We start from the raw sequence: 85,024 nt of genomic DNA on the forward strand, positions 1-85,024 counted from the left end.
ACCTGGGCGAGCATCTTGGCCTGCGCCGCGGCGTCGGGTCCGATGTGCCGGTCGGCGAAGGGGGTTCCGCGTTCCAGGGCTGTCAGTGGGATGCGCTGGGCCATCATCTGCTGGGGGCTCCTCCCGGTCACGGGTGACCTCGGGGCGCCGGGGCAGGGGTGCCCCGGGCGGCCTCCCCCTCTGTTGCGTGACCTGAGAGCTTCGCCGCGGCCGCGTCCGGACCACGGCTTGCACCGTCGGTGAGGGAGGATGCCGCGTCCGGGGCGCGGGTCCCGCCCTGCTTTCCAGAGTGGTCTGGCTCGCGCGGTTCGGAGGCCTGAGAGATTCCGGGGAGGAGTTGCTCCTTCGGCGCCCGCGGCCTGGGCGACCGCAGAACTCTCCCGCGCGAGTTTGTCAACCGGTTCCGAGCGTACCAGCGCGGCTTTTCGCCGGCGTTTCGGCCGCAGGGCGACATCGGAACGCTGGGCAGATTGTGCCTTTCGTAGGGTAATAGGAGAATGATGGCACCGAGGCGCGACACGAGGGGCACCGGACGGAAGGCGTGTCACTGGCCACGTGGGGATGACTTGGAGGAACCGTGCAAACCGACATCGACCCGCGCAACCTGATCGGGCGCAAGGCGTTCGACCGCACTGGCACCAAGATCGGCACGGTGGACGAGGTCTACCTGGACGACGCCACGGGCGCGCCCGAGTGGGCCGCGGTGCGCACCGGGCTGTTCAGCCGGGACGCGTTCGTGCCCCTCGAGCCGAGCGAGATCGTGGACGACGCCCTGCGGGTGCCGTTCGACCGGTCGCTGATCCGGCAGGCCCCGGACTTCGGGGTGGGACGGCACCTGTCGCCCGAGCAGGAGCTGCAGCTGTACCACCACTACGGGCTGAGCCCTGGGCGTGACCAGTGGCAGAGCCCCGACGAGTCGCCTGACCTGGGCAAATAGCTTTCGCTGACTGCGGTCGCCTTCCGCCATTTTCGGGTGTCTTGTGTCCTGCATGTGTCCAGGGAGGCGCCTAAGCCATTCGAGCCTGCTCCGAGCTCCATGGTGCGAGGCTGGAAGAGAGCCACGAAGAAGATGATCACAATACCCGAGAACATCCGGATGGCCTACTTCGACCTGAAGCTGCACAAGAGGGACGGGCCAGCCGCAAGCTGGGAGATCTCCGTCGATGTCTCAGCTCCCCACTCAACCGGCCGCAGTGCCGTGGCTGGGGGCGCGAGGGAGCCTGCCCTCGGCCGAGGAGAGTGACGAGATCCTGAGGGAGAACGGCTACGGCACCGAGGATCGTGTCACAGAGAGTGGCGAGACTGTCCTCCGGACGACGAGTGGTCGTGGTCGGAGGTCGAGACCCAAGGTGTCGATGTCGCACTCCGGGCGACTAGGCGAGTCGGCAAGCTGTCGGAGTGAGTGACGACCCTGACCGACCACTCCTTTCACCGAGGCCGGTATCAGGCCACCGTCACCGGCTGGGCCCACCAGATGTTCCGCGTGCTGAGCGAGTGAGGAGGACCGGAGCAGGGCGACCATCCCGTCCCGTTCCCGGGGAAGGGAGAAGCGATGCCTTACGCACGACTGGCTGCTGGGGCAGTCGCAGCCCTGGCCATCGGGGGTGCCGTGACAGTCACAAGTTGTGGCGGTGGCGGTGGTGAGAGCGAAGCGGAGGCTTGCGCCAGCGTGGCCGAAGACTTCTACACGGACATCATCGAGGCGGACACGTTCGGTGAGGCGCAGGCCGTGGGGCCACGGTACGGGGTGGAGATAGAGAAGAAGCTTGGCCCCCAACTGCCCGAATGCGACGACCTGACGCCAACGCAGGAGAACGAGGTGGTGAACGAGGTCGGGGACCTGCAAAGGGAAGCCGAAGCGCACATGACCGAACTGTTCTTCGACCGGCCCTGACCCCCACCCGCAACCAAAGGAGCCCGACATGACCAGAGCGCAGCAGATGTGGCTGGGTGTAGGACTGTTCGTGATCTGGCTGATGACCCCCACGCTGGGCGTCGTGGTCGATGTCGTGATGACTCTCGTACTCGCCGCCGCGTACGTCGGGATCACCGAGCCCATGGTCAGGAAGAAGAAGGAGGCCAAGAAGGAGGAGGCCAAGAAGGAGGAACTGGCCAGGTACGAACAGTACGAGCGCTACCGCGATGAGTACGACAAGAAGCACCGGAGTGAGTAGACCCCCCATACCGACCCCCGGCCGCCTCTCCATGTTGTCCAAGGCCCGGGGGTCCCCCTATCTCGCCTCCACGGCCTTACGCAGCGCCTCCCGGTGCTCCCACGTCCACGGGGCGTCCCGCAGCTCCTCCGGCAGCCCGGCCAGCCCGCCAGTGAGGTGGTCCACAGCCTCGTCGTACCGGCCCAGGGCCAGGGTGCACAGCCCCATGTTGAGCCGGTTGAACTCCGGCGTAAGCCAGTACGCGGTGTCCGGCGGCGGCAGGGAGGCAGCCTCGTCGGACAGCCGCTCCGTCTCCTCCGCCACGCGCAGCGCCTGGTCGACCTCCCCCAGCTCCGCCATCCCGGCAGCCGCCTGGAGCATGTCACCGAGGCGCTGAGCGGGATGCGCCCCAGGGGTGTGGGCGGCGGCGTAGTACCAACGGGCTACGGCCTGGTGCCGTCCCTGCTGCCGCGCCAGGTATCCCTTGAAGTTCAGCGCCTGCGCGGCGAGGGTGCCGTTGCCGATCTCGTCTGCCAGGTCCAGCGCGTCGTTCAGTAGCTTCACGGCCTTGGCATCCTGGCGCACCTGGGCCAGCATCCACCCGCCGAACTGGATGAACTCCGAGCCGACCTCCGCCAGCCGGTCACGGTGCGGCCCCCGGGCACCCTTGAGCATGCGGGTGACCTCCCTTATCTGGGTGAGGGTCGCCGGGAGCACCGACTGAGGCTTGGCCGTGTCGTCCAGGCGCCGGTACGCGGAGAGCACGCCCGCCAGAGCGTCCACGGTGCCCGCGTCCAGACGGGACGGCCTCTTGGCGCTACGGGCTACGCGGGAGGCGTCGTCCGGGTTCAGCACGGTATCGGCCAGCGCGCCACCGGCCCCCACCAGGTCGTCCAGCGCCCTCGCCAGCCTGGGCGAGGGGGCCTGCTTCCTGTTCAACACGCGGGATATGTACGCGAGGTCGTAGTTGGTCGCGCTCGCGGCGGCCTTCATCGAGTAGCCGCTGTCGCGCAGCGCCCGGCGGGCCAGATCGGCGGAGTCGTCGCTCACGGTGAACCTCGGTGGGGTTGACCAGGGGCCTCCATGGTAGTCAAGCCAGGTCAACTCCCGCGTGAGCATGGTTATCCCGACGATGGCGGGACCAGAAACCCTCCACCGTGACGGGAGCACCCCCTTATGCCGCTCACGCCCGTCGAACCGGTCCGCGACGAGGCCCAGGAGATCGTCCAGCAACTCAAGGCGGCCCTGGCCGCCCACGGCATAGTCCTCCCCTCCCTGAACGTGGACCTGCCCAGCTTCGCCCACCTCACCGGCGAGGCACTGATCGAACTCGGCCGGGTCAACCAGGAGACCGCTCGCGCCCTCATCGCCCTGGCCACGCGGGAGGGGCCGAGAACATGAGCAGCCCCACCACGCCCATGCACGCCAAGCTGCCATGGCCCAAGGGGACGCTCGTGGTGGACACCGAGACCGGTCTCCGGGGGCACCTGATCGCGGTGGTCACCGAGAGGCTGAAGAAGACCGACAGGGTGGTCTCGGAGACCGCGTTCGTCCGGCCCGAAGGCGGCGGGGTGGAGTGGTCCGCGCATTTGGAGCGCATCAAGCCCGTCGAGACCCACGCAGCCTGCCAACGACCGACTGATCCAAACGAAACTGCCTAGCCTTACCAACCGGGGTGGGGAGGGGCCGCTCAGCATTCGTTACGGCGCGGGAGCGGCCCCCGCTCACAACCGGCGGGTGAACTCCTGGCGGTCGGCGAAGTTCTCGTAGCCTGCCCGTTCGAAAGCCATGATCATGGCGGTGTTGGCCGCGTCGCAGTCGCCGCGGATCTCCTCGGCGCCCGCTTCGACCAGCAGCCGCGTGCCGCGGGCCACTACCGCCGTCGCGTAGCCGTTGCCGCGGCAGGCGGGAGGCACAGCCACCAGGCCGATCACCGCGGTCGAGGGGTTTCGGGCGGGGAGGCTGATGGCAGCCGGCGTGCCGTCCGGAGCGTAGCCGAGTTCCCACCACGAGGGCTCGTACGAGAACTCCTCCATGTCCGCGAAGAGGCCCTCCGCGGCACGCCGGGCGCCATGCCGGGCGACCTTGGCGGCGAGTTGGGCGTCGGCGCTGGTCGGCAGCGCCTCGGCGAGGAGAGCGATGAACGGCTCACGGCCCAGACTGGGCAGGGAATGCCAGGTCAATCGGTCATCATGCGAAGTGAGTTCTACCCCGGAGCGGCGGCGGAAGCGGCGACCGTCACGGGCCCGCTCGAAGCCCGCCAGACCGAGAAGCTCGGCGCGCCGTTCCGGCTCCGCCTGGTACTGCGGCGGCTGCGTCGGCGAGTCGGTGACGTGCTCCAGCTCCGTGGCGCCGAGCGAGTCGGCCAGGGCGACGGCCTCGGCCAGCAGCGCCTGGCCGGTGGCCAGGCCGGGTTCGTCCCACGGTGTCTCAAGGAGCACCAGGGCCATCGGGACGTCGTTCCCGGGGAGGGTCCATAGCGCGGTGGCCGCGGTGAGCCGACCGGCCTCGTCCTCCGCGACCAGGCACCACTCCGGCCGGGTGCACTTCTTGGCAAGGAGGTCGGTGAGGTAGGCGGCCGTCCCGGCGTTGCGCTCGGGCTGGTCGGAGTACTGGACGAGGGCAGGTAGTTCGTCTGGGCGCGCTATACGTATAGGCATGTACTGGGATCATCCTGTCTCTCAATGACGTAGCTGGCTTTGCATGAAATCGCCACCCAGTGGCACCGGCAGGCCTGGCTGTTCCTGCCCTTGTCAGACCGGCAATCAGACCCGGGGTCTACGGACTGGATACTGTCGGCCTCCTGCCGCAGCGGTGGATCCCACGGCCGATCGGCGGTGGTCGTGGCCCGGCGCAGGGCGGTGCGGCGTAGGCATCTCATTCCACCGGGTAGCGCACCACCAACACCCCCTCCACATCCCTCCCCACCGCCTCGTACTGATGCGGTACATCCGCCGCCCACCGGGCGTGGCCGCCCGGGCCCACCTCGAGCGGGGCGGAGGCGGGACCAACCCGCGCCGTGCCGCTGAAGACCAGCAAGTGCTCCTCCGTGCCCGGCACATGAGCGGCCGAACGCTGCACCGCGCCGCTCTGAATGCGGATGCGATACACCTCCGACACCGCAGCCGCGTCCTGCACTCGGTCCATCAGCACCGCGTGCACCGCCGCGCCCTGCACCGGGGCGGGGCCGACGACCGTGCTCAGCGGCGCCTCGAGGGCCGTGGTCAGCGCGTACAGCGTCTCCAGGGTCGGATTGCGCTGGCCGGTCTCCAGTTCCGAGAGCGTGCCCTTGCCGACGCCGGAGCGGCGGGCCAGTTCCGACAGCGACAGGCCGCCGTCCTGGCGCAGACGGCGCAGCCGCTCGCCCACCTCCTGGGCCAGTTCCATAGCTTTCCGCCCCTACCGCGCCGGTGATGCATTGTCGTGACGCGACCAGCGTTCCACAAACAGAACGTTCTGTAAACGGAACGATCGTGGCGATGCACACGCACCGCGGCTCAGGCGAGGTTCGGACTTACTCGTCTAGGCGCTGGACGTGCGGCGCGGCGGTCCTGAGGAGGCCTGAGCAGCCGGTGGATCCGGCGGATCCGCCCGGGGTGCCAGCAGCGGCGGCGGGGTGGAACGGCGCAACAGCGGGTCGTCCACGGCGAAGGTGCGGACGCGGCCGGGCGGCGATCCGGGGCGTTCGAACCGGACCGTCACCCGGCCCGCGCCGCTGCCCTGCACCCAGCCCGCGCCGTACCGCTCGTGGGAGACGTCCACGCCCGGCGGCCAGCCCCGGCCGGTGGCACGGCCGCCGGGGAGGGGCTCGCCGCCCCGCTCCGGCCCCTGCCCGTCCCCTGGCTCGCCCGGCGCCGCCGGCACGGGTCTTCGCTGCCGCTCCTCCTGCTCTGAGGCGCCCGCCTGGGCGAAGAGGTCCTCCTGGGTGAAGTCGGCCAGGCCGCTGACGCCGACGCCGAGCAGCCGCACCCCGGTCGTGGTGTCGACGAGCTCCAGCAGGCGCCGGGCCGCCTCCCGGATCACGCCGGTGTCGTCGGTCGGCCCGCGCAGCGTCTCGGAGCGGGTGAGCGTGGTGAAGTCGTGCCGCCGCACCTTGAGGACGACGGTGCGGCCCGACCGGCCGGCGGCCCGCAGCCGCTCCGCGCAGCGGGTGGCGAGCCGGTCCACCTCGAACCGCACCCGGTCCCGGTCCCTCAGGTCCACCTCGAAGGTGTCCTCGACCGAGACGGACTTCGCGTCCCGCTCCGCCACCACCGGGCGTTCGTCGACGCCGTTCGCCATCGCGAAGAGCGAGGTGCCGTGTGCCCGGCCGAGGAGGCGCAGCAGCTCGCCCTCCCCGGCCCGGACCACGTCGCCGACGGTGCCGATGCCGGCGCGGCGCAGCGTCGCGTCGGTGGCCGGCCCGACGCCCGGCAGCGTCCTGACGGGCATCGGCGCCAGCAGCTCGCGCTCGGTGCCCGGCTCGATCAGCACCAGGCCGTCCGGCTTGGCCTGCTCGGAGGCGATCTTGGCGAGCATCTTGGAGCCCGCCAGGCCGACGGAGCCGGACAGCCCGGTCAGCTCGCGGATGCGCGCCCGCAGCCCCTGGCCCGTCCGGTACGCCTCGTCCGCCGTGCGGGCCGCGGGAACGGCCGCCAGGTCGACGAACGCCTCGTCGAGGCTGAGCGGCTCCACCAGCGGCGACAGCTCCGCCAGCAGGGCCATGACCGCGTCGCTGATCTCGCGGTAGACCGCGAAGCGGGGGGTGAGGTACGCCGCGTGCGGGCACAGCCGCCTGGCCTGGGCCGTGGGCATCGCGGAGTGCACCCCGAAGCGGCGCGCCTCGTACGAGGCGGTGGCGACCACGCCGCGCGGGCCGAGGCCCCCGACGATGACGGGCTTTCCCCGCAGGCTCGGCTTGGCCGCCTGCTCCACCGATGCGTAGAAGGCGTCCATGTCGAGATGCAGGATGGTGGGCTCACCCCTCACGCCTCCGATGGTGCCGCACGGGTCTGACACCGGGCGTGAACGCCCGGTGTCAGCAGCCCCGGTCGGCGCGCTGGCGCCGGAGGGCGAGCTCGTCGGCGGGGTGCTCGGCGGGCACGGGCTCGCCGGTGTCGACCCGCTCGGCGGGCAGGTGGGCCAGGGCGGCCTCGACGTCGGCCCACACCGCCCCCACCGCGATGCCGAACAGGCCGCGGCCGCCGCGCAGCAGCTCGGCCAGCTCCTCGGGGGAGGCGCAGCGGTAGACGGCGGCGCCGTCGCTCATCAGCGTCATGCCCGACAGCTCCGCCAGCTCGGCGGAGCGCAGCGCCCGCACGGCCGTCCTGATGCTCTGCAGCGAGACGCCGGTGTCCAGCAGCCGCTTGACGATCTTGAGGACGAGCACGTCGTGGAAGCCGTACAGCCGCTGGCTCCCGGAGCCGCCGGCGGGGCGGATGCTGGGCTGCACCAGCCCGGTGCGGGCCCAGTAGTCGAGCTGGCGGTAGGTGATGCCGGCGGCGGCGCAGGCGCTGGGGCCCCGGTAGCCCAGCCGCTCCGGCGCCCCGCGGCCCTGAGGGGCCACCGAGCGGGCCAGGCCCGCCCGTGGTGCACCCGGGAGGGCTGGCACCCCGCCCACCGCTTGACTGTCCCCGTCAGCTGTCACGCCGGCCTCCGTTCCGCATGCCCCGACCGTGCCGCTCGCCGCTACCGAATGTCACGACGGGCACGCACAGAGCGCTCCTCCCAAGACATGCCCCATTGACGCTAGGGATGCACACGCAACGCGTCAATGATCGCCACGCGGCGCTACTGGCTGCTCGTGCCGAAGTCCTCCGGAGAGATCTGGTCGAGGAACTCGCGGAACCTCTCCACCTCGTCCTCCTGCTCGTCGGGGATGATGATCCCCGCGTCGTCGAGCACCGCGTCGCTGCCGTAGATGGGGGTGCCGATGCGCAGCGCGAGCGCTATGGCATCGGACGGCCGGGCGCTGACCTCGACTCCGCTGGCGAACACGAGCTCGGCATAGAACACCCCGTCGCGCAGGTCGGTGATGCGCACCGCGTTGAGCTCCTGCCCCACCGCCTCCAGCACGTTCTTGAACAGGTCGTGCGTCAGCGGCCGGGCAGGCGTCATGCCCTGCTGGGCGAACGCGATGGCGGTCGCCTCTCCCGGCCCGATCCAGATCGGGAGGTAGCGGTCGCCACCCACTTCACGGAGTAGCACGATGGGCTGATTGTTGGGCATCTCTACCCGCACACCCACGACGTCGAGCTGATTCACACAGCAACCCTAGGACGTGCCCGGGGCATTTGGATAGTCGAGCACCGCCGCGCGGCGCGCTCGCGCTCCCCGGAGGCTCACGCGCTGTACCGATTGGCGAAGTAAACCAGCCGGTACTTGCCGATCTGGACCTCGTCGCCGTTGCCCAGCACCGCGGAATCGATGGGCTCACGGTTGACATAGGTGCCGTTGAGGCTGCCGACGTCACTGACGGTGAAACCGCCGTCGTGCTGGCGGCGGAACTCCACGTGACGGCGGGAGACGGTCACGTCGTCGAGGAAGATGTCGCTCTGCGGGTGCCGCCCGGCGGTCGTCAGGTCGCCGTCCAGCAGGAAGCGGCTGCCCGCGTTCGGGCCGCGCCGGACGATCAGCAGGGCGGAGCCGGGCGGCAGCGCGTCGACGGCGGCCTGCGCCTCGGGCGACAGGGTCGGCGCGGGGTGCTGGCCGGTCGCCTCGGCGTCGTACGCCTCCAGGCCGGTGATGGAGATCGTCGAGGTGGTCTCGGAGGTGCCCTCGCCCGGCTGCAGCTGGTTGCCGCAGTTGGAGCAGAAGCGGCTGGTCGCGGCGTTGCGGAAGCCGCAGCGGCCGCAGGCCAGCACGCCGAAGCCGCCGCCCTGCGGGCCGCCGGGGGCGCCTATGCCGCCGCCGGCGGGCGCGCCGCCGCCCGGACCGGCGACCTCGTCACGGAAGAGCGGGCGCCCCTGCTCGGGGCCGGGGGCGGGCGCTGGCGGCTCGCCATGCTGGCGGGCGCGGGCCCGTGCGGCGCTGTGCACGCCACTCTGACGCCTGCCGAACAACCGAGCGAAAAAACTCACCAGCGATCCCCTCGCAACCTACCGGCCCGCCAGTGGACGGGACGGTCCATTGTCTCTCACGGGCCGCGAAAGACGTCCTGACAACGTGCACGGCCCTCGCACAGTTTCCCTCACGGAGCGCCACCGGGTGCTGGCGGCCCCCGGTGGCGGCGCGTTACTGTCACGATGACGACAGAGCGTAGTCAGGCTGCTTCGTGGTCCGCAAGGCACCCCGGGAATCCGAGCGCTCCGGGCAGGGGCGGGCGGCAGTCTAGCGGTCGGCCCCGTCCACCACTTCCGACCAGCTGTCGAGGAGCTCCTGGGCCGCGGCGTCGTCCGGCCCCTCGGCCCACAGGTGGGTGACGGCCTCGGCCGGGTCCGGCAGCACCAGCACCCACCGGCCGTCCGACTCGACCACGCGCACGCCGTCGGTGGTGTCGATGGACCGCTCGCCGGCCGCCTCCACGACGCTGCGCATGACCAGCCCCTTCACCGCCCACGGGGTGGCGATGTCGCGCTGCAGCACGTGGGCGCGGGGGATGCGGGCGTCGATCTGGCTGAGGGAGAGCTGGGTGCGGGCGACGAGCCCGATCAGCCGGGCGAAGGCGGCGGTCGCGTCGAAGACAGGGCTGAACTCGGGCACGATGAAGCCGCCCTGGCCGTCGCCGCCGAAGACCGAGCCCTCCTCGTGGGCGGCGCGGGTCAGGTCGTGCGGCGAGGTGGTGGTCCAGTCCACCTGGGTACCGTGGTAGGCGGCGACCTGCTCGGCGATGCGCGTGGTGGTCACCGGCAGCGCCACGCGGCCGCTGCGCCGCTCCGCCGCGATCAGGTCGAGCATGACCAGCAGGGCACGCTGGTCCTCGATGATGCGGCCGCGCTCGTCGACCAGCGCCAGCCGCTCGCCGACGGGGTCGAAGCGGACGCCGAACGCGGCGCGCGCGGAGGAGACGATCTCCCCCAGCCGCACCAGGCCGGCCCGGCGGGTGTCGGCGGTCTCGGTGGGCCGGGCCTCGTTGAGCCCGGGGTTGATGGTCAGGGCGTCGACGCCGAGGCGGCCGAGCAGGCTGGGCAGCACGAGGCCAGCGCTGCCGTTGGCGGCGTCGACGACGATCTTCAGGCCGGACTCGGCGACGCCGGTGGTGTCGACCTCCCGCAGGACCGAGCCGGTGTAGGCGTCGAAGACGCTGGCCGGGAAGCGCAGGTCGCCGATCTCGCCGGGGAAGGCGCGGCGGTACTCCTGGCGGGCGTAGACCCGGTCGAGCTTGCGCTGGCCGGCCTGGGAGAGGTCGGCGCCGCGCTCGTCGAAGAACATGATGTCCACGGAGTCCGGGCGGCCCGGGGTGGTGCGGATCATGACGCCGCCAGCGCTGCCGCGGGCGGTCTGCTGGCGGGCGACGGGCAGCGGCACGTTCTCCAGGTCGCGGACGTCGATGGCGCTGGCCTGGAGGGCGGAGATCACGGCGCGCTTCAGGGCGCGGGCGCCTCGCGAGTGGTCGCGGGCGGTGGTGACGGTGGAGCCCTTCTTCAGGGTGGTGGCGTACGCGCTGGCCAGCCGCACGGCGAGCTCGGGCGTGATCTCGACGTTGAGGATCCCGGAGACGCCGCGGGCGCCGAAGAGCTGCGCCTGGCCGCGGGCCTCCCAGATGACGGAGGTGTTGACGAAGGCGCCGGCCTCGACGGTCTTGAAGGGGTAGACGCGGACGTTGCCCTGGACGATCGACTCCTCGCCCACCAGGCACTCGTCGCCGATGACGGCGCCGTCCTCGATGCGGGCGGCCCGCATGACGTCGGTGTTCTTGCCGACGACGCAGCCGCGCAGGTTGGTGCCCGGCCCGATGTAGACGTTGTCGTGGACCACGGCGCGGTGGAGGAAGGCGTCGGACTTCACGACCACGTTGGAGCCGATCACGGTGTGCTCGCGGATCTCCGCGCCGGCCTCGATCTTGGCGTAGTCCCCGACGTACAGCGGGCCGCGGAGCTTGGCGTCGGGGTGGACCTCGGCGCCCTCGGCGATCCACACGCCCGGGGAGATCTCGAAGCCGTCGATCTCGACGTCGACCTTGCCCTCCAGCACGTCGGCCTGGGCCTTGACGTAGCTCTCGTGGGTGCCGACGTCCTCCCAGTAGCCCTCGGCGACGTAGCCGAAGATCGGCTTGCCGTCCTTCATCAGACGCGGGAAGACGTCGCCGGACCAGTCGACGGAAACGCCGGCCTCGACGTAGTCGAAGACCTCGGGCTCCATGACGTAGATGCCGGTGTTGACGGTGTCGGAGAAGACCTGGCCCCAGGTCGGCTTCTCCAGGAAGCGCTCGACGCGGCCGTCGTCGTCGACGATGGTGATGCCGAACTCCAGCGGATTGGGGACGCGGGTGAGGCAGACGGTCACCATCGCGCCGCGCTCGCGGTGGAAGCGGATGAGGTCGGTGAGGTCGAAGTCGGTGAGGGCGTCGCCCGAGATCACCAGGAAGGGGGCGTCCCTGAGGGCCTCCTCGGCGTTCTTGACACTTCCGGCCGTCCCGAGGGGCTTCTCCTCGTGGGCATAGGTGAGGTCCATCCCGAGCTCCTCGCCGTCGCCGAAGTAGTTCTTGACGAGGGAGGCGAGGAACTGCACGGTGACCACGGTCTCGGTGAGGCCGTGCCGCTTCAGCAGCCGCAGCACGTGCTCCATGATGGGACGGTTCGCCACGGGCAGCAGGGGTTTGGGCATGCTCGCGGTCATCGGGCGAAGCCGGGTGCCTTCGCCACCAGCCATTACGACGGCCTTCATATCGGAAGTGTCCTCCTCGGGGAGTAGACAGTCACTCGGACTGCGCCCGTCTGGAGGGGCCCGGGCCCGGGGTGGCTCCCCGGAAAGCGCGGCATGTGCGGGCGCCAGGCCCCTGCGACGCTGCCAGGGCGAGCTCAGTCGGCGGTGGCATCCGCCGCCAGGAGCCGGCGGACCTGGACCACGTAGAGGATCCCTGCCCACCAGTACAGCGCTGTACCCCAGCCGGCGAACGCCCATCCGAAAATAGCAGCGAGTGATGCGACCCAGCCACTTCCGTCACTGAGCAGCAGCAGGGGGAAGGCGTACATGAGGTTGAAGGTGGCGGCCTTGCCCAGGAAGTTGACCTGCGGCGGGGCGTATCCGTGACGGTCCAGGCGCCACACCATCACCAGCAGTAGCGCCTCGCGCGTGAGCAGGATCACGGTCAGCCACAGCGGCAGGATGCCGCGCCAGGTGAGGCCGGTCAGGGTGGCGAGGATGTAGAGGCGGTCGGCGGCCGGGTCGAGGACGCGGCCCAGGGCGCTGATCTGGTTCCAGCGGCGGGCGAGCTTGCCGTCGAGGTAGTCGGTGACGCCGCTGGCGGCCAGCACCAGCAGGGCCCAGCCGTCGAGGTCGGGGCCGCCGAACTCCGGGGAGAGCACGAGCCACAGGAACAGCGGCACGCCGGCCAGGCGGGCCATGCTCAGCAGGTTCGGGATGGTGAGGACCCGGTCCGTCTGAATGTGCGTCTCCTGGACCTCCACCCCGGAGCCTCCCTATCCCCTGCGTCCCCATCACCGTGTGGCGCTGAAGACCCTACCGGCCGCCGGGCGGACGCGTGCGCGGGCATGACTTACGCTGCTGTGTGGCGTCGCGACGCCCCTGACCGTGACCGATCCGGACTGAGTGACGTGGACTGACGTGGGACGTGAGATGAAGACCAGGCTGCGAGGGGTCGGCGTCAGCCACGGGATGGCGATCGGCGAGGTCCGGCACATGGGCGCGGCGGTGCTGGAGCCGCCGTCCTCCACCGTCGCGCCCGAGGAGGCGCCGCGGGAGGCGGAGCGGGTGCACCGGGCCGCGGAGGCCGTGGCCGCGGACCTGATGGCGCGGGGCAACCTCGCCGGCGGCCAGGCGCAGGCGGTGCTGGAGGCCCAGGCGATGATGGCGCGTGACCCGGAGCTGCTGGCCGACGTCGAGCGGCGGATCGCGGCGGGCGCGGGCGCGGAGCGGTCCGTGCACGACGCCATGGCCGCCTACCGCGAGCTGCTGGCCGGCGCCGGAGAGTACCTGGCGGCGCGGGTGGCGGACCTGGACGACGTGCGCAACCGGATCATCGCCCGGCTGATGGGCGTGCCCATACCCGGCGTTCCCGACAGCGACGAGCCGTTCGTGCTGGTCGCCCGCGACCTCGCGCCGGCCGACACGGCTCTGCTCGACCCCTCCCTGGTGCTGGGCTTCGTCACCGAGGAGGGCGGGCCCACCAGCCACAGCGCGATCCTGGCCCGCTCGCTGGGGGTGCCCGCCGTGGTGGCGCTCAAGGGGGCCCGGGACATCGCGGAGGGCACCGTCGTCGCGGTGGACGGATCCACGGGCGAGGTGCTTCTCAACCCCACCTCCGGGGAGCGGGCGGCGCTCGCCAGGGCCGCGCAGGAGCGCGAGGCGGAGCTGGCCGCGGCGAGCGGGCCGGGCGCCACGCTCGACGGGCACAAGGTGCCGCTGCTGGCGAACATCGGCGGCCCCGACGACGTCGCCGCCGCCATCGAGGCGGGCGCCGAGGGCGTGGGCCTGTTCCGCACCGAGTTCCTCTTCCTGGACCGCAGCGACCGGCCGCCGACGGAGGAGGAGCAGAGCGCGGCCTACCGGCGGGTGCTGGAGGCGTTCCCCGAGGGGCGCGTGGTGGTGCGCGTGCTGGACGCGGGCGCGGACAAGCCGCTGGCGTTCCTCACGCCGGAGCAGGAGCCCAACCCCGCGCTCGGCGTGCGGGGGCTGCGCGCGCTGCTGGAACACCCCGAGGTGCTCACCGGCCAGCTCAGGGCGCTGGCCCGGGCCGCCGAGGGGCTGCCGGTCTACCTGGAGGTGATGGCCCCCATGGTGGCCGACCGGGCCGACGCCAGGGCGTTCGCCGACGCCTGCCGGGCGGCCGGGCTGTCGGCGAAGACCGGCGCCATGGTGGAGATCCCCTCCGCCGCGCTGCGTGCCCGCTCGGTGCTGCAGGAGGTGGAGTTCCTCTCGCTGGGCACCAACGACCTGGCGCAGTACACCTTCGCCGCCGACCGGCAGGTCGGGGCCGTCTCCCGGCTGCAGGACCCGTGGCAGCCCGCCCTGCTGGACCTGGTGGCCACGGCCGCCGAGGCCGCCAAGGCCGAGGGCAAGGGCTGCGGGGTGTGCGGGGAGGCCGCCGCCGATCCCCTGCTGGCCTGCGTGCTGACGGGCCTCGGCGTCACCAGCCTGTCGATGGGGGCCTCCGCACTGCCCTATGTGTGCGGCGCGCGGGCCGGGTAGACGCTGGCGCAGTGCGAGTGGGTGGCGTTGGCGGCCCAGGCCGCCGACAGCGCCGAGGAGGCCCGCTCCGCGGCCAAGGCCGTGCTCGCCGCGCAGTGATGTCGCGGGGCGAGTGATCCCGCGGGGCGGCGGGCGGTGCCCGGCGGGCACGCCGCACCCGGCCCCGGCCCTGGCGCCGTCGGCCGGCGCGTGCCGCCCCGCGACGGCGGCTCATCCGCCTCGGTCCCCCGCCCCTCACTCCCCCGGCGGGCCGGGTGCGCCCGCGCAGCGGGGCTGCGGCAGGCTCGGGGCGTCCCGGTAGCTCACGCCGGGCTCCGGCGGAACCGGCTCCCCGGTCAGCGCGTCCGTGCAGTACGCCGCGAAGACCTCCGCCTCGCCCAGCGGGCGCAGCACGCCCTCGTGCACGCTCCAGCCGCACACGCGCTCGGCCGCGCCCGGCCCGGCCGCCGCGCCCGGCGGCGGGGCGGTCCGCAGCACCAGGCCCACGGGCCGGGCGGTCGCCAGCGCCGCCGCCAGCACCGTGCACAGCACCAGCGCGTCCTGCTCCGGCAGCCGGACGGGCCCGTCGTCCTCCTCCGCCTGCGCGCGCAGCGCGGCGGTCAGCGGCCCGTCCTCGCCCGCCAGGCTGCACACCAGGTGGTGCGTGCCGGGCCCGGCGCCCTCCAGGAGGGTGCGCAGCGTCCCGGCGGCGCGGGAGAAGGCGCACGTGGGCAGCGGCGCCCCGCACGCCGGGCACTCCCCCGCCCCGGCCAGCAGGTCCGTGCCCAGCTCCCAGACCTCCCACCGCCGGTGCTCGGCCAGCAGCCGGGGCACCAGCCGCCCCAGCGGCTGCCCCTCGTACGGCACGGTGGCCCCGTGGACCGCGATCTCGCCGGCGTACCGCGCCCGGCTGTCGGCGCTGTCGGGGTCCAGCCGCTCCCGCTCGCACCACTCGGCGAAGTCCACCGGGTCGAAGAGGGCGACGCTGGTGTACCCCTGCCGGCCGGTCAGGGACGCCAGCAGCGCCTCGACGTGCCGCAGGTACGCCGCGTGGTCGGCGAAGCGGAAGGTGCGGTACCTCCGCCGCATCATCGCGAAGCCCGCCTCGTCGGGGATGACCGCCACCGTGCCGGCGGCCTCCCGCCAGGGGCCGTCGCCCGCCCGCGCGCCTGGCCGCGTCCCTTCCCGCGCCCCTCGCCGCGCCCCGCGTCCTGCCTGTGCCATGGCTCCCCCTCACCTCATCGGGATCATCGTGTCACCGAGAGTAATCGTCGCCACTGACAGCGGCGCCGCGCTCGCGGGCGAGGCGGGCGAAGAAGCGCAGCAGCCCGGGGTCGTCCACCGAGCCGGGGTTGGCGGCCCGTTCCAGGTCGGCGCCCTGCAGCAGCCGCTTGACGGGCACCTCGAGCCGCTTGCCGGTGAGGGTGTGCGGCACTCCGGGCACCTCGATCACCTCGTCCGGCACGTGGCGCGGCGAGAGGTCTTCCCGAATGACGCCCGCGATCCGCCGCTTCAGCGCCTCGTCCAGCACCGCGCCCTCGGCCAGGTGCACGAAGAGCGGCATCCAGTAGCCGCCGTCGGGCTGTTCGAGGCCGATCACCAGCGACTCCCTGACCTCCGGGAGCCGTTCCACGGCCTCGTAGATGTCGGCGGACCCCATGCGTACGCCCTGCCGGTTGAGGGTGGCGTCCGAGCGGCCGTGGATGATGACGCCGCCGCGCGCGGTGACGGTGGTCCAGTCGCCGTGCCGCCACACGCCGGGGAACATCGAGAAGTAGCTCTCCCGGTAGCGGACGTCGCCGGGGTCGTTCCAGAACCGGACCGGCATCGACGGCATGGGGGTGGTGACGACCAGCTCCCCGACCTCGTCGGTCAGCGGCGTGCCGTCGGGGCCGTACGCCTTGAGGTCGGTGCCCAGGCACGGCGCCTGCAGCTCACCGGCGTAGACCGGCAGCGTGGGAACCGCGCCCGCGAAGCAGCTGCACACGTCCGTGCCGCCGCTGACGGAGGCGATCCACAGATCCGCCGAGACCTCGTCGTGCAGCCAGCGGAAGCCGTCGGGCGGCAGCGGCGAGCCGGTGGTGGCCACGCAGCGGGTCGCCGGCAGGTCCAGGTCGCGGCCGGGGTGGACGCCGGCCTTGGCGCAGGCCATGACGTACGCCGCCGAGGTGCCGTAGAGCGTGGCGCGGGTGCGTTCGGCGACGCGCCACTGGACGGCCGGGTCGGGGTGGGTGGGGCTGCCGTCGTAGAGCACCACGCAGGCGCCGACGAGGAGGCCGGAGAGGAGGAAGTTCCACATCATCCAGCCCGTGGAGGTGTACCAGAAGAAGCGGTCGCCGGGGCCGAGGTCGCAGTGGAGGCCGAGCTGCTTGAGGTGCTCCAGCAGGATGCCGCCCTGGGAGTGGACGATGGCCTTGGGCAGCCCGGTGGTGCCGGAGGAGTACAGCACCCACAGCGGGTGGTCGAAGGGCACGGGCTCGAAGACGGGCTCGCCCCCCTGGTCCTGGCCGGCCGTCACCTCGGCGAAGGCGGCGGCGCCGGGTGGGGGCGGCGTTCCCAGCAGCGGGACGTGGACGACCGAGCGGAGGGTGGGCAGGCCTCGGCGGATCTCCTCGACGGCGGCGGTGCGGTCGTGGGTCCAGCCGCCGTAGCGGTAGCCGTCCACGGCGAACAGCACGACCGGCTCGACCTGCTGGAAGCGGTCGAGCACGGCGCGGGCGGCGAAGTCGGGCGAGCAGGAGGTCCACACCGCGCCGACGGCCGCCGTGGCGAGGAGGGCGACGGCGGCCTCGGGGATGTTGGGCAGGTAGCCGGCGACGCGGTCGCCGGGGCGCACGCCCCTGCGGCGCAGGGCGGCGGCCAGGGCGCCGGTGGCGCGGCGGAGTTCGGCCCAGCTGACGGGCTCCGGCTCGAGGCGTTCGTCCACCCGCAGCAGGGCGGGCTCGTGCGCCCGCTCCGGGTCGGCGCCGTGGCGCAGCGCGTGGTCGGCGTAGTTGAGGCGGGCGCCGGGGAACCAGCGGGCGCCGGGCATGGCGGGCTCGGCGAGCGCCGGGCGGCCCCCGTCGGCCAGGCCGGTGCCGAAGAAGCCGTCGACGGCCCGCCAGAAGGCGTCGAGGTCCGTGACGGACCAGCGGTGGAGCGCGGCGTACGCGGCCACGGGGTCGCCGGGCACGGGGGCGGGGGCGCCGTGGCGGGAGGCGGCGTAGGCGTGGAAGCGGGTCAGCCGGGCGGACTCGACCGCGTGCGGGCCGGGCCGCCACAGGGGTTCGGCGGCTCCGGGCGGCGGCGGGGCGGGGGCGTTGCGGTGGTCTGCTGCGGTCATGGCGGCTCCGGATGAGGGGTGGTCAGGAGGCGGGACGGGCCCGTGCCGGTGAGCATGGCGTGGACAGGACGATGCCAGCTCGCCGTGGGCCGCACCAGCGCCCGCCCCGTGCGGATCGGAGGCGGATCGGAGGGGGTGGACAAGGGCGAACGCCGGCTGGCGTTGGCGCTGGCGTGGGCTCTGAGGAACGTGCGCTACGCCACGCGCGACACGGTCATGGGCGGGCCTATCGACGGCAGCCGCGAGCCGGTGTGCCCGCTGGCCAGGGACGCGGCAGCACGGCGGACATGACGCCAGCGCGGCGCGACGCGACGGGGCGGGGACGGCGGTCGGTGCCGCGGCGGAGGATGGTGAGGCAGCGGCGGCGCCGGAGCCACCCCCGTGGGTCCCGGGCCGCCGCTGTACTGTCATCGGACGCGTGTCAAGCGGCGGCGGTTCACCCGCGTCCGGGCTTGTCACCCGTTCGCGACATGCGTGCAGCAGGCCCGAGAAGATCGGCCGCCGGGCGTCGCCGGGCGGTGGTCAGCCGTCGGCGGGCCGGGGGCCGCGCGGCGCGGTGGACAGGTGGGGCCCGACACGCTTCACCAGCAGGGTCATCTCGTACGCCACCTGCCCGATGTCGGCCTCGGCGTCGGCGAAGACGGCCAGCGCGCTGCCGGAGCCGGCGGCGGACACCAGCAGGAACGCGTCGTCCAGCTCCACGAGGGTCTGGCGTACGCCGCCGGTGTCGAAGTGCTGGCCGACGCCGCGGGCGAGGCTGTGGAGCCCGGAGGCGACGGCCGCGAGCTGCTCGCCGTCCTCCCGGCCGAGGGTGTGGGAGGCGCCTCGGGCCAGGCCGTCGCTGGAGAGGACCAGCGCGTGGCGGACGCTGGGTACGCGCCCGACCAGCTCGTCCAGCAGCCAGTCGAGTTGGGCGCGCTCGGGCGAGGTGGCCGGGCGGTGCGGTGCGCCGGATGGTGGTGGTGAGTTGCGGGGTGGGGTGCCGCCGTGGGCCGCGGCCTCCGGTGCGGTCATCGCTCTACGCCTCTTGTGTCGGTCTCGTCGTCGTGCGCGGTGCTGGTGCTGCTGTGGTGTGGCGCTGTGGCTGGTGCTGATCGTGATGGTGGTCGGGTGCGGATCATGGTCGGGGCCCGGGCGGAGTGTCGCCCTGCCGGGTGGCGCTGCCGGTCTGTTCCCGCCCGCGCCGCCAGCCGCGTTGCAGGGACGCCATGCGGGCGCGGACCGCCTCGGCCTCCGCGTCGGCGTCGGTGCCCGGGCCGTCTCCGACGGGGCCCTCGGGGCCGTTGGGCGCGGCGGCGGACGCCGGGGCGGCGGGGGCGGGGGCGGGGTCGCGAGGGCCGGGAGCCGTCGCGGGTTTGTGGGCGGAGCGGCGCACGCGGCGCGGCAGTCCCGCGCTGGTGGTGCCGGCGGAGCGCTCGCCGCCGGCCTCGCCCCGGTGCTGGTCGCGGCCGCCCGGCGCGTCTCCGGCGCCCGGAGCACCCGGAGCGCCCGCGTCGGCGGGGGTGGCGGCGGGCCCTCGCGGAGGGCCGACGGGTCGCCCGTGGTCGGTGACGAGCACCGGGTGCGGCCGTCTGGGCGGCAGCGGGATGGGCGCGTCCTGCTCGCGGGGCGAGGTGTGGTCGTCGGCGTCGGCGGGGCGGCCGGTGCCGGACGTGTGCCCGGGGTGGGTGACGGGCGGCGGCGCCTCCAGCTCGACGGGACCGTCCACGGGCCCGTTCAGCTCGGTGGGCGGCGCGCCGCGCTCGGGGAGCTCGTCGATCTCCTCGGCCTCGGAGAGGAGATCGCCGGGGATGAGGGCGACGGCGGTGGTGCCGCCGTACGGCGAGTCCTTCAACGCCACCCGCATGCCGTGGCGTTCGGCCAGGCGGGAGACGACGAAGAGGCCGAGCCGGTCGGTGTCGGTCAGTTCGAACTCCGCCGACCGGGACAGCCGCTGGTTGGCCTCCTGGAGGGCGTCGGCGGTCAAGCCCAGGCCCCGGTCGTGGATTTCGAGGGTGAAGCCGTGCGGCACCCGCTCGCCGGAGACCTGCACGGCGGTGTGCGGGGGCGAGAAGACGGTGGCGTTCTCCAGGAGTTCGGCGATGAGGTGGGTCAGGTCCGGCACCGCGGAGCCGGCGACCGTCAGGGGCGGCAGGCGGCGCAGTTCGACGCGCTCGAAGTCCTCGACCTCGTCAACGGCCGCGCGCACCACGTCCATCAGGCGTTCCGGCTTGCCCCACTGGCGGGCCGGGGCCGCGCCGGAGAGGACGACGAGGCCCTCGGCGTGGCGCCGCATGCGGGTCGTGAGGTGGCCCAGGCGGATCAGGTCGGCGGCGTCGCCGCGGGTCTCGGTGCGTCGTTCGATGGTCTCGACCAGGTGGAGCTGACGGTGCAGCAGGACCTGGCTGCGGCGGGCGAGGTTGACGAACACCTCGGCGACGCCGTGCCGCGTGGCCGACCGCTCCACGGAGGCGGCGACGGCGGCGCGCTGCAGGGTGTTGAGTGCCTGGCCGACGCGGCCGAGCTCGTCCGGGCCGTACTCCAGGCGCGGGGCCTCGGTCTCGACGTCGACGCGCTCGCCCGCCGCGAGGCGGCGCATCACGCCGGGCAGCCGCACCTCGGCCGCGTCGGTGGCCTCGCGCGAGAGGGTGCGCAGCTCGCGCAGGTGGCGGCGGCCGAGGCGGAACGCGACGGCGCCGGAGAGCAGCAGCGCGAGGAGCCCGCCGACGCCGACCACCGCGGCGCGGGTGGTCGCCGAGCCGCGGGCGGAGTCCACCCGGGACTGGTAGCGGTCCCTGGCGTCCGCTTCGTACTGGGCGAGGCTCGCCAGGGCCTCCCCGCTGGCCTCGTCCCACTGCTCGGGCGCCATGTTCCCCACCCCGCTGTCGAGCAGGGTCTGCTCGGCGTCGCCCAGGACCCTGCCGTTGCCGCTGTCCCAGAAGCTGTCGTGCGACAGGCGGTCGTCCACCGGCAGCTCCGGGAGGTGGGCGGCGTAGGCGAGGTCGCGCTTGAGCATCAGCTCCTCGAGGGTGTTCAGCTCCTCGCCGGTGATGCGGTCGGCGGCGAGGGCGCCGGCGGCCAGGGCGTCCTCGGCGGACAGGAGTTCGCGTGCCTCGGCGATGCCGGCCAGGGCCCGCCCGTGCCGGTCGACCTCGGCGTCCGTCACCGGCTGGACGGAGGCCATCAGGCGCAGGCTGGGCTCGGTGATGGTGCCGTACGCCGCCAGCGCGTCGGTGAGGGAGATGGTGTTGCTGCGCACCTGCTCCCTGAGGGTGCGGAGGTCGTCGAGCGCGGTCGTCAGCGAGTCGAGGGCAGCCTTGGCGCCGTCGGTGAGGTCGTCGCGGGCCTCGGCTTCGCCCGCCCAGACCTCGCCGGCCGCCTCGTCGGTGGCCTCCTGGCTGTCCTGGAGTCCGCTGATGGTGTCCGCCCGCCGGGGGTCGCCGAGGAGGAGGAGCGCGTGGCGGCGCTCGGCCTGGATGGCCCTGAGGAGGTCCTCGGCGGGCCCGGCCACGGCGTCGCTGGCCGCGGCGGCCGTGCGCAGCCGCATGGCGTCCCCTACGGTGACGGCCGTCGCCAGCGCCCAGACCGACACGAGCGACAGCAGGGGCACCAGCACAAGGGCCCCAATTCTGCGTCGGATCGAAGTGCCGCGATAGCGCATGCCCTCCCCTAGTGTTGCCGCCGCACGGGGGCTGCCCCACCGTCGGACAGCGTGAGCCTACTACTGGTGCCGGGTCCCGGGCGTCAACTCTCGTATCAGGCCCGGTGGTGAGACGTTCGTCGCCTCGGGGCGCCTCATCCTTCTCTGTCGTGTCCAGGCACGCAAGGCGTTCTACCATAGGAGGATCTGGGGGAGGACATATACGCAGATCTCACCGTGCAGGGAGCGACGGCGGGGTGTATGCCAGACCGCGCATGCCGGATCCGGTGCGCGCCGCTGCGGTGCGTGCCGTCATCATCATCGCTCTGACGTTGAGTCAGCTCGTCGTGGTGCTGCTGAGTCTCCTGGCCGGGTCGTGGCTGGCGTTCCCGATGACGCTGTCCACGCTGGCCAGCACCGTGGTGGCGACCTGGGCCGTGCTGGACATCTGGATCACGCGGCAGGCGTGGCGGCAGCGGCACGGCGTGGTGTCGGTGCCCAGCAGCGTGGCCCGGCGGCGGCCGCTGAGGCGGCGCTGAGGGCGGCCGCGGGTGGCCGTGGTGCCGCGGCGGCCGAACGCCGGGTCCTGCGGAGGCTACGGCGCGGGTCTGCGGAAGACGCGGGTCGCGGTGATCTCGCCGTGCGTCGGCTCGGACTGGGGGTCCTGCCGGGGCAGGCCGGGGCGCAGGTGCTCCTCGACGCTGATGTACTTCAGGCCCGCGCGCAGGTCCGCGTCGTTGCGCAGCCGGATGACCAGGGGGAACTCGGCCAGCGCGGTGGTGTCGAACAGCCCGGTGGTGTAGAGCAGTTGCACGCCGAGGGCGTCGGCGACGGCCCGCTGGAGCTCCAGCAGGTAGGTGGCGTTGGCGCGGCCGATGGGGTTGTCGAGGAAGAGGGTGCCGGCGTGGCGGTGCCGATCGCGGCCCCGGTCGTTGCCGCGCAGCGCGGCCATGGTGCAGTACAGCGCGATGGCGGCGGTGAGCAGCTGGCCGCCGGAGAAGACGTCTCCCATCTGGCCCACGGGGACGCGCTCGGCGCGCAGCACGGCGTCCGGCTTGAGGATCTCCACGCTGACGCCGCGGGGCTGGAGGGCGGCGCGCACGCCGCGCAGCAGCAGGGACATGCCGTCGCGGCGCAGGTCGGCGTTCTTGGCGACGGCCGCCTTGGTGGTCTCGTCGATGACCTCGCCCAGGCGCTCGGTCAGCGTGGCCTGGTCGGGGTCGTCGAAGCGGATGCGGAGGAACTCCTGCCCCGACCATTCGCCCAGCCCTTCCGGGAGCCGGGAGAGCCGCTGCGCGGCGCGGAGGGTGTCGAGCGAGGACTCGACCAGGCCGCGCAGCCGGTCGACGATGCCGTCGCGGTTGCGCTCCAGCTGCGCCAGCTCGTCGGTGAGGACGCGCAGCCGGGGGGCGAACGCCTCGGCCCAGGCCGTGGCGTGCTCGGGCAGGGCGGCGGCGGGCAGCTCGCGGATCTGCTGGCGGGCGGGGGTGCGGACCTGCTCGAAGCGGGTCGCGTTGGCGTGGCGCACGAGCTGGTCGGCGGCCTCGCGCACCGCGGCCTCGGCGGCGGCCAGGGCGCCGGCGCGCTCCCGCAGCTCACGGCGGGCGGCGGCGGCGTCCTGGCGGGCCTCGGCGAGGCCGCCGGCGTAGCTCGCGGGGGGACGGGGCCGGTCGCCTCCCTCCCCCGGCGCCTGCTCGGGGTCGGCCCCGGCGGAGGGCGCGGCGGCGGACGCGGCGGCGGACGCGCGGTGCGGCTCGCGCAGCAGGTCCTTCAGGAGCGCGGCGGTCTCCTCGAAGGCGCCGGCGGCGTCCTGCGCCGAGCCGTGGTCGCGCAGCAGGTCCTCGTGGGCGCCGCGGGCGGCGGCGAGGTCGCCCTCGCGCGCGGTGAGCTCCGCGCTGGCCTCGCGCAGCAGCTCACGGGCCCGGGCGGCGTCGGCGGGGACGCGATCGGCGGGGAGGTCGATGTGCGCCTGGCCGTCGGCGGGCGCGAGCCGCTCGGCCTCGCCCCGGAGCCTGCCGAGTTGTTCGCTCGCGGCGGCGGCGCGGGACTCCAGCGAGTGGACCAGCTCCTCGGCGCGGGCCGCGGCCGCCTGACGGGAGGGGCCGTCGGCGCCCTCGGGCCCGTCGAGCAGGCGGGCGGCACGGGTGCGGACCTTGGCGCTGAGCCGGTCGAGGGCGGCGCGGGCCGCGGACTCGTCGCCCTCGGCGCGGGCCTGCTCGGCGCGCAGGTCCGCGCCGACGCCGACCTTCTCGTAGAGCTGGCTGGCCGCGCGGTACGCCTCGCGGAGCGCGGGCAGCGAGGCGGGGGCCTCGGCCGTCTCTCCCCGCTCCTCGGACTCGGCGTCGACACCGGAGATCTCCGCGCGTTCGGCCCGCAGGGCGCGGGCGGTGCGGCGGGCGTCGTCGGCGGCGCGCTGCGCGGCCCGGTGGTCCTTGTCGGTGGCGCGGGCCCGCGCCAGGCACTGGTCGGCGCGCTCCTCGGCCTCGGCTCCCTCCTGCGCCAGCTCGGACAGCCGGGACCGCCAGCGGGGGCGCTCCCGGAGCCGGAACGCCAGCCCCGCCAGCGCGTCGGCGGAGCGGCGGGCGCGCTGCACGGCCTCCTGCCGCCGGTCGCGGGCGGCGGCCGCGTCGGCGGCGGCGCGCTCGGCCTCGGCGTGCTCGGCGGTGGCCTCCGCGAGGCGGCGCCGGGCGGCGTCGGCCTCGGCGCGGGCGTGCTCGGCGGCGGTGGCCAGCTCGGCGAGGCGGCCGGCGGGGCAGCCGGCGCGCCAGGACGCGAGGCGGACGGCGAGGCGGCGGTCGGCGGTGAGGCGGGCGGCGAGCTCCCGGATCCGCCGGTCGCGGGAGGCGGCGCGCTCGCGCAGGGCACGGCGTTCGTCGTCGGCGGCCCGCTCGTCGTGCATGGCGGGGTTGGGCGGCACGAGGAAGACGCCGCTGTCGCGGCCGCCGGGCGGCGGGGTGGGCGCGAGCAGCGCGGCGGCGGTGCCCACGGCGACGGCGGAGCGGGGCAGCAGCGCGGCGTCGGCGATGGCCTCGCGGGCGCGGGCGTGGCTGTCCGGGTCGGTGATCACGACGCCGTCGACGAGTTCGGGGCGGGCCGCGAGCACCCGGGCGTGGTCGGCGGGCGGGACGGCCTGCGCGAGGTAGCGCCAGCCGGGGAGGGCCGGGATGCCGTGCTCGGCGAGGAACTCGACGGTCGCCAGCACGTCCGGGCCCGGGGGCAGCAGCCCGCCGTCGCCGAGGGCGGCCAGGACGCGGGAGTCGTCGGCGGCAGCGGTGCGCAGTTCGAACAGGTGCCGCTCGGCCTCGGAGACGCGCTCCTCCAGCAGGGCGGCGAGGGTCTCGGCCTCGCGGTCGAGGTCCTCGGCGGTGAGGGACGCCCGGCGGGCCGGGCCGACGGCGGGGCGATCCGTAGCGGGGTCGGGTCCTGCGCCGCCTCCGGCGGCATCGGCGGCGGCTTCCGAAGCGGCCGAGGCGGCAGAGGCGTCGCGCTGGCGGGAGCCGCCGGGAGCCGCCGGGCCCGAGGCGCCCTCGCCGGGCCGAGCCGGTGAGGCGTCGGGTGTACGCGCCGCGTCGAGGGGGGCCTCGCCGGTCGCGTCGTCGTCCCCGGGCACGGTGGCGCGAGCGCCGGGCGGGGCGGAAGGCACGGCCGGGCGGCTGGCCCCGCGGTCCGGCGCTCGGCCGGACCGAGCGGGAGACGGCCCCTCTCCATGGGGAGTCGCCGCGCCGTTGTCGTCCGGCTCCGCCGTCGCGTGGACGCGAACCGGAACCGGGGGCCCGGCAGGCTGACTCCTCCCCCCGGACTCCGGACCGGCGCCGGGCCCGGGCAGGCCCAGGAGCTCGGTGAGGCGCTCGTCGGCGGCGAGGGTGGTGGCCTCGCGGTGTTCGCCCGTCCAGGCGGACTCGGCTGCGCGGGCGGCGTCGGCGGCGCGGGCGGCGGACAGCTCGGCCTGGGCGTGGTCGGCCGCTGCCTGCCGGGCGCGGTCCTGTGCGCGGTGGGCGGCCTCGTCGGCGGCGTCCAGGGCGGCGGCCGCCGTCTGCTCCGCGTCGCTGGCCGCCAGCGCCGCCCGGGCCGGGTCGGCGTCGGGGCCCGAGTCCTCCAGCCAGCCGGCGGCGACCGCCTGGGCCGTCTCCTCCTCGACCTCCGTCAGGCGCTGCCGCAGGTGCTCGGCCTCGCTGCGGGCGCGCTGGGCCTCGGTGGCGGCGGCGGTGGCGTCGCGCTGGGCGGTCTCGGCCGCCTCCTGGAGGGCGGCGGAGCGGTCCTCGTGCTCGGTGGCGGAGCGCTCGCTGTCCCCGGCCGCGGCCTGCAGGGCGCGGACCAGCGCGGCGGCGGCCTTGGCGCGCGCGGCCAGGGCGGGGGCGGCGTCGCGCTCGGCCTCGCGGATGGCGGCGGCGACCCGGGCGGCGCGGTCGGCGGCGGCGCGGTGCTGCAGGACGGTCTCGGCCGCCTGCCAGGCGGCGTGCAGCGTGCGGGCGTCGGCGAGCTCGCGGCGTCCGGCGGTGGCGGTCTGCTCGGCGGCGGTCAGCGCCAGCGAGGCGTGCCGGTAGGCGAGTTCGGCGGCGATCTTCGAGGCGCGGCCGACGGTGCCCTCGGCGTCGGCGACCGCGTGCCCGGCGGCGGCGAGGCGCTCGGCGAGGCCCTGGGCGCGCTCGCGCTCGGCGGCGCCGCGTGCGGCGAGGCGGCCGGCGAGGGCGCGGACGCGGTGCTCGGCCTGGGCGTGCACGCCGCGGGCGGTCTCCCGCTCGGCCGCGGCCCCGGACAGGCGGGTCAGCAGCTCAAGCGACCCGGCGGTGAAGTCGCGCTCGGCGGTCAGCTCGGCGCGGCGGCCGAGCTTGTGGGCGAAGCCGTGGACGAGGTCGGCCAGGCCGTCGGTGTCGCGGGTGTCGGTGACGGCGCGCAGCAGCAGGTCGGTGAAGTCCGAGTCGTTCTTCACGGCGAACAGGCCGGCGGCCTCGCCCTCGTCGGCGTTCATCTCGCGCTGGTAGCGGAAGAGTTCGGGGTCCAGGCCCAGGCGGCCCAGGTGCTCGATCCAGCGCTCGTGGATCTCCTCCCAGGCGACGTCGAGGTGCGGGTACGCCTTGCCGGTCTCCGTGAGGACGTCGCGGAAGCCCTTCATGGTGCGGCGCCGGCCCCGCGCCCCCGAGGCGCCCTCGGCGCGCGGGCGCAGGGCGGAGGACTCGGCGACGGGCAGGGAGTCCAGCGACAGGCCGGGGCCGGGCCGGAAGGAGTACCACGCCTCGGTGAAGCGGCGGGGGTCGCCGGAGATCTGGCGGCCGCGCCACTCGCTGACCTTGCCGACGACGATGGTCTCGCCGGTGCGGGTGTGCTGCCACTCCAGGGCGACGTGCCCGCAGTCCTCGGCCAGCAGGAACTTGCGCAGCACGCCGGAGCTGGCCCCGCCGAGGGTGTTGCGGTGGCCGGGCAGCATGACGGAGAAGATCAGCTTCAGCAGCACGGACTTGCCGCCGCCGTTCTCCAGGAAGAGGACCGCGGCGGGGGCGGGCCGGCGCGGCGGGCCGGTGGGCTCCTCCTCGAAGAACTCGGCCTGGGCAGGGGCCGGGCTGGGCACCGGCTCGCCGACCCCGCGCAGGTCCAGCACGGTGTCGGCGTAGCGGGCGCCGGCTGGGCCGATGGAGTAGAGGCGGATCCGGGACAGCTCGTACATGGCGGGGGCTCTCGTGGGTGGTCTCTGATGGTGGCGCGGGTCGTGGTCAGCTGTGGAAGGGGAGGCCGGCGCCTTCGACGAGCTCGTCGTCGCCGTCGGCGGCCGGGAGCAGGGCGCCGGCGCCGTCGGTGACGGGGACGACGCCGAGGTGGAGCAGCTCGGTCATGGCGGCGCCGGCGGCCATGTCGCGGACCTGCAGCTGGTACCGGGCGGTGGTGCGGTAGGCGCCGCCCGCCTCGTCGCCGGTGCGCTGCAGGAAGCCGGAGTCGGCGAGGAAGGCGACGGCCTTGCCGACGATGCCGGTGGTGGATCCGGCGAGGCGGCGGGCGTCCTTGGTGGCGCCCGTGGCGCTGCGCCGGGCGAAGACCCGCCAGGCGGCCTCCAGGTCGGGGGCGTCGGTGGCCGGGTCGGTGTTCTCCCCGCGTTCGGCGGCGCGCTCGGCCAGGCGGCGGCAGGCGTGGCGGACGAACGCCTCCACCCCGTTGACCGTGATGCGGCCGATATAGCCGTCGTCGGCGAGGTCGGCGGGGCGGGGGAAGGCGAGGGCGGCGACGGCGAGGTGGGCCAGGCCGTGCAGGAAGCGGTCGGCCGGGTCGGCGGCGGCGCGGCGGGCGTAGTCGCCCATGCGGACGGCGAAGACGGAGTCCTCGGCGGCGGCGAGCACCATGCCGGCGCGGGTGGAGACCTCCAGCACGATGAGGCCGAGGCCGGTGGCGACGGCGTCGGCGAGCCGGGCGAAGGGCGGGTCCTCGCGGTAACGCCGCAGCAGGGCGGCGTACTCGGCGTCGCGGGAGGGCTGGAGCCGTGGGTGCAGGCCGAGGGAGACCAGGCGGGAGGCGTCGGCGGCGTCCGCCGGTGTGAGGGGGCCCGTGGCCTGGGCGGGGGCGGCGCCGGTCGGGGAGCCGGTGCCGGTGCCGGTGCTGGGGGTGGTCATGACGCGTCCTCCGAGCGGCCGGCGGCCATGCCGGCCGCGTCGAGCAGCGCGGTGCCGACGATGAGGTCGGCTCCGCCGAACTCCGGGTCGTCCAGCTCGGTGCCGTCGTCCACGGCGAACAGCAGCCGCGAGTCCCCCTGGCGGTACGCCGTGCCCACGGGAGGGCTGGCGGCGTGGACGGCCAGCAGGCCGACGAGGTGCGGCAGTCCGGGGTCGGTGCGGCGGGCCTCGGCCAGCAGGCCGGAGAGGCGCCGCGGCGCGTCCGCCGGCAGCCGGAGCAGCTCGGTGGCGGCGGCCAGCTGCTCCTCGCTGAAGCGGCTGTCGTCGGGGGTGGCGATGAGGTCGGGCTCGGGCAGCTCGGCGCCCAGATGCTCGCGGGGCGCGGGCGGGGTGAGCAGCAGCTCGGCCAGGTCGGCCAGGCGGACGGCGCCCGGCGGGCGCGGGGCGGTGCCCCGGGCGAAGAACGCGTCGGTGACGCGGGTGGCCTCGGCCACCGGCAGGGCGAGCAGCGGCGCCAGGAGCTGGCCGTACAGGTCGGTGCCGGCGCGGGCGGCGGGCGGGGCGAACGCCTGCCGGTCCTGCTCGGCGCGGAACAGTGGCCCGGCCTGCAGGAGCCGGGACTGGAGCTGGGTGTGGCGGCGGATGCAGTCCTTGACGATGTCGACGAGCTCGGCGGCGCGCGTGCGGTGTCCGGGGTCGGCCGCCTCGTCGCGGGCGCGGCGGATGTGGGTGAGGATGGCGTTCTCGTGGCGGTACCGGTCGGCGATGTGGTCCAGCGCCTCGGTGATCATGTCGGGGATGGCGTGCAGCCAGTCGACCGCGCGCACGTCGCGCCGGGTGGTCTCCAGGGCGCGGCGCAGGGACTCGGCGTACTGCACCGTGCGGTATCGCGCCTGCTCGGCGGCGAGTTGGGCGTCGGCGAGGCGGCCGCGGGTGATGAGCACCTCCAGCTTGACCTCGGCGGCGATCTGGGCGCTGGTGACGTCGGTGTCGAGGGCGCCGACCAGGACGTTGACCGCCTCGTCGGTGGTGCGCAGGTACACCTCGCCGCCGGGGCCGGGGACCTCCTCGATGAGCTTGAAGTCGTAGTCCCGGCGGACGTATCCGCCGTCGGGGGCGAAGGTGCCGTACACGGCGCGGAAGCCGCGGTCGACGCTGCCGACGTTGATCAGGCTGTCGAGCACCCAGCGGGCCACGCGCTCGTGCTCGGCGGCGGGGCGGCGGGGGGCCTGGGCGGCGACGCGGGGCAGCAGCCGGGCGACGATGTGCTCGTGGTCGGCGCCGGTGTCGAAGTCCATGCTGAGGGTGACCAGGTCGATGGCGGCCAGCGCCACCTCCGCCATGGCGTACGTGCTGTACTCCCCGGCGAGGTTGGCCTTGCGGGCGTCGAGGTCGTGCAGCGGGGCGGTGCAGGCGAGCGCGCGCAGCCGCCGGGCCAGCCCTTCGTCGGCGGCCGGGCCCGGGGCGGGGCGGGCGGCGCCGGCAGGGAGTGGCGGTGGCTGTTGCTGCGCGGTCTCGGTCACGTCGGAAAGCCTAGGTGGTGGCACTGACAACGCCGCCCGGGCGCGGGCGTCCTGGGCGTTCGGGCTCGAGCGCCCGGGCCTCGGCGCCCGGGGCCTCGGCGTCTCAGGTCTTGGCGTCTCCAGCCTCGGCCGGCGGCCCGTATCCGCCGCCGCCCGGGGTGTGGACGACGAGCACGTCGCCGGGGCCGACCTCGGCGGTGTCGCTGCCGCCGAGGCGCTCCACGGTGCCGTCGGCGCGCTCGACGGCGTTCTCGCCCAGCGCGCCGGGCTCGCCGCCCGCCATGCCGTAGGGCGGGACGCGGCGGTGGCCGGAGAGCAGCGCGACGGTCATCGGCTCCAGGAAGCGGATGCGGCGGCTCACGCCGCCGCCGCCGCGCCAGCGGCCCGCGCCGCCGCTGCCGGTGCGGATACGGAAGTCCTCCACCCGCACCGGGTAGCGCCACTCCAGCACCTCGGGGTCGGTGAGGCGGGAGTTGGTCATGTGGGTCTGGACGGCGTCGGCGCCGGCGAAGCCGTCGCCCGCGCCGGAGCCGGAGGCGACGGTCTCGTAGTACTGCACCCGCTCGTTGCCGAAGGTGACGTTGTTCATGGTGCCGGAGCCCTCGGCCTGCACGCCGAGCGCCGCGTAGAGGGCGCCGGTGACGGCCTGGGAGGTCTCGACGTTGCCCGCCACGGTCGCGGCCGGGTAGGACGGGGCCAGCATGCACCCGGGCGGGATGCGGATGTCCAGCGGCTCCAGGCAGCCGCTGTTGAGCGGGATGTCGTCGGCGACGAGGGTGCGGAAGACGTACAGCACGGCCGCCATCACCACCGAGCTGGGGGCGTTGGTGTTGCCCGGCTGCTGCGGGGAGGTGCCGGTGAAGTCCAGGACGGCGCCGCGCGCTTCGCGGTCGACGGTGACGGCGACACGGATGACGGCCCCTGCGTCGGTCTCGTAGCGGCAGGTGCCGTCGGAGAGGGTGGCGATGATGCGGCGCACCGCCTCCTCGGCGTTGCGCTGCACGTGGCCCATGTACGCCCGCACCACGTCGAGCCCGAACTGGCCGATCATCGCGCGCAGTTCGGCGATGCCCTTCTCGTTGGCGGCGATCTGGGCGCGCAGGTCGGCGAGGTTGGCGTCGGGGCCGCGCGAGGGGTACGGGGCGCCGGCGAGCAGCGCGCGGGTCTCGGCCTCCCGCAGGCGGCCGTCGCGGACCAGCAGCCAGTTGTCGAAGAGGACGCCCTCCTCGTCGATGGTGCGGCTGAACGCCGGCATCGAGCCGGGGGTGATGCCGCCGATCTCGGCGTGGTGGCCGCGGGAGGCGACGAGGAAGAGCAGGTCGCGCCCGCTCTCGTCGAAGACGGGGGTGACGACGGTGACGTCGGGCAGGTGGGTGCCGCCGTGGTAGGGGTCGTTGATGGCGTAGACGTCGCCGGGGCGCAGGGTGCCGGCGTTGCGGCGCAGCACCTCCTTGATGGACTCCCCCATCGAGCCGAGGTGCACGGGGATGTGGGGGGCGTTGGAGATGAGGTTGCCCTCGGCGTCGAACAGGGCGCAGGAGAAGTCCAGCCGCTCCTTGATGTTGACGGAGTGGGCGGTGTTCTCCAGGCGCACGCCCATCTGTTCGGCGATGGCCATGAAGAGGTTGTTGAAGATCTCCAGCTTGACGGGGTCGGCCTCGGTGCCGATGGCGGTGGTCGCGGGGCGGGGCGTCACGCGGGTGAGGACGAGGTGGCCGCGCTCGCTCGCGGTGGCCTGCCAGCCGGGTTCGACGACGGTGGTGGCGTCGGCCTCGGCGACGATGGCCGGGCCGGTGACGGCGTCGCCGGGGCGCAGCTCCTCGCGGCGGTGCAGGGGCGCGTCGTGCCAGCGGCCGGCGGCGTACAGGCGTACGCGGTCGGCGGGGACGAGCGGCCCGGTGCGGGGCTCGGGCGGGGCGGCGGCGAGGGGGTGGTGGGGCCCGGCGGCGCCGACGGCCTCGGCGACGACGGTGGCGGCGACCAGCGGCTTGTCCATGGTGAAGCCGTAGCGGGCCTGGTGGGCGCGGGTGAACTCCTCGGCCATGGCGGCGCGTTCGGCGAGGGTGACGGGCAGCACGGCGTCGGTGCCGGCGTAGCGCAGGTGGAGGCGGGCGGTGGTGCGGATGGCGGCCTCGGGGATGCCGTCCTCGCGGAGCTGGGCGCGGGCGGCGCCCGTGAGGTCGTCGGCGAGTTCGCGGACGGCGGGGAGCGCGTCGTCGGTCAGCCCGGCCTCGACGGACTGCTCGCGCAGCGCGGTGGCGTCGGCGACGCCGATGCCGTACGCCGAGAGCACGCCGGCCAGCGGCGGCACGACGACGGTGTCGATGCCGAGGGCGTCGGCGACGGCGCAGGCGTGCTGGCCGCCGGCGCCGCCGAAGCTGGTGAGGGCGTAGCGGGTGACGTCGTGGCCGCGCTGGACGGAGATCTTCTTCACGGCGTTGGCCATGTTGAGGACGGCGATCTCCAGGAAGCCGGCGGCGACCTCCTCGGGGCCGCGGCGGTCGCCGGTGGCCTCCGCGATGGTGGCGGCGAGGGCGGCGAAGCGCTCGGTGACGGTGTCGGCGTCCAGGGGCTGGTCGCCGCCGGGGCCGAAGACGTGCGGGAAGTGGGCGGGCTGGACGCGGCCGAGCATCACGTTGGCGTCGGTGACGGTCAGCGGGCCGCCGCGCCGGTAGCAGGCGGGGCCGGGGACGGCGCCGGCGGAGTCGGGGCCGACGCGGTAGCGGGAGCCGTCGAAGTGGAGTATCGAGCCGCCGCCCGCCGCGACGGTGTGGATGTCGATCATGGGGGAACGCATCCGCACGCCGGCGACCTCGGTGCCGAAGACGCGCTCCAGCTCGCCGGCGTGGTGGGAGACGTCGGTGGAGGTGCCGCCCATGTCGAAGCCGATGACGCGGTCGAAGCCCGCCTCGGCGCTGGCGCGGGCCATGCCGACGACGCCGCCGGCAGGGCCGGAGAGCACGGCGTCCTTGCCGCGGAAGCGGGTGGCTTCCCTGAGGCCGCCGTTGGACTGCATGAACATCAGCCGCACGTCCTTGAGTTCGGCGGCGACCTGGTCGACGTAGCGGCGCAGCACGGGCGAGAGGTAGGCGTCGACGACGGTGGTGTCGCCGCGCGAGACGAGCCGGATGAGCGGGCTGACCTCGTGGGAGCTGCTGACCTGGGTGAAGCCGGCGTCGCGGGCGAGGCCGGCGACGGCCCGCTCGTGGGCGGGGTGGCGGTAGCCGTGGAGGAGGAGGACGGCGGCGGAGCGGAAGCCGTCGCGGTGGGCGGCGGCGAGCGCCTCGGAGACGGCTTCGGCGTCGAGGGGGTGCACGGTGGTGCCGTCGGCGGCGAGGCGTTCGGGCACCTCGATGACGCGGTCGTAGAGGCTCTCGGGCTTGACGATGCGGCGGTCGAAGAGGCGGGGGCGGTTCTGGTACGCGATGCGCAGGGCGTCGCGGAAGCCCTCGGTGGTGACCAGGACGGTGGGCTCGCCGCGGCGTTCCAGCAGGGCGTTGGTCGCCACGGTGGTGCCCATCTTCACGATCTCGATGCGCTCGCCGGGGACGGGGTCGCCGGGGGCGACGCCCAGGAGACGGCGGATGCCGGCGACGGCGGCGTCGCGGTACCGCTCGGGGTCGTGCGACAGCAGCTTGTGCGTCACCAGCCGGCCGTCGGGGCGCCTGCCCACGACGTCGGTGAAGGTGCCGCCCCGGTCAATCCAGAATTCCCAGCGCCCGTTCACTCGGACATCGTGCCAGGTCCGGGGCGTCCCCGGGAGGGCCGGGTGCGAGCGCGCGCAGCGCGGCGGCGGTGGCCTCGCGGGTGGCCCGCTCCAGGGTCGCCTCGGTCCCGGCGAGGCGGTGGGCGGCCTCGGCGGCGGCCAGCCGCAGCAGGCCGGGCAGCAGGTCGGTGGAGCGGGCCAGGACCCAGCGGGTGCCGCGGGTCGCCATCCACCAGGTGCCGGCGGCGCGGGTGGGCGGCGGCCGGTCGGGCGTCGGGGAGGGCGGCGGCCCGGCGGCGTGGCCGCGCGCGGCGAGCAGGGAGTGGAACTCGCGTGCCAGCAGGCGGTGCCCCAGCTCGCTGGGGTGCAGCCGGTCGACGCTCCAGGCGTGGCGGTCGGTGACCATGGGGTGCTCGGCGAGGTGGGCGTGGACGGTGTCGTAGCGGTCGCTGAGCGCGTGTACGACCTCGTTGAGGGCGCGCATGCGGCGCGCGAGCGGGCAGCCGAGCGCGCGGGGCAGGCGCAGCATCCGCCCGGGGTCGGGAAGGCAGGCGGTGAGCACGATGGCACCGTCCTCGGTGAGGGCGCGCAGGGTGGTGTCGAGGGCGCGGGCGACGCGGGAGATGTCGAACGCCGAGCGGAGCGTGTCGTTGACGCCGATGACGAGGGCGGCCACGTGGGGCCGGAGGCGGCGGGCGGCGGCGAGCTGCTCGCCCGCCGTGTCGATGGTGCGGGCGCCGCTGCGGGCGAGGTTGACCAGCTGGACGGGCTGCCCGGGCGCGGGCAGGGCGGCGGCGAGCAGCGCGGCCCAGCCGCGGCAGCCGCCGTGGGGGGCGGGGTCGCCCAGCCCTTCGGTGAGGGAGTCGCCGAGCGCGGTGAAGCGCAGCGCCTCCGGCGGGGAGGCGACGACGCCGTCCGGCGCACCGGCGCCCAGCGGGCGCCGGTGGCCGGCGGGCGCGACGCGAGGCGCGTCCTCCACCCGTATGGCGTCCTGCGGGAGGCCGGCTTTGACGCGCGCGGTGCGGGATGCCTCCGGCGGCGAAAGGGGCGCGACGCGAGGCGCGTCCACCGGTGAGGCGTCACGCGGACGGCCCGGTTCGCCAGACACGGCGCGGAGCGCCCCCGGCGGCGAGACGTACACCGCCCGGCGCACGTCACTCGGCGCATCGCCCCCAGCGCAGCCCCGTTCGCCAGGCACAGCGCGAGGCGCCTCCGGCGGCGGACCCGGCACACCGCGGCGCACGTCCACCGGCGCCTCCTCACGCGGAAGGCGCGATTCGGCGGGTGCGGCGCGGCCCGCGTCCACCGATGCGGCGCCCCCCGCCCGGCCCGGTTCGGCAGACGCGGCGCCGGGTGGCGCGCCGGGCGCCGCCGGGCCGCGGCGGCGGTGCGGGGGTGGGGCGGCTCGTGGGCGAGGCGGTGCCGTCCGCGCCGGGCCGTGGCTCGGCTCGGCGCGTGGTGGCGGGGCCGCGGCGGCCCGTGGAGGGGCCGGGTGATCCGCCGCCGACGGCTCCTGTCCGGGGAGGTGCGCGGCAGCGGAGCCGCCCGCCGGCGGGGCGGCACGCCGCGCGTGACGGCTCGCCGCCCCGGAGGCGTACGCCGGCGAGTCGCCCTGCGCACCCACCGCGTCACCGGCGCCCAGCATCTCCCGCGTCCCGGCCGTCGCGTGTCCGGGGCGAGGCTCCGGCGGTGACGGCGACGACGTGTGCGGGCGGGCGACCGCCTGCTGGCCCGGCGGGACCGCCCCGGCGTGGCCGGGTCGCTGCCGCGCGGGCGTGAAACGCGGGCCGGTCGCGGCGTCCGGCGCCTCGTGCGGGGGCGCCGCGTCGACACGCCCCGGTCCGGGGCACGGGCGCGCGACGGCGGGGTCGTCCAGGGCGGAGGGCCCGGGACGCGGGGAGGTGCTCATGCCAGGCCGCCCTCCGCCCGGGCCGTGGCGTGGGGGCGGGAGTCCGGCGTCGCCACCGGCGGGGCGTCGAGGGCGGCGAGGAAGGCGGCGACGGCCGTGCTCCAGGGGAAGCGTTCGGCGCGTGCCCGGGCGCGGGCGCGGCGTTCGTCCTCGGGGCGGGCGAGCAGGCGCTGGACGCCGTCGGCGAAGGAGCGGCCGTCGCCGGCGGCCACCGTGCCGGCCGGGCCCAGCAGCGCGGGCACCGCCGAGCGGTCACTGGCCACCACCGGGGTGCCGCAGGCCAGCGCCTCCATCGCGGCCAGGCCGAAGGTCTCGGCCGGTCCGGGCGCCATCACCACGTCGGCGGTGGCCTGGAGCACCGCGAGGTCGGCCGGGTCGCCGATGTGGCCCGAGAAGGTGACCGGCAGCCGCTTGGCCCGCGCCCGCTCGACCATGCGCGCGCGCAGCGGGCCGTCCCCGGCGACGACGAGGGCCGCGTCGACGCCGCGCCGCAGCAGCTCGGCCAGGGCGTCCAGCGCGATGCCCGGCCGCTTCTCCGGGGAGAGCCGCGAGCACAGCGCCAGCAGCACCCGGGCGTCGCCCGCCAGCTCCTTGTGCAGTCGCTCGTCGTGCAGCTCCGGGCGGCAGCGCACCAGGTCGACGCCGAGCGGGGCGCGCACGATGTTGGTGGCACCGACGCGGCGGAACTCCCGGGCGGCCCAGTCGGTGGTGCACACCACGCGGGTGTAGGCGTGCGCGGTGCGGCGGTTGAGCCAGTCGGCGCTGCGGCGGCACAGCGACTCGGGCAGGTGCCAGGTCGCCATCACGCCGTCGACGCTCTCGTGGGAGACCATGACCGCGGGGACGCGGCGGCGGCGCGCCCACTCCCCCGTCCAGCGCAGCGTGGTCCGGTCCGAGATCTCCAGGCGGTCGGGGGCGAGCGAGGCCAGCAGCCGGGCCAGCCGCTGCCGGTCGGTGATGACGCGGTAGCCGCCGGTGCCGGGGACGGTGCGGCCGGGCAGGGTGATGACGCGGCCCTGCGTGGTGGTGTCGTCGCTGTAGGCCCGGCCGGGGATGATCAGCACCGGCTCGTGGCCGGCCGCCTGGTAGCCCGCGCCGAGCTCGCGCAGCGCGGTGCGCAGGCCGCCGGAGGCGGGGGCGACGAAGTTGGCGAGCCGGACGATCCTCAGACCGCTCATGAGACGGCCACCGCCCGGGTGCGCAACACCTCGGCGTAGTGGTCGAGGAGCTGGTCGCCGATGGCCTCCCAGGTGCGGTCGGCGACCGCCTCCCGCCCGGCGAGGGCCAGGTGCCCGCGCAGCGCGGCGTCGTCGCGCAGCTCGCTGACGGCCTCGCGCACGGCGGCGGCGTCGCCGGGCTGGACGAGCAGGCCGGTGCGGCCGTGGTCGATCAGGTCGAGAGGGCCGCCGACGGCGGGGGCGACGACCGCTATCCCGCTGGCCTGGGCCTCCTGCACGGTCTGGCAGAAGGTCTCCAGCGGCCCGGTGTGGACGAAGACGTCCAGCGAGGCGTAAATGCGCGCCAGGTCATCGCCGGTGCGGCGGCCGAGGAAGCGGGCGTTCGGCAGCGCCCCGGTGAGCTGCGGCTGGCTGGGGCCGTCGCCGACCACCACGAGGCGTACGCCGGGCATGCGGTCGGCCTCCGCCAGCAGCTCGACCCGCTTCTCGGGGGCGAGCCGGCCCACGTAGCCCACCAGCAGCTCGCCGCCGGGGGCGAGTTCGCGGCGCAGTTCCTCGTCGCGCAGGTCGGGGCGGAAGCGTTCGGTGTCCACGCCGCGCTGCCACAGCCGCACGCGGGGAACGCCGCGCTCCTCGAGCTCGCGGATCGAGGCGGTGGAGGGCGCCAGCGTGAGGTCGGCCGCGGTGTGCACGGCGCGTATGCGGCGCCAGGCGGCGAGCTCGCCGGCGCCGAGGTAGGTGCGGGCGTAGCCGGCGAGGTCGGTCTGGTAGACGGCGACGGCGGGGACGCCGAAGCGCACGGCCAGCGCGGCGCCGCGCGCGCCGAGCACGAAGGGGCTGGCGAGGTGGACGACGTCGGGCCGGTGGGCGGCCATGGCGCCGGCGAGCTTGCGGCTGGGCAGGGCGACGCGGACCTGCGGGTAGCCGGGGAGCGGCAGGGAGGGGACGTGGACGACGGGAGCGGGTCCGTCGTGGGGGGATCGGACACCGGGGGGCGGAGTCGGCGCGATCACCAGCGGGTGGTGGCCCCGCCTCGCCAGGTGGCGGGCGGTCTGCAGGGCGCAGTGCGCCACCCCGTTGATGTCGGGGGGATAGGACTCGGTGACGATGCAAACGCGCATAGGAACGTTCTCACCGATGTGTGCGTTGCCATGACCACATCCGCGTGGCCGTTCGGAAAACATCCCCTGAGCGTAGAGGCATGGACGCGTCACCGGGCTCGGGGCCCCGGGCCCCGGCCGCGCCCGGTACCCGGCTCAGCCCACGGCGCGGTCGGCGAGGCGGCCGCGTACCGCCGTCTGCACTCCGGCCTGCTCGGCCGGGTCGGTGGCCAGCCGGCGCAGCCGTTCGACGACGCGCACGTCGACGGTGGTGGCGAAGCGGGCGGCGAGCTCGCGGGTGTCCTCCTCGCAGTCCCACAGGCACTCGACGGCGAAGCCGGAGGCGAAGGAGGGGTCGGTGGCGGCCAGCGCCCGGGCGGCGTGGCCGCGCAGCTGGGAGGAGGCGGTCTCGCGGTAGATGTGCCGCATCACCGGCACGGCGGCGGTCACGTCCAGCCGGCCCGCGCCCTCCACCAGGGGCCGCAGCTCCCGGGCGTCGGTGCCGTGGGTGCGCACGGCGCGGCGCAGCGCGGCCAGCACGCCGGGGGCGTCGCGCGCCTCGCCGCGGCGGGCCAGCATGGCGGCGGCGCAGGAGCCGAGCTCGTCGGGCCGGGCGGCCCAGCGGCGGGCCTGCACCAGGGCGCCGCGGTCGCTCATGCGGGAGAACGCCGTGACCGCGGCGCGCGAGACGTCCGCGTCCCGCGCCGCGGCGGCGGCCTCCAGCAGCGCGAACACGTCGGGGTCGCCGCGCTCGGCGAGGTGGCGCAGCGCGGCCGCGCGGCCGGCGGGCGGGCCGTCGGCGGCGGCGGCCAGCAGCGTGGCGCGGTCGCCGGGGCCGACCACGGCGCCCAGGCAGCGCGCGGCGGACGCCTCGCGCCACTGCCGGGGGATCTGCTCGTAGCCCTCCTGGGCCCAGGCCAGCACGGCCTCGACGCTCCAGCCCGGCTGCGGTCCCGGCGGGCGCATCTGCCGCTGCCAGCGGTCGAAGTCGCCGTCGGTGAGCGCGCGGCCGAGCCGGGCGCGCTGCTCGGGGCGGGCCGGATCCTCCGCCCAGATCCGCCAGGGGCGCGGCTCGAAGGAGTCGCGGACGGCGGCGGTCAGGGCGCGCTCGCCCCTCTCGGTGGCCGGGAAGCGGACGAGGACGCGCGGGCCCAGGGCGCGCAGCCCGGCGTCGTCGTCGCGCACCGCGAGTTCGTCGAGGGCCCAGCGCCAGTTGGCGCCGGTGACGGCGTAGCGGCGCAGCAGGTCCAGGGCGTGGCGGTCGCCGTAGGAGGCGAGGTGGCCGAGGACGGAGAGCGCGAGCCCGGTGCGTTCCTCGTCGTACGCCCGGGGCGCGGCCTCGCGGGCGGTCCGGGCGGTGCCGTCGCTGCCGTCAGCGCCGTCGTCGCCGTCGGTGCGGAGGTCGTCGGGGTGGAAGAGATGGTCGGCGATGGCGTCGAGGCCGGCGTTCAGCTCCCGGTAGAGCCGGGCGTAGTACAGCGAGCGGTGTTCGAGCCGCCAGTCCCGGCGGGGGTCGTGCAGAACGCAGTGCTCCAGCGCCGCGACGGCCGCGGGGCGGGGGGCTGCCAGCGCGTGCAGCCACCCGTCGCCGCGGCCACGCTGGAGCAGCCCCAGGAGGGTGCCGCTGGGCGCTATGCCTGATTCGATCGGACTGGCGAACATATTGGTCAGCATCCGGTTGAAGGGGATCCGGTGGCAACGGGATTTCTGTCTGGGCGGCTCCTTGCCTGTGGACAGCCGTTCTACACCCGTTCCGCACCGTGCTCCACCCCCGCCCCCCTGGTCCCGGCACCGGGCCTGTAACGCTCTGGTATACGGTGCGTTGCTGCGGCGGCCGAAACCCTTACGGTGCGACGACGGGTGTGCCACAGTCTGAAGTCAGCCACCTCCGGCGAACGCCGGCGGGTGCACCACCGGCCCGACCGCGCCATCCCGGGGACCAGCCATGCTCTCCTCTTTCTCCCAGCAGCCGGAACCCTCCGCTCCCCCACCCGCGGACGCCGCCCCCGTCGGCGGTGAGGACGCGCTCGACGCGCTCGACGCGCTCGACGCGCTCATCGCGCAGACCCGGCTGCTGCGGGACGGCGTCGAGGCCGTCCGGCGCGCGGAGCGGGCCCAGGGCGCGCGGCAGCGCGTGCGGCGCGCGGTGTGGGACCTCGCCGTGGACCAGCTCGACGACTTCGGCGAACGCCTCGACCAGCTGCGCTCGGCGGCGGCTCCCGACGGCCGGGCGCGGCTGGGGGCGCACATCGGCAGCGCGGAGTGGAACCTGCTGACCGACGGCGTGACCTGGTCCGAGGAGGTGTTCTCGATCTTCGGCAGGGACGCCGCGGACGGGCCGCTCACCCTCGACGAGCTGCCCTCCCGCGTGCCCGCCGCGGACCAGCCCGCGCTGACCGCCGCCGTCACGGCCTGTCTGGTGGACGGCCGCCCGATGGAGTGCGAGTTCCGCGTGATCCGGCCGGACGGCTCGCTGCGCACCGTGCAGCTGTCGGGCGAGCCGGTGCTCGACGAGCGGGGCGGCACGGTGGCGATGTGGGCGATGGTCCGCGACGTGAGCGAGATGCGCCGCAGCGAGGCCGGGATGGCGGCCGGCGACCCCGGCGCGGGCGCCGGAGCCGGTGCCGGAGCCCGCGCGGGCACAGGCGTCGGGGAGGGCGAGGGCGAGGAGCTGCGGCGGCTGCGGCGCGTGGCGCGGGCGGAGCGGGGCATCGCGATCGAGCTGGCCGACGCGGCGCTCGCGCCGTGGCTCGGCTCCCCCGAGCCGCAGGGGGCGGCCGCGGCGCGCGGCTCGCTGGAGCTGGCCGCGCGGTACCTGCCGGCGCGGGCCGGCACGCCGATGAGCGGCAAGTGGTACGACGTGCTGCGCCTGCCCGGCGGCGGGCGGCTGCTGAGCGTCGGGGACCTGTCGGGCCAGGGGGCCGCCGCGGCGGCGAGCGCGGCGACGACGCTGGGGGCGATCCGGGGGATCGCACTGACGGGGACCGCGCCCGGCGGGCTGCTGGAGCACCTCAACCGCCTGCTCGACAACGGGATGCACCCGGTGCTGGCCGGCGCCGTCTGCTGCCGGTACGAGCCGGGCGGCGACGGCGGCGTGCTGTCCTGGGCGCAGGCCGGGCACCCCGCGCCGCTGCTGTGCCGCCGGGGCGCCGGCCGCCTGCTGCCGAGGCCGTCCGGCCCGCTGCTGGGCGCGATGACGGACCCGGAGTACGCCCAGCGCGCCGAGCCGCTGGAGCCGGGCGACGTGCTGGTGCTGTACACGCATGGGCTGTTTCCGGCCATCCCTCGGCCCGGCGACGGCGGGCCGCCGTCGCCGACCGGCGAGGAGCGGCTGACCGGCCTGGGCGAGCGGCTGTGTGCCGCCGCCAGCGCCGAGGAGTGCCTGGAGCTGATCGTGTCGGCCTGCGGCGAGACGGGACGGGACGACGACGCCTGCGTGCTGGTGGCACGCATCACGCCGTGACGCCGCGCCCCGGCGGAGCCCGTCCCCGCGCTCCCGCCCGGCGGCTGCGGGAAGCCCGCTCGCCGAGCACTCGTGCCCGCCGCGCGGCGCGCCTGGTCCGGCAGGTGCTGCCCGCCCTCGCGCGGGGCGGTGCCGCCCGGGCGCTCGCGCGGTGTGCGCGGCCCCGTCGGCAGGCTGCCGGCACGCCCGCGGCGCCTCGCGCCCGTGCCATCGCACCGGCCGGGCCGGACCAAGCGCGCCCGGCGCCCGCCGTGCCCGCCCGCCCCGGTGAGCCCGCCGGGCGGGGCTCACACGGGCTGGGCCGCCGCCGAGGTGTCCGACCCGCCGGGGGCCCTGGACAGGGCCTCCTCGATCTCCTCCCGCAGCGCCCCGATCCGGGGGCAGTCGGCGTACGCGCCGGTCAGCCCGTACATCTCGTGCAGCCGGTGCCAGGTCCGGTGGGAGGAGTTGGTGCCGATGCTGCCCAGCGCCTGCCGGGCGTGGACGTCGGCCTGTTCGGGGTCGTCGGCGATGAAGCAGGCCGAGGCGAGCGTGATGTGGTCGAAGATCTGCGACCGGTCCCGGCCCTGACAGCGCAGGCCCAGGGCCTGCTTGGCGTGCTGCTCGGCCAGGCGCGCGGCCGACGGGTCGTGCTCGGCGAGGGTGCGGTAGGCCAGCGCCTCCATGCCGTGCAGGTCGGCCTCGTCGAACATCTGCATCCAGCTCGGCTGCGGGACGTCGTCGCGGTCGGAGACGAACAGGTCCTCGGCCCGCCCCAGGGTGCGCCGCATCGACTGGCCGCGGCCCATGGAGGCGTGCGCCCACGCCTCGATGGTGCACAGCATGGCGCGCGTGCGGGGCAGCTCTTCCTCCCCCACGCCGTCGTGCGCGAGGCGCATCAGGTCCAGCGCCTCCTCCGGCCGCCCGAGGTGCACCATCTGGCGGGCGGCGCGGGACAGGGCCTCCCCCGCCCGCGGCCGGTCGCCGCCCTCGCGCGCGGCGTGCGCGGCTATCAGGAAGTACTGCTGGGCGGTGGACTCCATCCCCACGTCGTGGGACATCCAGCCGGCCAGGGCGGCCAGGTTGGCGGCAACGCCCCACAGCCGGCGTTGCACGGGTGCGGTATGCCGGTAGGCGAGCATGCCTCCCACCTCGTTGAGCTGGCCCACCACGGCCTTGCGCTGGAGGCCGCCGCCTCGGGTGGCGTCCCAGGCGCGGAAGATCTCGACGGATCGCTCCAGCGCCTCGATCTCCTCGGTGCCGACGGGCGCCGCCTCGTAACGGTCGAGTCCGGCGGCGTCGGCGGCGAAGGTTGGGTCGTCGGGGGGTGTTGCGGTGTCCGGTGCCGGCGTGGCCCGGATCCAGTCGTGCATGGCGTCGCTGAGCGCGGAGCCCGCCACGAGGGCGGCTCCCGCACCGACCATGCCGCGTCGGTTGAGCATGAGATCCATTCCCGTGAATTCGGTGAGGATCGCGGCTGTCCGGTGGGGAGCCCACGGCAGTCCGTCGACGGACCGACGCGTCCCCGCATCCCCTGGCCGGCGCAACCCCAGGTCCTCGATGGTCACGACACGGCCGAGTCGCTCGGTGAACAGGGACGCCAGCACCTCGGGCACGGGATCGCGCGGAGTCTCTCCGCCGTCGATCCAGCGCCGCACTCGCGAGGTGTCCGTGGCCAGCTGAGGATGGCCGTGGGCGGCCGCCTGCCGGTTCACCAGCCTGGCGAGTTCGCCCTTGGACCATCCGGCGAGCCGGAACATGTCCGCGAGACGGGTGTTGGGTCGTCCGGTCACGTCAAGCCCCCAGGATCTCGGCTGAGTTGACAGTAGCCGCCGCGCAACGGCGTCACGCTCATTCGCCAGGGTTCGCCAGGGCTCGCCAGATGGTGTGCCACCCGCGCGAGGGAGTGATGTAGACACGCGCGACCCCGGCCCGGGTGACCGCCCGCACTTCCCCAGGGTGCGGCGGCCGCCCGGCCCGGGGCGGCGTGAACCGTACGGCGTCTTCCTCTGCCGCCAACTCGCCCGGCACACGAAGGGACCATGCCTGCCTATGTACCCTGCACCCTCCCCCGTGGCCACCCGGGCCCGCCCGCGGCCGGGCGGCCAGCCCGGCGGCGCGCCGGGCTCGTCCGTGGACCACCTCGCGCGCCGTGCTCGCCGCTTCGGGCCACCTCCGCCCGGGGGCGCGCGCCTCGACTTCTCGGGTGCGCGGGGAGCCCGGCTGCGCGCGGCCCTGTCGGCCGTGCGAGAGATCTGCCCGGAGTTCAGCCCCGCGCAGATGCTGCGGGACGCCAGCGACCGCGTGGTGTTGTTCGGGACGACCGGCCGGCGCGCGGCCGTGGCGACGTGCGTGCTGGATCCGTCGTCGCCGCGGGCCGAGCGGCTGCGGCGCGAGATAGCGGCGTACCGCGGGTTCGTGCGCCACCGGCCGCTGGTCCGGGTGCCGGGCCTGATCGCGGCCGACGCGCACAGCTGCACGCTGGTGGTGGACTTCGTGCCGGGCCGCGCGGCGGGCGCGCGGCGGCATCCGGCGGCGCCGCCGTCCGCCGCGGACGTGCGGGCGGTGCTGTCCGCGGTGCGGCGGGTGAACGACTGGCGGCCGCCGCCGGGCATGTTTCCGCAGGCGCCGAGCTATCGGGCGCAGCTGTCGCGCTACCACGCGCTGGGGCTGCTGACCGACCGGGACGTGAGCGATCTGCGCGCCCTGCTGCACGGGCTGTGCGGCCGGGGCCGGCAGGAGCTGCCGCGGCAGTTCTGCCACGGCGGCTCGCCGCTGACCAGTGTGATGATCTCGCCCGTGGGGCCGGTGGTCATCGGCTGGGAGGCGGCCGGCTGGTACCTGCCGGGGTACGACCTGGCGACGCTGTGGACGGTCCTGGGAGACGCGCCGCTGAGCCGGCGTCAGATCAGCCAGGCCGCGCAGGCCGAGGGCCCGGCCGGGCGGGACGCGTTCCTGGTGAACCTGATGCTGGTGCTGACGCGGGAGATCCGCGTCTGCGAGGCGGCGGTGCGCAGCGCGATGCGCTCGCCCGGGGTGCTGCCGCCCAGCGCGAACGCCCCGGCGGGGGCGCTGGCGTACGGCGAGGAGAAGCGGCTGCTGCTGCGCCGGCTGCAGGAGGACTGCGCGCTGGCGCGGCGGGCGGTGAGGGCCGCCGTGGGCACGCGGTGAGGCGCGCGCCGCGCGGCGGCCGGGGACGGGCGTTGCGCGGTCAGCGCTGGAACATCTCCGCGGGCAGCGGCTTGAGGAGCTGGTACAGCTCCTCGCTGATGGGGCGGTCCCAGCTGGCGATGGTGACCAGCACGCCGTCGCTGCGGTCGAACTGCACGCAGGAGACGCGGCCTTCGGTGCAGGTGATCCTGCGCACGATCAGCAGGTTGCCGTCGTGCATGACGGGGATCTCCTCGCTGCCGGTGGCCCGGACCTCCTCGTCGTTGTCGAGGGCGGCGAGCAGCTGGTGCACCTCGAAGGGCACGTCGCCCTCGGCGACCTCGCGGGCGGGAGAGCCCTCGGGGAGGTTGCCGATGACCATCGCGGGGCCACGGCCGCCGAACAGGTCGTATCTGAGGACCACACCCTGGCAGCTGCCGTCGGGGGCGGGCAGCAGCCCTGCGCCGAGAACTCCCGGCCAGTCCCCCGGGTCCATGGCCAGGACGTCGAAGTCCGGCCCAGCGGGCGAAGCGGCGCTGCGGCGGCGGAGAAAGGACATGCCGCCATGGTACGTGGGGCGCGCGCGGCCGAGGCCGGGGCTCAGGCCCCCTCGCCGTCGCGCGGGGCGGCGACCTGACGGTAGAGCTCGACGGCCTCCCCCGCGCGGCCGAGCCGCTCCAGGCAGTGGGCCTCGTCGTTGCGGCTGACCAGCGAGTCCGGGTGACCGGCGCCCAGCACGCGCTCGCGGGCCTGGCGCACCTGCCGGTACTCGGCCAGGGCCTGGTCCCAGCGGCCGAGCCAGCCGAGGGCCACCGCGATCTCGCGGCGGCTGACGAGGGTGTCGGGGTGGTCGGGCCCCAGGATCCGGGCGCGGGCGGTCCACACGTGGCGGGCCTCGGCCAGCGCCTGGTCCCAGTGGCCCAGGCGGCCGAGGCTGATGCCCAGGCCGTGGCGGGCGCGCAGCGTCTCCGGGTGGTTGCGGCCCTGGCCGCGGGTGCGGGCGGCGACCAGCTCGCGGTAGAGCTCGAGGGCCTCGGCCCGGCGGCCGAGGCGCCCGAGGCTGATGCCGATCTCGTACCGGGCGTCGAGGGTGGCGGGGTGGTCGGGACCCAGCACGCCGGCGCGGGCCTCGGCGACCCGCTGGTACGCGGAGAGGGCCTCGTCCCAGCGGCCGAGCCGCCCGAGGGCGTACGCCGTCTCGTAGTGGCTGTCGAGGGTGTCGGGGTGGCCGGCGCCCAGCGCCCGCTCGCGCTCGGCGGCGACGGCGCGGTGGACCTCGTACGCCTCCGTCCAGCGGCCGAGGCGGCCGAGGCTGCGTCCGGCGCTGTGGCGGCTGGCGAGCACGGCGAGGTACTCCGGGGCGGGGCCGCGCCGCTCGGCCGGGAGCTGCGCCACGGCGGTGGCGACCATGCCGGTCCACCGGCCGGTCAGGCCCGCCGAGCGGTCGGGGGGCGGCAGCCGCAGGGACCAGGAGCCGCTGGCGCGGGAGCCTGCCCGCATGCCGCGGGTCCACTCCGGGAGCCGTTCGGGCGTCCGGGGCGGGGGGACCCGGCCGCCGTCCGGCTGGGCGGGCGCGGGGGCCGCGGCCCCTCCCGTGCCGGGGGCCGCGCCGGTGCCGGAGGCGACCAGGCCGCGGGCGAGGGTGGCGGCGTCGTCGGGGCGGTCGTCGGGGTCCTTGGCGAGCAGCGCGAGGATGAGCCGCTCCAGCGCCTCGGGGATCTCGGGCCGCCGGGCGCGGGGCGGCTCGGGCGGGGTGTCGCGGTGCCCGACGAGGATGGCGTAGGGGTCCTGGAGGTCGAACGGCGGCGCCCCGGTGGCGATCTCGTAGAGCACGCAGCCGAAGGAGTACAGGTCGCTGCGGTGGTCCACGGCGGTGCCGGCGATCTGCTCGGGCGACATGTAGTGCGGGGTGCCCATGGCCATGCCGACGGACGTCAGCTTGGTGCTGAGCCCGATGTCGTGGGCGAGCCGGGCGATGCCGAAGTCGCAGATCTTCACCGTGCCGTCGGTCAGGCGCATGATGTTGGCCGGTTTCAGGTCGCGGTGGACGATGCCGCGCTCGTGGGTGTATGCGAGGGCGGCGGCGACCTGGTCGGCGATGTCGGCGATCTCGGGCACGGTCAGAGGTACGGAGCGGCGGTCGCTGAGCAGCTCGCTGAGGTTGCGGCCCTCCAGCAGCTCCATCACCAGGTAGTGAACGCCCTCGTGTTCGCCGAAGTCGTGGACGACGGTGACGCCGCGGTGCTGGAGCCCGGCGGCGACGCGGGCCTCGCGGCGGAAGCGCTCGCGCAGCACCCGCAGGAACGACTCCTCGTGCCGCGAGCCCAGCGGCTTGAGGCACTTGACGGCCACGCTGCGGCCGAGCGCCTCGTCGCGGGCACGCCAGACCTCGCCCATGCCGCCGCGCCCGATCAGGTCGAGCAGCTGGTAGCGGCCGTGGATCAGCGTCCCCTGCGCCATCGGTCGTCTCTCGCCCCCGTCATCGGCCCGTTTCCTTCGATACGCGTCTCCCCAGTATGGCTTCCTGGCCGGGGCGTTCTCATTCCCCTTACGGGAATTCCGGATACGGCGCCTCGCCCGCGGGCGCGCGCCCGCGGGCGGGGCGGGGGTGGGAGGCGGCTACCGGCGGGGGCGCCAGGCGGCCTCGCGCAGCAGGCGCAGGCCGTTGAGGCCGACGATGACGGTGGAGCCCTCGTGCCCGGCGACGCCGAGGGGCAGGGGCAGGTGCCCGGCGAGGTCCCAGGTGACGAGGACGGCGATGAAGACGCCGGCGATGACGAGGTTCTGCGTCACCAGGCGGCGGGCGCGGCGCGAGAGCGCGATGACGGCGGGGATGGTGGCGAGTTCGTCGCGGACGACGACGGCGTCGGCGGTCTCCAGGGCGAGGTCGGAGCCGGCCAGCCCCATGGCGACGCCGGTGTGGGCGGCGGCCAGCGCGGGGGCGTCGTTGACGCCGTCCCCGACGACCATCACGTGCCGGCCTTCCTCGCGCAGCCGGGTCACCGCCTGGACCTTCTCCTCGGGCAGCAGCCCGGCGCGGACGTCGTCGATGCCGACCTCGGTGGCGAGCCGGGCGGCCGAGCGGGCGTTGTCGCCGGTGATCAGGACGGGCCGGGTGCCGGTCAGGCCGGTCAGGGCGGTGACGGTGGCGGCGGCGTCGGGCCGGGAGGCGTCGGCGACGCCGAGGACGCCGGCGGGTTCGCCGTCGCGGGTGACGAGGACGGCGGTGCGCCCCTCCTCCTGGAGCGCGGCGGCGGCCCGCTGGGCCGGGGAGCCCGGGGAGGTGCCGGCGAGCAGCCGGGCCGGGTTGCCGACGGCGATGCGTTCGCCGTCGACCGTGGCGGTCACGCCGACGCCGGGGGTGGAGGCGAAGTCCGCGGCGGCCGGGAGCGGTTCGAGGCCGCGGCCGCCGGCGGCGCGGGTCACGGCGCGGCCCAGGGGGTGCTCGCTGGCGTGCTCGGCGGCGGCCGCGAGCCGCAGCAGGGCGTCCTCGTCCAGTCCGGTGCCGGGCAGCGGCCGGAGGTCGGTGACGCGGGGCTCGCCCTCGGTGAGGGTGCCGGTCTTGTCGAGCGCGACCGCGTCGACCTGTCCCAGGCGTTCCATGACCACGGCGGACTTCACCAGCACGCCGTGCCGCCCGGCGTTGGCGATGGCGGACAGCAGCGGCGGCATGGTGGCCAGCACCACGGCGCAGGGCGAGGCGACGATCATGAAGGTCATGGCGCGCAGCAGCGTCTCTTGCAGCTCGCCGCCGAGGGCCAGCGGCACCAGGAAGAGCGCGAGGGTGGCCGCGACCATGCCGATCGAGTAGCGCTGCTCGACCTTCTCGATGAACAGCTGGGTGGGGGCCTTGGTCTCCGAGGCCTCCCGGACCATGGCGACGATGCGGGCGATGACGGAGTCCTCGGGGTCGCGCTCGACGCGCACGGTGAGGGTGCCCGTGCCGTTGAGCGTGCCGGCGAAGACCTCGTCGCCGGGCTCCTTGTCCACCGGCAGTGGCTCGCCGGTGATGGTGGCCTGGTCGACCTCGCTCGCACCGGTCAGCACCCGACCGTCGGCGCCGACGCGCTCGCCGGGCCGGATGCGGATGACCTCGCCCACCCGCAGCTCGGCGGTGGGCACCGTCTCCTCGGTGCCGTCCTCGGCGAGGCGGGAGGCGGTGGCGGGGGCGAGTGCCAGCAGGCCGCGTACGGAGTCGGCGGTGCGGGCGGTGGCGATGGCCTCCAGCGCGCCGGAGGTGGCGAAGATGACGATCAGCAGGGCGCCGTCGAGCACCTGCCCGATCCCGGCCGCGCCGAGGGCGGCGACGACCATCAGCAGGTCGACGTCCAGGGTCTTGTCCTTCAGCGCCTTGCATCCCGCCCAGCCGGGGTCCCAGCCGCCGGTGGCGTAGGTCAGGGCGTAGAGAGGGCCCCACAGCCAGGGGCTGGCGCCGAGCAGGTGCAGCGGCAGGGCGGCGAGGAACAGCAGCAGCGCGGCGGCGGCCCAGCGCGCCTCGGGCACGTCGGCCATCCGGGTGCGGTGGTGGCGGGGCGCGGCCTCGCGGGCGCCCGGCGGCGCGGCGGGGCCGGGTGGGGCGAGCGTCGCGGGGGGTGCGGACGGCGAGGGCATGGGGACGTTCCTCCGAGGGGTCGGTGGGTGACTCGGCCACCTACAGGAATAGATGAACAATCCTTCATTAGATCATGCGTCCGGTATGCTCGCCGCATGGGCCATGGAACCGTCACCCCCGCCGGCCGGACGGTTCCGCGCACCCGCCTCGACCCGGGCGACGCGGCGAAGGTCGCCGCCACGCTGCAGGCCCTGGCCACGCCCTCCCGGCTGCTGATCCTGGCCCGGCTGCGCGAGGGCCCGCTGCCCGCCACCGAGCTGGCCGCCGAGGTCGGCATGGAGCAGTCGGCCTGCTCCCACCAGCTCCGGCTGCTGCGCAACCTCGGCCTCGTCGTCGGCGAACGCAAGGGCCGCTCGGTGGTCTACTCGCTGTACGACAACCACGTCGCCGAGCTCCTCGACCAGGCGCTGTACCACGTGGAGCACCTGCGCCTGGGACTGACGGACGCGGCCGGTTAGGCCCCGTCCGGGCGGTCTTGCCGGTTGCGGGCCGCCTCCAGGCGGCGCCCCTCGATGGCGGGATCGGGGCGAAGCGGCCGAACCGCCCAGGGTGGCACCGGATCGGCACCCCGGCGATCGCCGTGACCGCGGGCACCAGGGTCAGCCGCACCACGAAGGCGCCCAGCAGAACCCCCACGGCGAAGCCGAAGCCGGTCGCCTTCATCCCAGCCGGGTCCGCAGCGCGTGGCGGTCCGCACGCCGTGTCTCCGGCACCCAGAACGACAGCCGGGTCCAGCGGCCGCCCCAGGTCCCGGCCGACCGCACCGGCCTCCGGCCTGGGCCGGCCGTCGTCCAGCACCGCGGCACCGAGCGGCGTCAGCGCGAGAAACGCCTGGCGGCCCCGCCGCACCGACCGCAGCAGGTCGCGGCGCGTCATCCGGGCCGGGGCGGTGCGCGCGTCGCATGCCCGCCGACACCCAGCCGGTCCCCGGTTCCGCGACGACGCTGCCCGTCGACACCGCCAGTCCCCGGCCGAGCACGTGGTCGCCGAGCAGGGCGAGCAGGAAGGTCCGGGGCCGCACGGGCTGGGCGCTGTCTTCCCGGTCCGGAGTGTGTGACTCCGGGCCACGGGTAGGGGCGGGTCGGGGCCCTGGCGTTCACGCCGACGCCCGCCACGACTTTCACTCGCCGCCGTTGACAGGCCGTCAGCGATCGCGCGAAGACCGTTCCGTCGTCGGGGAAAGTTGGCTAGCTTCACGCACTGGCACGACTGCCCCTTCGAGGAGAGTGACGCTGCCATGCGCCATCCCGGGAATCGCCGCCACGGAACCCTCGCGGTCCTGGCCGCCTGCGGCCTGATAGGTGCCGCCGCGCTGCCGAGTGCCGACACCTCGGCGGACCCTCGGGACGCCTCTCGGGACGCCTCTCAGGGCGCCGCCTTCGACGTGCTGGTGTTCTCGAAGACGGCCGGCTTCCGGCACGACTCCATCGACGAGGGCGTCGCCGCCCTCACCCGGCTCGGCGCCGGCAACGGCTTCACCGTCACCGCCACCGAGGACGCCGCCGCCTTCACCACCGACAACCTCGTCCCCTACGAGGCCGTCGTCTTCCTCTCCACCACCGGCGACGTCCTGAACGACCCCCAGCAGGCGGCGTTCGAGGACCACATCGCCGCCGGCGGCGGCTACGCCGGGATCCACGCCGCCTCCGACACCGAGTACGACTGGCCCTGGTACGGCCGCCTCGTCGGCGCCTACTTCGACTCCCACCCCGCCATCCAGCAGGCCACCATCGACGTCGAGGACCACGCCCACGACGCCACCGCCCACCTGGACCCGGCCTGGACCCGCACCGACGAGTGGTACAACTACCGCACCAACCCCCGCCCCGACACCCACGTCCTGGCCTCGCTGGACGAGTCCAGCTACAGCGGCGGCACCATGAACGGCGACCACCCCATCGCCTGGTGCCACCCCTACGACGGCGGCCGCGCCTTCTACACCGGCGGCGGCCACACCGCCGAGTCCTACGCCGAACCCGACTTCCTGCGCCACCTCCTCGGCGGCATCCGCTACGCCGCCGGCACGACCCAGGCCGACTGCCGGGCCGAGACCGGCTACACGCCGCTGTTCGGCGGGACCTCCACCGACGGCTGGTCGCAGGCCGGGCCCGGCTCGTTCAAGCTCCGCGACGACGGCACCCTCACCTCCCGGGGCGGCATGGGCCTGCTGTGGTACGAGGCCGACTCCTTCGAGTCCTACTCGCTCAAGCTGGACTGGCGGCTGAAGGGCGACGACAACTCCGGCGTGTTCGTGGGCTTCCCCGCCTCGGACGACCCCTGGTCGGCGGTGGACAACGGCTACGAGATCCAGATCGACGCCACCGACGCCGACGACCGCACCACCGGCTCCGTCTACGGATTCCAGGCGCCCGACCTGGCCGCCCGCGACGCCGCGCTCAACCCGCCCGGCGCGTGGAACACCTTCGAGATCCGTGTCGAGGGCGAGCGCCTGCGCGTCTTCCTCAACGGCACCCTGGTCAACGACTTCACCAACACCGACCCCGCCCGCAGCCTGGCCGACGGGCACATCGGCCTGCAGAACCACGGCCAGGGCGACACGGTCTCCTTCCGCGACATCCGCATCAGCGAGCTGTAGAGCGCTCCGGGGGGTTCACCCGGGCGGGTCACCACCGCGGGCCGGACCGCGCCGGCAGGCCGAGGATCGTGGTGTCGGTCGACGTGGGCGGCGAGGCGGCGAGGGGCGGTGGTGGTGCCGTGGACCTGGAGTCGGTCGCCGAGGAGCTGTACGGGCTGCGGCCGGAGGAGTTCACCGCCGCCCGTGACCAGCACGTCCGGGCGGCGCGAGGGGAGGGGGACCGGCGCCTGGCCGCCCGCATCGCCGCGCTGCGGCGGCCGACGCTGGCGGCGTGGGCGGGCAACCTGCTCGCCCGGACCGGGGAGGCGGAGCGGCTGCTCGACCTGGGCCGGGGCCTGAGGCAGGCCCAGCGCGAGCTGGACGGCGCCCAGCTGCGCCGGCTGCTGGGCCAGCAGGCCCGGCTGGTGGGCGCCCTGGCCGGTCAGGCCGCCCGGCTGGCCGCCGAGGCCGGGCACCCCATCGGCGACGAGGCGCGGCGCGAGGTCGAGCAGACGCTGCTGGCCGTGCTCGCCGACGAGAACGCCGCACGGGAATGGGCCGCCGGCCGCCTGCCCCAGCCGCTCAAGCCCTCGTCCGACCTCAGCGGCCTGGCCGCGGGCCGCGACCGCGCCGGAGGCGGAGGCCGGGGCGGGGGCGGGGGCGCGGCGGTGGCGGACCTGGACCAGGCCCGCCGGCGCCGGCAGCGGCGGGAGCGCGAGCGGGAGCTGGAGCGGGCCCGCCGGACGGCGGAGGACGCCGACGCCGGGCGGCGCAAGCACGCCGACCAGCACGTCCGGGCCCGCGACCGCCTGCGGCGGGCGCAGCAGCGGGTCGCCGAACTGGCCCGGCAGCTGGAGGAGGCGAAGCGCGAGGAGCGTGAGGCCCGGAACGCGTCGCGGGAGACGGAACGGGCCGCCGACGCCGCGCAGCGCCGGGCCGAGAAGGCCGCGGCCGACGTGGAGCGCCTGGAACGCCGCGATGAGGAGGAAGAGGAAGGGGAAGGGGAAGGGGAACAGCGGCGGGACGAGCCGTAGGCAGGAGGGCCGGGTCGGCGTGCCCCTGGCGCGCTACCCCTCCACGGTGGGGCGGATGCTTCCGGCGGCGGCGAGGGCGCGGTGCAGGGCGAGTTCGGCGGTGGCGGCCTCGGCGAGGACGATGCCCGTGCAGCCGCGCTGGTCGTGAAGGTGCTCGACGGGGTCGCCGGGCTCGGCGGTCGGGTACCACTCGGGGCCGCCGGGGAAGACGTGGAGGGTGTCGAGCCCGCGCCAGCCGGTGAGGGTGCCGGTCCGGGAGGGGTGGACGAGGACGAAGCCGGTGGCGGGCCCGGCGTCGAGGGAGGCGTCGAGCAGCGCGGGGCGGTGGCCGAGCGTCGCGTCGACGAGGGCGGCGTAGACGTTGGTGGCCAGGCGCCGGCACAGCGCCTCGCCCACCAGCGCGCCGCCGATGCGGCGGTTGATCTCCACCAGCTCCGGCCCGTCGGCGGTGTGGACGAACTCCACGTGGGCGAAGCCGGCGTCGTGGCCCACGGCCGCCAGCAGCGCGCCGGCCCACTCCTCGATCCGCGCCAGCTCCTGCCGCGGCAGGGCGACGGGGAAGGCCGCGGCCTCCTCCCGCACGGCGGGCTCGGGCGACATCTGGCGGCTGAGCACGCCGAGCAGGCGGGTGCGCCCGTCCCAGCTCAGGGTCTCGGCGGAGTAGACGGGCCCCGCCGCGAACGGCTCGGCCAGCAGCCTCCCCCTCAGCGGCGTACGGGAGGCCGCCCGCAGCGCGGCGCGCAGCGCCTCCTCGTCGCGCACCAGCCACACGCCGCGCGAGGAGGTGCCGGCGGTGTCCTTCAGCACGGCGGGCAGCCCCACCGCCCCCAGGACCGCGTCGGCCGCCGCCGGGTCGCCGGGATCGACGAGCCGGGCGGCGAGGCGGCTCAGGCCGCGGGCGTGGAGGAGGTTGCGGACGTGGGCCTTGTCGCGGATCAGGCGCACGGCGGCCGGGTCGGGCCCGGGGAGGCCGAGCTTGGCGGCGAGGTCGGCGCCGGGGACGCTGAAGGTGTCGGTGGAGTTGATCAGCCCGGCCAGGTCCGTTACGCCGCTCAGCGCGGCGGCGCAGGCGTCGGCGTCCAGCGTGTCGACGTCGACGACGTCCAGCGCGCCGTCCGGCAGCCGGCCGAGCTCGTGGCGGTAGACGGCGCGGTCCCGGGTCAGCAGGCACAGGCGGTGCCCGGCGTCCCGGGACGCCTCGACCAGCCGTCCGAGGCCGAAGGTCAGCAGCTCCAGGGCGGCGATGGTCATGCCACGGTCTCCTCTGTCTCCTCGTGGCCCTCTGTCTCCTTGTGGTCCGCTGTCTCCTCGTGCGGCTCGCGCTGCTCGTGGGGACGGCGGCGCCACTCCATGACCGACCAGGGCGGGGCCAGGTCGGCCAGCGCGGTGATCTGGTGCGGCTTGAGGGTGCGCGGCTCGGGCGCCTCGCGGTGGCGGGCGAAGGCCGCCTCGGCGTAGCGGTGGCCGGTGTCGGCGCCGAGGACCAGGTACGTCTGCTCGGGGTGGCGCGCCGCCTCCCAGCAGGCGGCGAGGTACGCCGCGCCGGTGGACAGGCCGGCGAAGACGGCGTGGTCGCGCAGCAGTCCGACCGCGCCGGCCATGGCGTGCCGGAAGTCCAGCCAGTGCAGGGTGTCGTAGAGGTCGTGGCGCACGTTGCCGAAGGGGATCGCGCTGCCGATGCCGGCGATGATCGCCTCCGGGTCGGTGAAGTGCTCGCTGCCGAAGGTGACGCTGCCGAACGGCTGGAGCCCGACGAGGCGGACGCGGCGCCCGCGGCGGCGCAACGGCACGACCAGGCCGCCGGTGGAGGCGCCGGTGCCGACGGCGCCGACCACGGTCAGCTCGCGGCCCGGCAGCGCGGCGGCGACGAGGTCGGCGAACTCGCGGTACCCGGCGTAGTGGACGGCGTCGTGGTACTGGCGCATCCAGTGCATCCCGGGCCGGTGCGCGAGGAGTTGGCGTACGCGGCGCACGCGGCGTTCCTGGTCCAGGCGCAGGTCCCGCGAGGGCGGCATCTGGTCCACGGTGGCGCCCAGGATCTCGAGCTGCACGCGGAGGGTGGCGTCCACGGTGGTGGAGGCGACGATGTGGCAGCGCAGGCCGTAGCGGTGGCAGGCCATGGCGAGGGCGAGGGCGTAGATGCCGCTGGAGCTGTCGATCAGGGTCTGCCCGGGGGTGACGGTGCCGCGCCGCAGCAGGGTGCGGACGGCGCCGAGCGCGGCGTAGACCTTCAGGGTCTCGAAGCGGGCCAGGACGGTGCCCGGCGCGAGCCGGACGAGGTCGGGGGCCTTGACGGCGTCGGTGATGTGCTCGTGGACGGTGGCGGTGGGCGTGGTCACGGGGGTGGTCACGGGGGTGGTCACCCCTTGGTGGCGGTGACGACGAGACGTCCCGCGTGCTGATCGTAGGGCCTGGCGTCGAAGCCGCCGTGGCAGGCGACGTCGGTGAAGCCCGCCTCCTCGACCATGGCGGCCAGCTCGGCCCCGCTGTAGAGCCAGCTGGTGATCGACGCCTCGCTCGCCCTTCCGTCGCGCACCAGCGTCCAGTCGGTGCGCAGCCGTCGCCAGCCGTCGAGGATGGTGTCGCGCTGCACGACGTAGGCGCCGTCGCCGAGCTCGACGACCTGGGGGCGGCCGATCCAGCCCGCCAGCACCTCCTTGCCCATGAGGTCGACGAGCAGCCGCCCGCCGGGGACGAGCGAGGCGTGGGCGTTGCGCAGCACGCGCGCGTTGTCCCGGGGGTCCTCGAAGTAGCCGAACGACGTGTAGACATTGAGCACGACGTCGAAGGACTCGGGTTCGGTGAACGCCAGCATGTCGGCCGCCGCCAGGCGCGCCCTGACCCCGGCCTCGGCGCAGGCGGCCTCGGCGCGCTTCAGCATCAGCGGGCTCAGGTCAACGCCGGTGACGCGGTATCCGCGGCGCGCCAGCGGCACCACGAACAGCCCCGGACCACAGCACAGGTCCAGCACCCGGGCGTTCTCGGGAAAGTCCAGCAAGGGGGCCTCGGCGACCAGGCGGGCCGCCTCCTCGGCTCTCCGGGCCGAAAACATCACGCCGGAGAAGTCCGACCATAAAGCCTCGTCCTCAAACCAGTGCATTCGCGGGCACCTCGGTTCCGTTCCGTTTCGGCTTCCGGTGGCGAGGGTGAAGCGGCTTCTTTGCCGCCCGGAACCGTAGTTCAGGACGATTCCGGTGGCAAGGGGTCCCACGAAGTCGCATTACCCGGGAACTCCCCTGTTCCGCCGGCCGACTAATAGCAGGGGGTTTTTCGTGTGCGTTACTCATGGGCTCTGCCTGCGTTCGTGCCGTTGTGGAGTTGGGCGAGCAGTGTCCGCCGGGCCCGGTTCACCCGGGAGCGTACGGTCCCGACCGGGCAGCCCGCGACGGCCGCGGCCTGGACGTAGGGCAGGCCGAGGAACTGGGTCAGCCAGAACGCCTGCCGCCGCTCCGCGGGCAGCGCCGCCAGCAGCTCGGCGAGCGCCACGCCCTCCTCGAAACCCGGCAGGTCCCGGGGCTGCGCTGCCTCCGCCATGGCCTGCCACGCCTCGGTGAGGACGAGGGACGGCCGTGACCTGTCGTGCCGGACGCGGTCGGCGACCACGCGGCGGGCGATCGCGAACAGCCAGGTGCGGGCGGAGGACCGGCCCTGGAACCGGGGCAGGCTGCGCAGTGCGCGCAGGAAGGTCTCCTGGGCCAGGTCGTCCGCGGCCTGCGGGTCGCTGGTCAGGTGGGTGACGTACCGGCGGACGTCGGGGTGGGTGGCGCTGACGAAGCGGTGCAGCGCGCGCTGGTCGCCCGTGCGGGCGGCCAGCGCCCAGCCGGTCACCACGGCGTCGTTCCGGTCGGGCCGGTCGGGCCGGTCGGGCCGGTCGGGCCGGTCGGGCCGGTCGGGTCGTAAACGGGAAGCATGGCGTGGCAGGGTGAAATCCACAGCAGAAGGTCCTTCGCGTGGGGATGACGATCCCGGTCACGTGGCCGGGATCCGGTGGCGCCGTGCTGTCAGGCGACAGCCGGCGTCACCGGTGGCCCTCGCGAAGGAACGGCCCGGACGAGCAGCAGACGGCGCGGCGCGCGGCGGGATTCCGTGGCGCGCCAGGTCGGCGTGACCGGGGTGAGGGACGCGCCCGCCCGCGGCACGCGCAGGACCGGCGCCAGCACGCGCCGGGCGGCTGCCCGCAGCAGCCGGAAGACGGCGCGCTCGCCGCCTCCCAGCCACACCGCGCTGAGCAGCGCCGCCACCGCGTGGGCCGCGACCATGGCCCAGCCGCCCCCGTGGGGGCCGGACGCGTGCTGCGGCATCTCCGCCACGATCGCGTGGTGCGGCACCGCGTGCCCGTGGACCTGGACGGCGACCTGGACGGGGACGGGAGAGGGAGCCGTGGCCGGCGGCGTATCGCCGGCCTGCTGGGACAGCGCGAAGACGGTGTGGAGCAGCCCCTGAACGGCCACGGCCGCGCCGACGACGGCGACCGGGCTCCGCTCGCGGCCGGCCAGGAGCCACGCCCCGGCCGCGGTCAGGGCGAGAGCCGCGGCCAGGGTGGGCCGTGGCACGGGCATGCCGGATATCGGCGCGTGCCCCAGAGCGGTGACCAGCACGCACAGCGCCGCGAACACGCAGGCGCGCACGGTGCGCACCGGTGCTCCCGCGGCTGTCACGGCCTCATCGTCCCTTCGGTCCCGGGCTCCTCCTGCCCGGCGGCCGTCGCCCGGCCCGATCCCGGGAACTGACTCGGAGAAATCTTCCCAGATCCATTCGCCTCGCACCGGCGCGCGGTGCGGGACCTCCGCCCGGACGGCACTCCCTGGGTCAAACCAGCCGATTTACGCCACGAATCGAGAAGGTGACGGCGTTGCGGAAGCTTTCCTTTTCGGTGCGGCGAACTGGCCGCCGTTCTCAGCGGATACGAAGTGGGATACCGTCTATTGGTCGGGCAGGGGGCTGGGTGCCGCGTCCCACGGAAGGTGTGGTGTCCTGCGATGACAGAATCCATCGAATCCATCGAATCAGCCGAATCCGTCGAATCAGCCACGCCGCCCGCGGGGAGACGGGAAAGCCAAGGACGGTTCGACTGGCCGGGGCTGCGCGTGGACCTGCGTGCGGCGGTGCCCGATGCCAGCATGGGGCTGGCGGTCACCGGGGCCATCTTCGTGTGGCTGTACGTCAGGGTGGAGAACGGCACCTCCGCAACGACGCGGGTGATGCCGATGCTCGCCGACGCCTCCGAGTACTGGATGTACTGGCTGTGCCAGGCGTTCGGCTGGTCGGGGCTGCTGTGGGCGTACATCACCATCGTGTTCGGCCTGCTCAGAAGCGGTGCCCGTCCCGGCTGGGGCCGGCTGACGGCGCGGCGGCTGGAGAAGTTGCACCGCACCACCAGCCTGACCACCATCGGGCTGGTCTTCATGCACGCCTTCACGCTCTTCGCCGAGTTCGTCCGCGACAACCACCGCGGCTCGTCCTCCTGGGGCGGCCGTCTGGCCACCTCGTTCGCCGACGCCTTCGTCCCCGGCTGGTACGACTCCGGTACCGGCCGGATCGCCATCCTGCTCGGCCTGCTGGCGTTCTACCTCTCCCTCCCCCTCGGCCTGGCCTTCTACCTGCGCCAGACCACCGGCTCCCGGATGTGGCGGGCCCTGCACCGCTTCATCATCGTGGTCTACGTCCTCAGCGTCTGGCACACCCTGCTGTACGGCACCAACGTCTGGTACGACGGCAGGTTCCGCACCCTGGTGTGGGCCCTGCAGATGCCGCTCGCCGCCCTGCTCCTCGTCCGTCTGCTGGCGCCCGCCCGCCCCGGCGAACGCCTGCGGCTGCGCGGAGCGGGCCGGGCGTCGCGCCCGCTGCCGCTGACGGCACGTCTGGCCGGCCGGCTCGCGGCCGTGGCCACCATCGCCGGACTGGCGGCCGTCATCGCCACCGGCGCGGACGGCGGGCGCACCCCGGACGGCGCGTCGCCCGGCACCTGGCCCGATCCGTGGGTCGTCTGGGCCGGGCTCCTGGCGCTGACGCTCGTGCTCGTGGCCGTCGTCCACCGCCTGCGCCCCTCCCGGCTCGCCGCCGAACGCGCCAGGGGGCGCAGCGACGCCGACTCGGCCGTGTGACGCGCCCTCACCGCACAGGGCCGGGGCCTCCTGGGGAGTCCCGGGATACGCCTCGTCGGACGGCCGGCCGCTGCCGTGGGGGCGCGGGCGCTCGCCGGGGCGGGTGCCGGACGCCATGACGAGGACGACGCCGAGTCGCTCGTCCTCATGGCCGACCACGCCGGCAACCCGCGTCACCCGCCGCAGTGGGTCGCGCGCAGCGAGGCGTTCGCCTGCCTCAACCCGGCGCCGTTCTTCAGCGAGGAGCTCATCGTCCCCGACGGCGAGACCGCCCGACGCCGCCAGGGCGTCGGCATCGCATGTTCCATACCAGCGATCCGAGTCCGTTGTTGGCCGAGCTGGAAGGCACCCGCCCAGGCCGGCGCTCGCCATTTGGGTCATTGAACCCAACCCGGCCAGCCCGGTTGTTCATGTCAAACAGCCGCTCGCGGCGGCGCGGCCCGAAGGGCACATCAGCCCCCAGCGTCATCTCCCGGTGCGGTACGCTCTCGCGGCCCACGGCCGGCGACGGCGTCCGCGAGGGTCGCAGCCAGGTCTCCGCTGTCTGTAGTGTGCGGAAATGACAAGAAGCGAGCGGCTCGCCGACCAGCTGGACCGGCACTGGCACAAGAACCTGCGGCCGCGGCTGCACGGTCTTGCCGATGAGGAGTACTTCTGGGAGCCGGTGCGCGGCTGCTGGAGCATCCGCCCACGTGGCACGTCGGCCGCACCGGTGTCGGCAGGTTCGGGGGAATGGACGATGGACTACGCGTCCCCAGCCCCGGTGCCGGCGCCGGTGACCACGATTGCCTGGCGGCTGGCGCACATCATCGTCTCCTGCCTGGGCTATCGGGTCGGATGGCACTTCGGCGGCCAGGACGTCGACTACCAGACGTTCGCCTACGCGGGGACCGCTGACGAGGCGCTGAAACAGCTCGATGAGATGTATGGGAGATGGAACACGGGGGTCCGCGAGCTCTCGGACGCTGACCTGGAGAATCCGCCCACGGTGGGTCCCGAGCGGTTTCCCATGGAGGGCATCGTCCTGCACGTCAACAGGGAGCTGATCCATCACGGCGCCGAGATTTCCCTGCTGCGCGACCTCTACCGCTGGCAGGACGGAGCCGTACCGCGCCCAATCTGACTTTCCGGCAACCGGTGATCGGGCTTCGGAAACCTACGTGGACTCCGTGACGCTCCGTGGCTGCGAGCTTCAGTGAAGCTGCGGGCCCGGGACCGATTGCCATGAAGTGTGACCAGCGGAGAGGATCACACCCGTGACAGACGCGGCTTCCCTCCTGCTCCAACGCCTGCACGCGGCCGGCGTGACCGGCGTCGTCGCGGTCGAGCCAGCCGCTGGAGGCCTCGCCGCGACCGCGGGGCTCGCGCGCCGCGGTGACGGCACGTCGGTGTTCGTCAAGGCGTTCGGCGAGCCGCCGTCGGACGACGCCTTCGCCGCGGAGGCCGAAGGGCTCACCGTGCTGCGCGAGGCGGGCGGCGTCGCCACGCCCGAGATCATCCTCGCGGACCGCGACCTGCTCGTGCTGTCCGTGCTGCGGCCCCGGCCGTGCACCGAGGCCTTCTGGGAACAGTTCGCGCATGCGCTCGCCCACCTGCACACCACCACGCGGTACCCCCGATTCGGGTGGCACCGGGACAACTGGCTGGGCCGTCGTCGGCAGATCAACACCTGGGATGACGACGGGTTCGAGTTCTTCGCCCAGCACCGTCTGCTGCGCTGGCTCGGCGAGCGTCGCGTCCAGGAGGCGCTCGACGCCGCGGACCGGGCGGCGCTGGAGCGGCTGTGCGACCGGTTGCCCGAGCTGCTGCCGGTCAGGCCCGCGTGCCTGACGCACGGCGACCTGTGGGCGCTGAACGTCATGGCCGCCCCCGACGCGCGGCCCGCGCTGATCGACCCGGCCGTGTCGTACACCTGGGCCGAGGTCGACCTGGCCCACCTGTGGACGACGGCGCCGCCGCCCGAGGCGCACGTGTTCTTCGAGCTGTACGCCGAGCTGACCGGACTCGACCGCGACTGGCGCGAGCGCATGCCGATCCTCCAGCTACGCCAGCACCTGGCCGTGATCGCCCAGTTCGACCCCGACTGGGGCGCCGCCGACCTCGTGCGCGCCACGCTCGCCCCGTTCCGGCAGCGGCCCTGAGCTCGGCTGAGTCGAAGGCTCATCCCGATAGCAGTTCGCACAGCGCACGTGGTGGCCGCGCCGCGGTGAGAGGCCTCCGCGGGAACCCCGAGCCCAGCGCCGTCTGACGCCGGCCTGTCAGCAGACGGGACCCGCCCGCCCCATGATGACGCTGACGAGCCGGGCGCAGCCGCTCACAGCGAGATGGTGATGTCCGTCCGCTGCCCGGCGGCCAGGGATATCCGGCGGGCGTGGGTTCCGAGGGGGGAGGAGGCGACGGGGGCCGATGTGGTCACCGAGGTCATGCCGCGGCGGCTGATCAGGGTGACGTCCTGGTCGACGGCCGACGTGACGGTCAGGGAGGCGGTGCCTGCGGCGAGGTCCCAGCTGAGGGTGTGGATCCTGATCCGGCCGCGGGCTCGTACGCCGTGGAGGGACCCCTTGGACAGCTCGTCGGGGAGAGCGGGGAGGATTTCGAGCACGCCGGGCCGGGAGTAGACGAGGGCCTCGGCCAGCACGCCGGGGATGGCGTTGGCGGCGTCGGCGTTGTAGATGTCGAGGTCCGGGTTGTGGGAGGTCATCAGCGACGTGAAGAGCATGTTGTTGCCCAGGATCTTCCGCAGGCTGCCGTATACCGTGCCGCCGTCCTTCAGGCGGGCGCCGGCCAGGGCGCGGTGCAGACTGCCGTGGGCGGAGATGTTCTCGTCGCCGCGGAGCTCCAGCGCCCGCAGCGCCGGGGGGACGAGGGCGGGTTCGTCCTCGGGATTGATCTCGTGCAGCGGCCAGGCGCCGTACAGGTGATGGACGTGGCGGTGGTCGTACTGGTCGGCCAGGCTCGGCCAGGACCATTCGGCGAGCGCGTTGTCGTCGTTGATGCGGTAGCCCGGAATCTTCTCCAGCAGTGCGGTCCATCGGGCGACGCCCTCCCCGCTGCCCTGTTCCAGCCCGAGGGCGTTGGCGGCGTCGATGGCCGCCCGCAGGGCGTGCCGGCCGGCCACGATGTCGCCGGTGGCGTTGACCGACAGGTGCACGCCCGTGTTGCCGGGGGCGTTCTCCATGGAGAAGGACGGCACGAAGACCGCTTTGCCGTCCGTGTCGGTGCGGGTGAGGAAGTCCTCGTAGAACAGGGCCAGTTCCATCAGGGCAGGGCCCAGCGTGTCCCGCAGGAAGGTCTCGTCGCCGGTGACCTCGTAGTACTCGAGCAGGGGGTAGAGCAGCCAGTCGGCTCCTCCGGTCCAGCAGTGGCCGGGGAAGCCAGGGTCGAAGTGGAGCATGTGGCCGTACTCGCCGTCGGTGCGGGAAGGGGCGAGGAAGCCGCGGGCTCCGTAGAGGTTCCGCGCGTTGGTGCGCCAGTCGTCGAGCTGGCCCAGGATCAGGTTGAAGTAGCCCTCCATCGACTCGGTTGTGTCGAGGATGTTCCCGCCCGCGACCTGGAGGTTGACGTTGGCGTCGGTGGTGAAGTCATCCGCCCAGGCGCCGGTCCAGGTGCCGGTCCAGATGCCGGTGAGCCGGGGCGGCAGGATGCCGCTGGAGCTGATGAAGAAGTAGCGGCCGGAGTCGTAGAGCCTCTCCAGCAGGGCGAGGTCGATGACGTCGGGGCTGGCGTTCTGACGGGCGATCAGTTCGGTGGTGGAAAGGCCGCGGTCGGCGGGCGCGATGTTCAGGTCGAGGCGGGAGCGGTCGTAGAGCTCGGCGTGAAGGGCGGTGTGCCGCGACAGCAGCGTGGCGTAGTCGGTGCCGAGCTCGGCCAGCTGGGCGTGCAGCGGCTCGGAGTCCCATTCGGTCGCGGACTCGTACCGGCCCAGCCTGGTCAGCAGGATCACCTTGGTCGCCCCCGCCACCACGATCGTGGAGTCGCCGGTGCTGACCGAGGCGTCGGGGCCGGTGGCCACGACCCGGGTGACGCCCTCGTAGCCGAAGGCGCCCTGCCCGGACGGGTAGGTGCCCCGCAGGTTCAGATAGCCGGATCCGCCCGCGAGGGTGGCGCGGGTGGTGAAGCCCAGGCTGGTCGGCAGCCCGTCGAGCGCCGTGTTGACGCTCAGCGTGGTGTCGACCGTGCGGCCGGTGGCGGGGGTCAGCTCGTGGACGAGCACGTTGTCGGCACGGGAGGTGAACGCGCGGCGGGACCAGGTGCCGTACTCGTCGGTCCAGGTGTGGGTGACCTCTCCGGTGCGGAAGTCGGTGATCCGGGCGTAGTCGTTGACGGTGGTCATGCCCGGTGTGCTCAGCCACAGTTCGTAGCCGGGATGGTAGGTCTGCGTCCAGCGCAGCGACCATCCGGCGGCGAAGTCGCTGTTCGCGCCCGCGTAGTCTCCGGCGAGGGCCTTGTCCCGCACGGACTCCAGACGATCCGAGATCACCGGCGGCAGCGTGTCACGGGTGCCGTTGGGCAGCACGAGCCGGTGATGGTTGACGATGACCTTCTCCAGCGTCGGATCGCCGTAGAGGATGCCCCCGTGCTCGCCGTTGCCGGTGACGAAACCGTCGGTCCACGCCGATGCGGCCGCGGTGTCGTGGATGCCCCGGTCGGGGAGCGTGACCTGCGGCGGCACCGCGGCGGCTGCCCTGCCGGCCGGTATTCCGGGCAACGCGGCGGACCCTGCGACGGGCCCTGCGGTCAACGCGGCAGCGGCCAGAAACGCCCTGCGGCTGGGGGGAGGGTCGGACGGAACCATGGCACTGTTTCCCTTGCGTGTCGTGGTGGTGTGGAGAACGCGCTGAGTGGTGGGGAAGGACATTCCATCCAACGTCACCGGTCCTCCCGGTCCGGGGCCGGGCCGGGAGGTCCGGGAGGCGAGCGGTGGGGACCACGTCCCCACCAGGGCGCGGAGCCGCGCCGCGGCGGGCCGAGGGGCCGGAGGTGCGACCGCCGCGCACCGCGGCGCGTCCCACCGCGAGGCGGGGCCGCCACGCGCCGATGCACCTCACCGGCTCGGTGAACGTGCCGACCGGCCCCTGAGCGGCAAGGGCTCGGCGGCGAGTGATCGGTTCCGACACGTGGGCCTCCTGGCCGTCCGCAGCGCGGCGTACGACGCTGCGGCTCCACATCCAGGCCGGGCGGACTGGATGAGTCAGTGCAGGGGGCGAGGCACGAGCGAGCCGCGCTGAGGCGTGCACCGCACCGATACATATGATGTATTAACGGGTACGAGCCGGAACCCTGTCCAGAGGGCGCGGCAAATCTCCTGGAAATTGCAGGTCATCGCATCGCAGGCCGGTGGAACCCGCCACGAGACATCGGATGTTCGCTCGGGTCGCGGACCGTGCCGAAGCGATCCGCACGTCGCTCGGCCTGCCTGCGCCGCGGCGGATGTCGGCACCATGGTGCCCCGTGGCACCGGCTCCGACGCCGGCGCCTTCGAGGCGGCCGGCACCGCCGGCTCGTCCCGTCGGCAGCCGCGGCCGCCTTCAGGTGGCCAAGGCCGCCGAGGAACCCTGGGTCCCCGTCTCGGTCACGCGGCCGAGCCGGGACCCGGGAGCACGTCCACGTCGCCCGCGTGCATCGGGTCGCCGCAGTGGGCGCAGCGCAGGTCGCCGCTGCTGATCTCGCCGCACGCGTGGTGGCGGAAGAGCACGGGCGGGCCGGCGCGGCCCGCCAGCCACCTGTCCCCCCAGCCGACCATGACCATGAGCAGGTCGACGAGCTCGGCGCCCTTCTCCGTCAGGACGTACTCGTACCGCGGTCGCCGGTCGTAGGGCCGGCGTTCGAGTACGCCGCGCTCAACGAGGTGGTTCAGCCGCTCGGTCAGGACCTTGCGCGAGATGCCGAGGTCCGCCTGGATCTGCTCGAACCGGGTGAACCCGGCCCACACGTCCCGCAGGACCAGTGGCGACCAGGGCTCCCCGATGACCTCGAGCGTGCGCGCGATCGAGCACGCCATCTCGCCGAAGTTCGTGCGCTGCATGGCATCAGCCTAGCATTGGGGGTTCCCTTAAGGAACTCAGCCGTGCTAGCGTCCTGGAGTCTCTTAAGGGAACTCCAGGAAGGATCACGGAGATGAACAAGGTCATCAGCGCGCACGCGGTGTCGGTCGACGGTTACATCACCGGTCGCGATCCCGGCGCCGGTCGCGGACTCGGCGACGGAACGATGCTCTTCGACTGGTACTTCGCCGGCGACACGCCCAGCCAGGTGTTCGACGGGTTCGGCCTGAGCGAGCCCAGCGCCCGGCTCTTCGACACCCTCGCCGGACGCGTGGGCGCGGTCGTCGCGGGGCGCAACACCTACGAGGACTCCGACCGCTTCGGCGGCGGCAGCCCTCACCCGGCGGCCCGCCTGATCGTCCTCAGCCATCGGCCGGCACCGGAGATGACCGAGCAGCAGACCCTCGTCACCACCGGCATCGAGGACGCGATCGCCGCGGCCCGCGAGGCCGCCGGCGACAAGGACGTCGGCCTCATGGGCGGCGGCGTCGTGACCGAGGCACTGAAGGCGGGGCTCGTCGACGAGGTGGTCCTCCATCAGGTGCCGGTCCTGCTCGGCGGCGGCCGGCCCTTCTTCCAGGCGCTCCCCCAGCACGTGCGCCTCCGCCTCCTCGAAGCCGTCCCGGCGCCAGGCGTCACCCATCTCCACTACGCGGTCGAGCGATGATCCGCATCGCCATCCAGGCACGGCCCGGCCTGGGCGAGGAGGCGCTCGTCACCCGACACCGCGGCGATGCCCCACCGGACGTCCACCGGCTACGTCGCGCAGCCGGCGGACGGCCCTCGCCGGAAGCCCACCCGCAACCCACCCGCAACCCTCGCCAGGAGGTGACCACGATGCTCGACCCCGACGTTCGCCGCGTGCTCGAGGGCACCTCGATCGCCCACCTCGCCAGCGTCCTGCCCGACGGCGCTCCCCACTCCGTTCCCGTCTGGATCGGCACGGACGGCGACCACGTCGCGATCCTCACCGGCCCGGGCACCCGCAAGGCCCGCAACCTGCGGCGCGACCCGCGGGTCGCGCTCTCCCTGACGCCGGCAGACAACCCGTTCCAGCCGGTCATCATCCGCGGCAGGGTCGTCGAGTGGCTCGCGGGCGACGCCGCCTGGGAGATCATCGACCGGATATCGACGAAGTACACCGGCGGCCCCTACACGCGCGGCGAGGAGCGGGTCGTCGCGCTCATCGAGCCCGATCGGCAGCGCGTGGGCTGAGACGCCGCGTGTGTTCCCGGGGCGCCACGAGCATGCACCTCGTCACGACGTCCGCGCGGGTGTGTGCGGGGACTCCGCGGGCGCGTCGACGCCCTGGCCGCGAACAGCCCTCTTCGCCGGCGCCGTGGCGGCCCGGCGTTCCCCCGACGAGTTCGTCCGGCTCCGGACCCGCGCGCTCCTCAGCGTCCCTCGACGACGAAGGCCCTGATCGCCTCCACGGCGCCGCCGCGCGCCCACTCGGTGAAGGAGGAGGAGAGCATCGGCGTGTTGATGGAGTCGGGGCGGCGGAGGCGTCGCTGGCTCATGCCCTCTTTGATGTGCTGGTGTCCGCCGCGGATGACATCAGTGGTCTCGCCGGCAACCACCACGGTCTTCACGCCGGTGAGATTGGCGATGGTGGCGACGAGCATGCCCAGCGCCCGGCCCGCCTGGCGAACGATCTCCTGGCACACCGCGTTACCTTCCCCTGCCCGGGGGGCGATCTCGTCCAGAGAGACCGGTCGCTGCAGTCCGTAGGCGGCAGCCGAGAGGACGGCTCCTGTCGAGAGATAGGAAATGGCGCAGCCCCGGTGCCCCACCGGGCACATCGGGCCGCCGGGATCCAGGATGTGGTGGCTGAATTCCACGAGGTCACTCTCGGCCATCTGCAGTACGCGGCCATTCAGGCAGAGGGCGTACCCGATGCCGGGACCGATGGCAATCATCGCGAAATTGGGGATTGCGCGGGCCACCCCGAACCAGTTCTGACCGTAGGCGAGCGCGAAGACGTCGTTGCGGACCACACACGGGATGCCCATGGCGTCGCTCAGCATGGACTCCAGAGGAACCTGCCACCAGTCCAGCCAGGGCGCGTCGAACAGCGCGGGCTCCCCCGGATCGTCGACGCCCGAAGGGGTCCCGCCCATGGTGAATCCCGCGGCGACGGGCGGCCTGCTTTCCCGCGCCAGCCGGTCCATCAGGGCCCTGGCCTGCGCGGCGACTCCTTCGGGGGTGCGGGCGCTGAGCGGCTCGGCGTGCTCCGCGACCACCTCGGCCCGCAGATCGGTGATGACTCCGTACATCCAGTCCGAGGTCAGCTTTGCGCCGAAGAAGTGGAAGTCCTTCGCGACGATGTCCAGCGGAAGCGTGGGGCGGCCGTTGATCGGGTCGTAGAGAGTTTCCCGTTCCACGACGAGCCCGGACTGCACGAGGGGCTTCGTCAGGCGGGTCAGGCTGCCGGTCGTCAGCCCCAGGAGGCGGGCGAGCTCGGTCCTTGACCGCGGGCCGGTGACCAGCAGTTCCCTGATGACGGGCCGGGCGGCCCGGGAGACGGAGTCCCACGCCTCGATCGTCGGCCGGCTGCCGCTCTGCTCGGATGCTAGGTGCACAGACGCAGGGTACAAGCACCTCGATTAGCTTCAGTAAAGCCCTCCCTCAAGCAGACGAGGACGGTCAGAGGAACGAAAAGCTCCGGAATTCACCACGCTCTCGCATCGTTGGGCCAGCGCCGCACACGCATGCACGTGTGTCCGGCGCGACGATCGTGCCAGGCAGCGAACAGGCCGCCACCGAGTCCTCCGTCCATCCACTGTCATCCACGGAGTCCTCCGCTGATCATGTCGAGCCGCCAGAAGCGCTGGAGGAAGAGGAGCAGCGCGATGAGCGGGATGATGGACACGGCGGTGCCGGTGATGGCGACGCCGTACAGCGCCGGCTGGCTCGAGCCCTTGGACAGCACGGTGTAGAGGCCAAGATTGATGGGGTACTTGCTCTCGTCGGAGAGCATGATGAACGGGAGCAGGAAGTTGTTCCAGTTGCCCACGAACTGGAGCATGAAGATGGTGACCATGCCGGGCAGCATCATGGGCATGCCGATGGTGGCGAAGATGCGGTACTCGCTGGCGCCGTCGATGCGCGCCGACTCGATGATCGAGGCGGGCACGGAGGCGTCGGCGTAGATGCGGGCCAGATAGATCGCGAAGGGGGAGATGAGGCCCGGCAGGAGCACCGACCAGTAGCTGCCGACCATGTCCAACTCGGACATGATGAGGTATTGCGGAATCGCCAGTGTCATGCCCGGGAGCAGAACGCCCGCGAGGATCACGTAGAAGATCGCGTTGCGGCCCGGGAAGGAGTAGCGGGAGAAGGCGTAGCCGGCGGCGGCGGATATCAGGGTGCACAGCAGTGACCCCACGCCCGCGTAGAGCAGGCTGTTGAGCGCCCACTGGCCGTACTGCCCGTCGTTGAAGGCGAACAGCTCACGCAGGTTGTCCACCAGGCCGGTGCCGGGCTGGAAGGTGAAGGTGGAGAACAGGTCGGACTGCGACTTGGTGGCCGCGATGACGATCCACGCGATCGGGACCAGGCAGTAGAAGGCGCCGATCAGCAGGACGACGGTGGGGATGATCTTGGCACGGTGGTGGGCCTGCCGCGCCGCGGGCCGGTCGCCCCGCGCCGGGACGGTCCTCGTTGTCGGCGTGGTGCCGCGCGTGGTCTGCGCGCTCACTGGAAGCCTCCGAACGCCCGGCGCTGGGCCACCCTCAGCAGCAGCAGCGAGACGAAGAAGGTGCCGATCGCCAGGATGACGGAGCCGGCCGCGGCCAGCGGCAGGTCGTCGCGGACGAAGCCGCTTTCGTAGATGTGCATCAACGGCACCCAGTCCCCGGATATCTCGGTGGTCATCGGCTTCAGCGTGGTGGGCTCGCCGTAGACCTGGAGCGTGCCGACGAGGGAGAACAGGCCCGTCAGCACGAGGGCCGGGACGACGAGGGGAACCTTGATCCGCCAGGCCAGCTGCCATTCGGAGCAGCCGTCGATCCGCGCCGCGTCGTAGACCTCGCCCGGAATCGCGCGCAGGGAGGTGTAGATGATGAGCATGTTGAAGCCCACACCTCCCCACACGGCGATGTTGGCCAGGGACCCGTAGAGGTTCGAGCCCTCCAGGAAGGGAATCGCGTCCCCGCCCGCCTGTTCGGTGAGATAGCTGAACGGGCTAGTGGACGGCAGGTACATGAACCCCCACAGCAGGGAGGCGATGACCCCGGGTACCGCGTACGGGAGGAAGATCGCGGCCCGGGACAGGCGCCGCCCCCTGGCACCCGTGTGGTCGAGCATCAGGGCGAAGCACAGGGCGAGCCCGAGGGTGAGGGGGATGGCGAGCATGCCGTAGGCGGCCAGACGTGAGAATCCGGCCCAGAACTCGCTGTCGGACAGGGTCTCGCGGTAGTTCGCCAGCCCCACGAACACCTCTCGCCGGCTGCCGAACAGGCTCCCCTGCTCGACCCGCATGCCCCGCACACTCAGGTACAGCGCGTAGACCACCGGGATCGCCAGGAAGGCGAGGAAGAAGAGGACCGCGGGGGCGATGAAGACATAGGGGGCCGAGATCCGGCGCCTTCGCCTGACCACGGGGCTCCCCACGGGCCCGCCGGCCCGCTGAGTGACGTGTCCTGCCATGATGACCTTTGTGCTAGAGGGACGGCGTGAGTGATGGGGCGACTTCGTCCCGATCAGGGGGCGGCGACGTCGAATCCCTGGTCTGCCATGTCGCTGGTCACGGCGTCCTGCGTCCGCCGCAGCGCCTCCTCCAGGGACGTGCCCTCGCGCACGGCCGCCTGGAACGCGTCGCCGAACTCGGACTGGGCCACGTTGACGTTGGGACCCCACTGGATGTTGGGCAGAGTGCTGCTCGCCGCGCCGTTCGCGACCTCCCAGTAGTCCTGCTGGTCGCCCACCAGGGGTGGCGGCGGCCGTTCGACGGTCGTCTCCTGGCACTCGACGGAGGCCGGGTACTCGCCCATGGCGAGCTGGAGTTCGCAGGCCTTCTCCGAGGTGTTCATCCAGGTGATGAACTCCACCGCCGCCTCGACCTGGTCGTCGTCGGTGACGGTCAGGGCCGAGCCGCCCTGGAACGCCACCTTGTCCTCGCCGCCCTCCCAGTGCGGCAGCGGTGCGATGGCCCAGTCGCCCGCCTGTGACTCCGCGATGCCATAGATGACGCTCGGCGACCACACGCCCGCGGGCCACGAGAGGATCTCGCCCTTGTTGAGCTTGTTGTTCCACTCGGGGGTCAGCAGCGGTCCGCCCTGTACCAGGTCGCGATCGAGCAGGTCCTGCCAGTAGGCGGCGACATCAAGCGACGCGTCGTCCGCGATGCCGACCGACCACGTGCCGTTGTCCACCTGCCACCACTGACCCCCCGCCTGCTGTGCCATGCCGGCGAACTGGCCGAACTCCGAGGGAGCGAAGGTCGTCAGGTACGTGTCGGGGTCCTCACGCCGCACCTCGGCGGCGACCTCGGCGAACTCCTCCCAGGTGGTGGGCACCTCGACGCCGAGTTCGTCGAAGCGGGCCTTGTTGTACAGCAGCACCTGGGGACCTATGTCGATCGGCACCCCGTACACGTGGCCGTCGAAGCTCGTCAGGTTCCAGGTCCCGGGGTTGAACTCCCCCTCCAGGCCCTGGGCCTGGTCCTCGATCTCGACCAGGGCGCCCGAGACGATCAGGGAGGGGATGGTCTGGTACTCCGCGCAGGCGACGTCCGGGGCGTTTCCGGCACGGCCTGCCGTCAGCAGCTTGGTGGCCGTGTCGGTTCCACCGCCGACGTCCGTGTGCTTGATCCGGATGTCGTCGTGGGTGGCGTTGAACTCCTCGATCTTCGTCGTCTCGCCCCAGCACCAGTACTCGAGCGTGACGACGCCGTCATCGTCGCCGCTGCCGCCACCACCGCCGCAGGCGGCCAGCACGGCCGTCGCGCCCGTGAACGCGCACAGGCGTCCGAGGAAGCGTCTCCTCATGGAGATTCTCCGTCCCGAGAGTGATCCGCGCACAGAGCGAGCCGTCCCCGAACCCTCGCCCGTGATTGACGCGCACAACCTACTCCCGCCAGATGAGCACTGTCCATGACTGAAAGCGCACGAAATTTGCCTTAACTCGGAACAAATCGATCAAAGGATGTGACACGATGGCTTTGAGTCAAAGCGATGCCGCCATGCGTTCGATTCGATCGCGCGTGTCGTCTCACCCGCTCAGGGCACGGAACGAGAATCCGAACTCCGCCGGGGCGGCGGTCAGGTGGTGCTGCGGGAGCGGGGCCGGCCCCAGGGACTGGGTGCCGATGCCGTGCTGGGCGTGGTCGAGGCTGACCCACACGGTGTCGCCGGGGACGAGGTCGACCGTGTGGCCGGCGGCGTCGAGTTGTTCGCTGGTCCAGCGTCGGGCGGTCAGCCAGAAGGGCTGCGGGCCGGCTTCGATGCGCAGCGCGGCGCCGTCCGCGCGGAGTTCGGCCCAGCGCACGTCGGCACGCGCGCCGTTCTCCTGCGGGCGCACGTACGGCGTCTGCAGGGCGTCGACGGTCATGGCGTAGCGGCCCAGGCGGGAGGCGGCACGCGTGTCCGGGTACGCCTCGCCGGGGCCGCCGCCGTACCACAGCACGCGGCCGAACGCGGCGGGCAGTCCCAGGCGCAGCCCGAGACGCGGCAGCGGGCAGGGCCAGTCGCCCTGCGGCCGGACGGCGACCGTCAGCCGGAGCGTGCCGTCCTCGCCGGCGGTCCACCGGTAGACGGCGTTCAGTGCCACGTCCCTGGAATCCGGGGCGACACGGGTGCGGACGGTCAGGGCGTCGTCCGTCACGCGTACCGCGTCCGTCCGGTGCCGCATGTGGTGCAGCCAGATCCGCTCCCATTCCACGCTCACCCCTTGGCCATCGGGATCCCAGTGCATGCCCCGGTCGTTGTCGGTGGGAGCGCGGAAGACGTCCAGGCGTGGGCCCTCGGTCAAGAGCAGGTCGCCGAGGGCGCGGAGCCGGCCGGTGGCGGCGTCGAAGACGGCCGGGCCCAGCGTGATCCGGTCGCTGTCGAGGCGGGGAGTGTGAGTCACGGTCGGGCCCGGATCGGGGACGGGAGCCGGCCGGGGCACGGCGGTCAGCTGGCCCCAGGCGACCTCGTGACCGGCCGCGGCCCAGGCGGTGTCGGTGGCCAGGCAGGCGCGGACGGTCCAGACCGCCTCGCCGGGCTGGGTCCCGGCGGGGGCGGGCGGCAGCGCGACGTCCGCCTGCTCACCGGGGGCCAGCGGTGGGACGGCGAGGTTCCCGGTGGCGACCTCCCGGCCCTCGACCTCGTAGGTCCAGGTGAAGGCGAGGTGCGCGAGGTCGGCGAAGTCGTGCCCGTTGCGGAGGGTCACGATGCCCCGCGTGCCGTCGCCGGTGATGCGGACCGGCTCGATGACCTTCTTGTACTCGATCAGGCCGGGCGAGGGCGTGCGGTCGGGGAAGAGCAGCCCGTCGCAGACGTAGTTGCCGTCGTCGTACTCCTCGCCGAAGTCGCCGCCGTAGCCGAAATAGCGGCGGCCGTCCTCGGTCCGCTTGGCCAGGCCGTGGTCGATCCACTCCCACACGAAGCCGCCCTGGCAGCGCTCGTACGTCTCGAACAGCCGCTGGTAGTCGGCCAGTCCGCCGGGCCCGTTGCCCATCGCGTGGGCGTACTCCACCAGCAGGAACGGCAGGGAGCGGCGGCGGGCATCGGCCGCCGGGTCCTCCAGCGGAGGCTCCTCGCGGCGCCCGATCGCCGCGACCTCGTCGTGCGGGGTGTACATCCGGGAGAAGATGTCGCTGTCGGGATACTCGGCGTCGTGCTCGTACTGCAGCGGCCGGGAGGGGTCGCGCTCGCGCATCCAGGCCGCCATGGCCGACAGGCCGCTGCCGGATCCGCACTCGTTGCCGAGCGACCAGATGACGACGCTGGGGTGGTTCTTGTCGCGTTCGACCATGCGCCGGGCACGGTCGAGCAGGGCGGGCGTCCAGCGGTCGTCGGCGACGGGGTTGCCGCGCCAGCCGGGGAAGAAGCAGAAGCCGTGGGTCTCCAGGTCGCACTCGTCGATGACCCACAGCCCGAGTTCGTCGCACAGGTCGAGGAACGCCGGGTGGGGCGGGTAGTGGCTGGTGCGGACGGCGTTGATGTTGTGCCGCTTCATCAGCACGATGTCCCGCCGCATCGTCTCCAGGTCGAGCGCGCGGCCGGTCTCGGGATGGAACTCGTGCCGGTTGACACCACGGAAGAGGACGCGGCGGCCGTTGACCCTCAGCACGCCGTCCTGGACGGCGACGGTCCGGAACCCGATGCGCAGCGGTATCCGCTCGCCCGCGGTGACCAGCTCACCCGCGTACAGCCGCGGCACCTCCGCCGACCACGGGACCACCGCCATCCGCGTCTCCTCCCCGCAGGGGACGTCGAGGCCCAGTTCGGGCACCATGACGCGGCCGGGCACGTCGCTCTCCACGCGCAGCGTGCCCCGGCCGGTGGTGTGGTCGTATCCGGCGTGCACGAGGAAGTCCGCCGGGGAGCCCTCCGGGCGGTGCAGCAGGGTGACGTCGCGGAAGATGCCCGGCAGCCACCACATGTCCTGGTCCTCCAGGTAACTGCCGGCCGACCACTGGTGGACGCGGACGGCCAGCACGTTGCCGCGTGGCCGCAACAGGTGCCCGACGGCGAACTCGTGCGGCAGGCGGCTGCCCTGGAAGGTGCCCAGCTCGGTGCCGTTGAGCCACACCCGCGCGCAGGAGTCCACCCCGTCGAATCGCAGGACGGTCTCCCCGACCGCGGGCCAGTCCTCCGGCAGGTCGAACTCCCGTCGGTGGTCGCCCGTCGGGTTCTCGTCCGGCGTCCGCGGCGGATCGACGGGGAAGGGGTAGACGCACCCGGTGTAGATCGGGCCGCCGTGCCCCTGGAGCACCCAGTGGCCGGGCACCGTGATCCGGTCCCAGCCGGCGGTGGCGGCCGGGTCGTCCGCGGTGAAGCCCGGGCCGGTGCCCGAGGCGTTCGGCGCGAGCCGGAACGCCCAGGTGCCGTTGAGCGACAGCCGTGGCGCATCGGAGGCGCCCCACCAGGCACGGGGCGCAAGAGTGCCCGGGGCAGGGACCGGGTTCTCGTGGTACGGCAGCGCGAAGCGGGACGCCTCGCCGCCGGGCCAGTCGTGCATGCGTCTCCTCCAGGAGCGGTATGACCCAGGGATCGGTTAGCTTCGATCCAGAGCCTATGCGGACGGACAGCTAGCGTCTAAGCTACGGGAGCGGGTCAATCGGGAGACGCCTGTCACCGAGTTCACTCGGCCGCAGAGCCCACCTTTGGCTTTGTGGTTGTTCATGGTCGCTTCCTTGCGACTTGTAGCGACGCACTCCCGATCGCCGCCCGCTGCGTCGGCCCTGGACGAGGGCCGTTTGACAGGTTCATGCATTTTCTTTCTTTGGGAGCGCTCCCAAGCCAACAACCTTGGTTCCCCCACTTGAGGAGTCGCAGTGAGAACACGACAGAAAGCGCTGGCTGTCCTGCTGCTCGGACTGGCCACCCTGCTCGGCCTGGGCGGCCTCGCCCCCGCCACCCACGCCGAGCCGCCCAGCACCGCCCAGGCGACGGGCCTGACGATCCAGGACGGCCGGCTGGTCGAGAGCAACGGCAACGACTTCGTCATCCGCGGCGTCAGCCACCCCCACGCCTGGTATCCGCAGGAGACGCAGTCCTTCGCCGACATCAAGGCCAAGGGCGCCAACACCGTCCGCGTCGTCCTCAGCAGCGGCCACAGCGGCACAGCCGCCAACACCCCCGAGGACGTGGCGAACGTCGTCAGCACCTGCAAGGAGAACAAGCTGATCTGCGTGCTGGAGGTGCACGACACCACCGGCTACGGCGACCCGGGCGCCGGACAGGCCTCGCTCGACCAGGCGGCCGACTACTGGATCAGCCTCCAGGACGTGCTCGCGGGCGAGGAGAACTACGTCATCGTCAACATCGGCAACGAGCCGTACGGCAACAACAACGCCGCCGCCTGGACCGACGCCACCGTCGGCGCCGTCACCAAGCTGCGCGACGCCGGGTTCCAGCACACGCTGATGGTGGACGCCCCCAACTGGGGCCAGGACCACGAGGGCATCATGCGCAGCACCGCCCAGCAGGTCTACGACGCCGACACCACCGGCAACACGATCTTCTCCGTCCACATGTACGGCGTCTACCAGGACGCGCAGACCATCAACGACTACCTCAACTCCTTCGTTGACGCCGGGCTGCCCCTCGTGGTCGGCGAGTTCGGCCACAACCACTCCGACGGTGACCCCGACGAGGACACCATCATGGCCACCACCACCGAGCTCGGGCTCGGCTACATGGGCTGGTCCTGGTCGGGCAACGGCGGCGGCGTGGAGTACCTGGACATGGTGATCGGCTTCGACCCGAACCAGCTCTCCGAGTGGGGCGAGCGCTTCTTCAACGGCGCCAACGGCATCGCCGAGACCTCCCAGGAAGCGACGATCTACCAGTAATCCAGCACCGCCGAGCCGAGCCTGCCCGTCGGCGAGCAGACGCCGCAGGCCGTCGTCACGGAACCGGCCGCCGCGGCCCGTCAGTCCGGCGGCCGGCCAGCGACGCGAGGCCAGATCCCTCTCGCCCTGAGCACGGCAGACGAAGAGCACCGGGCTGTCCACGCAGGCACGTGATCCGGGCCTGCCGAACGCCATGACCCCGCCCGGGGTGCGTGCGGGTCCCACCACATCGGCGACGTCCTCGGCGCCGGCATGACCGCGCGCCCCGAGCAGACGTCGCGAACTGACCCGATTTCCGCAGACACGACAAGGAGAAACACGACCATGCAACCCATAACCACCGAGGTGGCGGCCCCCGCAGGGCCCGCGACCGGCGGCCGGGCAGGACCCCGCCGAACGGGCGGTCTTGGCAGGCTCGGCGCGGCTGTGATCGCGGCCGTCGTCGGCCTGGTCACGGCCGTGGTCGCGATGCAGCCGGCAGCCGCCCAGGAGAACCCCTACGAGCGGGGCCCGGACCCCACCGTGGAGAGCGTCGCGGCCGAGGGCGGCACGTTCGAGACCGAGGAGATCGACGTCGAGCCCGGCCACGGCTTCAACGGCGGGAAGATCTACGCCCCCACCGACACCAGCCTGGGCACCTGGGGCGCGATCGCGGTCGTCCCCGGCTACACCGCCAGCTGGGAAGCCGAAGGCGCCTGGATGGGTCACTGGATCGCCTCCTTCGGCTTCGTCGTCATCGGCATCGACACCAACAGCCCCAACGACGGGGACGCCGCCCGCGGCGAGCAGCTGCTGGCCGCGCTGGACTACCTCACCCAGGAAAGCGCCGTCGCCGACCGCGTCGACCCCGAGCGGCTGGGCGTGATGGGTCACTCCATGGGCGGCGGCGGCGCGATCCACGCGGCCACGCAGCGGCCGGAGCTGCAGGCCGCCGTCCCGTTCGCGCCCGCCTCCTTCTCCCAGGACCTGTCCGGTGTCCAGGTCCCGACGCTGGTCATGGGCGCAACGGACGACGGCACGGTCACACCGGACTACCTGGACCAGCTCTGGTCCACCTTCCCGGCCGAGACCCCCGGCGCCTACATCCAGCTCTCCAGCGGCGGCCACGGCTTCCCCACCTGGGGGAACGTGTCCGTCACGCGCCTGACGATCCCCTGGCTGAAGATCTTCATCGACAACGACACCCGCTACACCCAGTTCCTGTGCCCGGACCTGGCCGACTGGAGCGACGTCTCCGGCTACGAGAACAAGTGCCCGTACGAGCCGGGCGCGTAGACACCCGGCCATCGAGCAACGGCTCGACCGCCGGCGCCGCTCCGACCGCCGCCCGAAGGTGCTGAACCGGTCACAGACCGCAGACCAGGCACCCCCAGGCAGCGGTACAGCGGTGGGACCGCTCGGCGAGGTTCTCCAGCCCCCGAACCTCCGCCGGGTGAGAAAGGGCCTGACCGGGGCCACAGGCTCCGGTCAGGCCCGAGCCGCCCCCACACCCCCACATCCCCCACAAGGAGACGCACATGTCCATGCGCAGGCGCGCATTCCTCACGCTCGGTGCCGCAACCGGCGTGGGCCTCTCCCTGGCCGGCGCCGGTCAGGCACTCGGCCGCTCCCCCGCCCCTCGGGCCCACACCCCGCGGCAAGCGCCGACCGAGCCGTTCGCCGTCGGCGTGCGTGAGTACGCCTGGACCCGCGGCGACCGCCCGTGCACCACCGTCCTCTACTACCCCGCCGCCGGCGAGCCCGGCGGCGACCCCATCCCCGACGCCCCCGTCGCCGAGGGCGCCTTCCCCGTCTGCAACTACAGCCACGGCGCCGGCTCCAGCCCGCCCGAGTCCCAGCTCAGCCCCCTGGCCGAGGCCGGCTTCATCGTCCCCGCGCCCTACTTCGAGTACAACTTCGACGACATCTACAGCGGCGAGCACTCCAGGGACGTCTCCGAGATCATCACCCAGACCCTCGCCCTGAACGAGGCCGACGACCCGCTGGCCGGACACGTCGACGCCTCCCCCGGCGTCGGCGTGTCCGGCTACTCGGCCGGTGGCATGACCACCCACGGCCTGCTGACCATCGCGCCCGACGACCGGATCACCGCCGCGATCCCGCAGTCCTGCGTCGACATGGGCGACCCGGACGGCACGGTCGCGGCCAAGACCCTGTTCGTCCACGGCGACCAGGACCCTGTCTGTCCCTACGACTCAGCCCGCACCGCCTATGACGAACTGCCCGCACCCAAGGCGTTCTTCACCTTCCTCGGCGCAGACCACGCCAGCCACTGGAGCGATGAGCGCATCCCCGCCATCTGCGTGGAGTGGATGCGCTGGAGCCTGTACGGCGACACCGCCGCCCGCGACCGTCTCCCCGAGGTCGCCTCCGGCGACGACGTCTCCTGGGAGTTCATCCAGGAGTAGGCCCAGCAGTTCGGAGGCGGCGTCAGAACTCTCTTTCGTCTGCGCCGCCTCCGCGCCGCTCCGAGCACAAGGAGGCTCGATGCACATCCACCGACTCGTGTCGGCCCTCGCCGTCCTAGGCACACTCGCGGCTGCCGCACTAACGGCGTCCGCAACCGCGGCCCCCGAGGGCGCCGCACGTCAGAATCAGGCAGCGGTCAGCGTCACTGGCGGGACGACCCAGGGCTTGACCGAACCCCTCGCCGTGGACGTAGCCCGCCCCGAGCTCGCGTGGACCGTGGGGTCCTCGACGGCGGGCAGCGCCGTGAAGGCCGCCGAGGTCGAAGTACGGGACGCGGGTGCCGACACCGACCCGATCTGGTCCCACGTCATTACCGACGCCGGCGCCTCGGCAGTGACCTACAACGGGCCCGCGCTCGCCCCGAAGCATCGCTACCAGTGGCGGGTCCGCGTACAGGACCAGGGCAACCAGTGGAGCGCGTGGAGCTCCTCCTACGACTTCGGCACAGCGATGTTCGACACGTCCGACTGGAGCGACGCGGACTGGATCACCGAAAGCGCCTGGCAGTCGGCAAACGACGAACTCCCGTCCGGGCTCCCGCTGCTCCGCCGCGACTTCACCGTTGAGGACCGGCCCATCGCGAACGCGACCCTCTTCGTTTCGGGACTCGGCGCCTATGTGGCCTCCGTTAACGGCGAGCGGGCCGGCGACCATCAACTCGGCTCCGGCTGGACCAAGTTCGACAAGCGAACCTACTACGACGGCATCGACGTCACGGACTCGATCCAGCAAGGAGAGAACACCGTCGGCATCGCCCTCGGCCAGGGGTTCCTCAACGGCCTCCACGAGTGGACCGATCCGGAGAACCGGGGCGCTTGGGACGGTATCCCCCGCACGAAGGCACTCCTGGTCGTCACCTACGCCGACGGACAGACGCTGTCCGTGCCAACCGACACTGAATGGTCTGCCGCGCAGGGTCCGTCGATGCCTTTCACAAACACCGTCATTCCCGAGAGCGAGGGATACGACGCCCGACGCGCACAGCCCGGCTGGGACACGCCCTCGTTCGACGACGGTGACTGGGCTCCCGCCGTGCCCGCCAGCAATGGGGAGGCTCTGCTCCAGGCGAACCCTGTCGAGCCGACCCGGATCGTCGACAGGTTCCCCGTCGATTCCCCGGACAGCCCGGACGAGGGAGTGTATGTCTACGACGTCGGCAAGAATGTCTCCGGCAACGTCCAGATCACCCTGGATGTCCCGGAGGGGACCGCGATCCGCATCCGCTACGCCGAGAAGCTGAGCGATGGCTGGGCCGTCGTCACGCATGACCGCTACCAGGACGACACCTTCATCAGCGACGGCTCAGGACCCGTGACATGGACCCCCAGCTTCACCCACAAGGGCTTCCAGTACGTCGAGGTCAGCGGCCTGCCCTCTGGCACGCCCGCACCCGCGGTCACCGTGTTGCACATGCACAACGACCTCGCCAGCATCGGCACCTTCGACTCGTCGAACGACGTGCTGAACTTCATCCATAACGCCGGTCGGCTGACTGCCCTCAACAACCTTGTCGTCGGCGCACCCACCGACGGCTCCTACGTCGAGAAGCTTCCCTGGCTCGGTGACGGCGCCGTCATGTCCGAAGCCGTGAGCAGGAACTTCGACGCTCGGCGCGTCTACACGAAGTGGTTCAACGACCTTGCCGACAGCCAGAGCGCCTGGGGGGACATGCCCGCCTGGGCGCCGGCGCCGACCGCTGGCGCAGATCATCCGAGTCCCGCATGGGGCAATGCTTTCACCGAGACAGCACTGCTCCTGATGAACACCTACAACGCCGATGAGGCCGTCGCCGACCGCTACGCCGACCTCAAGGAATACGCCACGCTCATGGCCGCGAACGCGACCAACCCGACTGAGCGCTGGGGCGACTGGGTGTGCCCCGACGGTGACGACGTATGCAATACCCCTGAGGCCAAGACGCTGGTCGCCCGCGCCTACGTCTACCGGACGCTCCAGCAGTTCGCGCAGATCGCCACGAGCCTCGGCCACCCCGAGGACGCCGCAACGGCCACCGCGCAGGCCGACGCCGCCCGCGACGCGTTCAACAATGACTACTACGCCGCGGACAGCTCGTCCTATTGGGCCAGCGGCGGCGCATTCCTGCAAACCAGCAACCTCCTCCCTGTCGCCTTCGGAATCGCACCGGAGGACGAACGACAGGCGATCGTCGACAACATCGCCGCAGACGTGGTCGATCGAGGCAACCACCTCGGCACCGGAGTCCTCGGAACCAAATGGCTGTTCCGCGTGCTCACGCAGTACGGCCACCTGGACACCGCCTACGCGGCGGCGACCAACCTGGAAGCCCCGGGCTACGGATACATGATGGAGAACGGCGCGACCACCCTGTGGGAGGACTGGACGACGAGCCCGCGGTCGCTCGGACACCCGTTCCTCGGCACCGCCGAGGACTGGCTTCTCGCCGATGTCGCTGGTCTCGCAGATCCCGGCAGCACGTCCTCCGAGGTCATCATCAAGCCGCACCTTCCGACAGGGCTGAACAGTGCCTCCACCACCCACGAAACCCCGGGAGGCACCGCGGGCTCCAGCTGGAACGTCGACAACGGCAACCTCGAGCTCACGGTCGACATCCCGGTCAGCCGTACGGGCACGATCTACGTACCCGTCACAGCGGGCCAGAGCGTCATCGCACCGTCCGGCGCGGTCAAGGAGGATTCCATCGAAGGGTACGAGGTATATACCGTCAGCAGTGGCCACTACGCCTTCCGCACGGAAAGCGGGCAGTGAATAGGCGCCCTTGACATCGTCGAGCATCGGCTCTTCATGCGCCGATGCCGCACCCGCGCCCCCCTGCTCACCGTGACCTGGCCGCCGGGGGGTGCCCGGCCCTGGCCGGCACCCCCACCCCCAAGGACCCGCACAGCTCGCGACCGTGGACGGAAGCGGCGGGCGGCACACCCGTTCTCGTCACGCCGATCGTCCACCGCTGGTTCAACGACGACGGCACGCTGAACAACGCCACCGCCCTGCACGTCAACGGGCTCGGCGTCGACCTCCCCGCCGAAATGCGCAGCCTGGCACAGGAACAGGGCGTAGGCCTCATCGACCTCACCGCCCTCACCCAGCAGCGCGTGGAGGAACTCGGCCCGGAGGCCTCCGAGGCCCTCTACCTCACCAACGAGGCCGACGACAACACCCACACCTCCGAACACGGCGCCACGGACTTCCTGACCGGCCGGCACATCGACCCCGAGACCGCGCTGCGCTGCGCTGCGCTGAGGGATGGTCAACCACGTTGCCGCCGACGGGACACCGTCCTCTGGCGTCGGCCGGAGTGCCGGGCGGCGCGCCCGGCACTCCGGCCTCAGCCGCGTTCAGGTCTTGGCCCTCAGGGCTCTTATCCGTGTGCCCACCGCTGGTTGGACCCGCCGTTGCAGGTCCACAGGACCAGTTGGGTGCCGTTCGCGGTTCCGGCGTTGGACGCGTCCAGGCACAGGCCGGACTGGGTACTGGTGATCGTGCCGTTGGCGTTGACTGCCCATCGTTGGTTCGCGCCGCCGTGGCAGTCCCAGATGACGACCCGTGTGCCGGCGGTGGTCCCTGAGGCCTCGGCGTCCAGGCACTTGCTTCCGTATACCCGCAGCTCCCCGGCGCTGGTGAGTGTCCACTGCTGGTGGGGCTGGCCCGAGCAGTCCCACAGCTGCCCCTGCGTCCCGTTGGTCTGCGAGCTGCCCGGCACGTCCACGCAGCGGCCGGACTGTGCGCCGACGATCGGGCCCTCGTCCGGTGGGGGCGTCGACCCGCCGGGGTCGTACGGGCAGGTGTTCCGGTACCGGGAGACGCCGGTGGAGTCCGCCAACCCCGGGCACAGGAACTGGGTGTAGCGGGTGTCGTTGTCGAGGAAGATCTTCAGCCAGGGGATCACGCGGCGCGTCACGTTGGAGTTGCCCCAGGTAGGGAAGCCGTGGCCGCCGCTGGAGAGTTCGACGAAGGCCCCCTCGGTGCTGGCGGGCCGGGTGGCGTAGAGCTGGTCGAGGTAGGACGGCGTGATGGTGCCGTCGTCCCGGGCGCCCATGATCATCGTCGGCACCCGAACGCCGGACAGGTCCTGGGAGAACGATGCGGGTGCGAACGGGACAGCCGCCTTCAGCGACGGCCGACGCTGGGCCGCGCTGATGGCGCCGCCGCCGCCCATGGAGTGACCCATCACTCCGAGCCGCTGGGGATCAACCCGGTCGCGCACCGGGCTGCGCTGGGTGAGGTAGTCCAAAGCGGCCAGGAGCTGGGTGCCGCGGGCGGTGTCCCAGTCGTTGGGGCTGTTGGTGTCGATGCCGATGACGACGAAGCCGAAGGAGGCGATCCAGTGGCCCATCCAGGCGCCTTCGCGTTCCCAGGTGGCCGTGTAGCCGGGCACGACCGCGACCGCGCCCCAGGTGCCCAGGCTGGTGTCGGTGGGGTAGTAGATCCTCCCGCCGTTGAAGCCGTTGCCTGACGGCACACTGATCTCTGCGGTGGCGAACGTTCCTCGCTGGGCGGCGACGCTGCTCACCGTGGGGTCCGGGCCCCGCTGGTACGGGTTGTCCTGGGCTGACGCCGCCGGCATCGCGACCAGGGTGCCGATCAGGCTGATCACGGCGGTGACGAGTGCGGCCAGGGTCGTACTCCGCCGGGGTCTGGCCCCGCTGGGTCTGGATCTGCCGGACGGTGGGCTCTCGGTGGTTTGTGATCGCATGTGTTCCTCCTCATGTGGGGTGTGGCCGCAATACGCCAGGGCAGCGGATGACTCCCAGGGGGACGCACCCATGACAAAGCGGGGCCCCGGTGCGCGACTCCAGAGCGCGCCACCACTGGGGGAATGGGGTGAGTTACGGGACCGGCGCGTCGTCCGGCCCAGGCGTGGAAGGTTCCGTCGCGATGCGTGCGGCTCGTCGTCGCGACGCCGGTGAGGCCGTCGAAGTTCTTCCGGCTCTGTTGATGATTGGGGAAGCTACTGAGCCGCTCGAGGTGCGGCAAGTCATCAAGTCCGCCAGCTTCCTGGGTCTCGCAGCAGGGCGCTGAACAGCGTCGATGCAGTATCGACCGTCCTTCTCCCAGGTGGGGACCAGTCGACGCACTGGCTTGAATTGGTCGTTTGCAGGCTGGCCACTCGTGACTCCGCCGGGGGGAAGCCACCTGATCAAACAGATAAACACATTTAGTTGTGCACGAGTCTTGTTGACCCGTCAGGCTCGCTCTAGCCTCACCTCACTGGGAGCGCTCCCCCTCCCACTCCTTCCCCGCAGCAAGACCCTCGCTCGCGCTTGGGTTCGAGGTGAATCGATTCATTCCTGCCTTCGCCGGAAGTGAGCCTGCACGTCCTTACCCGCCCCTCTGAAGGAGCCCCACATGATCGTCCACAGTTTTCGAAGATCCCGCGGGCCGGTCGCGATCCTGCTGACGGTGCTGCTGGCCGCCGTCTCGCTGGTCGTCCTCCCCACACCGCGGGCACACGCCGCCGTCATCGACACGAGCGCGACCTATGCGCTGGTCAACCGGCTCAGCGGCAAGGCGATGGCCGTGAGCAACGCGGCCACCACCGACGGAGCAGCGATTGTCCAGTGGTCGCGTGACGACGCCGACTGGCAGCAGTGGCAGTTCGTCGACTCCGGCGACGGCTACTACCGCCTGAGGTCCGTGCTCAGCGGCAAGGTGGTGGACATCGAGGCGCTCTCCACCGCCGACGGAGCCAACGTCATCCAGTACACCGACAACAACGCCGCCAACCAGCAGTTCCGCGTCGTCGACACCGACAGCGGGTACGTGCAGCTGATCAACCGCCGCAGCGGCAAGGCGCTGGAGGTGTGGGAGCGGTCCACCGCGGACGGCGCCCGGATCTCCCAGTACACCGACAACGACGGCTACAACCAGCAGTGGCAGCTGGTCCCCCTCGACGGCGGCGAGGAGCCCTCGGCCCTGCAGATGGAGGACCTGAACCGGGGTCTGGTCTCGGTGCGTTCGGGCAGCGGGAACCTGGTGTCCTGGCGGCTGCTGGGCACCGAGAGCTACGACACGGCCTTCAACGTCTACCGCAACGGGACGAAGGTGAACGCCGCGCCGATCACCAACTCGACGAACTACCTGGACAACGGCGCGGCGGCGGACGCCTCGTACACGGTGCGCGCGGTGGTGGACGGCGTCGAGCAGGCGCCCTCGGAGAGTTCGCTGCGCTTCACCGGCGGCAACTACCTCGACGTCCCCCTCCAGATTCCCGGCTCCGGCTACGCCCCGTCCGAGGCCAGCCCCGGTGACGTGGACGGCGACGGCCAGTACGAGCTGATCGTCAAGTGGGACCCGGACAACGCCAAGGACAACTCCCATTCCGGGTTCACCAGCAACGTCTACGTCGACGCCTACCGGCTCAACGGCCAGCGGCTGTGGCGCATCGACCTGGGCCGCAACATCCGCGCCGGCGCGCACTACACGCAGTTCCAGGTCTACGACTACGACGGCGACGGCCGGGCCGAGGTGGCCATGAAGACCGCCGACGGCACCCGCGACGGCCAGGGCACGGTGATCGGCAACGCCAGCGCCGACCACCGCAACTCCAGCGGCTACATCCTCACCGGGCCCGAGTATCTGACCATGTTCAACGGCCTGACCGGCGCCGCCATGTCCACCGTCACCTACGAGCCCCCGCGCGGCAACGTCTCGTCCTGGGGCGACAACTACGGCAACCGGGTGGACCGCTTCCTGGCCGGCACCGCCTACCTCGACGGGCAACGGCCGTCGCTGATCATGGCCCGCGGCTACTACACCCGCGCCGTCATCGCAGCCTGGGACTTCCGCGACGGGCAGCTCACCCGGCGCTGGACGTTCGACTCCAACGCCTCGGGCAACGGCGCCGCGTACGGTCAGGGCAACCACCAGCTCTCGATCGCCGACGTCGACGCCGACGGCCGTCAGGAGATCGTCTACGGCTCCGCGACCATCGACGACAACGGCCGGCTGATGTACTCCACCGGTTTTGGCCACGGCGACGCCCTGCACGTCGGCGACTTCGTGCCCTCCCGCTCCGGCGTTGAGGTGTTCACCATCCACGAGGCGGGCAACCAGCCCGGCTCCGACCTGCACGACGCCCGCACCGGCCAGGTCATCCACCGCACCCCGACCAGCGGTTCCGAGGGACCGGGCCGTGGCGTGGCCGGCGACATCTACGCCGGCAACGCGGGCGCGGAGTTCTGGGGCTCGGGCCCGAACATGACCCAGCTGCGCAACGCCTCCGGCGGCTACGTGGGACGCAACCCCTCCTCCGCGAACTTCCTCGCCTGGTGGGACGCCGACCCCGTCCGCGAGCTCCTGAACGGCACCACGATCGACAAGTACGGCACCGGCGGCGACACCCGGCTGCTGACCGGCAGCGGCGTCGCCTCCAGCAACGGCACCAAGTCCACCCCCGTCCTGTCCGGCGACCTCTTCGGCGACTGGCGGGAGGAAGTGATCTGGCGCCACACCAACAACGCGGCCCTGCGCATCTACGCCACGACCACACCCACCACCACCAAGCTGCACACGCTGGCGCACGACGCCCAGTACCGGGTCGCGCTGGCCTGGCAGAACACCGCCTACAACCAGCCGCCCCACCCCAGCTTCTTCCTCGGGGCCGGCATGACGCGCCCGCCGCAGCCCACCATCTACGTGCGCTGACGGCACCCCGCAGTCATCGCGTGAAGTCCTGCCCGGGACCGGAAAAACCAGAGGGGGGGGGGGTACCAGGGGG

63 protein-coding genes, 2 pseudogenes and 2 riboswitches (1 of these 67 only partly in view) are annotated in these 85,024 nt (G+C 73.5%); of the genes and pseudogenes, 25 read left to right on the top strand and 40 right to left on the bottom strand.

Translation table 11 applies throughout. From position 1 onward, the window contains the following. On the bottom strand, window positions 1–107 hold the 5' portion of the coding sequence (gcvP, locus tag ACTWQH_RS08585; RefSeq protein WP_443285843.1) for an aminomethyl-transferring glycine dehydrogenase. 2,812 nt of this gene lie to the left of the window's left edge; only the first 107 of its 2,919 coding nucleotides appear in the window; the start codon lies at window positions 105–107; its stop codon lies beyond the left edge, outside the window. A 63-nt stretch (window positions 108–170) separates the two neighbouring features. Next, window positions 171–294: riboswitch (glycine riboswitch) on the bottom strand. Next, a riboswitch (glycine riboswitch) is annotated at window positions 295–393 on the bottom strand. 184 nt (window positions 394–577) lie between these two features. Here gcvP and ACTWQH_RS08590 point away from each other — a divergent pair. The 3 genes from ACTWQH_RS08590 to ACTWQH_RS08600 all read left to right on the top strand — a co-directional run bounded on the left by ACTWQH_RS08590 (window position 578) and on the right by ACTWQH_RS08600 (window position 2,174). Next, window positions 578–937, top strand: coding sequence for a PRC-barrel domain-containing protein (locus ACTWQH_RS08590; protein ID WP_443285777.1), 360 nt, complete (start codon window positions 578–580; stop codon window positions 935–937). A 732-nt stretch (window positions 938–1,669) separates the two neighbouring features. Beyond that, the gene (locus ACTWQH_RS08595) at window positions 1,670–1,894 is read left to right on the top strand and encodes a hypothetical protein (protein WP_443285778.1); all 225 of its coding nucleotides are present in this window, start codon (window positions 1,670–1,672) and stop codon (window positions 1,892–1,894) included. Between the two features lie 28 nt (window positions 1,895–1,922). Continuing rightward, complete coding sequence (locus tag ACTWQH_RS08600) at window positions 1,923–2,174, top strand: hypothetical protein (protein ID WP_443285779.1); 252 nt, start codon at window positions 1,923–1,925, stop codon at window positions 2,172–2,174. Between the two features lie 57 nt (window positions 2,175–2,231). Here ACTWQH_RS08600 and ACTWQH_RS08605 read toward each other — a convergent pair whose 3' ends face one another. Next, on the bottom strand, window positions 2,232–3,203 hold the full coding sequence (locus ACTWQH_RS08605; RefSeq protein WP_443285780.1) for a helix-turn-helix domain-containing protein: 972 nt from the start codon (window positions 3,201–3,203) through the stop codon (window positions 2,232–2,234). Window positions 3,204–3,329: 126 nt separating this feature from the next. On the opposite strand from ACTWQH_RS08605, the gene ACTWQH_RS08610 reads away from it, so the two are divergent. Both ACTWQH_RS08610 and ACTWQH_RS08615 read left to right on the top strand, forming a co-directional pair. Continuing rightward, window positions 3,330–3,554, top strand: coding sequence for a hypothetical protein (locus ACTWQH_RS08610; RefSeq protein ID WP_443285781.1), 225 nt, complete (start codon window positions 3,330–3,332; stop codon window positions 3,552–3,554). Next, window positions 3,551–3,814 carry a hypothetical protein gene (locus ACTWQH_RS08615; protein ID WP_443285782.1) on the top strand — a complete coding sequence of 88 codons (264 nt, stop codon included), beginning with the start codon at window positions 3,551–3,553 and terminating at the stop codon, window positions 3,812–3,814. The genes ACTWQH_RS08610 and ACTWQH_RS08615 overlap by 4 nt, the downstream gene beginning before the upstream one ends. Before the next feature lie 63 nt (window positions 3,815–3,877). On the opposite strand, the gene ACTWQH_RS08620 is transcribed toward ACTWQH_RS08615, so the two are convergent. From ACTWQH_RS08620 to ACTWQH_RS08655, 8 genes are all read right to left on the bottom strand, one after another. Further along, window positions 3,878–4,813, bottom strand: a complete 936-nt coding sequence (locus tag ACTWQH_RS08620; RefSeq protein WP_443285783.1) for a GNAT family N-acetyltransferase — start codon at window positions 4,811–4,813, stop codon at window positions 3,878–3,880. 217 nt (window positions 4,814–5,030) lie between these two features. Continuing rightward, on the bottom strand, window positions 5,031–5,540 hold the full coding sequence (locus tag ACTWQH_RS08625) for a helix-turn-helix domain-containing protein (protein ID WP_443285784.1): 510 nt from the start codon (window positions 5,538–5,540) through the stop codon (window positions 5,031–5,033). A 135-nt stretch (window positions 5,541–5,675) separates the two neighbouring features. Then, window positions 5,676–7,121: a DNA polymerase IV gene (locus tag ACTWQH_RS08630; RefSeq protein WP_443285785.1), complete on the bottom strand. Its 1,446-nt coding sequence runs from the start codon at window positions 7,119–7,121 to the stop codon at window positions 5,676–5,678. Between the two features lie 49 nt (window positions 7,122–7,170). Beyond that, window positions 7,171–7,752 carry a MerR family transcriptional regulator gene (locus tag ACTWQH_RS08635; RefSeq protein WP_443285786.1) on the bottom strand — a complete coding sequence of 194 codons (582 nt, stop codon included), beginning with the start codon at window positions 7,750–7,752 and terminating at the stop codon, window positions 7,171–7,173. Between the two features lie 170 nt (window positions 7,753–7,922). Further along, window positions 7,923–8,396, bottom strand: coding sequence for a bifunctional nuclease family protein (locus tag ACTWQH_RS08640; RefSeq protein ID WP_443285787.1), 474 nt, complete (start codon window positions 8,394–8,396; stop codon window positions 7,923–7,925). 77 nt (window positions 8,397–8,473) lie between these two features. Continuing rightward, window positions 8,474–9,211, bottom strand: coding sequence for an FHA domain-containing protein (locus ACTWQH_RS08645; protein WP_443285788.1), 738 nt, complete (start codon window positions 9,209–9,211; stop codon window positions 8,474–8,476). Window positions 9,212–9,461: 250 nt separating this feature from the next. Then, the gene (locus ACTWQH_RS08650; protein ID WP_443285789.1) at window positions 9,462–11,957 is read right to left on the bottom strand and encodes a sugar phosphate nucleotidyltransferase; all 2,496 of its coding nucleotides are present in this window, start codon (window positions 11,955–11,957) and stop codon (window positions 9,462–9,464) included. A gap of 134 nt (window positions 11,958–12,091) precedes the next feature. Continuing rightward, on the bottom strand, window positions 12,092–12,700 hold the full coding sequence (locus ACTWQH_RS08655; RefSeq protein WP_443285790.1) for a CDP-alcohol phosphatidyltransferase family protein: 609 nt from the start codon (window positions 12,698–12,700) through the stop codon (window positions 12,092–12,094). A gap of 169 nt (window positions 12,701–12,869) precedes the next feature. On the opposite strand from ACTWQH_RS08655, the pseudogene ptsP reads away from it, so the two are divergent. Further along, window positions 12,870–14,540, top strand: a pseudogene (gene ptsP, locus ACTWQH_RS08660) (phosphoenolpyruvate--protein phosphotransferase). 135 nt (window positions 14,541–14,675) lie between these two features. On the opposite strand, the gene ACTWQH_RS08665 reads toward ptsP, so the two are convergent. Beyond that, window positions 14,676–15,644, bottom strand: coding sequence for a hypothetical protein (locus tag ACTWQH_RS08665; RefSeq protein ID WP_443285791.1), 969 nt, complete (start codon window positions 15,642–15,644; stop codon window positions 14,676–14,678). A gap of 31 nt (window positions 15,645–15,675) precedes the next feature. Beyond that, window positions 15,676–17,742, bottom strand: a complete 2,067-nt coding sequence (locus tag ACTWQH_RS08670; protein ID WP_443285792.1) for an acetoacetate--CoA ligase — start codon at window positions 17,740–17,742, stop codon at window positions 15,676–15,678. 42 nt (window positions 17,743–17,784) lie between these two features. Between ACTWQH_RS08670 and ACTWQH_RS08675 the strand changes: the two genes are divergently transcribed. Continuing rightward, a complete protein-coding gene (locus ACTWQH_RS08675) occupies window positions 17,785–18,033 on the top strand; it encodes a hypothetical protein (protein WP_443285793.1) in 249 nt (82 codons plus the stop codon). A gap of 231 nt (window positions 18,034–18,264) precedes the next feature. On the opposite strand, the gene ACTWQH_RS08680 is transcribed toward ACTWQH_RS08675, so the two are convergent. Together ACTWQH_RS08680 and ACTWQH_RS08685 are read right to left on the bottom strand one after the other, a co-directional pair. After that, a complete protein-coding gene (locus ACTWQH_RS08680; protein ID WP_443285794.1) occupies window positions 18,265–18,756 on the bottom strand; it encodes a roadblock/LC7 domain-containing protein in 492 nt (163 codons plus the stop codon). 103 nt (window positions 18,757–18,859) lie between these two features. Further along, window positions 18,860–21,337, bottom strand: coding sequence for a sensor histidine kinase (locus tag ACTWQH_RS08685; RefSeq protein ID WP_443285795.1), 2,478 nt, complete (start codon window positions 21,335–21,337; stop codon window positions 18,860–18,862). Between the two features lie 281 nt (window positions 21,338–21,618). On the opposite strand from ACTWQH_RS08685, the gene ACTWQH_RS08690 reads away from it, so the two are divergent. Beyond that, on the top strand, window positions 21,619–21,900 hold the full coding sequence (locus tag ACTWQH_RS08690; protein ID WP_443285796.1) for a hypothetical protein: 282 nt from the start codon (window positions 21,619–21,621) through the stop codon (window positions 21,898–21,900). Window positions 21,901–21,956: 56 nt separating this feature from the next. Here ACTWQH_RS08690 and ACTWQH_RS08695 read toward each other — a convergent pair whose 3' ends face one another. From ACTWQH_RS08695 to ACTWQH_RS08730, 8 genes are all read right to left on the bottom strand, one after another. Further along, window positions 21,957–27,023 carry a hypothetical protein gene (locus tag ACTWQH_RS08695; RefSeq protein ID WP_443285797.1) on the bottom strand — a complete coding sequence of 1,689 codons (5,067 nt, stop codon included), beginning with the start codon at window positions 27,021–27,023 and terminating at the stop codon, window positions 21,957–21,959. Window positions 27,024–27,069: 46 nt separating this feature from the next. Next, the gene (locus ACTWQH_RS08700) at window positions 27,070–27,957 is read right to left on the bottom strand and encodes a hypothetical protein (RefSeq protein WP_443285798.1); all 888 of its coding nucleotides are present in this window, start codon (window positions 27,955–27,957) and stop codon (window positions 27,070–27,072) included. Then, entirely contained in the window at window positions 27,954–29,480 is a 1,527-nt protein-coding gene (locus tag ACTWQH_RS08705; protein ID WP_443285799.1) for a hypothetical protein, read from the bottom strand. Before ACTWQH_RS08705 ends, ACTWQH_RS08700 begins: the two co-directional genes overlap by 4 nt. Before the next feature lie 103 nt (window positions 29,481–29,583). Beyond that, window positions 29,584–33,207 carry a hydantoinase B/oxoprolinase family protein gene (locus ACTWQH_RS08710; protein WP_443285800.1) on the bottom strand — a complete coding sequence of 1,208 codons (3,624 nt, stop codon included), beginning with the start codon at window positions 33,205–33,207 and terminating at the stop codon, window positions 29,584–29,586. Then, entirely contained in the window at window positions 33,179–34,120 is a 942-nt protein-coding gene (locus ACTWQH_RS08715) for an SGNH/GDSL hydrolase family protein (RefSeq protein WP_443285844.1), read from the bottom strand. Before ACTWQH_RS08715 ends, ACTWQH_RS08710 begins: the two co-directional genes overlap by 29 nt. Before the next feature lie 971 nt (window positions 34,121–35,091). Next, on the bottom strand, window positions 35,092–36,273 hold the full coding sequence (locus ACTWQH_RS08720) for a glycosyltransferase (protein WP_443285801.1): 1,182 nt from the start codon (window positions 36,271–36,273) through the stop codon (window positions 35,092–35,094). Continuing rightward, window positions 36,270–37,394, bottom strand: coding sequence for a glycosyltransferase family 4 protein (locus tag ACTWQH_RS08725; RefSeq protein WP_443285802.1), 1,125 nt, complete (start codon window positions 37,392–37,394; stop codon window positions 36,270–36,272). The genes ACTWQH_RS08720 and ACTWQH_RS08725 overlap by 4 nt, the downstream gene beginning before the upstream one ends. 135 nt (window positions 37,395–37,529) lie before the next feature. Continuing rightward, window positions 37,530–39,035: a HEAT repeat domain-containing protein gene (locus ACTWQH_RS08730; protein WP_443285803.1), complete on the bottom strand. Its 1,506-nt coding sequence runs from the start codon at window positions 39,033–39,035 to the stop codon at window positions 37,530–37,532. 283 nt (window positions 39,036–39,318) lie between these two features. Here ACTWQH_RS08730 and ACTWQH_RS08735 point away from each other — a divergent pair, with 283 nt between their 5' ends. Next, a complete protein-coding gene (locus ACTWQH_RS08735; RefSeq protein ID WP_443285804.1) occupies window positions 39,319–40,836 on the top strand; it encodes a SpoIIE family protein phosphatase in 1,518 nt (505 codons plus the stop codon). Window positions 40,837–41,123: 287 nt separating this feature from the next. Here ACTWQH_RS08735 and ACTWQH_RS08740 read toward each other — a convergent pair whose 3' ends face one another. Further along, the gene (locus tag ACTWQH_RS08740; protein ID WP_443285805.1) at window positions 41,124–42,608 is read right to left on the bottom strand and encodes a DNA-binding protein NsdB; all 1,485 of its coding nucleotides are present in this window, start codon (window positions 42,606–42,608) and stop codon (window positions 41,124–41,126) included. A gap of 259 nt (window positions 42,609–42,867) precedes the next feature. On the opposite strand from ACTWQH_RS08740, the gene ACTWQH_RS08745 reads away from it, so the two are divergent. Continuing rightward, complete coding sequence (locus ACTWQH_RS08745) at window positions 42,868–43,986, top strand: aminoglycoside phosphotransferase family protein (protein ID WP_443285806.1); 1,119 nt, start codon at window positions 42,868–42,870, stop codon at window positions 43,984–43,986. A 40-nt stretch (window positions 43,987–44,026) separates the two neighbouring features. On the opposite strand, the gene ACTWQH_RS08750 is transcribed toward ACTWQH_RS08745, so the two are convergent. The 3 genes from ACTWQH_RS08750 to ACTWQH_RS08760 all read right to left on the bottom strand — a co-directional run bounded on the left by ACTWQH_RS08750 (window position 44,027) and on the right by ACTWQH_RS08760 (window position 48,576). Beyond that, window positions 44,027–44,524 carry a hypothetical protein gene (locus tag ACTWQH_RS08750; RefSeq protein WP_443285807.1) on the bottom strand — a complete coding sequence of 166 codons (498 nt, stop codon included), beginning with the start codon at window positions 44,522–44,524 and terminating at the stop codon, window positions 44,027–44,029. Window positions 44,525–44,565: 41 nt separating this feature from the next. Further along, window positions 44,566–46,425 (bottom strand): protein kinase domain-containing protein, encoded by a 1,860-nt coding sequence (locus ACTWQH_RS08755; RefSeq protein WP_443285808.1) that lies wholly within the window; start codon window positions 46,423–46,425, stop codon window positions 44,566–44,568. A gap of 159 nt (window positions 46,426–46,584) precedes the next feature. Next, the gene (locus ACTWQH_RS08760; protein ID WP_443285809.1) at window positions 46,585–48,576 is read right to left on the bottom strand and encodes a heavy metal translocating P-type ATPase; all 1,992 of its coding nucleotides are present in this window, start codon (window positions 48,574–48,576) and stop codon (window positions 46,585–46,587) included. 96 nt (window positions 48,577–48,672) lie between these two features. Between ACTWQH_RS08760 and ACTWQH_RS08765 the strand changes: the two genes are divergently transcribed. Continuing rightward, entirely contained in the window at window positions 48,673–49,035 is a 363-nt protein-coding gene (locus tag ACTWQH_RS08765; protein ID WP_443285810.1) for an ArsR/SmtB family transcription factor, read from the top strand. A gap of 201 nt (window positions 49,036–49,236) precedes the next feature. Here the strand turns inward: ACTWQH_RS08765 and ACTWQH_RS08770 are convergent, their stop codons facing one another. Continuing rightward, on the bottom strand, window positions 49,237–49,383 hold the full coding sequence (locus tag ACTWQH_RS08770) for a hypothetical protein (RefSeq protein WP_443285811.1): 147 nt from the start codon (window positions 49,381–49,383) through the stop codon (window positions 49,237–49,239). Between the two features lie 431 nt (window positions 49,384–49,814). Between ACTWQH_RS08770 and ACTWQH_RS08775 the strand changes: the two genes are divergently transcribed. Together ACTWQH_RS08775 and ACTWQH_RS08780 are read left to right on the top strand one after the other, a co-directional pair. Further along, window positions 49,815–51,173 carry a ThuA domain-containing protein gene (locus ACTWQH_RS08775; RefSeq protein ID WP_443285812.1) on the top strand — a complete coding sequence of 453 codons (1,359 nt, stop codon included), beginning with the start codon at window positions 49,815–49,817 and terminating at the stop codon, window positions 51,171–51,173. Window positions 51,174–51,244: 71 nt separating this feature from the next. Beyond that, window positions 51,245–52,186, top strand: a complete 942-nt coding sequence (locus ACTWQH_RS08780; protein ID WP_443285813.1) for a hypothetical protein — start codon at window positions 51,245–51,247, stop codon at window positions 52,184–52,186. Window positions 52,187–52,219: 33 nt separating this feature from the next. On the opposite strand, the gene ACTWQH_RS08785 is transcribed toward ACTWQH_RS08780, so the two are convergent. From ACTWQH_RS08785 to ACTWQH_RS08805, 5 genes are all read right to left on the bottom strand, one after another. Next, window positions 52,220–53,437: an ATP-grasp domain-containing protein gene (locus ACTWQH_RS08785; RefSeq protein ID WP_443285814.1), complete on the bottom strand. Its 1,218-nt coding sequence runs from the start codon at window positions 53,435–53,437 to the stop codon at window positions 52,220–52,222. Next, entirely contained in the window at window positions 53,434–54,537 is a 1,104-nt protein-coding gene (locus ACTWQH_RS08790) for a pyridoxal-phosphate dependent enzyme (protein WP_443285815.1), read from the bottom strand. The genes ACTWQH_RS08785 and ACTWQH_RS08790 overlap by 4 nt, the downstream gene beginning before the upstream one ends. 8 nt (window positions 54,538–54,545) lie before the next feature. Continuing rightward, window positions 54,546–55,286 carry a class I SAM-dependent methyltransferase gene (locus ACTWQH_RS08795; RefSeq protein ID WP_443285816.1) on the bottom strand — a complete coding sequence of 247 codons (741 nt, stop codon included), beginning with the start codon at window positions 55,284–55,286 and terminating at the stop codon, window positions 54,546–54,548. A gap of 179 nt (window positions 55,287–55,465) precedes the next feature. Continuing rightward, a complete protein-coding gene (locus ACTWQH_RS08800) occupies window positions 55,466–56,119 on the bottom strand; it encodes a sigma-70 family RNA polymerase sigma factor (RefSeq protein WP_443285817.1) in 654 nt (217 codons plus the stop codon). Window positions 56,120–56,187: 68 nt separating this feature from the next. Beyond that, window positions 56,188–56,844 (bottom strand): hypothetical protein, encoded by a 657-nt coding sequence (locus tag ACTWQH_RS08805; protein ID WP_443285818.1) that lies wholly within the window; start codon window positions 56,842–56,844, stop codon window positions 56,188–56,190. A gap of 321 nt (window positions 56,845–57,165) precedes the next feature. Here ACTWQH_RS08805 and ACTWQH_RS08810 point away from each other — a divergent pair, with 321 nt between their 5' ends. The 4 genes from ACTWQH_RS08810 (at window position 57,166) to ACTWQH_RS08825 (ending at window position 60,431) form a co-directional block, all read left to right on the top strand. Further along, window positions 57,166–58,290 carry a ferric reductase-like transmembrane domain-containing protein gene (locus ACTWQH_RS08810; protein ID WP_443285819.1) on the top strand — a complete coding sequence of 375 codons (1,125 nt, stop codon included), beginning with the start codon at window positions 57,166–57,168 and terminating at the stop codon, window positions 58,288–58,290. A 75-nt stretch (window positions 58,291–58,365) separates the two neighbouring features. After that, window positions 58,366–58,674: a DUF6807 family protein gene (locus ACTWQH_RS08815; RefSeq protein WP_443285820.1), complete on the top strand. Its 309-nt coding sequence runs from the start codon at window positions 58,366–58,368 to the stop codon at window positions 58,672–58,674. 175 nt (window positions 58,675–58,849) lie between these two features. Continuing rightward, window positions 58,850–59,413 (top strand): DinB family protein, encoded by a 564-nt coding sequence (locus tag ACTWQH_RS08820; protein WP_443285821.1) that lies wholly within the window; start codon window positions 58,850–58,852, stop codon window positions 59,411–59,413. A gap of 133 nt (window positions 59,414–59,546) precedes the next feature. Further along, window positions 59,547–60,431 (top strand): fructosamine kinase family protein, encoded by an 885-nt coding sequence (locus ACTWQH_RS08825; RefSeq protein WP_443285822.1) that lies wholly within the window; start codon window positions 59,547–59,549, stop codon window positions 60,429–60,431. Window positions 60,432–60,604: 173 nt separating this feature from the next. On the opposite strand, the gene ACTWQH_RS08830 is transcribed toward ACTWQH_RS08825, so the two are convergent. After that, complete coding sequence (locus ACTWQH_RS08830) at window positions 60,605–62,998, bottom strand: glycosyl hydrolase family 95 catalytic domain-containing protein (protein WP_443285823.1); 2,394 nt, start codon at window positions 62,996–62,998, stop codon at window positions 60,605–60,607. Window positions 62,999–63,862: 864 nt separating this feature from the next. Continuing rightward, window positions 63,863–64,315 (bottom strand): winged helix-turn-helix transcriptional regulator, encoded by a 453-nt coding sequence (locus ACTWQH_RS08835; RefSeq protein WP_443285824.1) that lies wholly within the window; start codon window positions 64,313–64,315, stop codon window positions 63,863–63,865. Window positions 64,316–64,407: 92 nt separating this feature from the next. On the opposite strand from ACTWQH_RS08835, the gene ACTWQH_RS08840 reads away from it, so the two are divergent. Then, complete coding sequence (locus tag ACTWQH_RS08840; protein WP_443285825.1) at window positions 64,408–65,001, top strand: dihydrofolate reductase family protein; 594 nt, start codon at window positions 64,408–64,410, stop codon at window positions 64,999–65,001. A 170-nt stretch (window positions 65,002–65,171) separates the two neighbouring features. Continuing rightward, window positions 65,172–65,549, top strand: coding sequence for a PPOX class F420-dependent oxidoreductase (locus ACTWQH_RS08845; RefSeq protein ID WP_443285826.1), 378 nt, complete (start codon window positions 65,172–65,174; stop codon window positions 65,547–65,549). A 179-nt stretch (window positions 65,550–65,728) separates the two neighbouring features. Here the strand turns inward: ACTWQH_RS08845 and ACTWQH_RS08850 are convergent, their stop codons facing one another. The 5 genes from ACTWQH_RS08850 to ACTWQH_RS08870 form a co-directional block, all read right to left on the bottom strand. Further along, window positions 65,729–66,916 carry an ROK family protein gene (locus ACTWQH_RS08850; RefSeq protein WP_443285827.1) on the bottom strand — a complete coding sequence of 396 codons (1,188 nt, stop codon included), beginning with the start codon at window positions 66,914–66,916 and terminating at the stop codon, window positions 65,729–65,731. A gap of 203 nt (window positions 66,917–67,119) precedes the next feature. Next, on the bottom strand, window positions 67,120–68,034 hold the full coding sequence (locus tag ACTWQH_RS08855) for a carbohydrate ABC transporter permease (protein ID WP_443285828.1): 915 nt from the start codon (window positions 68,032–68,034) through the stop codon (window positions 67,120–67,122). Further along, window positions 68,031–68,936: a carbohydrate ABC transporter permease gene (locus tag ACTWQH_RS08860; protein WP_443285829.1), complete on the bottom strand. Its 906-nt coding sequence runs from the start codon at window positions 68,934–68,936 to the stop codon at window positions 68,031–68,033. Before ACTWQH_RS08860 ends, ACTWQH_RS08855 begins: the two co-directional genes overlap by 4 nt. 101 nt (window positions 68,937–69,037) lie before the next feature. Beyond that, window positions 69,038–70,324 (bottom strand): extracellular solute-binding protein, encoded by a 1,287-nt coding sequence (locus ACTWQH_RS08865; protein ID WP_443285830.1) that lies wholly within the window; start codon window positions 70,322–70,324, stop codon window positions 69,038–69,040. Between the two features lie 223 nt (window positions 70,325–70,547). Next, window positions 70,548–73,502, bottom strand: coding sequence for a glycoside hydrolase family 2 TIM barrel-domain containing protein (locus ACTWQH_RS08870; protein ID WP_443285831.1), 2,955 nt, complete (start codon window positions 73,500–73,502; stop codon window positions 70,548–70,550). A 316-nt stretch (window positions 73,503–73,818) separates the two neighbouring features. On the opposite strand from ACTWQH_RS08870, the gene ACTWQH_RS08875 reads away from it, so the two are divergent. The 5 genes and pseudogenes from ACTWQH_RS08875 to ACTWQH_RS08895 all read left to right on the top strand — a co-directional run. Beyond that, window positions 73,819–74,838, top strand: coding sequence for a glycoside hydrolase family 5 protein (locus ACTWQH_RS08875; protein WP_443285832.1), 1,020 nt, complete (start codon window positions 73,819–73,821; stop codon window positions 74,836–74,838). Between the two features lie 324 nt (window positions 74,839–75,162). After that, the gene (locus ACTWQH_RS08880) at window positions 75,163–76,113 is read left to right on the top strand and encodes a dienelactone hydrolase family protein (RefSeq protein WP_443285833.1); all 951 of its coding nucleotides are present in this window, start codon (window positions 75,163–75,165) and stop codon (window positions 76,111–76,113) included. A 242-nt stretch (window positions 76,114–76,355) separates the two neighbouring features. Continuing rightward, a complete protein-coding gene (locus tag ACTWQH_RS08885; RefSeq protein WP_443285834.1) occupies window positions 76,356–77,246 on the top strand; it encodes an alpha/beta hydrolase family protein in 891 nt (296 codons plus the stop codon). 79 nt (window positions 77,247–77,325) lie between these two features. Continuing rightward, complete coding sequence (locus ACTWQH_RS08890; RefSeq protein WP_443285835.1) at window positions 77,326–80,055, top strand: family 78 glycoside hydrolase catalytic domain; 2,730 nt, start codon at window positions 77,326–77,328, stop codon at window positions 80,053–80,055. A 161-nt stretch (window positions 80,056–80,216) separates the two neighbouring features. Continuing rightward, window positions 80,217–80,534 (top strand): annotated as a pseudogene (locus ACTWQH_RS08895) (carbohydrate esterase); the annotation flags it as partial. Between the two features lie 131 nt (window positions 80,535–80,665). On the opposite strand, the gene ACTWQH_RS08900 reads toward ACTWQH_RS08895, so the two are convergent. Then, on the bottom strand, window positions 80,666–82,072 hold the full coding sequence (locus tag ACTWQH_RS08900) for a lectin (protein ID WP_443285836.1): 1,407 nt from the start codon (window positions 82,070–82,072) through the stop codon (window positions 80,666–80,668). 581 nt (window positions 82,073–82,653) lie between these two features. Between ACTWQH_RS08900 and ACTWQH_RS08905 the strand changes: the two genes are divergently transcribed. Continuing rightward, window positions 82,654–84,951, top strand: coding sequence for a rhamnogalacturonan lyase family protein (locus ACTWQH_RS08905; RefSeq protein ID WP_443285837.1), 2,298 nt, complete (start codon window positions 82,654–82,656; stop codon window positions 84,949–84,951). Window positions 84,952–85,024: the final 73 nt, after the last annotated feature.

Origin of the sequence: Streptomyces sp. 6N223 (genome assembly GCF_052246635.1) — a bacterium.
Classification (GTDB): Bacteria; Actinomycetota; Actinomycetes; order Streptomycetales; family Streptomycetaceae; genus Streptomyces.

Excerpts from the sequence above, each read along its gene's own strand:
- ACTWQH_RS08600 (WP_443285779.1), top strand. The coding sequence starts at position 1,923 with ATGACCAGAGCGCAGCAGATGTGGCTGGGTGTAGGACTGTTCGTGATC.
- ACTWQH_RS08610 (WP_443285781.1), top strand. The coding sequence starts at position 3,330 with ATGCCGCTCACGCCCGTCGAACCGGTCCGCGACGAGGCCCAGGAGATC.
- ACTWQH_RS08615 (WP_443285782.1), top strand. The coding sequence starts at position 3,551 with ATGAGCAGCCCCACCACGCCCATGCACGCCAAGCTGCCATGGCCCAAG.
- ACTWQH_RS08620 (WP_443285783.1), bottom strand. The coding sequence starts at position 4,813 with ATGCCTATACGTATAGCGCGCCCAGACGAACTACCTGCCCTCGTCCAG.
- ACTWQH_RS08625 (WP_443285784.1), bottom strand. The coding sequence starts at position 5,540 with ATGGAACTGGCCCAGGAGGTGGGCGAGCGGCTGCGCCGTCTGCGCCAG.
- ACTWQH_RS08650 (WP_443285789.1), bottom strand. The coding sequence starts at position 11,957 with ATGAAGGCCGTCGTAATGGCTGGTGGCGAAGGCACCCGGCTTCGCCCG.
- ACTWQH_RS08665 (WP_443285791.1), bottom strand. The coding sequence starts at position 15,644 with ATGGCACAGGCAGGACGCGGGGCGCGGCGAGGGGCGCGGGAAGGGACG.
- ACTWQH_RS08670 (WP_443285792.1), bottom strand. The coding sequence starts at position 17,742 with ATGACCGCAGCAGACCACCGCAACGCCCCCGCCCCGCCGCCGCCCGGA.
- ACTWQH_RS08680 (WP_443285794.1), bottom strand. The coding sequence starts at position 18,756 with ATGACCGCACCGGAGGCCGCGGCCCACGGCGGCACCCCACCCCGCAAC.
- ACTWQH_RS08695 (WP_443285797.1), bottom strand. The coding sequence starts at position 27,023 with ATGTACGAGCTGTCCCGGATCCGCCTCTACTCCATCGGCCCAGCCGGC.
- ACTWQH_RS08700 (WP_443285798.1), bottom strand. The coding sequence starts at position 27,957 with ATGACCACCCCCAGCACCGGCACCGGCACCGGCTCCCCGACCGGCGCC.
- ACTWQH_RS08720 (WP_443285801.1), bottom strand. The coding sequence starts at position 36,273 with ATGAGCGGTCTGAGGATCGTCCGGCTCGCCAACTTCGTCGCCCCCGCC.
- ACTWQH_RS08725 (WP_443285802.1), bottom strand. The coding sequence starts at position 37,394 with ATGCGCGTTTGCATCGTCACCGAGTCCTATCCCCCCGACATCAACGGG.
- ACTWQH_RS08730 (WP_443285803.1), bottom strand. The coding sequence starts at position 39,035 with ATGTTCGCCAGTCCGATCGAATCAGGCATAGCGCCCAGCGGCACCCTC.
- ACTWQH_RS08735 (WP_443285804.1), top strand. The coding sequence starts at position 39,319 with ATGCTCTCCTCTTTCTCCCAGCAGCCGGAACCCTCCGCTCCCCCACCC.
- ACTWQH_RS08745 (WP_443285806.1), top strand. The coding sequence starts at position 42,868 with ATGTACCCTGCACCCTCCCCCGTGGCCACCCGGGCCCGCCCGCGGCCG.
- ACTWQH_RS08750 (WP_443285807.1), bottom strand. The coding sequence starts at position 44,524 with ATGTCCTTTCTCCGCCGCCGCAGCGCCGCTTCGCCCGCTGGGCCGGAC.
- ACTWQH_RS08755 (WP_443285808.1), bottom strand. The coding sequence starts at position 46,425 with ATGGCGCAGGGGACGCTGATCCACGGCCGCTACCAGCTGCTCGACCTG.
- ACTWQH_RS08760 (WP_443285809.1), bottom strand. The coding sequence starts at position 48,576 with ATGCCCTCGCCGTCCGCACCCCCCGCGACGCTCGCCCCACCCGGCCCC.
- ACTWQH_RS08765 (WP_443285810.1), top strand. The coding sequence starts at position 48,673 with ATGGGCCATGGAACCGTCACCCCCGCCGGCCGGACGGTTCCGCGCACC.
- ACTWQH_RS08775 (WP_443285812.1), top strand. The coding sequence starts at position 49,815 with ATGCGCCATCCCGGGAATCGCCGCCACGGAACCCTCGCGGTCCTGGCC.
- ACTWQH_RS08785 (WP_443285814.1), bottom strand. The coding sequence starts at position 53,437 with ATGACCATCGCCGCCCTGGAGCTGCTGACCTTCGGCCTCGGACGGCTG.
- ACTWQH_RS08795 (WP_443285816.1), bottom strand. The coding sequence starts at position 55,286 with ATGCACTGGTTTGAGGACGAGGCTTTATGGTCGGACTTCTCCGGCGTG.
- ACTWQH_RS08810 (WP_443285819.1), top strand. The coding sequence starts at position 57,166 with ATGACAGAATCCATCGAATCCATCGAATCAGCCGAATCCGTCGAATCA.
- ACTWQH_RS08820 (WP_443285821.1), top strand. The coding sequence starts at position 58,850 with ATGACAAGAAGCGAGCGGCTCGCCGACCAGCTGGACCGGCACTGGCAC.
- ACTWQH_RS08835 (WP_443285824.1), bottom strand. The coding sequence starts at position 64,315 with ATGCAGCGCACGAACTTCGGCGAGATGGCGTGCTCGATCGCGCGCACG.
- ACTWQH_RS08840 (WP_443285825.1), top strand. The coding sequence starts at position 64,408 with ATGAACAAGGTCATCAGCGCGCACGCGGTGTCGGTCGACGGTTACATC.
- ACTWQH_RS08845 (WP_443285826.1), top strand. The coding sequence starts at position 65,172 with ATGCTCGACCCCGACGTTCGCCGCGTGCTCGAGGGCACCTCGATCGCC.
- ACTWQH_RS08865 (WP_443285830.1), bottom strand. The coding sequence starts at position 70,324 with ATGAGGAGACGCTTCCTCGGACGCCTGTGCGCGTTCACGGGCGCGACG.
- ACTWQH_RS08870 (WP_443285831.1), bottom strand. The coding sequence starts at position 73,502 with ATGCACGACTGGCCCGGCGGCGAGGCGTCCCGCTTCGCGCTGCCGTAC.
- ACTWQH_RS08880 (WP_443285833.1), top strand. The coding sequence starts at position 75,163 with ATGCAACCCATAACCACCGAGGTGGCGGCCCCCGCAGGGCCCGCGACC.
- ACTWQH_RS08885 (WP_443285834.1), top strand. The coding sequence starts at position 76,356 with ATGTCCATGCGCAGGCGCGCATTCCTCACGCTCGGTGCCGCAACCGGC.
- ACTWQH_RS08890 (WP_443285835.1), top strand. The coding sequence starts at position 77,326 with ATGCACATCCACCGACTCGTGTCGGCCCTCGCCGTCCTAGGCACACTC.
- ACTWQH_RS08900 (WP_443285836.1), bottom strand. The coding sequence starts at position 82,072 with ATGGGTGCGTCCCCCTGGGAGTCATCCGCTGCCCTGGCGTATTGCGGC.
- ACTWQH_RS08905 (WP_443285837.1), top strand. The coding sequence starts at position 82,654 with ATGATCGTCCACAGTTTTCGAAGATCCCGCGGGCCGGTCGCGATCCTG.